We start from the raw sequence: 110463 nt of genomic DNA on the forward strand, positions 1-110463 counted from the left end.
AAGCTGGCGACCGGCCCCGGAACCGGCGCGGTCACACCCACCTTCACCTGCGGCGGCACGCTGGACCTGACCGGCCTGCCGGTCGGAACCCATACGATCATCGAGGCCGACACCATCACCGGCACCTTCGCCGATGTCATCGGCGGAACCGTCAGCTACGCCACGTCGGGGCAGGTCATCGCGACCGTGGCCTGACGACGGCAAAAGCCGGAAGGCCAGAGGGCGCTGGAACGCCCTCCGACACGGGGAAACTGCAAACCTCCCCGCCGACCAGACGCAGATCATGGCCGCCTCCGCACCCTTGCGGGCACGGCCGACAAGACGTGATTCCCATGGACAAACCATTAACAGCCGTCACCCCGGTGCAGCCCGTCGCCCCATGGCTGGGCGGTAAGCGCAACCTTGCAAAGCGCATCTGCGGCCTGATCGACCGCACGCCCTGCCTGACCTATGCCGAGCCCTTCGTCGGCATGGGCGGGATCTTCCTGCGCCGCGCCACCCGGCCGCGGGCCGAGGTGATCAATGACCGCGGCCGCGACGTCGCCAACCTGTTCCGGATCCTCCAGCGCCACTATCCGCAGTTCCTCGACACGCTGCGGTTCCAGCTGACCACCCGGGCCGAGTTCAACCGGCTGGTGGCGACCGATCCCGACACGCTGACCGACCTCGAACGCGCGGCGCGGTTTCTCTACCTTCAGCGCACGGCCTTTGGCGGCAAGGTCTCGGGGCGGAACTTTGGCGTCTCGTCGCACCGGCCGGGCCGGTTCAACCTGTCCACGCTCGAGCCGATGCTGGAAGATCTGCATTCACGTCTTGCCGGCGTCATCATCGAGTGCCTGGACTGGGCCGAGTTCATCCCGCGCTACGACCGCGACGGCACGCTGTTCTACCTCGACCCGCCCTACTGGGGCTGCGAGGGCGACTATGGCCGCCGGCTGTTCCAGCGCGGGGACTTCGAACGGATGGCCGAACTCTTGGCCGGGATCGAGGGACGGTTCATCCTGTCGCTCAATGACGTCCCCGAGGTGCGGGCAATCTTCGCCCGCTTCCACCTGACCGAGGTGACGACCAGCTACACCATAGGCGACCGCGCCGACCGCAGTTCCACCCGGGCCGAGCTGCTGATATCGAACCGCGACCTGCCCCCGCCGGGCTGAACGTGGAAGGGGCCGTTCAAGGACCCTTTAACACCCCGCCAAATGCCCAAAGCGCGAAATGCGTCTGCTGCAAGTTCTGCTGTCCCGTCCTGCAAATTCTGCTGTCCCGCTACAACAGCTACAGCTGCCGATTTGTCCACAGAAGATTTCTTAGAAATCGCTTTACAGGGTTCCGCTTTCGCAACACCATATCTAGTAAGGGCGGCGGCAGGCAACGCCGTCCCTTGCCGAACACCCAGCCTCTTGTGGGTGGAACCCCACAGGCGGCTCAATAATCGAGGCCGGGCACATGGCACTTTCCGAGACCTACCTCTCGTCAGACGAGATGCACCCGATCGACATCGTCGAGACGCTGGCCGAACATCACGAATGGGAGTTCGACCGCGTTACCGAGGATCAGATCGCCATGGCCGTCGAAGGGCAGTGGCGGACCTATTCGCTGACCCTTGCGTGGTCGCCCCATGACGAAACGCTGCGGCTGATCTGCACCTTCGAGATGGAGCCACCGACCCGCCGGATGGCCGAACTGCATGATCTGCTGAACCGCTGCAACGATCTGGTCTGGACCGGCGCCTTCACCTACTGGGCTGAACAGAAGCTGATGGTCTGGCGCTATGGCCTGCTTCTGGCGGGCGGGCAGACGGCCTCGGCCGAACAGATCGACCGGCTGATCGCTTCGGCGGTGACGGCGTCGGAACGGTTCTATCCTGCGTTCCAGATGGTGTCCTGGGCCGACCGCCCGGCTGCCGATGCGATCAACGTCGCCATTGCAGAGGCTTACGGCCGCGCCTAGTCTTTTCCCCGCAGAGACGGGGGAAATGATGAATCTTGCGGATCTTGGCCGACGGGGGCTGGTGCTTCTGGGCTGCGGGAAGATGGGCTCGGCGTTGTTGGAAGGCTGGCTGGGCCGGGGGCTGGCGCTGAATTCGGTCTGGGTGACCGAGCCGTTTCCGTCCGATTGGCTGAAGGGGCTGGCGGCCCGCGGGCTGCATCTGAACGCGCCGCTGCCCGATGCGCCCGCGGTGGTGCTGGTCGCGGTCAAGCCGCAGATGATGGCCGAGGCGCTGCCCACGCTGGGCGCCCTTGGCGGGGGGGGCACGCTGTTCCTGACCGTCGCCGCCGGCACCCCGATCGCGTTCTACGAACGCACGCTGGGCCCCGGAACGCCGGTCATCCGCGCGATGCCGAACACGCCCGCCGCCGTGGGCCGCGGCATCACCGCGATCACCGGCAACCCTCTGGCGTCCGAGGATCACCTGGCGCTGGCCGAGGCGTTGCTGTCGGCGGTGGGGCAGGTGGTGAGGTTGGAGGGCGAGCATCAGATGGATGCGGTCACCGCGCTGTCCGGCTCTGGTCCGGCCTATGTCTTTCACCTGATCGAGGCGCTGGCCGCCGCCGGCGAGGCCGAGGGCCTGCCCGCGCCGCTGGCCATGCAGCTGGCCCGCGCCACCGTCACCGGCGCAGGCGAATTGGCCCATCGTGCGCCGGAAACGGCGGCACAGCTTCGGATCAACGTGACCTCGCCCGGTGGCACGACGGCCGCGGCGCTGGCGGTGCTGATGGATGCGGACACCGGCCTTGGGCCCTTGATGCAGCGCGCGGTCAAGGCCGCCGCCGACCGCGGACGGGAGTTGGCACGGTGATCACCTACGACGATTTTGCCAAGGTCGACATCCGCGTGGGCCGCATCACCCGCGCCGAACCCTACCCCGAGGCGCGCAAACCGGCGCTGAAGCTGTGGGTCGATTTCGGGCCCGGGATCGGCGAGAAACGCTCGTCCGCGCAGATCACGAAACACTACTCGCCCGAGGCGCTGGTGGGCCGGCAGGTGCTGGCGGTGGTGAACTTTCCGCCGCGGCAGATCGGCAAGGTGCTGTCCGAGGTGCTGGTTCTGGGGGTGCCCGATGCCGAAGGCGAGGTCGTGCTGATCGGCCCCGGCCACGACGTCCCCGACGGGGGGAGGCTTTATTGAGGCTGCTTGTCACCCGTCCGCTGCCCGCCCCCGTGATCGAAGCCGCCCGTGCCCGCTTCGATGTCACCCTGCGCGACAGCACGCTGCCGCTGACCCCGGCCGAGTTGCGCGATGCGCTGGCCGGATATGACGCAGTGCTGCCGACGCTGGGCGATCTGTTCCGCGCCGAGGTCTTTGCCGATGTGCCGGCCCCGCGGGCGCGCATCCTTGCCAATTTCGGCGTGGGAACCAACCACATCGACGTGGCCGCAGCACAGGCGGCGGGGCTGTGCGTGACGAACACTCCGGGCGCCGTGACCGATGCCACCGCGGATATCGCGCTGACGTTGATCCTGATGACAGCCCGCCGCGCGGGCGAGGGCGAGCGTCTTCTGCGCGCTGGCGGCTGGCAGGGCTGGCACCCGACGCAGATGCTGGGGCTGCATGTCTCGGGCAAGCGGCTGGGCATCATCGGCATGGGCCGGATCGGCAAGGCCATCGCGCGCCGTGCCCATGCGGGTTTCGGGATGCAGGTCAGCTTTTTCAATCGGTCAACCGTCACCGACCCCGGCGTGCCCGCGCGACAGGTCACCCTGCCCGAGGCGCTTTCGGCCGATGTCGTGGTGCTGGCCGTGCCCGCCACACCCGCAACGCACCATCTGATCGATGCCGCCGCGCTGGCGCAGATGCGGCCGCACGCGATCCTTGTGAACATCGCCCGCGGCGATGTGGTGGACGAGGCCGCGCTGATCGAGGCGCTGTCTCAGGGCCGGATTGCCGGTGCCGGTCTCGATGTCTACGAATTCGAACCGCATGTGCCCAAGGCGCTGATCGCGATGGAGAATGTGACGCTGCTGCCGCACTTGGGCACCGCGGCGCTGGAAGTGCGCGAACAGATGGGAATGATGGCGGTCGACAACCTTTGGGCCTTCGCCGAGGGCCGCCCGCTTCCCAATCCGGTCGAGGCCCCCGATGCCCCGCCTGTGTGAAGGCGCTGCCCGCCGGTCCGGGCGCCAAGGCCGCGCACGGGGGTTCGATGCCCCCGTGCGCGGCACCCCTGCCAGGGGGGCGCCATGATCATCTCGCGCGGGCGCCGGTTCATCTTCGTTCATATCCCCAAGACCGGAGGCACCTCGCTGGCGCTGGCGCTGGAACGGCGGGCGATGAAGGATGATATCCTGATCGGTGACACGCCCAAGGCCCGCGCCCGCCGCGGCCGGTTGCGCGGGGTGAAGGCTCAGGGCCGGCTGTGGAAACACTCGACCCTCGCCGATATCGCGGGCCTTGTGACCGATGCCGAGATCGAGGATTTCTTTACCCTCGCGCTTGTTCGCAATCCATGGGATCGGGTGGTCAGCTATTACGAATGGCTGCGCGGCCAAGGCTTTGCCCATCCTGCCGTGGGCCTTGCCAAGTCGCTTGATTTCTCGGGCTTCGTGAATCACCCGCAAACCCGGACGTCGCTGCGGCTGTGGCCGGTGTCGGCCTATATGCGCGACCGTCACGGCGTCGAACGCGCCAGCCTTTTCCTGCGGCTGGAACATCTGCACGACGATCTGGAACCGTTCGAATCCCACCTTGGCTTCCGGCTTTCGCCGCTTCCCCGCACCAACGAAAGCACCCGCCAGCAGGACTGGCGCGGCTATTACAGCGATGCGGACGCAGCCCTTGTGGCCCGGCTCTGCGCCGAGGATATCGCACGCTTCGGCTATGGTTTCGACGATGCCGCCGCGCGCTAGGGCGCGCGCATTTTCTTCCGGTGCAGCCCTTGACATCCACCGTCACTTGGGCGAGATACCGCCTCGTTGGGGTCGTAGCTCAGTTGGGAGAGCGCGTCGTTCGCAATGACGAGGTCAGGGGTTCGATCCCCCTCGGCTCCACCATTTCGCATCTATTGCGATAAAAATCCGTCAGCCCCTTGAATGGAAAGGTGGCCTCGGCGGTTCGACAACCCTCTAAGCAATTATAGCGCAGAGGCGCTGCGAAGACCAGTTTCAGCACGGGTCTCTTGAGGGAAAAGCCCCCTTTTTCGCAGATAGTCCAAGGGTTTGAGAGAAACGCAACAGCGTGTTCGATAACTTCCTCCAGGCGTCCTTGTGGGGCACGCTCTGGGAAGCCGCCTGACCGCAATCTGCACTGCGATCATCGAAAAGCGCGCCGAATCGGCCTCGGCGGGCTTCTGACTGTCCGGCGGTGCGGGGCTTCCGAGGGGTCACCCGCACAGAGCCAAGCCATGTGGGCAAGCCGCCGAACTGCACCACATGCAACCAAGTCGAACCGTGGAACCAGTTACAAACAAACGATTTATGGAAATGGTCGGAGTGGAGGGATTCGAACCCCCGACATCCTGCTCCCAAAGCAGGCGCGCTACCAGACTGCGCTACACTCCGACGCGGACTTCCTACCGCGTCAGGCCGCGGATGGGAAGGGTCCGTCGCATCGCCGGATCGCAGGGGGCAGTGCAACCGTGGCGACCGAAAGGCCCTAGGTCACAGCCGGAGCAATCGCCCGCGTGTGGTTTGCGCGCCTTGGTGCAGCCGTGGCGACCGAAAGGCCCTCAGTCGCAGGGCCAGGCGGCGGTGGCCTGATCCAGTGCCGGGTGACGCAGCACGCTGCCGGGGACGATCCCCAGCCGCCGGGCCAGACCGCCGTTGATCTCAAGCACGCTCTGGATGCCGTCGCCGCCACGGATCGGCGTCAGGTCGCCCGGCACGGCTTCGGAATGAACGTGTGTCACCGTGCCGTCAGCACCGACGAAAATCATGTCGAGCGGGATCAGCGTGTTGCGCATCCAGAAGCTGGCAACCTGCGGGCGGTCGAACAGGAACAGCATCCCCGCCGACCGCGGCAGGCTTTCACGGAACATCAGCCCCTTGGCGCGCTCGGCCGGGGTGTCGGCCAGCTCGATCGTGAAACGCAGGACCGATCCCGAGGGTGTGCGCAAATCGACGCTTTCGGGCGCACAGGCGGCCTGCGCCCCTGCCCCGGCCCACAAGACCAGTGCCAGCCCGCAAAGGGCAGATCTCACTCGTCCGGTTGCTGAGACTGCCGCGCCGCCGCTTCCCATGACACCACCTGAACCGCCATGCGGCCGCGCCGGCCCTCGATGATGCGCAGCGCCACCGCTTCGCCCGCCGCAAGATCGGCAAAGCCCGACATCCGCAGCACCTCGACATGGATGAACACGTCTTCGTGCCGGCCGAACACATTGGCAAAGCCGAAGCCCTTGCCCTTGTCGAACCACTTGACACGCGACGGTTCCAGCGGCCGGGCGGCGATTTCTTCGGGGGTGGTGGCCTCGCTGTCTTCGGCCAGATGGAAGGTGGTGCCGGCGGGCGGCTCGATGTGAACCACCTCGACCGCCTGCACGCCGCGCTGGGTCGACTGCACCTTCACGGTGATCCCGGCGCCATCCGCGACCGAGCTTTGGCCATAGTTCCGCAGGACGTTGGCGTGCAGAAGGATGTCAGAGCCGCTTTCCTCGGTCACGATGAAACCGAAGCCCTTGGCCGGATCGAACCACTTCACACGGCCTTGCACAACCAGCACAGCCTTCTCGTCTTCCACCATTCCAGAGCTTTCCCAGATGAGCCCGTAGCTTGTGAGTAGTGCCGTCAATCGACCGCTGGATTCAAGTGCAAATTATCACTGACAGGCGAACCTTTCATTCGCGAAGCGCGAAATTCAGGGGTTCAGCCGGTCGATCGTCCAGTTTGCGGAAGGATCCGTCCTGCGCCACCGGAAGCGGTCGTGCAGCCGGAACGCGCCGTCGGCCCAGAATTCGATCTCCAGCGGCAGAATCCTGAACCCGCCCCAGAACGCCGGGCGCGGCGGATTGGTTCCGAACCGTGCGGTGACGCGGGCGACCTCGGCCATCAATGCGGTGCGCGAGGACAAGGGCCGGCTCTGTTCGGACGCCCAGGCCCCCAGCCGGCTTTTCAGCGAGCGCGAGGCGAAATAGGCGTCGGCGCTGGCGCCATCCTCGCGTTCAACCAGACCGCGGACGCGGATCTGCCGGCGCAGCGATTTCCAGTGCAGCACGAAGGCGGCCTTGCCGGTGGCCTCGATCTCGGTCGCCTTGGCCGAGCCATAGTTGGTGTAGAACACGAAGGCGGCAGGCTCGATCTCTTTGAGAAGAACCATACGGACATTGGGCAGCCCCGCCGCATCCACCGTGGCCAGGGCGATGGCATTGGGGTCGTTGGGTTCCTGCGGCTCGGCCTCGGCCAGCCACGCCCGCGCGATGGCGAAGGGGTCGTCCCCCGCGAAGATGCCCGACCTGTCCATGCCCTGCCCCCTTGCTGCCGGACAAGCCTAAAGCGGCGGCCCCGCGCGGGCAAGGCCGCCGCATCCTGCCGCACTTGATGCAAGCCCGGCAATGGCCTACACCACGCGCGACGTAAGGGAACAAGACGAGGGTCACCCGATGGCGAACGGACTGATGGCAGGCAAGCGCGGGCTCATCATGGGGCTGGCCAACGACAAGTCCATTGCCTGGGGCATTGCCAAGTGCTGCGCCGATCAGGGCGCGGAACTGGCCTTTTCCTATCAGGGCGATGCGCTGAAAAAGCGGGTCGAGCCGCTGGCGGCCTCGGTCGGGGCGACCGAGATGATCGATTGCGACGTGTCCGACGAAGGCTCGCTTGATCGGCTGTTCGCCCATCTGAAAGAGATCTGGGGCACGATCGATTTCGTCGTCCATGCCATCGGCTTTTCCGACAAGTCCGAACTGCGCGGCCGCTATGTCGACACCTCGGCTGCAAACTTCCGCATGACGATGGACATCTCGGTCTATTCCTTCACCGCCGTCTGCCAGCGCGCCGCGGCGATGATGCCCGCGGGCGGCAGCCTGCTGACGCTGACCTATTACGGCGCCGAGAAGGTGATGCCGCACTACAACGTCATGGGCCTTGCCAAGGCCGCGCTGGAAACCTCGGTGCAATATATCGCCGAGGATCTGGGCAAGGACGGCATCCGCGTGAATGCGATCTCGGCCGGGCCGATCAAGACGCTGGCCGCCAGCGGCATCGGCGACTTCCGCTACATCATGAAGTGGAACGAGCTGAACTCGCCCTTGCGCCGCAACGTCACGCAGGAAGAAGTGGGCAAGGCCGCGATTTACCTGCTGTCGGATCTGGGCAGCGGCACCACGGGCGAAGTCCTGCACGTCGATGCGGGCTATCACGTCGTGGGCATGAAGGCGGTGGACGCGCCCGACATCGATGCGGTGACCGGTCGCAAGGACGGCTGAGGTGCTTGCCGCCTTCGCGGCTGCATGGTTCATCCACCTGCTTGCCGCGATGAGCCCCGGCCCGGCGACGCTCATGACCGCGCGCACCGGCATGACCGAGGGGCTGCGGGCCGGCGTGCCCCTTTCGGTCGGGATCGCCGTCGGCGCCCTTACCTGGGCCGCGGCCGCCCTCTCGGGGCTGGCGCTGCTGTTCGAGCTGGCCCCCGCGCTTCTGGCCACGCTCAAGATCGGCGGCGCGCTTTACCTGATCTGGGTGGCGGTCCAGATGTGGCGCGACGCGGACCGGCCCTTCGAGATCGGAACCGCGCCACAGGCGCCGCGCAGCGCCGGCTCGGCCTTTCGGCGCGGGCTTTTCGTGCAATATGCCAACCCCAAGGCCGCGCTCTTCTTCTCGGCGGTCTTCGTCGGGACCATTCCGCCCGACGCGCCGGGCTGGGCCATCGCGCTGATGCTTGTCGCGATCTTCGTCAACGAGCTGGTCTGGAACCTGATCGTCGCCCGCGTTTTCTCCTTTGAGCGGGCGCGCAGCGGATATATCAGCCTGAAATCCGTCATCGACCGCAGCTTCGGCGGGCTGCTCGGCGCCCTGGGTCTGAAGCTCGCCGCGTTCTAGGAGACCACCATGAGAGAGCGCCTTCCCCACGAGAAAGGCTTCCACGTCAGCTGGGACCAGATCCACCGCGACGGCCGGGCGCTGGCCTGGCGGCTGGACGGCAAGGGGCCGGACAACGGGTCTTGGCGCGCGGTGGTCGGAATCACCCGGGGCGGCCTTGTGCCGGCGATGATCGTCAGCCGCGAGCTGGACATCCGCGTGGTCGATACGATCAGCGTGAAAAGTTACAACCACCAGGCGCAGACCCAGCCGCAGGTGATCAAGGCGCCGCAGGCGGATCTGATGGGCGACGGCACCGGGATCCTCGTGGTGGACGATCTGGTGGATTCGGGCAAGACGCTGGAACTTGTGCGCAGGCTTTACCCCAAGGCGCATTTTGCCACCGTCTATGCGAAACCTTCGGGCAAGCCGATGGTGGATACCTACATCACCGAGGTCAGTCAGGACACCTGGATCTTCTTCCCCTGGGACATGGCGCTGCAATATGTGGAACCCTATCGCGGGCGCGACTGATCCCTTGCCACGGCTTCCCGCGGGCTGAACCCTGCTGACGCGCGCGGGCCAACGAGGTGCCGACATGACCCTGCTGCCGCTGAATCCCGCCATGGCCGCGACCTTTCCGCCCCCGGTGATGGAGGCGCGGCGCTGGCTTGAGGGCGCGACCTTCCCCGAGGGTCGCCCACTGATCAATGTCAGTCAGGCGGCCCCGGTCGATCCCCCGCCGCTGGCGCTGCGACAGGCGCTGTCGGACGCCGCGCTATCGGATCCGCAGGCGCATCTTTACGGACCCGTCCTTGGTCTGCCGGCGCTGCGCGAGGAAATCGCCGCGCGCTGGTCGGTGGCCTATGGCGGCGAGATCGCACCGGCGCAGGTCGCGATCACGCAGGGCTGCAATCAGGCATTCTGCGCGGCGATGGCGACCCTTGCCGGCCGGGGGGATGAGGTGATCCTGCCTGCGCCGTGGTATTTCAATCACAAGATGTGGCTTGAGATGCAGGGCGTCCGGGCGGTGCCGCTGCCCACCGGCGCCTCGCTGCTGCCCGATCCGGCGCAGGCGGCCAGCCTTGTCACGGCGCGGACAAAGGCGATCGTGCTGGTCAGCCCGAACAACCCCGGCGGGGTGGAATATCCGGCCGCACTGCTGGCGGCCTTCCGCGATCTGGCCCGCAGCCGCGGTCTGGCGCTGGTGGTGGACGAAACCTACCGCGATTTCGACAGCCGCGACGGGCGCCCCCACGATCTGTTCACCGATCCCGACTGGCCCGACAGCTTCATCCAGCTTTATTCCTTTTCAAAGGCTTACCGGCTGACTGGCCACCGCGTCGGCGCCATCCTCGCCTCGGCCGCGCGTCTGGCCGAGGTCGAGAAGTTCCTTGATACCGTCGCGATCTGCCCCGGCCAACTGGGCCAGATCGGCGCCCTGTGGGGGCTGCGCAACCTTGGCGCATGGGTCGCGGGCGAACGGGCCGAGATTCTGGCCCGCCGCGCCGCCATGGTGGGGGGATTCACGGCGCTGCCGGGATGGCGGCTGCTGGGCTGTGGCGCCTATTTTGCCTATGTCGAACATCCCTTTGCGCGCCCCTCGGACGAACTGGCCCGACGGCTGGTGCATCAGGCAAGCCTGCTGATGCTGCCCGGAACGATGTTCCAGCCCGAAGCCGCCGCCGAGGGCCGCCGCCAGATGCGCATCGCCTTTGCCAATATCGACCGCACCGGCATCGCCGAACTTTTCACCCGGCTTGCCGGCGTCACAGACTGACTTCGCCCTTCCCCGCGGGCTGCGGCATCGCTATATCGGCCCGATGCCGCAGAACCCGCCCAACCTCCGCCCCGATCTTGCGCCCCGCATCCAGCTGGACAGCCCCCGCCGCGAGGGCCAGCCGACCATCGGCATGGTTTCGCTGGGGTGCCCGAAGGCGCTGGTTGACAGCGAACGCATCCTGACGCGCCTGCGCGCCGAGGGCTATGCCATCTCGCCCGACTATTCCGGTGCCGATGCGGTGATCGTGAACACCTGCGGCTTTCTGGACAGCGCCAAGGCCGAAAGTCTGGACGCCATCGGCGAGGCGTTGCGCGAAAACGGCCGGGTGATCGTCACCGGCTGTCTGGGCGCCGAGCCCGGCTATATCACCGGCGCGCATCCCAAGGTGCTGGCCGTGACAGGTCCGCATCAATATGAGCAGGTTCTGGATGCGGTCCATGCGGCGGTGCCGCCTTCGCCCGATCCGTTCGTGGATCTGCTGCCAGCAACCGGCGTCAGCCTGACGCCCCGGCATTTCAGCTATCTGAAGATTTCCGAGGGCTGCAACCACAGTTGCCGGTTCTGCATCATCCCCGATCTGCGCGGCAAGCTGCAAAGCCGGCCCGAAAAGGCCATCCTGCGCGAGGCGGAAAAGCTGGTCGAGGCCGGGGTGCGCGAGCTTCTGGTCATCTCTCAGGACACCAGCGCCTATGGCACCGACTGGAAGGGCGAGACGCGCTTTCCGATTCTGCCGCTGGCACGCGAACTGGGGCAGCTTGGCGCTTGGGTGCGGCTGCATTACGTCTATCCCTACCCGCATGTGCGCGAACTGATCCCGCTGATGGCCGAGGGGCTGATTCTGCCCTATCTCGACATTCCGTTTCAGCATGCCCACCCCGAGGTGCTGAAACGCATGGCCCGGCCCGCGGCGGCCGCCCGCACGCTGGACGAGATCGCGGCATGGCGGCGCGACTGCCCCGAGATCACGCTGCGGTCGACCTTCATCGTCGGCTACCCCGGCGAGACCGAAGCCGAGTTCCAGACCCTGCTTGACTGGCTGGACGAGGCACAGCTGGATCGCGTGGGATGCTTCCAGTATGAGAATGTGGCCGGGGCGCGGTCAAACGCGTTGCCCGACCATGTGCCTGCGGAACTCAAGCAGGAACGGTTCGACCGGTTCATGCAGAAAGCGCAGGCGATCTCGGAAGCGAAGCTGGCTGCCAAGGTGGGCCAGCGCCTTCAGGTGATCGTGGACGAGGTGGATGACGAAGGCGCCACCTGCCGCACCAAGGCCGACGCGCCCGAAATCGACGGCAACCTGTTCATCGACGAGGAGTTCGAGGGCTTTGCCCCCGGTGACATCCTGACCGTCGAGGTGGAAGAGGCCGGCGAGTATGACCTTTGGGGCCGCCCGGTGTAACAGCCCCGATCTGACAGCCGATCCGACAAGGCCGACCCTGACGATCAGCACGGGCAGACCACCGCAGTCAGCAGCCGCCCCCCTGGCGGATCAGCGACCGCAGTCGCCGTCAGATCCAATAGGGCGGAATCCCATGGCAAATGTGGGTAGCGGCGCCCCATTCGCGGTCGTCACACCAGTTTTCATCCCGGCGGCAATTCCTGTCCTTGATCCGCCGGGATGAAATGTTCCCGCAGCCGGGGCGATCAGCAGACCAGCGCCTCGATCTCGGATTTGTTGCGGCAGAAGGCCGGCAGCGTGGTCGAGCGGGCACAGCGCGACAGCCAGCCCGTGCAGGCCTCGGACGCGGTGCAGGTCTGGCAGCGGTCGACCATGCCGGCCAGTTCCGCGCGCGTCAGCCATCCCTCAAGCACGGCATCGGGCAGGTTCACCCCCGCCACCCGCGCCATGCCGCGCGTCAACGACCAGGCCCGCGGTGCCTCGACATAACCGATCATAGCGATCCTCCTCAGGAACGTCCCGGCACGGACCATGCTTCCGGTCCGGCCGCGCCTTCCATGATGCAGATCAACCCTCAGTGGGTGCTGACATATCCAAGACTGCGCGCCGCCCGGCGCACCATCTCGATGCGCTGCGCATTCGGCGGATGGCTGCCAAGGAACGTGTCGCCCGGGTCGGGCAACCGGGTGAAGAACTGCGCGCCGTGGACCGGATCATAGCCGGCCAGCATCGCAATTTCGGTGCCCAGCCCGTCGGCCTCAAGCTCGTAATTCCTGGAATAGCTGCGCGCGCCCAGACTTGCCCCCATCTGCTGAACGGATCGGATCGTCGTCTCGCTTGCTCCGCCCATCTGCGCCAGCACCCCGGCCAGAACCGCGCTGGTCATCGCGGTTTCGCGCTGGCGCGGGATATGGCCAAGGATGTGGTGCGCCGTTTCGTGACCCAGCACAAAGGCCAACTCATCGACATTGCGCGCGTTTTCCAGCAAGGACAGCGTCAGGCCGATCACCGGCCGGCCCTGCCGGTCCAGGGTCTGAAAGGCGTTGGGATCTTGCCCCCCGCGCGCATCGACCACGATCTGGAAATCGCAGGGCACGTTGCGCGTCCGCTGGCGGCAGATCGCCTCGGCCACAGGCTCGACCCGCGCCTGCACACCGACAAAGGCGCGCTGCGCATCAAGGCTGGTGCGGATCGGCCCCGGATCGGGCGCCAACGTCACCGCAGGACCAGGCCCCGCCACCGGCGGCCCCATCGGCCCGGCGACGCACCCCGCCAGAGCAAGTAGAACGGCGGCCCAGCCGACCCGACGCATTCCCCACCTCACGCTGTTGCGATGCGAACCTTAGCAGAACGCCCCGCGGGCGGAAGGGGGGGCCGCAGAAACCTGCGGGCTTGAGCCGCCGCCCCTGCTGCCCTAGCATCGCCCCATGTTCACCATCGAGCACGATTTCGACGCGACCGTCATCACCCTCATCGACGAGGGCGGCCCCCATCTGCACGAAGATGTCACCATCTGCGCCTTCGAAGAGGTGGTGACGCTGGAACAACTCGACCCGCGCCGGAACGAGGTGATGCGCCTGACCCTGTCGATGGCGCAGTTGCGCGATCTGGCGGCGGCACTTGATCTGCCCGAAGGCAGCTACCGCCTGACCCGCAGCGGGCAGGACTGATCCCCCCCGCCGCTATGACCGCCGGTCAGGCTTTCAGCTTCGCGGCCACCCCCACCAACCGCACCACCTGATGCGAGATCGCGGCACGGGCCGCTTCGTCGAACTCGGCGCCCTGGGTGTGGCTGTAACCATAGGGGTTGCCACCCGCCCGCGCGATCGCAGGATCGGTGAAGCCCGGCGCCACGATCACCGCCCCCCAATGCATGAAGGTGGTGTAAAGACCCAGCAGCGTCGCCTCTTGACCACCATGCGGATTCTGCGCCGAGGTCATGGCACTGACCGCCTTGTTGGCCAGCTTGCCCTGAAACCACAGCCCGCCCAGCGTGTCGATGAAGGCGCGCAACTGGCTGGGCGCCTGACCGAACCGCGTAGGCGCCGAGAACAGATAGGCATCAGCCCAGTCCAGATCTTCGGGCGTGGCGGTGGGCAACACTGCCGCCCGCTCGGCCTGGGCCTTCCACGCCTCCTGCCCGTTCACCACTGCCTCGGGCGCGGTTTCGGCGATCTTCAACAGCCGAACCTCGGCCCCGGTGGCGCGGGCTGCTTCGGCCGCGATCTCTGCCATTTTCTGGTTGGTGCCATAGGTCGAATAGAACAGAACGGCGAGACGGACAGACATGGAAACCTCCTTGCAACGGTTGACCGGAAGATAGCGCCGGCCTGCCCCCGCGCCATTCCCCGCCGCCGCAACCCGACTGTGCGCCCTTGCACCGATACACCGCTGCGGCGGTGCGGCATTGTGCCCGCCCCCGGCCTCTGGCACTGTCTGCCGAAAACGGGAACCGCCGCATGATCCCCATCCTGACCCTGACGCTGAACCCGGCGATCGACCTCGCGGCCGACGTGGCCGACGTCCGTCCCGGCATCAAGCTGCGCTGCACCGAACCGCGGGTCGATCCGGGCGGCGGCGGGCTGAACGTCAGCCGCGCGATCCGCATCCTCGGGGGCCAAAGCACCGCCTTCGTGGCGCTCGGCGGCAACCTCGGCGGGCGGCTCTCGGCGCTGATCGCCGCCTCGGGCATCGAGATGGTGGCCTTCCCCGGCCCGGGCGAGACCCGCGAAAGCCTGACCGTAACCGAAACCTCCACCGGCCATCAGTTCCGCTTCATGCTGCCCGGCGCCCCATGGAGCATGTCCCGAACCGAGGCAGCCCTTGCCCGCATCGACCGCGCCGTGCCCGAAGGCGGGATCGTAGTGCTGTCCGGCTCGCTGCCACCGGGCGTTCCGGCCGACTTCCCGGGAATGGTCTCGCACCTCATCGGCCAGCGCGCGATACTGCTGGTGGACACCTCGGGCGAACCCCTTGAACGACTGACCGCCGACTGCGTGCCCGACATCGACATCCTGCGCATGGACGAATCCGAAGCCGCCAGCCTCGCCGGCCGCCCCCTGCAAGACCGCGCCGAAACCGCGGATTTCGCCTCGCACCTTGTCGCGCGCGGCGTGGCGGCCTGCGTGATCGTGGCCCGCGGCCCCGATGGCTCGGTCCTGGCCACGCCGCAGGGCCGCTGGCACGCGCGCTCGCCCCGGGTCGAGGTGCGCAGCGCGGTCGGTGCGGGCGACACCTTCGTCGGCGCCTTCGTCCTGGCCCTGGCCCGCCACCTGCCGCCCGAAACCGCCCTCGCCCATGGCGTTGCCGCCGCCGCCGCCGCCGTGATGACCGAGGCCACCGAACTCTGTCACCGCGACGATGTCCTGCGCCTGCTGCCCGCCTGCCAGCCGGAACCGATCTAGCCCCGATCCGGCAACACAGGCCGCCGCGCATTCGATTCCGCGCTTCATTCTGGCCCAAATATCCCGCGGGGGAGTCCGGCCAACGGCCGGGCCGGGGGCGCGAAGCCCCCGCCTCCCCCGGCCTTCCGCGCGAAGATCAGCCCTCGTCGCGCCAGCGGTTCACGATCGGATAGCGCCGGTCCAGCCAGAACGCCCGCCGCGTCAGCCGCGTCCCCGGCGCCGACTGGAAACGTTTGTATTCGCTCAGGTAAACCAGCCGCTCGACCTTTTTCACCGTCTCGCGGTCAAACCCTTTGGCGACCAGACCGGCCACGCTGTCCTCGCGGTCCACCAGCCCTTCCAGAATCGCATCCAGCGTCGGATAGGGCGGCAGGCTGTCCTCGTCCTTCTGGTCGGGGCGCAATTCGGCCGAGGGTGGCTTGTCGATCACCCGGGGCGGGATCACCTCTCCGGGCGGCCCCTGCATCCAGGGCCGGTGATGTCCGTTGCGCCAGCGGCACATCTGGAACACCCGGGTCTTGTAAAGATCCTTGATCGGGTTGAACCCGCCGTTCATGTCGCCATAGATCGTGCAATAGCCCACCGCGAACTCGGACTTGTTGCCGGTGGTCAGAAGCATTTCGCCGAACTTGTTCGACAGGGCCATCAGCAACAGTCCGCGCAGGCGGCTTTGAATGTTCTCCTCGGTCAGATCGGCGGGCAGGCCCGCAAACAGCCCCGACAGCGCCTCGGTCACCGCCGCCTGCGGCCCGCCGATCGCAACCTCGTCCAGCGGGCATCCCAGCGCCTTCGCCACCGCCTCGGCATCCCGCAGCGACTGCGCCGAGGTATAGCGCGACGGCAGCATCACGCAGCGCACATTCTTAGGCCCGATCGCATCGGCGGCAATCGCCGCCACCAGCGCCGAATCCACCCCCCCCGACAACCCGAGCACCACGCGCGCGAATCCGCTTTTGCGCAGATAATCCCGCAACGACAGCACCATGGCGTGATAATCGGCTTCCCACAGGTCGGGCTGGGGCACGATTGCACCCTGCGCCGCGCGCCAGCCGTCAGGCGTCAGGGTGAAATCCAGATGCACCAGCGCCTCTTCGAACGCCGGCAGTTGCGCCATCAGCCGTCCGCCCGGGTTCAGCACGAACGAGGCGCCATCGAACACCTGATCGTCCTGCCCGCCCACCATGTTCAGATAGACCAGCGGCAGCCCGGCCTCGATCACGCGGCTGACCATCAGGTTCACCCGCACATCCAGCTTTTCGCGATGATAGGGCGAGCCGTTGGGAACCAACAGGATCTCGGCCCCGGTCTCAGCCAGCGTCTCGCAGACATCGGGGTGCCAGCTGTCCTCGCAGATCGGGATGCCGATGCGCAGCGGACCGATGCGGGCCGGGCCATGCACCTCGCCGGCCACGAACACGCGCCGTTCGTCGAACACATCCACGTTCGGCAGGTGGTGCTTGAACACCGTGGCCACCACCCGGCCGCCATCCAGAACGAAATAGGCATTGTAGATCCGCCCGTCCCGCAGGCAGGGGCCGCCGATCCCGATCGCGGGGCCATCGGCACAATCGGCGGCCAACCGATCAACCGCGGCCATCGCGTCGCGCAGGAAGGCGGGCCGCATCACCAGATCCTGGGTCTGATAGCCGGTCACGAACATCTCGGGCAGTGCCAGCATCCGCGCGCCGGCGGCCCGGGCGCTGTCCCACGCCCGGCGTGCAAGGGCCAGATTGCCCTGAAGATCGCCCACCGTCGGGTTCAGTTGCGCAAGGGTAAGGCGGAACTGCTCTGCCATCTGTTCTGATCCATCCGGTCCCCCGCCCCTGCGGGTTCGACTTTTCTTCTAGCAGACTGCCCGCCAAGGAAAAGGCGATAGCGGCAGGCCCCCTGTCAGCCGGGCCCGCTTGTCAGCCGGGAATGAGCCGACTAGGCTTCCGCCGCGGCTGGCGGATGGCCCGCAGGCAGGGCAGTCGGCGCACGGTCAGCCGGCGAACGGGGCGGAGACGGGATGCGGATGAAGAACGGACAGCTCGGCCGGGCCTTGCGGGTGGGCCTGATCGGCGTGGCACTGGGCGCGGGCGCGGGACATGCGCAGGATCATGGTCCGACCACGACCAAGCAATATGACGACGGTTCGGTCTATGAAGGCACGTTCCGCAACGGCGTCCAGCACGGAACCGGCACCTACCGCCTGCCCAACGGCTATGAATACACCGGCGAATGGGTCGACGGCGAAATTCGCGGCAAGGGCACTGCGCGCTTTCCCAACGGCTCGGTCTATGAAGGCAGCTTTGTCGCCGGCAAACCCGAGGGGCGCGGCAAGATCACCTTTTCCGATGGCGGCAGCTATGAAGGCGACTGGCGCGAAGGCCAGATGACCGGCGAGGGCGTGGCGCGCTATGCCAACGGCTCGGTCTATACCGGCCAGTTCAGGAACGCCGTCCACCACGGCCGCGGCGTGATGGAGAACCCCGGCGGCTATCGCTATGACGGCGACTGGGTCGAGGGCGTGAAAGAGGGCAAGGGCAAGATCGTCTATCCCGATGGGGCGATCTATGAAGGCGGTCTTGTCAAGGGCCAGCGGCAGGGTCAGGGCATGCTGACCATGCCCGACGGGCTGATCTATGTCGGCGAGTGGCGTGACGGCCAGATCAACGGTGTGGGCAAGCTGACCCAGCCCAACGGCGACATCTACGAAGGCCCGCTGAAGGATGGCCAGCGCGAGGGGCGCGGCCGCGTCATCCACAAGAACGGCGATCTTTATGAAGGCGACTTCCTTGCCGACCGCCGTCATGGCAAGGGCATCTTCCGCGGCGCCGATGGCTATGTCTATGATGGCGACTGGATCGAAGGCCGGATCGAGGGCGAGGGCCGCGTGACCTATCCCGACGGCTCGGTCTATCAGGGCCGGTTCAAGAACGACCAGCCCGAGGGCAGCGGCAAGATCACCTATCCCGACGGCTCGACCTATGAAGGCCAATGGGTCGCTGGCGTGATCGAGGGGCAGGGCCGCGCCACCTATGCCAACGGCCTTGTCTACGAAGGCGCGTTCCGCGCCGCGAAGAACCACGGCCGCGGCGTGATGAGCTATCCCGACGGCTACCGCTATGAGGGCGACTGGCAGGACGGCCAGCGCCACGGGCAGGGCGTGGCCACCTATGCCGATGGCACCGTCTATACCGGCGGCTTCGTCAACGGCCAGCGCGCAGGCGAGGGCGAGATCGTGATGGCCGACGGCTTCCGCTACAAGGGCGGCTGGAAGGCGGGCGAGATCGACGGTCAGGGCATCGCCACCTATGCCAACGGCGACATCTACGAAGGCACCTTCCGCGCCGGCAAGCGGCAGGGTCAGGGCGTGATGCGTTACGCCACCGGCCAGCAAAGCGCCGGCGAATGGCGCGACGGGATGCTGACGAAACCCGCCGCCCCCGAGACCCCCGCACCGGCAGAGGCCGCCCCCCCGCCCGCCGAGGGCGCACCGGCCACTTCGGACTGACAGCACGTCCCGTCTCGGCTTGGCCTGATGATCCCGCCAAGCGGCTGATGGCGTAGCCGCAAGCCATCGATCACGGGCCGGATGCGGCCCGCCCGATGATCCCCGAAGGCGGCGCGCGCAAAGCCCCATCCGCGCCCCGCTGGCCGGCATGACCGCGCAGACCGGCCTGGTCCGTCGCGCCCCCCCCGAAAGCGCCCCGGATCTTTCCACGGCACCCGCGCGCTTGGCGGTTTTGTTGTGCCAGCGCAAACTCACCCGGCGCGAACGGATCTACCAATCGGCTCATAGACATGATCCATCGAAGGAGAGATCCGATGCTCACCCGCCGCGCAGCCCTGATGGGGGCCGCAGCCATCGCCTCAGCGCCGCTGGTGATCCGCGCCGCAGCCGCCGAAGAGGCCCCCGCCCAAGTGGCCACCGCGGCCAAGGTCGATCTGAGCGCCCTGCCCCGCGTGAAACACAAGCTGGTGGCGCCGCCCTTCGCCCATGACCACGCCCAGGTCGCGGCCTCGGGTCCGGTCATCAACGAATTCGAGATGGTGATCGAGGAAAAAGAGGTCCAGATCGACGAAGACGCCTGGATGCAGGCCATGACTTTCAACGGCTCGATCCCCGGGCCGCTGATGGTGGTGCATTAAGGCGATTATGTCGAACTGACACTGGTCAACCCCGAAACCAACACCATGCCGCACAACATCGACTTCCACGCCGCCACCGGCGCGCTGGGCGGCGGCGGGCTGACGCTGATCAATCCGGGCGAAAAGGTGGTGCTGCGCTTCAAGGCGACGCGCGCCGGCACCTTCGTCTATCACTGCGCGCCGGGCGGCCCGATGATCCCGTGGCATGTGGTCTCGGGGATGGCGGGCTGCATCATGGTGCTGCCGCGCGACGGTCTGAAAGACCATGAAGGAAAGCCCGTAAGCTACGACCGCGTCTACTATATCGGTGAAAGCGATCACTACATCCCCAAGGGTGATGACGGCAGCTACCTGCGCTATTCCGACCCGTCTGAAGGCTATGACGACATGGTGGCGGTGATGAACACCCTGATCCCCACCCATATCGTCTTCAACGGCGCGGTGGGGGCCTTGACCGGCGACGGCGCGCTGAAGGCCAATGTGGGCGAGCGGGTGCTGTTCATCCACAGCCAGCCCAACCGCGACTCGCGTCCGCATCTGATCGGCGGCCACGGCGATCTGGTGTGGGAGACCGGCAAGTTCAACAACCCGCCCGAACGCGATCTGGAAACCTGGTTCATCCGGGGCGGATCGGCCGGGGCGGCGCTGTATGAATTCCTGCAACCGGGCGTCTATGCCTATGTCAACCACAACCTGATCGAGGCCGTCCACAAGGGCGCCACCGCCCATGTTCTGGTCGAGGGCGAGTGGGACAACGATCTGATGGAACAGGTCGTGGCGCCGACCGGCCTTTCGGGCTGACAGATCCGCCGGGCGCGGCCCCTGACCGGGCCGCCCCTTCCCCGGCGCCTGCACCGGGCGTCGCGGGGCACGCCCCCCCCCGCGGGGCGTCGCTTTCCCCAGATCAAGGAGTGCCGCCGCCATGCTCCGCCCGATCCTTGCCGCCGGACTTGTCGCGCTCGCCTTGGCTGCGGGCTATGGCGTGGTCGCCCGCGATCCGCTGCCCCTGCCCGAGACCGTCACCATTCCGGGCGGAACCCAGATCTACCGCGCCTCGGGCGAATACCGGATCGGCACCCGCCGCATCGATGCGCCGGCGGTCAGCCAGCAGGTCGGGCCGCTTCACATCATGAAATATCAGGTGACACAGGAGGATTACGCCCGCTGCATGGCCGACGGCGCCTGTCTTGAGGTCACCACCAGTCCGGGTGCGCAGATCCCGCAGACCGGGGTAAGCTGGTCCGACGCCACCGCCTATGCCGACTGGCTGTCCGACCGCACCGGGCTGCGCTGGCGGCTGCCGACCGATGCGGAATGGCTGCGCGCCGCCGCCGAACGCGGCTTTGACGGCGCATTGGGCGCCGAAGGGGCAAACCCGGCGGACCGCTGGCTGGCCAGCTACCGCTCTGAGGTGGAACGCCGCGGCGAGGCCGACCTGACGCCGCGCCCCACGGGCCATTTCGGCGCAACCAGCACCGGCATGCAGGATGCGGCTGGCAATGTCTGGGAATGGACCAACAGTTGCGACGAGCGGGTGCAACTTGCCGAAGACGGCCAGACCCGCGCCATCGAACGATTCTGCGGTGTCCGCGTGGCGCAAGGCAAGCACCGCGCCTTCGTGGTGGATTTCGTGCGCGACGCACGCTCGGGCGGTTGCGCGGCGGGGGTGCCGCCGGATTTCCTGGGCTTCCGCCTTGTGCGCGAGGATTGACGGCTTTGCCTCGCCCTTCCCGTCCGGCGCGGGCTGCGTCCGCCCTGTGCGCCAGAATTGACGGGATAGCCCCCGGACCACCCGCACGATCCGCTTTGCCCAAACCCCCAACCGCACGGGGCAGCCCTTTGCACAGCGGCCCATGCCCGCCACCCGCGGGCAAGCCGCTGGATGTATCACCCGATTGAAACCGGACTTCGCGCGGCCGTGCCGGGCGCGGGCAAGCCGCCGCCTGCAAGGCCCTGCCGTTCACGAAGCGCGAATGACAAGGCTTTGGACAAAAAAGAAATACCCGGCCTTTCGGCCGGGCTGTTCCGATAGGGGCAGGCCGTGGCCCCGGATGTCAGTTGGCCTGATAGTTCTGCATCGCCTGCGCCAGCATCGGTTCCATCCGGGCCTGGGCGCGGGCCGGCAGCGGCACCGACAGCGCATCCTGAAGGTTCACCGGCGTGCCGACCTGGATCAGCGCCACCATGCCCATGCCGAAATAGGGCATGCTTTTCACGCCCCAGACGCCTTCCTGCGTCAGGGTGACGGTCACGGGGCGGTTCATCTCGCCCTTGAAGCCACGGGCGCCAAGGGGAAGCATCCCGGGAATGACCTCGGCGTTGAAGCCCTTGTCCACCGGGATGAACGTGACGGTATCGCCGACCTTGGCCTCGATGAAGGCGGGCTCGAACGCCTTGGCGCCGGACGAGCCGATGTTGACCATGGCGATTTCATGGTTCGTCGCATGGGCCGCAGGGGCGACAAGGGCCGCGGCAAGCCCGGCGGCCAGGCCGATCATCGGGAATTTCGCGAGCATGGCAGGAATCCTTTCTGCGCGTATTGCGGAAACGTTCATTCATTCGGAGAGTTCTTTCACCCGCCGCATGTATCCGCATATGGGAAGGGGCGGGTTGTGCTGCATCAATTCGGGAAGTTCCAGCCCCCGCGGCCTGTTCGCGCAGGCAATCGCTGCATGGCAGCATTGCGCGCTGCGCAAGGCGGCAAAGCTGCCCTTCGGCAAAATTGGCGCTTTCCTTTTGCCGCGCGCTCCGTAATATCCGGCGCCATGACACGGGACCGCCATACAGCGACCACCACGCCCGCGCGCTGCGCGCAGGCTGCCCGTGCGCTTCTTCTCCTTAGCTGCCTCTGAGCGTGCCCTTGGGCGCGACCGCTCAGAGGTGACCAGCGCCCGGGAACGAAGCTGAGGAACAAGAGAGATTTTCGCATGACCGACACGACCAAGACCGCCGCAGAGCAGGACCGCGTCCTGATTTTCGACACCACGCTCCGCGATGGCGAACAATCGCCCGGCGCCACCATGACCCATGACGAAAAGCTGGAAATCGCAGCTCTTCTGGACGAGATGGGCGTGGACATCATCGAGGCGGGCTTTCCCATCGCCTCGGAAGGCGATTTCGACGCGGTTTCGGCCATCGCGAAACAGTCGAGGAACGCCACGATCTGTGGCCTTGCGCGGGCGAACTACAAGGACATCGACCGCTGCTGGGAAGCGGTGAAACACGCGAAATCGCCGCGCATCCACACCTTCATCGGCACCTCGCCGCTGCACCGCGCGATCCCCAATCTGGACATGGACCAGATGGCCGAGCGGATCCACGACACGGTCAGCCATGCGCGCAACCTGTGCGACAACATCCAGTGGTCGCCGATGGATGCGACGCGGACAGAACATGACTATCTGTGCCGCGTGGTCGAGATCGCGATCAAGGCGGGCGCCACCACGATCAATATTCCCGACACCGTGGGCTATACCGCGCCGCGCGAAAGCGCGGATCTGATCCGGATGCTTCTGGAACGGGTGCCGGGCGCCGATACGGTGGTGTTTGCCACGCATTGCCACAATGACCTTGGCATGGCGACGGCGAACGCTCTGGCTGCGGTCGAGGCCGGCGCGCGACAGATCGAATGCACCATCAACGGTCTGGGCGAACGTGCCGGCAACACCGCGCTGGAAGAAGTGGTGATGGCGCTGAAGGTCAGGAACGACATCATGCCGTTCCGCACCGGCATCGACACGACCAAGATCATGAACATCAGCCGCAAGGTTGCGGCGGTTTCGGGCTTCCCGGTGCAGTTCAACAAGGCCATCGTCGGCAAGAACGCCTTTGCCCACGAATCCGGCATCCATCAGGACGGGATGCTGAAGAACGCCCAGACATTCGAGATCATGCGCCCCGCGGATGTGGGTCTGGCCGACACCTCGCTGGTGATGGGCAAACACTCGGGCCGGGCGGCGCTGCGCGCAAAGCTGAAGGATCTGGGCTATGATCTGGCCGACAACCAGCTGAACGATGTCTTCGTGCGGTTCAAGGCGCTGGCCGACCGCAAGAAGGAAGTCTATGACGACGATATCGTGGCGCTGATCCAGGATCAGGTGACCTCGGCCGAGCATGACATCCTGCAACTGAAGCGCCTGCGCGTGGTCTGCGGCACCGAGGGCCCGCAAGAGGCCGAAATGACCCTGACGGTCGAAGGTGTCGACCATTCCATCGATGCCACCGGCGACGGCCCGGTGGATGCGGCCTTCAACGCGGTCAAGATGATCTACCCGCACAGTGCGAAGCTGCATCTTTATCAGGTTCATGCGGTGACCGAAGGGACGGATGCGCAGGCGACCGTCTCGGTCCGGCTGGAGGAAGACGGCAAGATCGCCACGGGTCAGGCCGCCGATACCGATACGGTGGTGGCCAGCGTCAAGGCCTATGTCAACGCGCTGAACCGGCTGATCCATCGCCGGCAAAAGTCGGCGCCCGGCGCGGATGTGAAGGACGTGCATTACACCTCGCACGCCTGAGCGGCGGATCAGGAAGACCCAAGGGCGTCCCGATGGGGCGCCCTTTTCCATGCGCGGTCGGGGGTGCGGCCGACGCACCGCCGGCGGTGGGTGTCTGGTCCGCAGCGAAACCCGCGCGGGGGGGGCGTCAGCCCCGATTGCGTCATGGCGTGGTTGTCCGCTGGTCTTGGCGGCCCGCGGGTGTGACCCGGTCGCCCGGCTTGCCTGCCCCCCCGCAGGGCTCAGGCGCTCAGCCGGTGGGGGGCGCGGCAGGTGGCCCAGGCGCGGACGGCCTCGCCAAAGGCCAGAAACAGCGGGCGCGACACCGGATCGTTGACCGCGTTCCATTCGGGGTGCCACTGCACCGACAGCGTGAAACCCGGCGCGCCAGCGACATGGATCGCCTCGGGGGTGCCGTCGGGGGCGGTGCCGTCGATCACGATCCGGCTGCCCGGGCGGGCGATGCCCTGACCGTGAAGCGTGTTGGTCATCACCTCTTCGGTGCCCAACAGGCGGTGGAACACGCCGCCCGGCGTGAAGCGGACCGGGTGACGCAGGGCGAACTTTTCCTCGATGGAGCCATCGGGCGGCATTCGGTGGTTCATCCGGCCCGGCAGGTCGCGGATCTCGGGGTGCAGCGTGCCGCCCATCGCCACGTTCACCTCTTGAAAGCCGCGGCAGATGCCAAGGAACGGCTGGCCACGCTCGACGCAGGCCCGAACCAACGGCAGGGTGATCGCGTCGCGCGTGCGCTCGAACATGCCATGCGCGGGGGTCTCATCCTCGCCATATTCCGAGGGGTGAACGTTCGGCCGGGCGCCGGTCAGCAGAAAGCCGTCGCACAGATCCAGCAGTTCCTCGACCGTGACGAAATTCGGATCGGTCGGGATGATCAGCGGCAGACAGCCCGAGACCAGCGCCACCGCCTCGCTGTTCATCGTCCCGCCGGCGTGGACGGGATAGCTTTGGTCCAGCAGCGACGAGTTGCCGATGATGCCGACGACCGGGCGACGGCTGGCGGGGCGAAGCATGGGGCTGCCACAGATCTGGGAACGCATGAGGGACAAGATAGGGCGTTGCGGGCCTGCGGTGAAGACCCGGCTGCGCCGCAGGCCCCGCGCCTGCGCACAGATCGGCGCTTTCCTGTGCAGAACCGGCGCGGTTCGGTCGCGCATCGGGCAAGGCGCAGGCTCACACGGATGTGACTTGCCTTCCAGCAGGGGCCGGGCAGTTCGATGGACACACCCACAGACGGAGGTTCCGATGCGCATCCCAGGCCTTGCCCTGATCACAGCCCTTGCCGCCGCCCCGGCGCTGGCCCAGACCGACCATTCCGGCCATGGCACCGATGCCGGCACCAGCGCCTCGACCGCGGCCTATCAGGCGGCCAATGCCGAGATGCATGCCGCAATGGACATTCCGCTGTCAGGCGATGCCGATGCGGATTTCGTGCGCTCGATGATCCCGCACCACGAAGGCGCGGTGGCCATGGCGCGCGTGGTGCTGGACCACGGGCAAGACCCCGAGATCCGCAAACTGGCCGAGGCCGTGATCTCGGCGCAGGAAGCCGAGATCGCCTTCATGCGCGACTGGCTGGCAAAGCACGGCCAGTAAAGCGGCGGTCAGGCCGCAGCAGCCCCCACCACGGATGCGGCGGCGGCCAGCGCGCCCGCCCCGTGCGGGATCGCCAGTGCCGACAGGCCCGCCTCGATCACCGCCAGCGCGCCAAGGGTCATGTGGGCATTCACATGGCCCATATGCGCAACCCGCAGAAAGCCGTGATAGGCCGGATCGGACGGGGCGGCCATGCCCAGACCGATGCCAAGCGTCACCCCGGCATGGCGTTCGGTCCAGTCGCGCAGCCGCGTCGCATGGGGCGCCCCCAGCCGCGCCGCCGTGACCGACCGCCCGCGATGCGCGGGATCGGTGACGTTCAGCGCGATTTCAGGGTTTCCCTGCCCCCAATGGTCGAAGGCGGTCCAGACTGCACGGGCCAGCGCATCATGTCGGGCCCAGACCGCGGGCAGCCCTTCCTCAAGGATCATGTCCAGCGCCGCGCGCAGGCCATAAAGGTGATGGGTGGGCGCCGTGCCGCAGAAATGCTGCCAGAACTCGGTCCCGAAGCTGCGCGTCGTCCAATCCCAATAGGGCGTGCGCAGATCGCTGCCGCGGCAGCGGTCGCGCGCCCGGTCGGAAAACCACACGAACCCCAGACCGGGCGGCGTCATCAACCCCTTCTGGCTGGCCGAGACGGTCACATCCGCGCCCCACTCGTCCATCCGGTATTCATCGCATGCAAGCGAGGCGATGCAATCCACCGCCAGCAGCGCCGGATGCCCCGCCGCATCGATCGCGGCCCGCAGCGCGGCCACATCGTTGCGGATCGAGGTCGCGGTATCGACATGGGTGACAAGAACCGCCTTGATCCGATGCCCCCCATCGGCGCGCAGCGCCTGTTCCAGCCGCGCCGGATCGGCGGGGGCCGACTTGCCGAAGTCGATCACCTCGACATCAACCCCCATCGCGCGGGCGCTGGCGGCCCAGCCTTCGCCAAAGCGGCCCGTCACCAGAACCAGCGCGCGGTCGCCACGGCTGAACAGATTGGCATTCGCCGCCTCCCACGCGCCATGGCCGTTGGCGATGTAAAGCGCCACATGATCCTTTGTGCCCGCCACCTTGCGCAGGTCGGGCCAAAGGCTGGCCACCAGTGCATGCAGCTCGCCCTCATAGATATTGGGCGCCGCGCGATGCATGGCATTCAGCACCCGGTCGGGCATGGCCGAGGGTCCGGGGATGGCAAGATAAGGGCGGCCGTGCGAAAGCGACATGGGAAACTCCGGGCTGATCGATCTTGGCTACGCCCGCGGACCGGGCGGGTCAATCGGTCGCGCACGGGGGAAAGGCGGGCCGGGGCGCTGGCCCCAACCCGCCACCCGGGACGCCTGCCGATCAGGCGCGGGCGCCTGCATCACGGATCGGGTTCGCCCCGCCAACCTTGGCCGCCCCCCGCGCCAATGCCAATGCCCGACCCCTGCCTTGCGGCCCGCAAGGCTTTCGCGCTAGACCCATCCGACCCCACGCGTCCGAGGCCACCTTGCCCCGCCAGCCGACAGATCCCCGTTATTCCTCTGGTCGCCTGTTCGGGCGGCTTTGGCACGGTTATCTGCGGCGGCACACCCCCACCATGGCCGCGGCCTTCGCGCTGAACGTGATCGAGGGCAGCACGCTGGGCGCGTTGTCATGGCTGATCCAGCCGCTGTTCGACCGCGTGTTCGCCCCCGGCGGCGAGGGGCTCTTGATCCTTGTAGGCCTTGCGATCCTTGGGCTTTTCGTGATGCGGGCGGTCACCTCGGTCGCGTCCAAGACGCTGCTGACGCGGGTCGCGCTGAAAAGCTCGACCGCGATGCAGGCCGACCTTCTGCGCCATATCCTGACGCTTGATCACGGGTTCTTTCAGAAGAACCCGCCCGGCGCGCTGATGGAACGGGTTCAGGGCGACACCACCGCCGTGCAGGGGGTGTGGTCCAGCCTGATCCTTGGCATGGGGCGCGATGTCGTGGCGCTGGTGGGGCTGTTTGCGGTCGCGCTGTCGATCGACGTGGGCTGGACCTTTGCCGCGCTGATCGCGGCACCGCTGCTGATTTCTGCCGGCGGTGGTGGTCCAACGCTATCTGCGGCGCAAGACCGGGCAGATGCGGGAACAGGCCGGCGACCGCTCGACCCGGCTGGACGAGATCTTTCACGGCGTCCAGCCGATCAAGCTGAACCGGATGGAAAACTATCAACTGGACCGCTTCCGCCGGATCGTGGCCAGCATCGTGCGCGGCGAGACCCGGATGGCGGTCGGCCGCGCCACCATTCCGGCACTGATCGACGTCATCACCGGGCTGGGCTTTTTTGCCGTGCTGCTGCTGGGCGGGCGCGACATCGCCTCGGGCGAGCGCACGGTGGGCGAGTTCATGTCGTTCTTCACCGCCATGGCGCTGACGTTTCAGCCGATGCGCCGGCTGGGCGACCTGAGCGGCTACTGGCAGACCGCGGCCGCCAGCCTTGAACGGATCTTCCGGCTGTTTGACACCGAACCGCTGGTGACCCGCCGCCCGGCCAGCGCCCTGCCCCGCCCCGGCACGCCCGAGATCGTGTTCAGCGACGTGCGCTTCGGCTATGACGATCAGCCGGTGCTGAACGGGCTGTCGTTCACGGCCCGGGCCGGGCGGATGACGGCGCTGGTGGGGCCGTCCGGCGCGGGGAAAAGCACGGTGTTTCACCTGCTGACCGGGCTGGTCGAGCCGTCTTCGGGGCGGATCCTGCTGGATGGGGTGGACACCGCCGACCTTGCGCTGACCGATCTGCGCGCCCAGTTCGCCGTTGTGTCGCAAGAAGCGGGCCTGTTCGACGAAACGATCCGCGAAAACGTCACCCTTGGCCGCGACATCCCCGCCGACCGACTGCGCGACGCGCTGACGGCGGCGCATGTCGTGGATTTCACCGACGATCTGCCCGATCGTGACCTGACGCCGGCCGGCCCGCGCGGCTCTCGGCTGTCGGGCGGGCAGCGGCAACGGGTGGCGATCGCGCGGGCGCTGGTGTCGGACGCGCCGGTTCTGCTGCTGGATGAGGCGACCTCGGCGCTGGATGCGGCATCCGAGGCGCTGGTGGCCGAGGCGCTCTTGCAGTTGGGCGAGGGGCGCACGACACTGGTGATCGCGCACCGGCTGTCGACGGTGCAGCAGGCCGACCGCATCATCGTGATGGAGGCCGGCCGCGTGGTCGATCAGGGCACGCATGATGAATTGCTGGCGCGGGGCGGACTGTACGCCGACCTTTACCGGCTTCAGTTCAGAGAGAAGGGCACCGATGCCGGCTGAGATCGCGACCGACCGCAAGCTGTTCGACCTGACCGGCAAGGACTGCCTGCATTTCCTCCAAGGGCTGACCACCAACGACATGCGCCCGCTGGACGGCGCGGATGGCATCGTCTGGGCTGCACTTCTGTCGCCGCAGGGCAAGTATCTGGCCGATTTCTTTGTGGTCCGCAGCGGCGGGCGGCTGTTTCTGGACATCGCCGCCGGTCTGGCCGAGGCGACGGTGCGGCGGCTGAGCATGTATAAACTGCGCGCCGATGTGCAGATCAGCGAAAGCGCGCTTTCGGTGGTGCGCGGTCTGGAACCCCCGCCCGCGGGCGCCCTGCCCGATCCCCGCCATCCGGCGCTGGGGTGGCGCGGCTATGGGCTGCCGGGGGGGGCGCCCGTCATCGACTGGGACGCGATCCGGGTGACCCATCTGATCCCCGAAAGCGGGATCGAGCTGATCCCGGACGACAGCTACATTCTGGAACACGGCTTCGAACGTCTGCACGGCGTCGATTTCCGCAAGGGCTGTTATGTCGGGCAAGAGGTGACCGCCCGGATGAAACACAAGACCGAATTGCGCAAAGGGCTGGCCAGGGTCCGTATCGCGGGCGAGGCCCCGGTGGGCGCCGAGATCACCGCCGACGGCAAGCCCGCCGGCACGCTGTTTACCCGCGCGGGCGGCTTTGCCCTTGCCCATCTGCGGTTTGATCGCGCCGAAGGCGAGATGCGGGCCGGCGACGCCACCCTTCATCTTGCCGAATAAAGGCGGCGCGGCGAGGGCTGTCCCCGCCGGGCGCCCCCGTCAGGCGCGTTCCGAATATTCCATCAGTTCGGTGTGAACGATGATGTCCTCATCCGGGCCGACAAAGGGCGGCACCATCAGCCGCACGCCGTTGTCCAGAATCGCCGGCTTGTAGCTGTTGGCGGCGGTCTGGCCCTTGACCACCGGCTCGGTCTCGACCACGCGGCAACGGACTTTCGGCGGAAGCGTCACGTTCAGCGCCTCGTCGCCGTAATAGTTCACCGTCGCGGTCATGCCGTCCTGAAGGAAGGGCCGACGCTCGCCCAGAAGCTCGGCGTCGATCTCGACCTGCTCGAAGGTCTCGGCATCCATGAAGATCAGCCGGCCGTCGGTTTCATACAGGAACTGCTGGTCCTTGTTCTCAAGCTCGACCCGCTCTACCTTGTCTTCCGAACGGAAGCGTTCGTTCAGCTTGCGCCCGTCGCGTAGGTTCTTCAACTCGACCTGCGCAAAGGCCCCGCCCTTGCCTGGTTTCACATGGTTGACCTTCACCGCGGCCCACAACCCGGCATCATGTTCAAGGATGAACCCCGGCTTTATTTCATTTCCGTTAATCTTCGGCATGTGGTCCCCGGCAAAACCTTGATCGGTGGCGAACCTTCGCTATATATGTTGCCGGAACGGGCGGCAATGCCTCAAGATACGGTGGCACTTCGTGTGCGCCATGCGCTGCGTGCATGGCTGTCATTCCAAACAGGAAATGCCGAATCGTGCGGCGGTATGCATATTCGCCAGACGCCGCAAGAGAAAAGAGCAAGAACAGGACAACCTCATGGCCGATTTCATTGACAGCACCGCTTTCAACTTCGAACAGGGGCAACGTGCCCGAAAACTGTTCGCCGCTGTGGTGCTGGCCGCGTTGGACGACGCCATCGCGGACGACAAGAAGTATGGGAACGGGCCGGAACAGATCGCCCGCTGGGCGCGTTCGCGCGACGGGCGCGAAGTCCTGTCCTGCGCCGGCATCGACCCGAACGAACGGGTGGTCAAGGGGCTGATGGAATTCGTGTCGAAAGGCATCCGCACCTCGGTCGCGCTGTCGCGCGAAGAGAGCGAGCGTCGGCATGCGCTGGAACTGGATCAGGCGGAAGCCGCCTGATCGCATCCGCGGCCGAACGGAACAGCGCGCCCTTCGGGGCGCGTTTTCCATTTCTGCGCCATGCCGCGATGACAGCAGGCGGCCCCTGCTGCGGATCAGTTCAGATCGCGGGTCAGAAGCGCGCGGTGAATCTCGGCGCGGATCAGTTTGCGAAGGTTGCGGGTGATCCGTTCGCCCATCGCGCCCTGCAATTCCTCGCGCACCACCTCGCGCACCAGATCGCGCAGATGCGGTTCACCGGACGCCGGGCCTTGGTCGGCGGCCATGATACGGGCGATCGCCTCGGCTTCTGCCGCGTCATCGGCGGGGCTGCCTGCGGGCGGATCTGCAACGATGCGCGGCCAGCCCTCGGCTTCGACCTCGACGAAGGGCGCAGGCGGCCCCGAATCGGCCACGCGCAGCGCGGGTGTCAGCACCAACGGCACCGCCCCCACCGCCTCACCCGCGGCGACGCTGCCTTCCTGTTCCACCAGACGGCGGATCGATGAGAGGACATCGCCATAGTCGACATTGGTCATGCGTTCAGACATCGGGGACTCGGGTCAGGACAGTGGCGGCAGTTTAGGGGCGCAGGGCAGAGGGCACAAGTTCCCACCCGAAAAGCAGAAGGCCGGCGCAAGGCCGGCCCCCCGCCACGCTGATCGAAGGCCTTAGTCGCGCCCGATGGACTGAAGCACGCGGTCCAGCCTGCGCCCCTGCGAGCTGGTCGCCGGGGCGTTCTTCACCGCGTTGTAATAGGCGGCCGGATCATAGGTCGGGATGCCGAGGTTCAAATGCTCGACCGTCAGCAGACCCATCGAGGACAGAACCTGATAGATCCCGACATAACGCTGCGCCTCGGCGGTCAGCCGGTCGGCCTGCGCATCCAGCAGATCCTGTTCGGCGTTCAGCACATCCAGCGTGGTCCGCGCGCCCAGCGTCGCCTCTTCGCGCACACCTTCAAAGGCGGTGCGGGCGGCCCGCACCTCTTCGGTGCCGGCAGCGATGGCGGCGCTGGCCACCTGCACCGTCGACCATGCAATGCCCACATTCTGGCCAATCAGAACGCCGGTCTGAAGCAGGTTGGCCTTTTGCGCATCACGGTTTGCCAGCGACTGACGATACAGCGCCGAAAGCTGCCCGCCGGAATACAGCGTCTGCCGCAGGCTAAGCCCGACCGAGGCCGTTTCCTGACCCGACTCGTCCAGCCCGACACTGGCATCGCCGCTGAGTGTGGGCCGCATCGCCGCCTTGGCACGCGCCACGTTCAGATCCGCCGCAGCCACCTGACGCTGGGCCTGACGCACCGAAGGATGGCCCCGCAGCGCAACCTGCCGGGCGGCGTCCAGGCTGTCAGCCGTGCGCGGGGCCGACGGCAACGCCTTCAGATCGCTGGGATAATGGCCGATCGCGGCCTTATAGGCCTCGCGCGCGACGGTCAGATCGCCCTCGGCGCTGGTCAGGTTCGACCGCGAGGCCGCAAGTGCCGCCTGCGCCTGTGCCACGTCGGTCCGCGTCACCTCGCCCACGTCAAAGCGGTCCTGCGCCGCCTGAAGCTCCTGCTCGATCAGGCTGAGGTTGCTGCGCCGCAGATCAACGATCGACTGCGCCAGCCGCACCTGCACATAGGCATCGACCGCATCGAGCAGCACGTTCTGTTCGACATTGATCAGCGCCTCACGGGTGGCGAGCACGTTTTCCTTCGCGGCTTCGACCGCCAGCCGGTTGCGGCCGAAATCGAACAGCGTCATCGAAGCGGTGATGCCAACCGAGGACGACAGCGACTCGGTGTTGCCCCGCTCACCTACCGACAGGTCCAACGATGCCACCGGGCCGTGAAGGCGCTGGAAATTGTAGGTGGATTGCGCCACGAACTGCACCACCGGCCGCAACGCCGAAACCGCCACGGCCACATCTTCATCGGTCGCCCGCAGAAGTGCCCGGTTCTGGTCCAGAAGGTTGCTGTTGCGATAGGCCGAGATCAGGGCATCCGTCAGTGTCTCGGCCTGGGCCGCCGCGCCGGTCAGAAGGGCCACGGCCGAACAGGTCGCGGCGGCCAACAGTCTGAGCTTGCGCATCTAGTTCTCCAATGCTCGATTATTGCCTGTGTGTCAGGATACTCGTCACAGCGCGAAACTGCGCTTTACCTCGAAGCCGGGAAGAACCGGGGCCGTGGCGTTGAAAACCTGCCGCCAGGTGATCGCGCCGTCAACCTTGTAGCCGATCCGCGCGACCCCCAGCGGACCTTCCATGAAGACGCAGCCGATCCGGCCGCCCTCTTTCACCTGATCCAGCAGCGCCTGCGGAACCGTTTCCACCGCACCTTCAAGCGTGATGACATCATAGGGGCCGTGCTTGGCCGCGCCCTCGGTCAGCGGGGCGACGATCACGGCGGCATTGTCCACACCTTCGGCCGAAAGCGTGCGCTGCGCGTCGGCGGCCAGCGCCGCGTCTTCCTCGACGCCCACCACCGCCTCGGCCAGGCGCGCGATCACGGCGCAGGAATAGCCAAGGCCACAGCCCACATCCAGAACCGACTCGGACGGCTGAATGTTCAGCGTATCCAGCAGCTTGGCAAAAGTGCGTGGTTCCAGCAGGACACGGTTCGACGCGACGGCAAGGTTCTCGCTCATATAGGCGAGCTCACGCAGGGCGTGAGGAACATAGACCTCACGCGGGACGGCCAGCATCGCATCGATGATCGGAAATTTCGTCACGTCCGAGGGCCGGATCTGCGTATCCACCATCAACACGCGCCGCGTCGCGAAATCCGTCATTTTCCCAAGCTCTTCAGGCTGCCACAGTCTTTACCCTCTTGCCACAACTGGGCAGGCGCGGCAACAGACCGCGGGCGCGGTTTTCCCCGGCCGTGTCGTGGAGCGCACGCAGACGGCGAAAGGCTGGGGTTTCCCCTCGCCTTCCCGTCGCTGACCGCCGGTTTGCCCGCCGTTTCAGACCGCGCGCGGCTTGGCCGACGCGCGCGGCATCATGCGCCCCCGGGCCAGCGCCCCCTTGACGGTGGCGGCGATATCCTCGGCCCGCATGCCGGCATCGGCATACATCTGCTCGGGGCTGGCCTGTTCGATGAAACGGTCCGGCAGCGTCATCACCCGCAGCGCAAGCCCGCCATCCAGCTGGCCGCTGTTGGCAAGGTAATGCATCACATGGGCGCCAAAGCCACCCATCGCCCCCTGCTCGATCGTGACCAGCGCGGCGTGGTTCTTCACCAACTGGTCGATCAGATCCGTATCAAGCGGCCGCGAGAACCGCGCATCGGCAACGGTGACGCTGACGCCCTCGGCCTCCAGCAGTTTCGCCGCCTGAAGCGACTCGTGCAGATGCGCGCCGAACGACAGGATCGCCACATCCGTGCCCTCGCGGATCACGCGACCACGGCCAAGTTCCAGCACACGGCCACGGTCCGGCATCTCGACGCCGGTGCCCTCGCCGCGCGGGAAACGGAAGGCGATCGGGCCGTCGTCATAGGCGACGGCGGTCGCGATCATATGCACAAGCTCGGCCTCGTCGGCAGCGGCCATCACGGTCATGTTGGGCAGTGCGGTCAGAAAGCCCACATCGAAGGCACCGGCATGGGTGGCGCCATCCGCCCCGACAAGACCCGCGCGGTCGATCACGAACCGCACCGGCAGGTTCTGAAGCGCCACGTCATGCGCAATCTGGTCGTAACCCCTTTGCAGAAAAGAGGAATAGATCGCGCAGAACGGCTTCATCCCCGCCCCCGCCAGGCCGGCGGCAAAGGTCACGGCATGCTGTTCGGCGATGCCGACGTCAAAGACGCGATTGGGAAAGCGTTTCTGCATGATATCGACGCCGGTGCCCGAAGGCATCGCCGCGGTGATGGCGCAGATCCGGGGATCGCGGGCGGCCTCGTCCGTCAGGGTCTGGCCGAACACCTTGGTATAGTTCGGCGCGTTGGCGACCGATTTCTTCTGCTCGCCCGTCACCGGGTCGAACTTGTTCACGCCATGATACTTGTCGGGCGCATTTTCGGCCGGGGCATAGCCCTTGCCCTTCTTCGTCACGACATGGATCAGCACCGGCCCGGTGGTCCGGGCGCGCGTGGCCCGCAGGGTCTGCAAAAGCGACGGCATGTCGTGGCCATCGACCGGGCCGACATAGGTGAAGCCCAGCTCCTCGAACAGCGTGGCCCCGCCCGAGGTTCCGGTTACCAGTTGCCGCGCGCGCCGGGCGCCGTCACGCAGCGGCCCGGGCAACGATGCCTCAAGCGTGGCAAAGGGCGCGGATGAGGACAGGTTCAGCAGATAGCGCGCCAGTGCCCCCACCGGCGGCGCGATGCTCATGTCATTGTCGTTCAGGATCACGAACACGCGCTTGTTCAGGTGGCCCGCGTGGTTCAGCGCCTCATAGGCCATGCCCGCGGTGATCGAGCCGTCGCCGATCACGGCAATGGTGTCGCCCACGGGCTGACCCAGTTCACGCCCCATCGCAAAGCCAAGCGCAGCCGAGATCGAGGTCGAGGAATGGGCGGCACCGAACGGGTCGTAGTCCGACTCGGACCGTTTGGTGAAGCCAGAAATGCCGTTTTGCTGGCGCAGCGTGCGCATCGCCTCGCGCCGGCCGGTCAGGATCTTGTGCGGATAGCACTGGTGGCCCACGTCCCAGATCAGCTTGTCTGTGGGCGTGTTGAAAACCGCGTGCAGCGCCACGGTCAGCTCGACCACCCCCAGCGAGGATCCAAGATGTCCTCCCGTCTCGGCAACGACCGAAATCACCTCGGAACGCACTTCGTCGGCCAGCCGCTTCAGGTCGTCGTCAGAGAACGCCTTGATATCGGCCGGGCAGCACACGCGATCCAACAAAGGGGTGTCGGGTCGCGGGGTGGGATTGGTCATAGAAGCCTCCCGAATGTCAAAAGGGTGCCGCGTGGTTTACCACACGGCACCAGGTCCCTGTCGCCAACAGGAAGGGAACCGGGCTGTGTCGCCCCGGAACCGGACCGGCGATATGGCCCGGATTTCGTGGGCGGGCGGCTTCGTGGCCGCCCTGCCCTGCGGCGGTTCTCAGACCAGCCGCTGGATCAGGTCGAGACCCGTTTCCAGAGCGCCGGTGATGTTCGGCGCCGGGGCCGGGTTTTCCTCGATCGGCAGCATACGGCCGATGACGCGGAAGATCCCGATACCGATGAGGATCGCGAAGAAGATCCCGCCGGCCCAGCCCGCACCCTTCATCATCTGGAAAGCGACCCAGAGGCGAAGAGAGGTCTTCGGGTTGGTGTTGAGGTGATCGTTGAAGATGGTCTTGTCAGCCATTGTGATCGCTCCTCAGTTCAGCGGCGCCATGCCGTGGTTCTGGCCCCAGACGTACCAGTTGTCCACAACAGTGCCCGAGAGAAGGATGCCGATGCCGCCGGTGAGGGTCACAAGGACCGCCATCCAGATGGCCCAACGGTGGATACCTTCCATCGTGGCGTTGAAGCCCATGGTCCACCGCCAGAAGAGGGCGGCACGTTCCGCTGCCGTCCCGCGGTCGGCGATCTGCTCCAGCTCGCGCTCGCCGCCGAAGCGGGAAACCGCGAGGATGGTCGCACCGTGCATGGCGAACAGCAGGGCCGAACCGTAGAGCGTGGCGATCGAGAGACCGTGGAAGGGGTTGTAGAACAGGTTGCCGTGGGTGAGCGAGAAGTTGTTCGTCCAGTCCAGGTGCGAGAAGATGCCGTAGGGGACAGCTTCCGACCACGACCCCATCAGGATCGGGCGGATGAAGCCCAGCACCATCCACAGCCAGATGGCCGAGAGGAACGCCCAGGCGACGTGCTTGCCCATCCCAAGCGCCTGAGCGCGGAGATAGGTGCGGCCCCACCAGGCCCAGACCGACACGAACATGAAGAACGAGGCGATCATCCACAGCCCGCCTTCCTTCAGCGGAGCCGAGAAGGACAGACCGTATTCCGGTGCCGGCGGCTCAAGCGAGAAGTAGAACAGGTCGCGCATGAACACGGCCGGGTTCCATCCTGCCTGATACCAGAACCAGACGCCGATGGTGAAGAACCACATCAGGCCTGCGAACAGCGACAGCACACCAAGCGAACCCAGATAGATCGGGCCGAGCTGGGCGTTGCCGAACCAGCCGAGGATGGCCGAGAACGGGCCGACGCCGGAACGGTTGGCAAGGTTGACATCTTCGGTCATCCCCAGGTCGGCAGGTCCACGGACCTGCACCTGAGTGAAGAAGTTCTGATAATCAGCCATTGATGCCTCCCGGGATGTTCGCCCACCAGGGCAGTTCCACCCACCACAGCCACCAGGTGGCCCATTCGTCGAACCAGATGGTGCCGGTGACGATCATGCAGAGGGCACTGAAGAACACGGCGCTGAGCGACAGCAGCAGGCCGAGCCGGTGGATCCCGAGCGTCCCGATCGAGTAACCGACGAGATCGCGGAAGAACGTGTCCTCATGGTCCGGAGTCCGCATTTCCTTGCCCTTCTCGGGGTTGGCGGCGGACAGAACCAGGGCGCCATGCAGCGCCAGAGCCAGCGCGTTCGTAAAGAAGAACGAGATGGCGATCATGTGGGCAGGGTTGTAGTGGAAGTTGCCGTAGGTGTAGCCCGTGTTCGACACCCAGTCGAGGTGCGTCCAGATCCCGTAGGGGAACGCATAGCCCCAGGCACCCATCATCACCGGCCGGAACAGGACCAGGGTCAGGTAGGCCAGGATGGCGAACGAGAAGGCGAACGGAATGTGATACCCGATGCCCAGTTTACGGCAGATTTCGACTTCGCGCAGCGCCCAGCTGACGAAGGCACCTGTGGCACAGACTGTGATGATCTGCCACAACCCGCCTTCACGGAGGGGTGCACCTCCGAGGCCGTATTCAAGAGCCGGCGGGTAGATCGAGATAAGTTGGGGGTTCCAGGTGCCCTGAATCACGGCACCCCAGGCGATCAGAAGAATGCCGAGGGCCGCGAAGAAGACAGTCGCTACCCCGAAAAAGCCGACGTAGAAAGGGCCGACCCAGAAGTCGAACAGGTTTCCGCCGACCAGCGTGCCCCCCGGCACGCGATATTTTCGCTCGAAGCTGAGCAGTGCCATGCTTCCCTCTCCGCTTGCAGTCGGCCCGACCGGCGCGTGATCGCGCCAAGCAGAGCCGTCTCAATGGCTGAACCTTTGAATCGTCGCGGGCGGTGGGTGCCGCCCGCGACGGAGGGTCGTCCCGATTACTCGGCCGCCACCGGCACGCGGTCGTACTTGACCGCCGCAATGTCCAGCCAGTTGTAGCTGGGGGTGCTGAGCAGGATGAGGTGGATCATCACCGCCAGCAGGAACAGGAACACGCCCTGAGCCACGAACACGCGGCGGGGGTCGAAGATCATCCAAATTTTGTAGAACTTAGCCATGATCTTTATCTCCTCAGAGCCACGGACGCCAGATGTAGACGGCGAGGTGGGCGACGATCGCCACCGCGCTGAACAGCCAGAGACCGCTCATGTAGACGGAGTGCAATTCCTGCGCCTGCTCGTCCGTAAGACCTGTGTAGCCCAGGTCGGATTTATCAGCCATGCTATCCTCCGGATCGTAGGACTGACGCCACATGTCGGTGGCGTGGGTTACGGTAAGGCACCATGCCCTCCCGATTAATCCGTCACCCCGTTGGGGATGACGAATGGCGTGACCGCAGCCTTTTCAGGCGCGGAAAATCAGCGGCGTGATCGCCTTGGCATCGAACCAAGCGGACGCGAAGGGGCCGCGCTTCGGCAGCCTCTGGTGGCGGATCGCAGAGATGACCCAGCCCACAAAGGCGAGCGGCAGTGCCCCCATCAGAATAACGGCGAAGTAGACATAGAACTCGGCACGCGGTGCTCGGTGCCCGTGGGCCCTGGCGGCATGGTCCGGCGTGTTGACGGCATGATCGCTCATTTCTCAGTCCCCCTTCTTCACCCCGAAGCCCGGCCCACGCAGGGCTTCGACAGTCTCCTTCACGACCCGCTCCGCGCCAGCATCGAGGGCAGCCTTTTCGGCGGCGTCGCGCAAAGCCCGCGCGGCGCTGATCCGGGTCAGAACCGGATGCTCCTCTACGATGCGGTCCAGAGCCGCTTGCGCATCGGCATCCCAAGGGAAGTCGCGGCGCAGTGTTGTCGGCGTGGCGGCGGCGCTGTCCATTTCCGTCCCCAGAGGCAGGATGTGGAACAAAGCGTCGAACAAGGCGTTACATACTTCCTGAAGCAACCACGTTGCACCTGCATACCCCATAACGGGCGTTCCGGTAGCGCGCCGGATCGCCGCACCCGGGAAAGAGGCTGCAATGAAAGAGGGTTGCGGGCCATGGCCGGCCTTCAGCTCGGCCAGGTAGATCTTCTCGTTGATCGAGCCCATCATCACGAGCGGACGGTGCTGGCGGATCAGCGCACGCACGGAATCATTGTCCGTCTTCGTGCCCCTCTTGCGCGCCACAGCAAAGGCACAGGGCAGCCCGAGATCGCCTTCGAGGTAGTTTTTTACCCCTCTTGCGTAAGTTTCGGTCGCCACGATGCCGAAATTGGCCGTCCCGAAGAAGTCCTGCGTGACACTGCGCCACAGATCCCACACCGGCTTCAGCGTCGAGTGCTTTTCGCGCTCGATGAAGGGTTCGGGATCAAGGCCCAGAATCTCGCCCAGAGACCGCAGGAAGGCGGTCGTGCTTTCCACGCCGATGGGGGCCTGAAGGTAGGGTTTGCCCAGAACCTCGGCCAGCCCGCGGCCGAATTCGCGATACATGACGATGTTGGCATCGGCATTGACCAAGTGTCGCATCTCGGCCAGATGCGCGCCAAGCGGCATCACCATATTCACTTCGGCGCCGATGCCTTCGACAAGGCGACGAATCTCATGCAGGTCCGACGCCATGTTGAAGACGCCATACATCGGACCCAGGATGTTCACCCGGGGCCTGGCGCCTTCGGGACGCTTGGCTTCGGGCGGCATGCGACCCTTGGTCATCCCGAATTCGGTGAAGATCCAGGTCATCGCGCGGTCGGCGCATTCCCACTGATCCTCGTCGATGGTGCGGGGCAGGAATCGCTGGATGTTGGTGCCCTGCGGCGTCACGCCGCCGCCGATCATCTCGGCGATCGAGCCCGTGACCACCACGGCCGGCAGCGCCGGGTCCAGCACCTTCCAGGCGCGGCGCATCGATTCCTCGGTGCCCTCGCTCATCTCGTCTTCACCAAGGCCGGTCACCACGATCGGCAACTCGTGCGGGGGAAGCGCGTCGGTGTAATGCAGCACCGAGGTCACCGGCAGGTTCTCGCAGCCCACCGGGCCGTCGATCACCACCTGCAAACCCTTTACCGCGCAGAAGGCATAGACGGCGCCCCAGTAGCCCCCTGCCCTGTCATGATCCTGCACCAGCATCAGATCATCTCCTCGGCCTTGGCGGCCTTGGCGGCCTTATCGAGCTTCTTCTGATGCGCGGCGCGGAAATCGGGGCGCAGATTCGGCGCACCCTCCCAGATGCCCGCGGTGTCGCCCTCGCCCACACCGGCAAAGAACGCCTTCATCTTTGCCATGCGCTCGCGGTTGCCGATGGCGGCGTTGATGACCTGCGCAAGGCTTCCCGCCCCCGCCGGCCCCATCAGCGGCCGCGCCGAAATCAGGTTGGTGAAGTAAAGCGAGGGCAGACCCATCGCCTTGGCCTTCTGCACCACCGGCGTCGTGCCGATCGCAAGATCGGGGGCAAACCCCTCCATCGCGGCCAGATCGTCTTCCAGCGAGGCGCGGTATTTCACCACCACGCCTTTCGATTCCAGCCAGTCGCGATCAGCCGCGCTCCACGGGGTCTTGCCCGCGGCGGTGCCGACATAGGGCACATCGGCGCCGCTTTCGATCAGCAGACGCGCGACCAGCAATTCCGAACCTTCATAGCCCGACAGCGTGATCCGGCCCTTGATCGGCGCACCGGCCAGCGCGCCCTTGATCGCAGGCAGAAAGGCATTCTGCGCGGCGGCGACCCGCTCGGCCGGGATGCCGTAAGCCTCGCCGATCGCGGCAAGCCAGGCGGCGGTGCCGTCATGGCCCACCGGGGCAGAGCCGACGATGGCACGGCCCGCGGCCTGAAACTCGCGCACGGATGCGGTGTAGAACGGGTGGATCGCGGCGGCCACGCCCGAATCCAGCGCGGCATAAAGCTCGCGCCAGTCACGGCAGGGCACCACAGGGCCGGCGGCCAGACCCAGAGGCGCCAGCAGCGCCCCGATCATCACCGGATCGGCGGGGAACATCTCGCCCAGCAGCGCAACCGTCGGCCGGTCGGACCGGCCCGAGACGGGCGCCTGCACCGGGCCGGCCTCGGCCTCGGCGCGGGCATATTTCAGCATGGCACCAGCAAGGACGTCCTTGGCCTCGGCGTGGGTCGGCACGCCAAAGCCCGGCACGTCGATCCCCACCACGCGCACACCGTTGATCTCTGACGGCAAAAGCCGCAGCGGCACGCCCGAGGCGGTCGGCACGCAGAGGTTCGTCACCACAATCGCGTCATAGCGTTGCGGATCGGCCATTTCGTGGACCGCCTCGCGGATGTCCTCGAACAGCTTGCCCGTCACCAGCGATTCCGAGTTGAACGGCACATAGCCGATCGACCGCCGCGCGCCATAGAAGTGCGACACGAACGACAATCCATAAGTGCAGCAGGCCGACCCCGAGATGATCGTGGCCACCCGCCGCATCCGCAAGCCGGTGCGCAGGCTGCCAAAGGCCGGGCACATGCTTTGCGGTTTGTCATGCGGGCCTACCGGATAGTCGGCCTTGAAGCGATCCATCAGTTCGGCATTGCCCGCGGCACTGGCGGCGGCGGCCATGTCGGCCGCCGAATGGCAACCCATGCCCTCGGGGGCGCCAATCGGTGCGGATTCCGTCATTTCTTCCTCGTCGCGCGGTTTTCGCGCTTCGCGAATTGCTCAAGCGCCTCGTCGAGGCGGGCGAGACCGGCAAGATCAAGCATCGTCGTAGATCACTTCCAGCGATTTCTTCGCCACGGCGTTCTTGCCGCGCATGTCCGCATCGGTCGCGGGGTCAAGCACGAAATCCGCGCCCACCGCTTCGGGTGTGAACAGATCCAGCAGGCCGTCCTGCGTCAGCGGCTTCGGACGGACCGGCAGCGCCTCGCCCACCGCAAGGGCCAGCCCCTCGAACAGCGGCCCCCATTTGGTGCCGGGGATGCCCACGATCTGATAGTTCGCGGATTTGCGGCGCAGTTCCTCGTCGGCCGGGATGGTGGCAAGGATCGGGATGTTCACCGCTTCGGCAAAGGCCTTCGCCTCGCCGGTGCCGTCGTCCTTGTTGATGACAAGGCCGGCCACGCCGACATTGCCGCCCATCTTGCGGAAATATTCCACCGCCGAGCAGACGTTGTTCGTCACATACAGCGACTGAAGGTCGTTCGAGCCGACAAGGATCACCTTCTGCGCCATGTCGCGGGCGATCGGCAGGCCAAAGCCGCCGCAGACCACGTCGCCCAGAAAGTCCAGAAGCACATAGTCGAAGTCCCAGTCGTGGAACCCGAGCTTTTCGAGCAGTTCAAAGCCGTGGATGATGCCACGCCCACCGCAGCCGCGGCCGACTTCCGGCCCGCCCAGTTCCATCGCGAAGACACCGCCGCGCTTGAAGCAGACGTCACCGATCTTGACCTCTTCGCCGGCCAGCTTCTTCTTGGCCGAGGTCTCGATGATCGTCGGGCAAGCCTTGCCGCCGAACAAGAGCGAGGTCGTGTCCGACTTCGGGTCGCAACCGATCAGCAGCACGCGCTTGCCCAGCTGCGCCATCATGTAGGACAGGTTGGCCAGCGTGAAGCTTTTGCCGATGCCGCCCTTGCCGTAGATCGCAATCACCTGCGTCTTTTTGGTGGGCTCTCCCTGGGGGATTTCCAGCGTCGGCTCTTCCGCCGCCTCGTCGCGCAACCGCTGATCGAACTCTTTAAGGTTGGGTGCGTCCGTCATACGGTGGCCCTCCAGTCCAGGATCATCTTCAGGCAGTCCGGGTCGTTGAAGGCGGTGGCATAAGCCTCGGGCGCCTCGGACGCGGGTCTTGTGTGGGTAATCAGGTTGGCCAGCGACAGCGCGCCGCCCTCGATCAGCGCGCGGGTCGCCACCATATCCTCGGGCTGCCACTCGGCGGCGATGCGGATGCGCGCCTCTTTCATGAAGGCGGGCACGAAGGTGAAGGCGACAGGTTCGGTGTAGAAACCAGCCAGAACGATCTCGCCACCCTTGGCCAGCCGCATCACAAGGCTGTCGATCAGCTTCGGGTCGCCCGAGGCATCATAGATCGAGCGGTAGTCCCGGCGTTCGTCGGTCGCGGGGTCGATCACCTCGTAGCCCTGCGCGTGCTTGCGGCGCTCGGCCTTGGTTTCCCAGACCACCGGCGGCTCGCCGCCCGCGGCGATGGTCAGCCGCGCCAGCAGGCGGCCCAGCGTGCCGTGGCCCACAATCAGATCGGGCAGCACATTGTTCAGCCCGGCCAACGCATGACGCGCGGTGGCGGCCAGCGCCAGCAGCGCGCCTTCGGCCTCGAGTGCCGGATCGATCCGCACCGCGCGATGGGCCGGTGTGATCAGCCGCTTGGTCGCCGCGCCGAACAACCCGCGGACAGGCCCGGCCTCGGTCGGGGCAAAGCAGTTGGACCCCGGCACGAACACCCGGTCACCGGGTTTGAACCCGGTGTCGGGGGCGGCCTCGACCACCTCGCCCGCGGCCTCGTAGCCCGGAACCAGCGGATAGCCCATGCCCGGAAACGGCGGCATCTGTCCGGTATAGAACAGTTTTTCGGTGCCGGTCGAAATTCCCGAATGGGTAATCTCGACCACGATGTCGCCCGGCGCGGGCTCGTTCAACTGAACAGACTGAAGACCAAGGTCTTTTGGACCCGACAAAATGACGGCGGTCGTTCTCACAGCGTTTTCCCCTGCGCTCTTCCGACCGCGGCGCCCCGGCGGGACTCGGGCGGTCTATATCGACGCTTCAAGTGTAACTTTAAAGGGACAACAAGGGGTGTCAACTTAATTGGACAGTGATCCCCTGCGTCCGAATTGCACTTGCGCGCCCCTTACGCCACAGCCGAGGGCCGCAGCGCCGTGATGGCGCTGGCGACATAGGGCCGCGGGCCGGGGAAGGTCTTGATCCCGGTGAAACCTTGCGCGGCGAGAAGTTCACCGATTTCCACCGCCGAGCGGGTGCGCCCGGTCCGCATCGCCGCGGTGTAGAAGGCGAAATAGGTATCGGTTTCGCGGTGGGGGGCGGCGCCGCCCGACATCGGCTCGGCGATGATGATGCGGCCATCGGGCGGCAAGGCGTCGTAGACGCGCGACAGAAGCAGCTTCACCGTATCGTCGGAATGGTCGAACAGCACCCGGATCAGGCTGATCGCGTCGGCCCCCTTGGGCAACGGATCGTCGCGGAAACTGCCGCCGTGAACGGTGAAACGGCCGCCCAGCCCTTCAGCCTCAAGCCGGGCGGGGGCGGCGGCGACCACCACCGGCAGATCGAACAGCATCACCTCGATCAGCGGATAGGCCCGGCCGACCGCGCCCAGAAAGGCGCCGGCGCCGCCGCCCACATCCATCAGCCGCCTGACCCCCATCAGATCCACCAGCCGCAGGGTGTCTTCGGCCACCAGACCCTGACTTTCGGTCATCAGCCGGGAATATTTCGCCGTCACCTCGGGGTCGGTCGCGCCGGTCGCGCCGAACACATAGGGCCAGAACCGCGCCAGATCGGGGTCGGTCTCGCCCTTCAGAAAGGCCACCGGATCGGAAAGATCGCGATACAGCACATGATGATGCCCCACCATCGCCTCAAGCCCCGGCACCGCCAGAAAGGCCGCGCCGCGCGTGGCCAGATCAAAGCGCCCGTCGCGGCAACGTTTCAGCAGCTTCAGCGCCGCGCCGCCCTGCAACAGAAGCTGCATCCGGTCGGGCGAAAGGCCCGCCTTCGCCGCCAGCGCGGCCACCGTCTGCGGCCCCGGCTGCACCATGTGCAGCACCCGCAGATCGACCAGCGCATACAGCACCTGCGAATGAACAAACCCCGCCACGATGTCGAACAGCGCATCCCCCTCGCGCCGGCCAAAGCGGCGCAGAAGCGGAATACGCTCGGCGATCAACTGGAAGCGGCGCGATCCTGCGAGGCGCAGCCCCAGACGGGACAGGCTGAACCCCCCGCTGGCGGAGGGACGAAGGGCGCTCATGTCAGTCCTTTCAGACGCGGCTTGCAACCTGCGCGGGCACGATCTTTTCGGCATAGCGGCGGACCATCTCGGCCAGCATCGCCTCGCCGGGACAGGACGGGATCGAGGCGATGGCACCGCCAAGGATGTCCTTCAGCCGCCGCGCCGCACCGTCCACGCCATATTCGCGGACCGCGTTCGGGCGTTGGTGAACCTCATCCTGACCGGCAGGCTTGCCAAGCGTCTCGGCATCGCACAGGGCATCGCGCAGATCGTCGGCCACCTGGAACGCCTCACCGATCCGCGAGCCAAGCTCCTCCCACGGTTCGGGCTCATAGCCGGCGGCGATGGCGCCCATCTGAGTCGCGGCAATGAACAAGGCGCCGGTCTTGGCGCGATGATAGGCCGACAGGTTGATCTCGGACTCGCTTTCCCAGCCCTGCCCGGCGCAGATGCCCATCGGCATCCCCGTGCGCACCGCAAGCGCCGTCACCAGTTGCAGCGCCCGCAGCGGATCGTGCTGACCCGCCCGCGCCAGAACCTCGAATCCCATCACGATCAGACTGTCACCGGTCAGAATCGCCAGCGGCTCGGAATAGGCGCGGTGAACGGTCGGCTTGCCGCGACGGATCTCGGCATCGTCGAAACACGGCATGTCGTCATGCACAAGGCTGGCGCAATGGATCAGCTCCAACGCCACCGCGGCGGCATCCGACAGCTCGGGCCGGTCGTCGCCGCAGGCGGTGGCCACGCTCAGCAGCAGCGTCGGCCGGATGCGCGCCCCGCCCGGCGTCACCGAATATTCCAGCGCCGAGGCCAGCCGCGAGGGCGCCTCGGACCCTTGCCCGCGCGCAATGGCCGCTGCCATCGCCGCCTCTATCCGCTTGTCAAACGCCATGATATGCCTCTCAGCGACAGCAACGGCGCGTCTCTTACGCGCGCCGCGGCGGCCACCGTGCCGCCGACTCCACAGGTGTCAACTTTTTATTACACCTTCATGTCATTCATACTGGACAGCCTGCACCGAGGTGTCAACAATTCCGGACATGAGACAGATTGCAGCGAAAGTTGTCGTGGTCGGCGCAGGGATGGGGGGGCTTGCCTCTGCGATCCGGCTGGCGCGGGCGGGGTGCGAGGTGACGCTTGTCGAGGCGCGGGATGCGCCCGGCGGCCGGATGCGCACGATCCCCAGTATCGCAGGCCCGGTGGACGCGGGGCCGACAGTCCTGACCCTGCGCAGCGTTTTCGATGATCTTTTCGAGACTTGCGGCCAAAAGCTTGACCATCACCTGAAGCTGATCCCGCAGCCGCTGCTGGCCCGCCACTGGTGGACCGATGGCAGCACACTCGACCTGACAACCGACCTGGCCGAGAATGTCGACGCGGTGTCCCGCTTCGCAGGCAAGCGCGAGGCCGAGGGTTTCCGCCGCTTCCACGCGCTGTCGGCGCGGCTTTATGACGCTTTCGACGCACCGATGATGCGCGCGTCCCGTCCCGACCAGAAGGCCATCGCGATCGCGGCGCTGAAAGACCCGAAAACCTGGCCCGCACTGCTGCCCGGCGTGACGCTGGACCGGCTGCTGGCCGCCCATTTCCGCGACCGGCGGCTGCGGCAACTGTTCGGCCGATATGCCACCTATGTCGGCGGCTCGCCCTACCGCTCGCCGGGCGTTCTCGCCCTGATCTGGGCCGCCGAAGCCCAGGGCGTCTGGGCGGTCGAGGGTGGGATGCACCGGCTGGCCCATGCGCTGGCCCGTCTGGCCGAAGATCAGGGCGTGGCGCTGCGCTATGGCCAGCCCGTGGCGCGCATCCTGCGCCAGGGCGGCCGTGCGACCGGCGTGCAACTGGCCGACGGCCGGTCGCTTCATGCCGATCATGTGGTGTTCAACGGCGATCCGGCGGCACTTCTTGCCGGCCTTCTGGGCGACGGGCCACGGACGGCGGTGGCCGAGACCTCGGTCCATCCCCGCAGCCTCTCGGCCTGGGTCTGGTCCTACGCCGCCCGCGCCACGGGCCAACCCCTCGTCCATCACAACGTCTTCTTCGCCGACGACCCACGACGAGAGTTCGGACCGATCGCCGCAGGACAGATGCCCGAGGATGCGACACTCTACATCTGCGCCGAGGATCGCTCTGCCGGGCAGATGCCCGACGGACCCGAGCGTTTCGAGATCATCATGAACGGGCCGCCCGGCCGCCCCGAAAGACCCGAGGACTTCGCGCTATGCCGCAGCCGCACCTTCGACCGACTGAGACAATTCGGACTGACCTTCGATCCGGTGCCGGGACAGACGGCGCTGACACCGCCCTCGGGCTTCGCGACCCTGTTTCCGGGCTCGCAGGGGTCGATCTACGGGCTCAGCCCGCACGGGGCGCTGGCCTCGCTGAAACGGCCCCTGGCGCGGACGACGCTGCCGGGGCTGTGGCTGGCGGGGGGCGGGGCGCACCCGGGGGCGGGGGTGCCGATGGCGGCCCTCTCCGGACAGCACGCGGCCGAGGCGATTCTGACGGCCCTTGCTTCGCGCTGAAGGTCGACCCCGACGGCTATGCCTGGTGGTATCTCGATGGCGTCTCGGATGACGGCACGAAAGCGGTCTCGGTCATCGGCTTCATCGGCTCGGTGTTCTCGCCGTGGTATCGCTGGTCGGGCCGACACGAGCCACAGAACCACTGCTGCATCAACGTCGCCACCTATGGCCCCGGCGGCCGCTTCACCATGACCGACCGCGGCCGCGCAGCCCTGCGGCAGACGAAGGACACCCTGACCGTCGGCCCCAGCCGGATGCACTGGACCGGAACACAACTGATCGTCGAGGTGAACGAGGTCTCGGCCCCCCCCGTGGTCTCCCCTGTCAAGGGGCGCATCATCCTGACACCCGCAGGCCTCACCGATGTCGAGGTGGCGCTGACCGAAGACGGCTCGCACATCTGGCGCCCGTTCTCGCCCACCGCCCGGATCGAGGTCGACCTGACCCAGGGCCACCGCTGGCACGGACACGGCTATTTCGACGCCAACTTCGGCAGCGCCGCACTCGAGGCCGACTTCCGCTTCTGGACCTGGGGCCGCTACCCGGTGGCCGACGGCGCCGCCTGCTTCTACGACGCCACCCGCAAGGACGGCTCACGGCTGGAAATCGGCCTCCACGTCTCGACCGACGGCCGCGCCCGCATGATCCAGCCCCCCCCGCCCGCCCGGTTCCGCCGCTCGGGCTGGTTTGTCGAACGCCACACGCCGGCAGACCCCGGCACGAAACCGCGGCAGGTGATGTCCATGCTCGACGCCCCGTTCTACTCGCGCTCGTTGGTTGAAACCACCGTCTTCGGCCAGACCACGGTCGGCGTCCACGAAGCCCTCGACCTGCGCCGCTTCGCCTCGCCGCTTCTGATGCCGATGCTGGCCGTCCGCGTCCCGCGCCGCCCCGGCTGGAACTTCACACCGTAACCCACGCCGCTTTCATTCTGGCCAAAATATCCTCGGGGGAGTCGGCCCGTCAGGGCCGGCGGGGGCAGACAGCCCCCTGCCCCACCCGCCACAAGAAAAGCGGCGCCCGTCAAGGCGCCGCATTCCGTTTCGGACCGAAAGCTCAGGCCCGCGCTTCCGGGCGGCTCCAGTTCAGCCGGACCGCTTCCAGATTCAGCCCCGTCGCCGCGGTCGCCCAGATCAGATAGGGCACGAACAATACCCCGGCCCAGATATCGAGCTGGAAGAAGCTCCACATCGTCGCGGCCACGAACAGCCACATGATCGCCACCACCGCAAGCCCGGTCGCCATCCGCTTCAGCCCGAAAAACACCGGCGTCCACAGCGTGTTGAAGGCGATCTGCGCCGCATAGAACGCCAGCGCCTGCCCCGAACCCTCCAGTTGCGCCACCCGCATCGCGGCAAGGCTCATCAGAAAGTAAAGCGAGGTCCAGGCCAACGGGAACACCCAGCGCGGCGGGTTCCACCACGGCTTGTTCAACCCATCATACCACTCGTCGGGCTTCATCAGCGCCCCCGTCGTCGCGGGCGCGCCGCAGGCGGCGAGGAATGTCAGGAAGAGAGCCCAGTCCATGTTCATCATCGTTACTCCGGTGTTACCTTCACGAGAACCTAGATCGGGTTGGCGCGGTTCCCCATGCGCTGGCGCGTGATGCGCCGATCCTGCGCCTCAAGCTGGGCCAGAACCGCGATCAGCGCATCCGAGCGGCCGCGATGCGGCTTGGCCCGCGCCGCGGCATTGACAAGGAAGGCCACCTCGGGGGCGGGCGCGGCGTGAAGCGTGGCGCAGCCCGGCCCGACCGGCGACAGCGCCGCCCGCGTGGCCGACAGCGTCAGAAAGCCCAGCTTCTGCCAGCGGTTGGTATAGGCGCGCCGCGTAACACTGTCATAGCCGTTGCGCGCAATCTCGGCGCCGATGGCCCCATAGATGTGCCGCGCGGCATAGATACCCGGCCGGCAGGCCAGCGGCAGACCGCAAACACCCGATTCCGAACGATAGTAAAGGCGGTCAGCGGCCAGCAGCAGCCGTTTGGTCACACCGCGGATGCGTTTGCAGGCGACGGGATTGGCCAGAAAGTCCTCGAACGGAAGGCCCGCCTCTTCCATCCAGTCGCGCGGCAGGTAGATCCGCCCCGAACGCGCATCGGTGCCGACATCGCGCGCGATATTCGTCAACTGCATCGCAAGGCCCAGATCGCAGGCCCGCGCCAGCACATCGGGGTCGCGCACGCGCATCAGGACGCACATCATCGCCCCCACCGCCGCCGCCACCCGCGCCGAATAGTCCAGCACCCCCGAGAACGTGTCGTAGGTTCGCCCCACCGCGTCCCAGGCCAGCCCTTCCAGCAATGCCTCGGGCAGGGTCCGCGGCATCTCGAACTCTTCCACCACCGCGGCGAAGGCCCGGTCGGCGGGCGCATTTTTCGGCCGGCCGGCATAGACCAGATCCAGCCGGTCGCGCAGGGAAAGGACGGCGCGGCGCTTGGCCTCGGCGTCCTCTTGCTGGCCTTCGTTCACCGCTTCGTCGACCTCGTCATCCGCCACCCGGCAGAAGGCATAAAGCGCCAGCGCCGGCGCGCGCACCTTCTCGGGCAGCAACCGCGAAGCGGCGTGGAATGAATAAGAGCCCGTCCGGATCATCTCGCGACAGGCGTCGAGGTCGGCGGGCGCGATCATTCTGCGGCAAGCCTCTCTGCGGGTTGGGAGGCGCGGCGCGCCCCGGGCGCGTCGGGGGCCAGTTTCGCCATCACCTCGGCCGAGCCGATCACGCCCGGCACGCCGGCGCCCGGATGGGTGCCCGCGCCGACCAGATACAGGCCCTTGACCTCTTCCGAGATGTTGTGCGGCCGGAACCACGCCGATTGCAGGATGCGCGGCTCGATCGAGAAGGCCGACCCGAACGGGCTGAGATAGCGATCACGGAAGGTTTCCGGCGTGAAGACCAGCGAGGCGCTGACCCGTTCGCCAATGCCCGGCATCGACTGTTCCAGCACCTCAAGGACGCTTTCGCGATAGGACTCTTCCATCGCCTTCCAGTCCACCGCATGGTCGTGTTTCAGGTGCGGCACCGGCGAGAGGGCGTAGAAGGTATCGTCGCCCTCGGGCGCCACGGTCGGATCGGTGATCGACGGACGATGGATGTAAAGGGCCATGTCCTTGGCAAGCTTGCCCTTGATGAAGATGTCCTCGACCAGACCCTTGTAGCGCGGGGCGTTGACGATCGTGTGGTGCCCCACGTCGGGCCACATGTTCCGCGTGCCCTTGGTGCCGAAATACCAGACGAACAGACCCATCGACCAGCGCCGGCTTTTCAGATGCGCATCGGTCCACCGCTTGCGCTTGTGATTGCGCAGAAGCCGCATGTAGGTGTGGCCGGCGTCGGCGTTCGACACCACAAGCCCCGCCCGGATTTCTTCGCCGGATGCCAGACGGACACCCTTGGCAGTGCCGTTTTCCACAAGGATCTCATCGACTTCCGTGTTCATGCGGAAGCTGCCGCCCTGCCCTTCGATCACCTTGGCCATGGCGCTGGCGATCGCCTGCACGCCGCCGATGGCGTAGTGAACGCCGTATTCCTTCTCCAGCTGACTGACGAGGATATACATCGAGGTGACGTTGAAGGGGTCGCCGCCGATGAACAGCGGATGGAACGACAGCGCCATCCGCAGCCGTTCGTCCTTCACCCGCGCCGCGGCGTGCTGGTAGACCGACTTGTCGGCCCGCAGCCAGCCGAAGATCGGCAGAACCTTGATCAGCTCCCAAAGCTCGTGCATCGAGCGGCGGCCGAGGTTTTCATAGCCGAACCAGTAGCGTTTCTCGCTGTCCTTCAGGAACTGCTCGTAGCCCGCCACGTCGCCCGGCGACAGCCGCGCGACCTCGGCCTTCATCGCCTCGGTCGATTGGCGCACGGTGAAGTTCGACCCGTCGGGCCAGCGCACTTCGTAGAACGGATCGATCGGCTTGAGCGCCACATCCTTGTCGAAGTCGCGGCCGCAGGTGGCCCACAACTCGCGCAGCGACTGCGGCACGGTGACGATGGTCGGGCCCAGATCGAAGCGGTGGCCGTCCTTCGTGATCGACGAACCGCGCCCGCCCGGCACATCGAGCTTGTCGATGACGGTCACCCGCCACCCCTTGGCGCCAAGGCGCATGGCAGCCGAAAGGCCCCCAAGCCCCGAGCCGATCACGATGGCGTGGTCGGCCTCTGAATGGGTGGAAAGCGGGGGCATGGCGGAACTCCTGCAAGGCTCTGTCAACATGCCGCTCACAATAGACTGTCTAGTCAGGTTTACAATGCGCCTTGAGGGCGGTGCGACTTCGCGACTAATGTCGGGCCGACACGGTTCGATGTTTGATCGCGCCACCCGCATCTGCAGGAGGATATGACATGCAGACTGTCACGCTCAGTTTCTTCCGATTCACCACCCCCGAAAAGCGCCTCTGGGCGCTTGCCCAGATGACCGCCAACAAGCTCGGCATGCAGTATATGCCGAAGGCCAAGTTCTGGAAGATGCTCGGCTCCGGCACCGGGGAAGGCTTTACCCCCAAGCCGAACTGGGATGTCTGGGGGCTGCTGGCCGTCTGGCCGGACGAGGCGACCGCGCGTCAGGAAGTGGCCGAATCGGCAATCTACAAGAAGTGGGCTGGCATTGCGGACGAAGGCTATACGGTCCTGCTGAACCCGATCAACGGGCGTGGCAAATGGGACAACTCGATGCCCTTCGACGTCACGAAACCCGGCGAACCCGGCGAGATCGACCCCGACAACGTGCGGCCTATCGCCGCCCTGACCCGGGCCACGCTCAACTTCTGGAAGATCGAACGCTTCTGGAGCTATGAGCCCCCGGTCAGCCACATGATCGGCAAGGATGCCGATGTGGTCTTCAAGATCGGCATGGGCGAGATTCCCTTCTCGCAGCAGATGACCTTCTCGGTCTGGCCGGATTCAGAGTCGATGGTGAAATTCGCCTACGGCTCGGGCGCCCATGCGGAAGCGATCAAGAAAGGCTACGAAGAAGGCTGGTTCAAGGAAGCCCTATTTGCCCGCTTCCGGATCGCCGGAACCATTGGTAAATGGGAAGGCAAGGACCCGGTCGGTGACGCGCTGAAACAGTTCAAGCCGGCCGAGGCTCCGAAACCGGCTCCTGCTGCCGCGGCACCGAAACCTGCCCCGGCGGTCGAGGCCCCCAAGCCCGCTCCGGCTTTCGAATCCGCGAAGGTCGAGGCTCCGAAACCCGCTCCGGCTCCGGCCGCCGCGAAACCCGCGCCGCAGCCCTCCTTCACCCACAAGGGCAAGCCCGGCAAGGGCGGCCGCAAAGAGAACGCTTGAGGATATGAGAAAACCCTTCCCCTTCTCGGCCATCGTCGGTCAGGAGCAGATGAAGCAGGCCATGGTGCTGACTGCGATCGACCCGGGCATCGGCGGCGTGCTGGTGTTCGGCGATCGTGGCACCGGCAAGTCCACCGCCGTCCGTGCTCTTGCGGCGCTTCTGCCGCAGATCCAGGCGGTCGAAGGCTGCCCCGTGAACTCTGCCCGCCCCGAGGATTGCCCGGAATGGGCGCAGGTTTCCTCGACCACGATGATCGAGCGGCCGACCCCCGTGGTCGACCTGCCGCTCGGCGTGACAGAGGACCGTGTGGTGGGCGCGCTTGATATCGAGCGCGCCCTCACCCGCGGCGAAAAGGCCTTTGAACCCGGCCTGCTTGCCCGCGCCAACCGCGGCTATCTTTACATCGACGAAGTCAACCTTCTCGAAGACCATATCGTGGACCTGCTGCTTGACGTGGCGCAGTCCGGCGAAAACGTGGTCGAACGCGAGGGCCTGTCGATCCGCCACCCGGCCCGCTTCGTGCTGGTCGGCTCGGGCAACCCCGAGGAAGGCGAGTTGCGTCCGCAGCTTCTGGACCGCTTCGGCCTGTCGGTCGAGGTTCGCAGCCCGCGCGACGTGGAAACCCGGGTCGAGGTCATCACCCGCCGCGATGCCTATGACGCCGACCATGCGAATTTCATGGACAAATGGGGCGCCGAGGACATGCAGCTTCGCGGCCGCATCCTTGGGGCGCGTGCCGCGCTGTCGGGCCTCAAGACCCCGAACACGGTTCTGCACGATTGCGCCTCGCTGTGCATCGCGCTGGGATCGGACGGTCTGCGCGGCGAACTGACGCTGCTGCGCGCGGCCCGCGCGCAAGCCGCCTTCGACGGCAAGGACGCGGTCACCCGCGAGGATCTGCGCGCAGTCGCCACCATGGCGCTGTCGCACCGCCTGCGGCGCGATCCGCTGGATGAAGCAGGGTCGACCTCTCGGGTCGAGCGTTGCGTGGCGGAGGTTCTGCCCTGACACAAGCTGTCACCCCCGAGCCGCTGACACCCTGGGAACGGGTCGAGGCGGCTCTGACGCTTCTTGCAATCGATCCCGCGGGCCTCAAGGGCCTGTGGCTTCGGGCGCGGGCCAGCGGCCTGCGCGACCGGATCACGGCGGCGCTGTCGGCGCTGCCGCTGCCGGTGCGGCGCATCCATCCGACCATCGGCGACGATGCGTTGTTCGGCGGGCTGGATCTGGCCGCCACGCTGTCATCGGGCAGCCCGGTGATTCAGCGCGGTATTCTGGATGCGCCCTCGGCGCTGGTGCTGGCGATGGCCGAACGCAGCCCCGCGGGCCTTGCCGCCCGGCTGGGCACGGCCCTAGATCAGCCGCGGCACTGCCTGATCGCGCTGGATGAAGGCGCCGAAAAGGACGAACTGCTGCCCTTGGGCCTTGTCGACCGGCTGGGGCTGTTTCTGGACATCGACGGCCTGCAATGGAGCGAAACCCGCGACATCGCACTGGACCCCGACCGACTTGCCGCCGCCCGCACCCGTCTGGCGCAGGTGGTGACACCCGCGCGGGCCGGTGAAACGCTGGCCCGTGTCGCCGCACAACTGGGCATCGCCAGCCTTCGCGCGCCGACGCTGGCCCTTGCCGCCGCCCGCGCGCAAGCCGCGTGGGAAGGCCACGATTCGGTGACCGACGATGACCTGCGCCGCGCCGCGGATCTGGTCTTTGCCCATCGCGCGCTGCCCGCAACCGAAGAAGCGCCGCCGGAACCCGAACCGCCGGAAGACCAGCCCGACGATACCGACACCCCGCCGCCGCCCGAACAGCAGCAAGGCGAGGAAATGTTCCCCGAAGAAATGCTGGTCGAGGCCGTGCGCGCCGCCCTGCCCTCGGACCTGCTGGAACAGCTTGCCGCCGGCCGCGCCGCGCGGATGGCACGGGGGGCCACCGGCACCGGCTCTGCGAAATCGGGCAACCGCCGCGGCCGTCCCCTGCCCTCGCGGCAGGGCCGTCTGGGCACCGGCGCGCGGATCGATCTTGTCGGCACCCTGCGGGCCGCCGCGCCGTGGCAACCGCTGCGCCGGCGCCAGCAGCAGACCGACGCGGTCCTTCTGGTCCGACCGTCCGACATCCGCATCAAACGGTTCCGCGAGACCTCGGACCGGGTGCTGATCTTTGCCGTCGACGCCTCGGGGTCTTCGGCGATGGCGCGTCTGTCCGAAGCCAAGGGCGCGATCGAACTGTTGCTGGCTCAGGCCTATGCCCGGCGCGATCACGTCTCGCTTCTGGCCTTCCGCGGTCGCGATGCCGAACTGATCCTGCCGCCGACGCGCAGTCTGGTGCAGACCAAACGGCGGCTTGCCGGCCTGCCGGGCGGCGGTGGCACGCCACTGGCGCATGGGCTTCGGCTGGCGCTGGCGGTGGGCATTCAGGCCCGTGCCCGGGGGATGACGCCGACCGTGGCACTTCTGACCGACGGGCGCGGCAACATCGCGCTGGATGGCAGCGCCAACCGCGCGCAGGCGGAAGAGGACGCGCTGAAGCTGGCAACCTCGCTGCGGGCCTCGGGTCTGCCGGCGCTGGTGATCGATACCGCGAACCGGCCACAGCCGTCGCTGGCGAACCTCGCCCGGGCGCTGGATGCGCCCTATATCGCGCTGCCGCGGGCGGATGCGCACCGGCTGTCGTCGGTGCTGGGCGCGGCGATGGGGGACTGATCCATGGACCTCGACCGGATGCCACCAGACTGGCCCGGCCGAGGCTTCATGCGCCGCATCGACTGTGCGCCGCATCAATGGTGCGTGCTGGATCAGGGCGAGGGCCCCACACTTCTGCTGCTGCATGGCGCAGGCGGATCGACCCATTCATGGCGAAATCTTGTGCCGCTGCTGACGCCGCACTACAGGGTCGTGGCGCCTGACCTGCCGGGTCAGGGCTTCACCAAGGCGGGCAGCCGCCGCTTTTCGCTGGAAGCGATGGCCGGCGACATGGCGGCCCTGTGTCAGGCCGAAGGCTGGCGCCCGGTGGCGATCATCGGCCACTCCGCCGGTGCCGCCCTTGCACTAAGGCTGTCCGAGATTTTACTCACCCCGCCCCGTGCGGTGGTGGGCGTGAATGCAGCACTTGGCAATTTCGAGGGCACGGCCGGCTGGCTGTTCCCACTGATTGCCAAGATGCTGGCGCTGAACCCGTTCATTCCGCCAATGGCGGCACGGCTGTTCGGGGTCGAGGATCGGGTGCGGCGGCTGATCGGCTCGACCGGGTCGGATCTGGACGAGGCCGGCCTGCGGCAATATCTGACCCTGATCAGCGATCATGTCCATGTCGATGGCACGCTGGCGATGATGGCGCAATGGCGGCTGGATGCGCTGCAACGTCGCCTGCCGGCGATCGACCTGCCGGCGCTGCTGATCGCGGGTGCGAAGGACGGCACCGTGCCCGCCCGCATTTCGCGCGAGGCGGCCGCTCGGATGCCACTCGGAGAGTATGTCGAACTGCCCCGCCTTGGCCATCTGGCGCATGAGGAAAATGCGGCAGCGGTGACGGCAATCCTGCTGCCGTGGCTGGAAAAGCACGTTACTTCTGAGACTTAAGCACGCGTTCATTCACGAAGCGCGAAATACAAAGGGCGGCTTCCTGATCGGAAGCCGCCCTTTGCGTATCGGCTGCGGGCCTTATTGAACCACGCGCATCTTGCCAAAGATCCGCTCCATATGGTCGGCCAGATAGATCCGAAGCCAAGGGGTGAACCGCTCGGGGTGGTCCTGCACCTCGCGCGACAGATCGTTCAGATCGATCCAGCGGGTCTCCCAGACTTCTTCCGGGTCGGGCGAAACCGGCAGATCCTGCGGCGCCTCGGCCACGAAGATGTCGACCACCTCGTGCTCGATCAAGCCGCCGCCAACATCGGCGCGGTATTCAACCTGATCGGCGAACACCGTGACCAGCCCGGTGATCCCCAGTTCTTCGCGCAGGCGACGGACGGCACAATCGGCCGCCTCTTCGCCCCAGCGCGGATGGGTGCAGCAGGTGTTCGCCCACAGACCCGGCGTGTGATATTTGCCGGCGGCCCGGCGCTGGATCAGCACCGAATCCCCGGCCATGACGAACACGGAAATCGCCTTGTGGCGAAGTCCGCGCTGATGCGCCTCAAGTTTTTCGACCGGCATCAGGCGACCATCGACCCAGGCGGGAACCATCTCGCTCATGCCGTCAGGTCCATTGCGGCGACACCAGCCGCGACAGGTGCATCACGTTCTTGAAGCCGATCTTGATATGGGCCCAAGGCTGTTTGCTGGTCAGCTTCTTGTTCATGTAGGACTCGAACGTCAGACGCTGGACGTCGGTATCGTGGCACAGGCTGACAAAGCGTTCACGGCGTTCATCGTCACGATAATAGGCATCCTGCATCGAACGCAGAACCTTGAACACGGTCTTGTGGTCGGCCATGAACATCTTGCGCGCCAGTTGCAGGTCGCTGGCGCGGCCCGACTTCAGGCAGGCAAGGCAGGCCTTGGCCGCCACCTGCCCGCCGACGAAGGCGTAATAGATCCCCTCGCCCGAGGACGGCGCCACGACGCCCGCGGCGTCGCCCGCCAGCACCACATCCTTGCCGTTGTCCCATTTATCAAGCGGTTGCAACGGGATCGGCGCGCCTTCCTTGCGGATGGTCTCGCAGTTTTCAAGCCCGCCCTGCTTGCGCAGCAGCGCCGTCGCAGCTTTCAGGTCAAAGCCATGGATGCCGGTTCCCATGCCGACCGAGGCCGTCCCGCCGTGCGGGAAGATCCAGCCGTAGAAATCGGGGCTGACGCGGCCATCATAGATCACGTCGCAGCGGGTGGGATCGTAGTCGATGGCGGGATCGGTCGGCGGCTTGATGATCTCGTGATAGGCGATGACCATCGGGATCTTGTCGCCACCGGGCACCTCGGCGCGGGCCACATCCGACTTGGCGCCATCGGCCCCGATCACCAGCTTGGTCTCGGACCGGCGTTCCTCGCCCGACTGCTTGTCGCGCCAGACCACGAAGGTGTGGAAGCTGTCGCGCTCGATCCGCAGGAAGGTGCCGGTGAGGCGTTCGGCGCCCGACTTGGCCGCGCGGCGGCGCAGCCATTCGTCGAAATGCTCGCGGTCGACCATGCCGACAAAGCCGCCCTCGATCGGGATATCGACCTTGCGGCCGGTGGGCGAGATCATGCGCGCGGTCTTGATCCGCGCCACGATCTGGCTGTCGGGAATGTCGAAATCGGCAATCAGCCGCGGCGGGATCGCGCCGCCGCAGGGTTTGATGCGGCCCTCACGGTCCAGAAGCGCCACGCGCTTGCCGGCCCGTGCCAGCTCATCGGCCGCCGTGGCGCCCGACGGGCCGCCACCCACAACGAAAACATCATAGGCCATGATCACTCTCCAGGCACAAGCCGGCCGGCGGGCATTCCGCGCCCACCTTCCAGGATACGAAGCGCCATCAGCGCAGAAACGACGAACAGAGCGGCCTCGACGATGAAGACAAGGCCGAAAGCGGTGGGAATGGAAGTCCAAAGGCGCAGAAGATCGGCCGCGCCCGCGCCGGCAAGGCCGCCGAAACCTGCGGCAACGGCCTGCGCCGCGCCCCACAGGCCCATGCGGGTTCCCTCGCGGGCGGTGCGGCCCTCGCTGGCAAGCTGCATCATCGACCCGATGGCGGCGACGGCGAACATGCCATTGAACAGGCCCATCATCACCACGGCCGGCACGATCAGCGGCAGGTTCATCTGCCCCAGAAGCGCGATCGCCAGCAGCGCCAACGCCGAGCCAAGGCACCCCGTCACCACCCACGACCGAAGCGAGCCGATGCGCAGCGCGCTTTGCCCGATGCCCACGGCCAGCATGCCGACGAAGACGCCGCCGTTCTGCGCCCCCGAAAGCGAGGTGGTCTGCCCCGGCGTCAGGCCGAAGACGAAGCCGGCATAGGGTTCAAGGATCAGTTCCTGCATGAAATAGGCGGTCATCGACAGGAAGACGAAGAAGGTGAAGATCCGCGCCCGCGGCTCGGCCCAGATCTCACGCAGGCCCTGCATCAGGGGCGCGGCGTCGGGTTCGGGCTCGGCCGTCAGGCCGCGTTCGACCCCCCAGGTCGCCAGAACGGTCAGGATCACGCTGCCGATGCAGACGGTGGCCACGATTTCCAGCAGCAACTCCGGCGAATAGGGTTCCAGCAGCGCACCCACGGTTCCGGCGGTGGCGGCAATGCCGAAGATCATCATCAGCCAGGTGATGGTGGCGGCCGCGGCGCGACGGTCGGGCCGGGTGCAGGTCGCCATCAGCGCCAGAAGCGAGGTTCCCCCCGCCCCGGCGCCAAGGCCGATCAGCAGATAGGCCACGAAGGACAGCATCAGACCGGGCCAGAAGGCATGGCCCATCATCACCACCCCGGCCGAGGCCGAGAAGGCGCCGATCGCCAGCACCGTGATGCCGCCAACGATCCAGCGCGTGCGGTTGCCCGACGTGTCCGAGCGATAGCCCCAGGACGGCCGGGTGATCTGCACCGCATAATGCAGCGCGACCAGAACACCCGCCAGCACCGCGGGAAGGGCCAGTTCAACCACCATCAGCCGGTTCAGCGTCGAGGTGGTCAGCACCACCATTCCGCCAAGGCTCATCTGCACAAGACCCAGCCGGAAGATGCCGATCCAGCCCAGGGTCACGGCATGACCTCCAGCCCGCGGATCGCGAAGGCGGCAACCATCATGCCCAGCACATACATCGTGACGCCGGTGCCGTTATACCACGGGCACTTGCCCGCCGGATCGCGCAGCAGAACCCGCATCGCGACCAGTTGCGCCACCAGCAGCGCCCCGATTGCCGCCGCATGGATCGGCTTGCCCCAGATCACCAGCAACGAGATCACCAGCATCTGCGCCAGCGCCATCACCGTGCAGGCCAGCTTGGCCGCGACCTCGGGGCCGAGAACCACAGGCAGCGATCGCACACCATGCTGACGGTCGCCTTCCAGCGCCTTGAAATCGTTCAGCGTCATGATGCCGTGCGCGCCAAAGGCATAAAGCAGCGCGATCGACACGATGAAGAAGTTGGGCGCCCCCGCCGACAGCACGGCCGCGCCGGTGAACCAGGGCAGCCCTTCATAGCACAGCGCGACAAGGCCCGGCCCCCACCATCCCGACCGCTTCAGGCGGATCGGTTCGATCGAGTAAGCCCAGGCCGCCAGCACGCCAAAGACAGTGGCGCCAAAGCCCCATGGGCCCAGCATCCAGCCCACCGCCAGCGAGGCGACCGACATGATGATGGCAATGTAAAGCCCCCAGCGGCCGGGAATGCGCCCCGACGGGATCGGGCGGTGCGGCTCGTTCACCGCATCCACATGGCGGTCGCACCAGTTGTTCGCCGCCTGACTCATGCCGCAGACCAGCGGGCCGGCCAGGAACATGCCCAGCAACACCAGTGGCCATTGCGCGCCCGGCCAGACCCCGACCGAGATCGTGCCGCAAAGATAGGCCCAGATCGGCGGGAACCATGTGATGGGCTGGATCAGCTCGAGCAGCGCGCTCGGCTGAGGATAAGAGCGGGGCTGTAAGGAGAGATTGACACTCATGTGTGTCACCTATGCATGACAGGAGGGAGTCGGGCAAGAAGATTGCCCGCGGCCCCCAGTGACAGGATTACGCATCAGTTCCCCCTTGGCAGGAGCTCGAACCGGCAGGCGGAGGCGCCCATGGCGCAGCAGTCCGTCTCGCGCACGGCCACATCGGGCCAGACGAGACGCGAAAAAAGGCGCTCGAACACCGCCGCGTGCCAGTGGCACATCGGGATGTCCGAGCTTTCTCCGGCGACCACGGGGTTTCTCGCGATCTCGAATGACAGCGGGCGTTTCGAGACGATGCGGAAGTGGCCCGAGCCGGCGAAGGTCCAGGAATGCTTGGCGATGGCCGAGGCAAGCACGCGCGCGCCCAGAAAGGCGGGCAGCGCGCGGATCACCTTTTGCGCCAGCGCCGGGATGCGGTTGGCAAGGATATAGTCCCCCGTCGCCAACCCGGCCTCGCGCAAGAGGCGCGGGGCCTCTTGCGGATGGGTCTCGCGCACCCAGCGGTGCAGCGTCCGGACCTGCGTCTCGGGCAACATCCCCGAGTCGGGGCCCGGCCGGGGCACACCCGCCGCGGCAAGGGCGCGGTCGGCCGCGCCCGGACCGAAAGCTGCATCCAGCACCGGAATCAGCTGGAGGATCGCATTGGGCCCGATCCGGTGAACCACCGGATCGGACTCGATGCGCTGGGAATGCGCGGTCATCGGCGATTACTCCGCCGGACGGACCAGCTGGTCCTCCTCCATCTGCTGCTTGCCGCCGCCACAGGCCATCGGCATGGCGAACTCGTCCATCTGTTCCTTGCCGCCACCGCAGGCCATCGGAACGAGGAATTCATCCACCTGTTGCTGCTTGTTGCCGCCGCAGCCGCAATCAGAGCCGTCCGCGTGACCGCCGCAGCCACCAGCCGCCGCAGCCGCAAAGATCGGCGCCGCGTCGGCCTTTGCGGCGGTGCGCTCGGCGGCCCGGGCCTTGCCCTGCTCGCGCAGCGCCTCGCGGCGTTCGGCGGCCTTGGCGGCACGGTCGGCCGAAGCCTCCCAGTCGGCCATCTGGGCGTTGCCGATCTTGCGGGTCTCGTCGAAGTGGAAATCCACCTTGTCCTTGGACTGCGGACCCCAATAGCCGGCCTTGCCGAGGTCGTAGAAGGTTCGCCCCACCCCGGCCTTCAGGAACGCCTTCAGACAGCCAAGCAGATACCGACGACGGAAGCCGGTGCCGCGCCACGGATAGTGGAACAGCGCCTTGCGCATGTAGAAGCGGCGATAGTTGTTCATCACGCCGTCCAGCAGTTCGCCGCGGGTCAGCGCCTTCGGCTTCATGATCGGCGTCACGAAGTTGTATTTGGAATAGTCGAACACCTCGACCTGATCACGCATTTCCTGGAACAGCGGCGTGAACGGCCACGGCGTATACATCGCCCAGTTCGCAAGGTCGGGCTGCCAGTCCCAGACCATCTTGAAGGTTTCTTCCAGCGTCTCTTTGGTCTCGTTCTCGAGGCCAACGATGAACTGGGCTTCGGTGAAGATGTCGGCCTCGCGCAGAAGGCGGATCGCCTCCTTGTTCTCGGCCACCGTCGTCTCCTTGTTGAAGACGTCGAGCTTCAGCTGCGCCGCGGCCTCGGTACCAAGCGAGATGTGGACCAGACCGGCCTTGCGGTAGAACTTCAGCAGTTCCTTGTCGCGCTTGATGTCGGTCACGCGGGTGTTGATGCCCCACTTGACCTTGTCGGGCAGGCCGCGGGCGATCATTTCCTCGCAGAATTCGATGAATTTCTTGCGGTTGATCGTCGGTTCCTCGTCCGCAAGGATGAAGAAGCCGACCTGATGCTCGTTCACCAGCTTTTCGATCTCGTCCACGACCTTTTTCGGGTCGCGCACGCGGTAATCGCGCCAGAACTTCCACTGCGAGCAGAACGAGCAGGTGAAGGGGCAGCCGCGCGCCATGTTCGGGATCGCCACCCGCACGCCAAGCGGCGTGTAGATGTAGTTCTTCCAGTTCAGGATGCCCCAGTCGGGCTCGATCGAGTCGACATCCTTGATGGTCGGCGCCGCCGGGGTGGCGATGATCTCGTCGCCTTCCTGGAAGGCCAGACCCTTCACCTGATGGCGGGTCTCGGCGAAGTTGCCGGCCTCATAGGCGCGCAGCAGGTTCACCAGAACCTCTTCGCCCTCACCGCGCACGATCACGTCGACCTGCGGCGCTTCTTCGATCACCTGACGGAACATGAAGGTGGCGTGGATGCCGCCCAGAACGCGCAGCGCGTTCGGCACCACTTCCATCGCGATCTTCAGCGTTTCCTCGGCCTCGTAGATCGAGGGGGTAATGGCGGTGGTCGCGACGACGTCGGGCTGAAGTTGCTTGAACTTCTCGGCAAGCTGTTCGTGCGAGACGTAATCCGTCATCGCGTCAATGAAATGGTAATCGGTATAGCCGGCCTTCTTCAGGGCGCCGCAAAGATAGGCGACCCACGCCGGGGGCCAGCTGCCGGCGATCTCGGCGCCCCCGGAGTGATAGTTCGGGTGAACGAATACGATGCGCATTGGTGGACTCCCGCTGTGTCCATTTCAGTTGACATACTTCTCTGCCGGGCAATTTGATGCATGTCAAAGCGACCATTCGTACCCAAGGGGGCGCCCGAAGGCGGGGCGCAAGGCCCACGGCGGGGCGTGGCCACGGCGCCCGGTCACTCGTCCTTGTTGACGAGACCGAACTTGCGCAACTTGACGTAGAGCGACTGCCGCGACAGGCTTAGCATCTCGGCTGCCGCGACACGGTTGTTCCGTGTCAGCTCCAACGCGGTTTCGATACACATTTTCTCAACCACATCAGTGGTTTCCGCGACGATATCCTTCAGCGTCGAATTGCCCACCAACTCCATCACGTTGCGAACAGGCTCGTCCACGGCGCCCGGTTGCGGCGCGGGGCGACGCAGCGTGTCGGCGCGGCTGGCATCGCGCACGACCAGAACCAGAAGCGGCTCTTCGCGGTCGTCCAGCCATGTGGCCGACAGCTCTGCGGCAATCTGCCCCGCGAAGTCCGTCGTGAGTCGGGTGGCATAGAGCCGCAGTTGTCCAGTCCGCCTGACACTTTCGAGAAGAACCCGCAGATCGACCGAACCGCGCGCAAGGAAGTCGGCCAGCGACCGGCCGCGCACCGCGGCCAGACTGGACGAGTCGGTCATGTTCAGGAACGCCTCGTTCGCCCCACGGATCGCGCCTTCGGCATCGGTGAACACGATCCCGTCGGCACCTTCATGGTAAAGCCGCGCCAGATTCGCCGACAACTCGTCGCTGACCGGCTGCGCGGCCTCGGCCGGATCAAGCTGGCACAGCAAAAGCCGCTCGCCCGCCGCACGGAACACCTTGGGCGTCACCAGCAGCCGTTTCTGCGACCGCCGCGCGGTCAGTTCCACCGGCGTCACCGTGTCGGCCACCGCCAGATTGGCCATCGTCTCCATGAACTCGCCGCGGCGGCGGCCCTCGAATTCCTGCGCGATGGCGGCGCCCAGCAGATCCTGCCGCACGCCCCCCAAGAGCATGGCCGCGGCCGTGTTCACATCGATGATGCGCCCCGACGACATCGACACCAGCACCATCGGATCGCGCGAGGCATCCAGGATCACGCGGTAGCGCGTCTCCATTTCGCGCTGGGTTTCATAGTCGCGCTCCATCGCAAGCTGCGCCGCGACCAGTTGCTGCTGCACCTCGGCGATCGGGCGCAGGTCGCGGCCCAGCATCAGAACCGAGCGGTCTTCGGGCACGCGATGCAGCACATAGCGCACGGGAAATTCGAAGTTGTGGTGATCGGAATGGTTCAACTCGACCGCGACCGAACCGCGCCCGGCCTCCAGCGCCTCGGACCGGGTGCGGAACTTGGCGATGCTTTCGGGGGTCAGCACATCCTCGATCCGCCGCCCTTCCCACGAGGACAGCTGACCGAAGGACGGGTGATGCGGGTTGACCATCACTGTTCGGATCAGCCCCTCGGCCGAAACCAGCAGCGAGATGTCGGCGGCCGTGGCAATCACGTCGCCCACCATGTCGGGCGAGAGAAGCGGCCCCTTTCCGCCGTGGATATTTCGTCCGTCTGAGCTCACTGTCCTATCCGGTGCCCGCCCCGCGAGCCTTCCGACCTATATGCGCGCCGCTTGCGGCCGGGCAGCAAGGCTTCCGCCCAGCCCACAGGCTTGCAGCGCCGCTTCTACGTCGTTCGTCACGATATCCGCCCCCAGCAAGGCCGCCGCCTCGGTTCCGTCCAGGAAAAGGGCCCCTCCGACGGCGACCGGCACGCTGTTTCCGGTCATGTCCTTCAGCGTCTTCACCAGATTGCGGCAGACTTCAAGCATCTCCGCATGTGCGATCGATATGAGAATCGCATCAAACCCCCGGCGAACAAACAGTTCGCGCAGCTCTGCCGTCCCCGTGCCGATCCGCAGACAGACCGAGATGCCCAGCCGCCGCAGCTTGGCCACCGCCACCATCGCCCCCAGCGTATGCTGCTCGCCGGGGGGCAGCAGCACCAGCACGGTCGGCCCGTCGCGCAGGCCGCCCTCGTCCGCCGTCCAGGACGTGGCGATGTCGCGCAGGATCGCCTGAAGCCGGGCGGTGCCAATGGTGACCTCGGCGAAGGTGCAGGTATCCTCGTGCCAGCCCTGCCCCAGCCGCCGGGCGACCTCGGGGATGTAAAGCTCGGCCAGGGCCACCCGGCTGACCCGCGCGCGGCGCAACTCTGGCTTCAGCGTTTCGAACGGCGCGCGCTCGGTCGAACGCACGGCATCCAGCAGGCGCCGGACCAGATCCTCGCGGATGGGGGTATTGGTGGCGCCGTCGCGGGCCGACAGCCGGGCGACGATCTCGGCGGCAAATCGGGAAACGGCAACCGGCCCGTCGCCGGCAAGTCCCGTCCTTCCTCTTTGCAACCCATCATCCATCGTACGCTCCGACAGGCATCCGGCGGGCGCACCGCCACGCCCCTTCCCCGGCCGGTCATCAATGAGCGCAAGCCGGAACGGGCGCATACGGCTTCAGCCGGACGCTTGTCGAAACTGTTCACCAAGGCTTGGAAGATGTCAAAGAAAATTGACACTCTGCCGCGGGCAGTCCGGTGCAAGACTGCCTAGCGGCTTGTTTTAACGCTTTAATTACGGCGTATTGTCGCAGTTTGCCCGCGGCGATACGCACCTTTGCCGCACCCCGCCCGCGCTGCAAAAGATGTAAGTCAGAATTGACACTTTCGGAATCGGAACGATAATCTCCCCCAAAGGCCGCCCCTTTTGCGGGCCCTTTCTCGGAAGGCGAACCTCAAGATGCAGCCCACTACTTCCCAGGCCCCGCGCAGGCAGCTTTACACCGCGGAACAGCGCGCCCGTCGCGACGCGACGCGTTGGACACTGGTGCAGGCGATCCTCGCGCCGCTTCAGTTCGCGGTCTTTGCCGTCTCGCTTGGACTGGTGCTCTGGTATCTGGCGACCGGCGAGGGCTACACCGCCGCGACGGTCTCGATCCTGCTGAAAACCCTCCTTCTCTACACGATCATGGTCACCGGCGCGATCTGGGAGAAGGTGGTGTTCGGCAAGTATCTGTTCGCCCCCGCCTTCTTCTGGGAGGACGTCTTCTCGATGGCGGTGATCTCGCTGCACACCGCCTATCTCTGGGCGCTCTTCACCGGCCAGCCGCATGAGACGCAGATGTTCATCGCGCTTGCGGCCTATGCCACCTACATCATCAACGCCGGCCAGTTCCTGTGGAAGCTGCGGATGGCCCGCCTCGACATGAAGGCCGCGCAATGAGCCTCGATCTTCCGCCCCCGCCCGCCCGCGGCTGCCGCAACGCCGATGTCCTGAAAGAGCGCGGCCAGCGCGAAGTGTTCTGCGGCCTTACCGGCATCATCTGGCTGCACCGCAAGATGCAGGACGCCTTCTTCCTTGTGGTCGGATCGCGCACCTGTGCCCATCTGCTGCAATCGGCGGCGGGCGTGATGATCTTTGCCGAGCCGCGCTTTGGCACCGCGATCCTTGAGGAAAAGGATCTGGCGGGTCTTGCCGACGCCAACTCCGAACTTGACCGCGAGGTGGACCGGCTGCTGTCGCGCCGCCCCGACATCAAGCAGTTGTTCCTTGTCGGTTCCTGCCCGTCCGAGGTCATCAAGCTGGACCTGCACCGCGCGGCCGAGCGGCTTTCGGCGCAGCACGGGCCGGCGGTCCGGGTCTACAATTTCACCGGCTCGGGGATCGAGACCACGTTCACCCAAGGCGAAGACGCCTGTCTTGCCTCGATCGTCCCCACCCTGCCCACGTCGACCGCGCGAGAGTTGCTGCTGGTCGGCGCGCTGCCCGATGTGGTGGAAGATCAGGCGGTCTCGCTGCTGACGGCGCTGGGGATCGGGCCGATCCGCGTCCTTCCCGTCCATCACGCTGCCGAGGCGCCGGGCGTCGGGCCGAACACGGTCTTTGCTCTTGTCCAGCCGTTCCTTGGCGAGACGCATGGTGCGCTCCTGCGCCGGGGAGCGCGTCACATCGCGGCGCCCTTCCCCTTTGGCGAGGAAGGCACGACGCTCTGGCTGAAAGCCATCGCCGACGAGTTCGGCGTCAGCCCGGCGAAGTTCGACGAGGTCACCGCCGCGCCCCGCGCCCGTGCCCGCAAGGCCGTGGCCGCCGCGGCCGAGACGCTGAAGGCCAAGTCGCTGTTCTTCTTCCCCGACAGCCAGATGGAACCCTCGCTTGCGCGCTTCCTGACCCGCGAATGCGGGATGACCGCGATCGAGGTCGGCACCCCCTATCTGCACCGCGATATCCTTGGCCCCGATCTTGACCTGCTGGCCGAGGGGCCGGTGATCTCGGAAGGGCAGGACGTCGAGCGCCAGCTCGACCGGGTGCGCGCGACGAATCCCGATCTGACGATCTGCGGCCTTGGCCTTGCCAATCCGCTCGAAGCCGAAGGCTTCACCACCAAATGGGCCATCGAACTGGTCTTCACCCCCGTTCACTTCTACGAACAAGCCGGCGATCTGGCGGGACTTTTCGCCCGCCCGCTGCGGAGACGGGCCATCCTGCGGCGCGAGGCCGCGGAATGACGCATCCCCAGAACCCCAATTCTCGGCTATCCCAAGGCCAAGGGGCGGCTCACGGCCCCGGGAACCGGACATGAAACTGACGCTCTGGACATATGAAGGCCCGCCCCATGTGGGCGCGATGCGTGTGGCGACCGGCATGACCGGCCTGCACTATGTATTGCACGCCCCGCAGGGCGACACATACGCGGACCTGCTTTTCACCATGATCGAGCGGCGCGGCAAACGCCCGCCGGTCAGCTACACCACCTTTCAAGCCCGCGATCTGGGCTCGGACACGGCCGAGGTGTTCCAGTCGGCCTGCCGCGACGCCTATCAGCGGTTCCAGCCGCAGGCGATCATGGTGGGGTCGTCCTGCACCGCGGAACTGATCCAGGACGATACCGGCGGGCTTGCCGATGCGCTGGCCCTGCCGGTGCCGGTCGTGCATCTGGAACTGCCGTCCTATCAGCGGAAAGAGAATTTCGGCTGCGACGAAAGCTTCCTTCAGATCTGCCGCAAACTGGCCAAGCCGGTCGAGCGGACGGCGCAGGTGTCGTGCAACATCCTGGGTCCGACCGCGCTTGGGTTCCGTCACCGCGATGACGTGACCGAAATCACCCAGCTTCTGACCGGCATGGGAATCGCGGTGAACGTGGTGGCGCCGATGGGCGCCAGCCCCGCCGACATCGCCCGGATGGGGGCTGCGCATTTCAACGTGCTGCTTTACCCGGAAACCGCCGAATCCGCGGCCCGCTGGGCCGAAAAGGCGCTGGGTCAGCCCTATACCCGGACCGTCCCGATCGGCGTCGGCGCCACGCGCGACTTCATCGCCGAAGTGGCGAAACTGGCCGGTGTGGCCCCGAAGGCGGATGAATCCCGCCTGCGCCAGCCGTGGTGGTCGGCCTCGGTCGACTCGACCTACCTGACCGGCAAGCGGGTGTTCCTGTTCGGCGACGCGACCCATGTGATCGCCGCGGCGCGCATCGCCCGCGACGAAGTCGGCTTCGAGGTCGTCGGCATGGGCTGCTACAACCGCGAATACGCGCGCCCGATGCGCGCCGCCGCCAAGGACTACGGGCTCGAGGCGCTGATCACCGACGACTATCTGGAAGTCGAAGAGGCGATCCAGGCCCTTGCGCCGGAACTGATCCTCGGCACGCAGATGGAACGCCACATCGCCAAGCGGCTCGGCATCCCCTGCGCGGTGATCTCGGCGCCGGTCCATGTGCAGGACTTCCCGGCCCGCTATTCGCCGCAGATGGGGTTCGAAGGCGCCAACGTCATCTTCGACACCTGGATCCATCCGCTGACCATGGGCCTCGAGGAACACCTCCTCACCATGTTCCGCGAGGATTTCGAGTTCCACGATGAGGCCGGCCCCTCGCACCACGGTGGCAAGGCTGTCGCCGCCGCGGCGCCCCGCGCCGAGGCCACGGCCGAGGGGGGCTCGATGCCCCCCGAGGCCGTCCCCCCCGCCGAAGCCGGAGAGATCGTCTGGCTGTCGGACGCCGAGAAAGAGCTGAAGAAGATCCCGTTCTTCGTGCGCGGCAAGGCACGCAGGAACACCGAGAAATTCGCAGCTGAAAAGGGCCTGACCCGGATCAGCATCGAGACCCTGTACGAGGCGAAGGCTCATTATGCGCGGTGAAGTCTCAGGTTCGGCCGGCGTGACCGGCTACAACATCGTCATCGTCACGCTCGACGCCCATGCGGCCGGGCCGGCAGCCCGGATCGCTCCGCGTCTGCGGCAGGATTTTCCGGGGCTGACGGTCTCGATCCATGCCGCAGCCGAATGGGCCGAAAAGCCCGAGGCGCTGGTCAAGGCGAAACAGGCGATCAACAGCGCCGATATCGTCATTGCGAACCTGCTGTTCATCGAGGAACATATCAACGCCGTCCTCCCCGAGCTTCAGGCCGCGCGCGAGCGTGTGGATGCCTTTGTCGGCATGATCGCCGATCCCCAGATCGTGAAACTCACGAAGATGGGCGATCTCGACATGCAGAAACCCGCTTCGGGGCCGATGGCGCTGCTGAAGAAGTTGCGCGGTTCCAGCAAGGAATCTGGCAATGGCGGCGAAAGCCAGATGCGGATGCTGCGCACCATCCCGAAGATGCTGAAGTTCGTGCCAGGCAAGGCGCAGGATCTGCGCGCCTGGTTCCTGTCGATGCAATACTGGCTGGGCGGGTCCGACGACAACCTGGAACAGATGCTGCGCTATCTGGTGTCGCGCTATTCCCGGGTGCGCGAGTGGCACAAGGTCCACGCCAAGGCCCCGATCGAATACCCCGAGGTGGGCCTTTATCACCCCCGCCTGCCCGACCGCATCACCACCGATCCGAACGACCTTCCCCGCCCCGCGGGCGCCAAGGTCACGGTGGGGCTTCTGATGCTGCGGTCCTACATCCTCGCATCAGATACTGCCCATTACGACGCGGTGATCGAGGCGTTCGAGGCCAAGGGCATCGCCGTGCTTCCGGCCTTTGCCGGCGGTCTGGACGGACGCCCGGCGATCGACGCCTATTTCAAGGATGCCTACGGCAGCAGCATCGACGCCATGGTGTCGCTGACCGGCTTCAGCCTTGTCGGCGGCCCGGCCTATAATGACAGCCCCTCGGCGGTCGAGGCGCTGAAGGCGCTGGACGTGCCCTATGTCGCCGCCCATCCGCTGGAATTCCAGACGCTGGGCCAGTGGGCGCAGGCCGGCGGCGGCCTTGGCCCGGTTGAAACCACAATGCTGGTGGCCCTGCCCGAGATCGACGGCGCCACGAACCCCACCGTCTTTGCCGGTCGCCACGACCTTGCCGGTTGCGACGGCTGCCCCGGGGGCTGCCGCGCGACGGCGCAGGGCGCCGAGACCCGCGCCATGGCGCCCTGCCATGAACGCATCCGGACACTGGCCGAAAAGACCCTGCGACTGGCGCTTCTGCGCAGGTCCAAGGTGGCCGAGCGCCGCGTGGGCGTCGTGCTTTACGGCTTCCCGCCGAACGCGGGCGCGGTCGGCACCGCCGCCTATCTCGGCGTGTTCGAAAGCCTGTTCAACGTCCTTAACGCGATGAAGCGCGAGGGCTATCAGCTTGAGGTTCCCGAAAGCGTTCAGGCGCTGCGCGATGCGGTTCTGGGCGGCACCTCCAGCCAGTATGGACAGCCCGCCAACATCGCGGCCCATGTCCCGGCCGAACAGATCGTGGCCAAGACCCCGTGGCTGGCCGATATCGAAAAGGCATGGGGCGCCGCCCCCGGCCGCATCCAGTCGGATGGCCGCGGCGTCTATATCCTTGGCCAGAACTTCGGCAACGTGTTTGTCGGCATCCAGCCGGTGTTCGGCTATGAAGGCGACCCGATGCGCCTTCTGTTCGAAAAGGGCTTTGCCCCGACCCACGCCTTCAGCGTGTTCTACCGCTGGCTGCGCGAGGATTTCGGCGCCGACGTCCTGCTGCACTTCGGGATGCACGGCGCGCTGGAATTCATGCCCGGCAAGCAGGCCGGCATGTCGGGCGCCTGCTGGCCCGACCGGCTGATCGGCGCGCTGCCGAACGTCTACCTTTATGCCGCGAACAACCCGTCCGAGGCCTCGCTGGCCAAGCGGCGGACCAACGCGATCACCGTCTCGCATCTGACGCCGCCCTTGACGCAAGCCGGTCTTTACCGTGGCTTGCAGGATCTGAAGGACAGCCTGACGCGCTATCGCCAGCTGACCCCCGAGGCGCCCGAACGTGACGATCTGGCGATCCTGATCCAGGAACAGGCCAAGGCGGTGAACCTTGACGGCCACGACATCGACCGGATGTGGCTGAAGCTCTTGGAAACCGAAGGCTCGCTGATTACCGACGGTCTGCATGTCGTGGGAACCCCCATGACCGAGGAGCAGATCGCCGCCAATATCGCGCTGATGCCCGAGATGGACGCCGAACGCCGTGCCGAGATCGAAAGCCTGCTGCGGCAGGAAACCGAGATCCCCGGCCTGCTGCGCGCCCTTGGCGGCCATTTCATGGAGCCGGTCCCCGGCGGCGACCTGATCCGCGCGCCCGAGATCCTGCCGACGGGCCGCAACATCCACGCCTTCGACCCGTTCCGCATGCCCACCGCCTATGCGTTGCAGGATGGCGCGGCGCAGGCGCAGCGGCTGCTGGATGCCCATGCCACGCTGCCGCGCACGGTGGCGCTGGTGCTGTGGGGCTCGGACAACATCAAGTCCGACGGCGGGCCGATCGCGCAGGCGCTGGCGCTGATGGGGGCGCGGCCGCGGTTCGACCATTATGGCCGGCTGGCGGGCGCGGATCTGATCCCGCTGTCGGAACTGGGCCGCCCGCGGATCGACGTCATCATGACGCTGTCTGGCATCTTCCGCGACCTGCTGCCGCTTCAGACCCGGATGTTGGCCGAGGCCGCGTGGAAATGCGCCCATGCCGAAGACGAACCGCTGGCGCAGAACTTCATCCGTGCCCATGCCCTTGCCTATGCGCAGGAAATGGGCGTCGACATGGAGACCGCCTCGCTTCGCGTGTTCTCGAACGCGGAAGGGGCCTATGGCTCGAACGTGAACGTGCTGGTGGGATCGTCCGCCTTTGGCGAGGAAGACGAGCTGGCCGACGCCTACGAGTCGCGCAAAAGCTTCGCCTATGGCCGGTCGGGCAAGCCGGTGCAGAACGCCGCGCTGTTGCAGAAATCGCTGAAAACCGTCGATGTGGCCTATCAGAACCTTGAATCCGTGGAACTGGGCGTCACCACCGTCGACCATTACTTCGACACGCTGGGCGGCATCGCGCGTGCGGTGAAGCGCGCCAAGGGCGAGGAAGCGGCGGTCTACATCGGTGACCAGACCCGCGGCGGCGGCACGGTCCGCACGCTGAAGGATCAGATCGCGCTGGAAACCCGCGCCCGCAGCCTGAACCCGAAGTATTACGAAGGTCTGCTGCGCCATGGCGCCGAAGGGGTCCGCCAGATCGAGGCGCAGGTGACCAACACGCTTGGCTGGTCGGCCACGACCCAGCAGGTCGAACCGTGGGTCTATCAGCGCCTGTCCGAGACCTTCGTTCTGGACGAGGCGATGCGCCGCCGTCTGGCCGAACTGAACCCCGAGGCGAGCGTGCGCATGGCCGAACGCCTTCTGGAAGCAAGTGCCCGTAACTATTGGCAGCCCGACGCGGAAACGCTTGCCGCGCTTCAGGGGGCTGCGGACGAGTTGGAAGACCGGCTGGAGGGGATCGCCGCCGAATAAGGCGGCGCGCCCCCGGGCGGCAAGCCCTGCCCGCGGCAGGGATGGCTTTAACTTTTGAAGGGGGCCTCCGATGAGCCCGAAAGACGTACCGAACCTGACCGGAGAGGATGGCGAAGGCTCCGTGCAGGTCCATCTGGACGAAAGCGACCGCATCACCGGCGCCAAGGTCTTCGCCATCTACGGCAAGGGCGGCATCGGCAAGTCGACCACTTCGTCGAACCTGTCGGCGGCCTTCTCGATCCTGGGCAAGCGGGTGTTACAGATCGGCTGCGACCCGAAGCACGATTCGACCTTCACCCTGACCGGCAGCCTTGTGCCGACGGTGATCGACGTTCTGAAGGATGTGGACTTTCACCCCGAGGAACTGCGCCCCGAGGATTTCGTCTTCGAAGGCTTCAACGGCGTGATGTGCGTCGAGGCGGGCGGCCCGCCTGCGGGCACCGGCTGCGGTGGCTATGTCGTGGGCCAGACGGTGAAACTGCTGAAACAGCACCATCTGCTCGATGACACCGATGTGGTGATCTTCGACGTGCTGGGCGACGTGGTCTGCGGCGGCTTTGCCGCGCCCTTGCAGCACGCCGATCAGGCGGTGGTGGTGACGGCGAATGATTTCGACTCGATCTACGCCATGAACCGCATCATCGCCGCGGTGCAGGCCAAGTCGAAGAACTACAAGGTGCGGCTGGCCGGCTGCGTCGCCAACCGCTCGCGCGCGACGGATGAGGTTGACCGCTTCTGTGCCGCCTCGGATTTCCGCCGTCTGGCGCATATGCCGGATCTGGACGCGATCCGCCGCTCGCGTCTGAAGAAGAAGACCCTGTTTGCGATGGACGACGATCCCGATGTGCTGATCGCACGGGCGGAATACCTGCGGCTGGCGCAAAGCCTGTGGGATGGTCTGCCGCCGATGTCGCCGCACTCGCTGCCGGATCGCGAGATTTTCGAGTTGCTGGGTTTCGATTGAGCCGACCCCTGCCGGGCCCTGTGGCCCGGCCAATCAGGAAGAACCCATGAACGACTATTCGACCACCCGCGACCGTGTCGAACATTACTTCGACCGCACCGCCACCCATACCTGGGAGCGGCTGACCTCGTCTGCGCCGGTGAGCCGCATCCGCCAGACCGTCCGCGAAGGGCGCGACAAGATGCGCGCCACGATGTTGTGGCGGCTGCCGAAGGATCTGACTGGACTGCGTGTGCTGGATGCCGGCTGCGGCGCCGGTCAGATGACGGCCGAGCTGGCCGCCCGAGGCGCGCATGTGACCGCCATCGACATTTCGCCGCAACTGGTCGAGATCGCAAAGAAACGCCTGCCGCCGGAACATCTGGACCGCGTGACCTTTACCAGCGGCGACATGTTGTCGGACGATCTGGGCAGCTTCGACTATGTCGTGGCGATGGATAGCCTGATCTACTACACCGACGCCGACATTGCGAAGGCGCTGGACAGGCTTGGCGCCCGCACGCGGCATTCGGTCGTCTTTACCGTGGCGCCGCGAACGCCTTTCCTGATGGCGTTTTGGTGGATGGGAAAGCTGTTCCCGAGGTCCGACCGATCGCCAGTGATGATCCCGCACCCGTTCAAGCCCTTGAATGAGGCGACGGGGGGGCGGCTGGTGAAGATCGGGCGTATCTCGCGCGGCTTCTACATCTCCGAGTGTCTGGAGTTCCGGCCGTGATCCTGGGGCGGAAGCAGCTGAAAAGACTGACGATCGGTGCGCTTCCCTTCGCGGATGCGGCCTCGGAAGGGCTGCCTTTGCGGCAACTTCTGCGATTGTCGCTGTTTCAGGTGTCGGTCGGGATGTGTTCGGTGTTGTTGCTGGGCACGCTGAACCGGGTGATGATCGTCGAACTGGCGGTCCCCGCCACGGTGGTGGCGCTGATGATCGCGCTGCCGGTGCTGTCGGCGCCGTTCCGGGCGCTTCTGGGGCATCGCAGCGACACTTACCGCTCGTCTCTGGGCTGGAAGCGTATCCCCTATCTCTGGTTCGGCTCGCTCTGGCAGATGGGCGGGCTGGCGATAATGCCGTTCGCGCTGATCGTGCTGTCGGGCGACCAGATCCACGGGCCCACATGGGCAGGCGAGGCGCTGGCGGCGCTGGCGTTCCTGATGGCCGGCCTTGGGATGCACATGACGCAGACCGCGGGCCTGGCCCTGGCCTCTGACCGCGCAACCGATGAGACGCGTCCCCGTGTCGTGGCGCTGCTTTACGTCATGTTCCTTGTGGGCATGGCGATTTCGTCGGTGGTGGTCGGCTGGCTGCTCTCGGACTTTTCCCAGATGCGGCTGATCCGCGTGGTGCAGGGCTGCGCCGCGCTGACCATGGTGCTGAACCTGATCGCGCTGTGGAAACAGGAACATGTGCGCCCGATGTCGAAGGAAGAGCGTGCCGCGCCGCGGCCGCGCCTTCGCGATGCATGGCGCGACCTGAATGCCGACGGCACTGCCGCGCGACTTCTGGCCGCGGTGGCCTGCGGCACGCTTGCCTTCAACATGCAGGACGTGCTGCTGGAACCCTATGGCGGCGAGGTCATCGGTTTGCCTGTAAGCGCGACCACCCTTCTGACCGCGATGTGGTCGGTGGGTGCGCTGATCGGCTTTGGACTTGCCGCGCGCTGGCTGGCGCGCGGTCTCGACCCGGCCCGCATGGCGGGACGGGGAATCCTGATCGGGCTTGCGGCCTTCTCGCTCGTGCTCTTCGCGTGGCCCGCGGAGTCCTCGGCGATGTTTTTCGCCGGCGCGGCGCTGATCGGGATGGGCGGCGGTCTGTTTTCCGTCGCCACCCTCACGATGGCGATGGCGATCCCGTCGTCCGGTCTGGCCGGACGGGGTCTTGCCCTCGGCGCGTGGGGGGCTGCGCAGGCCACGGCGGCAGGCGTCGCCATCTTCCTGGGCGGCGCGCTGCGCGACCTTATCGGCCATTGGGCCAAGGCGGGGCATCTTGGTGCCGCGCTTCAGGACGCGGCCTTTGGCTACAGCTTCGTCTACATCCTCGAGATCGGGCTGCTGTTCGCCACCCTGATCGTGCTGGGCCCTCTGGTCCGGACCACGATCCTCGCATCTGAACGATCGGTCGGCGGGGCCCGGATGGGCATTGCCGACTTCCCCACCTGACACCGGAGGACCCTTAAATGGTTGGTGTGACTGCTTTTGGAAACTTCGATCTGGCGTCGCTGGCGATCTATAGCTTCTGGATCTTCCTCGCGGGCCTGATCTACTACCTCCAGACCGAGAACATGCGCGAGGGCTATCCGCTGGAAAACGAGGACGGCACGCCGGCCGCGAACCAGGGCCCGTTCCCGCTGCCGAAGCCGAAGACCTTCATCCTGCCCTTCGGCCGTGGCACCCTGACCGTTCCCGGCCCGGAAAGCGAAGACCGTCCGATCCCGCTGGCCCGCACGGCCGTGTCGGAAGGCTTCCCGCATGCGCCCACCGGCGACCCGATGGCGGACGGCGTTGGCCCGGCTTCGTGGGTTGCGCGTCGCGACGTGCCGGAACTGGATGGCCACGGCCATGCCAAGATCAAGCCGATGAAGGGCTCGGGCTTTGTCGTTTCGGCTGGCAAGAACCCGATCGGTCTGCCGGTTCGCGGCTGCGATCTGGAAATCGCTGGCAAGGTCGTCGATCTGTGGATCGACGTGCCGGAACAGATGATCCGCTACCTTGAGGTCGAACTGAAAGACGGCAGCAAGCGCCTTGTTCCGATGCCGATGGTGAAGGTCAAGCACAACCGCGTTGACGTGAACGCGCTGTCGTCGGACCTGTTCGCCGGCATCCCGACCACCAAGTCGGCTTCGGAAGTGACCCTTCTGGAAGAAGACAAGATCTGCGGCTATGTTGCGGGCGGCCTGATGTATGCCGCGCCGAAGCGCAAGTCGGTGATCCAGGCCATGCTGGCCGAATACGCCTGATGACCTACGGCGCGGCCCTTCCCGGGGCCGCGCCGCATTGCCGGCCCGATCCGTGTCCGGTCCCATGGGACCGCATCCGCGTCCGGCCAGATCCGCAGCCAGTCGCAACCGGCCCGATCCGAAGCCGACCGTTTACGTATCAGTTTCCATTTTCCCTATCCGCATCCGATCCGCATCCGCCACGGGAGACCACGATGGACCATGACGATTTTGCCTTCGAACCGATTCCCGGTCTTCCCGCAGAGCCGCCGAAAGGTGAGACGATCCTTTGGCAGGGACGCCCCGCCGCCTTCGCGCTGGCGCGCGAGGCTTACAAGGTGAACTGGATCGCGGGCTATTTCGCGGTGATCGTGGCGTGGCGCGCAGCCTCGGGCTGGGCGGATGGCGGGCTGCCGATGGCGGTGGCCTATGGCACGCCCTATGCCGCCATGGGGGTGCTGACCTATCTGTTGTTGCTGGTCGGTGCCTATTGGCAGGCCCGCGCCACAGTCTACACCATCACCACCGCCCGGGTGGCGATGCGGATCGGCGCCGCGCTGTCGGTGACGCTGAACCTGCCCTTCACCCAGATCGAAAGCGCCGATCTCGATCTGCGCAAGTCGGGCACCGGCACCATCGCCATGCTGATCGCCAAGCCGAACCGGATCTCGAAACTGGTCTGCTGGCCGCATATCCGGCCGTGGAAGTGGCGCGGTCAGCCGGCGCTGCGCTGCATCCCCGATGCCGCCCGCGTCGCGCGCATCCTGTCGGATGCGGCGGAATCGCGGCTGTCGATGCCCACCATCAGCCGCGCCCCCGAGGCTGCGGCCCCTGCCGGCGCGATGCCGGCCGCCTGAGGAAGTTCCGATGACAAACCCCAACGCCCCCCGTCGCAAGCCCGAGCCCGAAAAGGAACTGATCCCGCCGTTCATGGTGAAGGGGATGTTCGCGCTGGCGCTGGGATCGCTGGCCATCGCCAGCTATGCGGTTCTGACGGGACGCGAACCCACGGGCCAGCCGCAGGCGGCGCCCGTGGTGGCCGAACGCCCGCTGATCCTGGAAGGTCTGGGCAAGCAGGCGGTCGAAGTCCGCTCGCCCGAAGGGGACATCCTGTTTCAGGCAGAAGACGGCGGCTTTGTCGCCGTGATCAAGATTGGCCTTGCGCGCGCCCGCACCGTGCACAGGGTAGACGGTAACCCGCCCGTGCGGTTGGTGAAGTACGAGAACGGCAGACTTTCCCTGCAAGACGATGCAACCGGCTGGAGCACAGAGCTTCAGGCATTCGGGGAAGACAACAAGGCGATTTTCGACCGGCTGCTCTCCGAATGACGCCAACCAGAAGGGAGCCCAGATGGGTCTGTTCACGAAACGAGCGGAAGAGGTGCCCTGCACCGTTGAAGTAAGTCATCGGTTCGAGTCTCTCCACGCGCATGTGCGTTTCGATAATGGTGCCGTCGTTCATCCGGGCGACGAGGTTCTGGTTCACGGCGCGCCGGTGATGGCCGCCTTTGGCGAGGTGGTGGTGGCTGAGCGCACCGCCACCATCACGCGTGCCAGCCTGCTGGAACGGCTTTGGACAAAGGCCACCGGCGATCTGGGCGCGATGGAATTGTGCGAGTTTTCCTTTTCCGAACAGGTGACGCTGTGAACGCGGCGCCCGGAGATCTGTCCCCCGTTCTCACCCCGCAGGCGGTCGCCGATACCACGGCGATGGCCACGGAAACCCACATCCTGAACCCGCGGTTCTACACCACCGACTTCGACGAGCTTGACCGGATCGACGTGACCCCGGTGCGCGCCGAATGGGATGCGCTGCTGGCCGAAATGCAGGCCGATCCGAACAAGGCGCATTTCCGCAAGACCGACGACTGGGACCGGATCGACTGGGACGCGATGGACCCTGCCCTTCGGGTCGAGTTCATCGATTTTCTGGTATCGTCCTGCACAGCCGAGTTTTCGGGCTGCGTGCTTTACAAGGAAATGAAGCGCCGCGGCAGCAACCCCGACATCTGCGCGCTGTTCAACTACATGGCCCGGGACGAGGCTCGGCACGCAGGTTTCATCAATGATGCCCTGCGCGAGGCGGGCGTGGCGGTGAACCTGGGCTTTCTGACCAAGGCCAAGAAATACACCTATTTCCGGCCCAAGTTCATCTACTACGCCACCTATCTGTCGGAAAAGATCGGCTACGCGCGCTATATCACGATCTATCGGCATCTTGAGGCGACCCCCCAGCACCGCTTCCATCCGATCTTCAAGTGGTTCAAGGAATGGTGCAACGACGAGTTCCGCCATGGCGAGGCCTTTGCGCTCTTGATGAAGACCGATCCGAAGCTGACGGGTTCGGTGACAAACAAGCTGTGGATCCGGTTCTTCCTGACCGCGGTCTATTCGACCATGTGGGTGCGCGACCACGCCCGGCCCGAGTTTCACAAGGCGCTGGGGGTGGATATCGACTGGTATGACCAAGAGGTGTTCCGCAAGACCTCGGAAATTGCCCGGCAGATCTTCCCGGTCGAGATCGACATCGACCATCCGCGCTGGAAGCCCGGCCTGAACCGCATGAACGAAGGCTTCATCCGGATGGACGAAGGTGCGCGTCAGGGCGGCCTTGGCGGACGGCTGAAAAAGGCGCTGGGGATGGCGCAGGCGGCGGCGGCGTTCGTCTCGCTTTACACCATCCCGGTCAAGACGAACGACTTGCCGCAGACTGTCCGACTGGAGCCTGTCTATTGAACGTGCAAGAACAGCGGAGGCGGGCGCTGCCCGCTTCCTTCTCTAAGGCGGAGTGACCGCTGATGTTTACGAGTCCCTGGGTCGTCGCCCTGTCGGCCATCTTCGTCTGGTGGTTCTCGACCGGCATTTTGCTGTGGCGGGTGCGCCATGCCGACAACCGCGGCCCGGAATCGCACATGATTTCGGTGATCATCGGCCTGCCCCTGCTGTTCGCGGGGGTCTGGGGCTATTCGCACACGCTGGCCGATCTGTCGGTCAAGGGGGTCTATGTCGCCTTCCTGTCGGCGCTGGCCATCTGGGGCTGGATCGAGCTTGCGTTCCTGTCGGGCGTCATCACCGGCCCGAACACCGGCCCCTGCCCGGCCCACGCCCGCCCGGTCGAGCGGTTCCTGCGCGCGGTCGGCACCGTCCTGTGGCACGAAATCGTGCTGCTGACGGTTCTGGTCGCCATGACCATGCATGCGGTCGGAACGCCGAACCGTTTCGGGCTTTGGACCTTCATGATCCTGTTCATCGCCCGGATCTCGGCCAAGCTGAACCTGTATCTTGGCGTGCCCTACATCAACGTCGAGTTCCTGCCCTCGACGCTATCGCACCTGCCCAGCTACTTCCGCCGCACCCGGATGAACAATTTCTTCCCGCTGTCGATCACGCTTCTGACCTTCGCCACTGGCTGCTGGGTCGAACGCGCGCTGTCGGCGGATGGGTCAAATCATCGTGCGGTCGGCTTCTGGCTGCTGGCGGCGCTGACGGCGCTGGCGGTGCTGGAACACTGGTTCATGGTGATGAACCTTCAGGACAAGAAGCTGTGGAAATGGATGATGCCAGAGCCGCGAATCCCTGTCGGGCCCTATCACCCTGCCTCGCATCCCGCACCCCGGAACGCCGCAGAACCCGCACGGGCGCCCGAGGTCAAGTTGCTGAATAAAAAGGCAAACGGCCTTTAGTCCGGGACCGGCGGGAAAAGGTTCTGCGGCAATCAGTCATATCAAGGCGGACGGGCGCCAGCGCCATAGTCCGCCCGTCCGAATTGCTCCGGCAGGAAGCCAGATGTTCAGCCGTGCCACCGCCGACAGACCGTCGCAGGCCCCAACGGGCCAGCCCTTCCCGCGCCATTTGGCAAGCACGACCATTACCTTTTTTGCCGCCTTCTATCCCGTTGCGCGATCCCTCAGGCAGTGGCATGAGATGAACCGGAGCCCGCGTTCCAGAGTAACAAGTATGTGCCGGCGGCACCAATATCGTCACACCCATCTACCCATACAGGGAGGATCCACATGAAGTTCGACGTCAAGGCCCTCGCAGCCATCGCCGCTTTCGCGGCCGCCCCCGCTGTCGCCCAGGAAGGCGATGCCGCCGCGGGTGAGAAGGCCTTCAACCAGTGCCTGACCTGCCATGTCGTCGTGGACGACGCCGGCACCGTCATCGCCGGCCGCAACGCCAAGACCGGCCCGAACCTCTACGGCGTCGTCGGCCGCAAAGCCGGCACGCGCGAAGACTTCAAAGGCTATGGCGACGGCATGGTTGCCGCCGGCGAAAAGGGCCTGAACTGGGATGAAGAGCATTTCATCACCTACGTTCAGGACCCGACCAAGTTCCTGAAGGACTACACCGGCGATTCGAAAGCCAAGGGCAAGATGACCTTCAAACTGAAGAAGGAAGAAGACGCCCACAACATCTGGGCCTACCTCGTTTCGGTTTCGCCGGCTCAGTGACGCGCGTTTCGCGATCGGTCATCCGATAGCACGAAGGGCCGGCGGGACACCGCCGGCCCTTTCGTCTGGCTGCTGCCACTTTGGCAGCCCTGCGCGGATGGGCGGCCGAAACCGGCCGATCAGACGGACACCGCCTGCCGCACCCGGTCTCGGCCCAGTTCCGCCTTCGTGCCGGCCACATCGACCGCGCCACGCTTCAGCACATAAAAGCGGTCGGCCAGACCATAGGCAAAGTCGAAATACTGCTCGACCAGAATGATCGCCATATCGCCCTTTTCGCGCAGATAGGAAATCACCCGACCGATCTGCTGGATGATGTTGGGCTGGATGCCCTCGGTCGGCTCGTCCAGCAGCAAAAGTCTGGGCTTCATGATCATCGCCCGCGCGATGGCCAGTTGCTGTTGCTGCCCCCCCGACAGGTCGCCGCCGCGGCGGTGGGCCATGTCCTTCAGCACCGGGAACAGGTCGTAGATCTCGTCCGGGATGCGATGTTCGGACTTCGGCAAGGTGGCAAAGCCGGTTTGCAGATTCTCGGTCACCGTCAACAGCGGGAAGATCATCCGGCCCTGCGGCACGAACCCCAGCCCCCGCCGCGCCATGCCCTGCGGCGGCAGTTTCGGCAGATCCTCGCCATTGAGGATCACCCTGCCGCCCGAGCGCGGATGCGCCCCGGCAATCGCCTTCAGCAGCGAGGTCTTGCCCACGCCATTGGTGCCCATGATGCAGGTCACCTCGCCGGCGCGGGCTTCCATGTCGATCCCGTAAAGGATCTGGCTGCCGCCGTAATGCAGGGTCAGCCCTTCGGTTTTCAGCATCTTATCCACGCCCCAGATAGACTTCGATCACGGCCGGGTTCTTCGTCACATGGTCAAGGCTGCCCTCGGCCAGAACCGAACCCTCGTGCAGCACCGTGACCTTGCAGTTCAGCCGGCGCACGAATTCCATGTCATGTTCCACCACCACGACCGCGCGGGTTCTGGCCATCTCGACCAGCAGCGCGGTGGTGTGTTCACGCTCGGCCAGCGTCATGCCGGCGGCGGGTTCGTCCACCAGCAGCAGACGCGGTTCCTGCGCCAGAAGCATCCCGATTTCCAACCATTGCTTCTGGCCGTGCGACAGCTCGCCCGACTTGCGGTCGAGATGATCGCGAAGGCCCACCTCGGCGGCCAGTTCGGCCACCCGCTCGGCATCCACCTTCGCCGGGCGGAACAGCAGCACCGCAAACGGCGAGCGCGGCTTTTTCAGCGCCATCATCAGGTTGTCGAACACCGTCTGATCCTCGAACACGGTCGGACGCTGGAACTTTCGCCCCACGCCGGCCTGCGCGATCTGCGCCTCGGACAGCGACAGCAGCGAGACCGAGCGTTCCCCGAAGGTCACGCTGCCTTCGTCGGGCCGGGTCTTGCCGGTGACGATGTCCATGAAGGTGGTCTTGCCCGCCCCGTTCGGCCCGATGATCGCGCGAAGCTCTTGCGTGCCGATGTTGAAGGACAGGTTGTTGATCGCGCGAAAGCCGTCAAAAGTGACCGAGACGCCCGAAACTTCAAGAAGTGCGCTCATTCGGTGGCCTCTTTTTCTTGCAGCGCGCCGTCGTTCGGGCCAAGGGCCGCGCCGCGGCGGCTGGGATGGCGCAGGCCCGCGGCCCAGTCGATCAGGCCACCGATGCCCTGCGGCGCGAACAGCGTGACAAGGACAAAGGAGAGGCCCAGCAGGATCTGCCACCAATCGACCCACTGGATGATGTAGACGCCAAGGTCGATTGAGGGCGCCCGCCCGCCGGTGAACCATGTGGACAGAAGCGAGACGAAGGCCGCGCCGATGACCGCGCCGTAAAGCCGGCCCCTGCCCCCGATCGCGACCCAGACCGCCAGATAGATCGAGGCGATGGGCGCAAGTTCGGCGGGGTTAATGATGCCGGCCTGCGGATAGTAAAGCGCGCCGGCAATGGCCGCGACGATGGCGGTGACGGTGAAGACAAAGAGCTTGTAGCCCTCGACCGAATAGCCAAGGAAGCGCACGCGTTGTTCGTCGTCGCGGATCGCGCGCATCACCGATCCGAACTTGCCCGAGACGACCCAGGCCGCGATCAGGTAACCGAGGGCCAGCGCCGCGGCCGAGGCCCAGAGAAACCAGACCGACAGCGCATCCTGAGACACGCCGCCAAGGCCGGGGATGTTCTGAAGCCCCGACAGGCCGTTGTTGCCGCGCAGGCCCGAATCGTTCTGGTAAAGGTAAAGCGCCAGCGCCAGCGTCATCGCCTGCGTCAGGATCGAGAGATAGACGCCGGTGACCCGGCTGCGGAACGCCAGCCAGCCGAACGCCAGCGCCAGAAGACCGGGCACCGCCACGACCAGCACCAGTTGCGCAGGCAGACTGCCGGCAAAGGTCCAGACCGCGGGCAGGTCGGCCCCGCCCACCACGCCGAAGATCTGCGTCGCCACGCCATCGGCGATTTCCTGCGGGGTCGCGGGCAGCGGGGCATTGGCCAGCGCCTGAACCACGATTTCCTCGGTCCGGGCATACATCAGCCACATGCCGATCATGTAGCCCCCCAGCGCGAAGAAGGCCATGTGGCCAAGGCTGAGGATGCCCATGTAGCCCCAGACCAGATCCATCGCCAGCGCGACAAGGCAGAGGCAGAGGGTCTTGCCCAGCGTCTTGACGAAGGAGGTGGACAGGAACGACGTGCCGTAGGCGTGCGAAAGCAGCGTCACGCCGAGGGTGAACAGGGCAAGCAGGGCAAGAAACACCAGCACTGACGGATTGCGCGCGAAAAAGCCCTGTTTCATGCCATGAGACCTGGAACTGGAAGGCGGAGTGTCTGGCGCAGGCCGGTGCGGCGGGGGGCCAGCCCCCCGCTCCCCCCGGGATATTTGTGCCAGAATGAAAGGGAATGGCGGGTCACTGGGTCAATCTCCGGCGGCGCGGCCTTTGAGGGCGATGATGCCCCGTGGCCGGAACTGGATGAAGATGATGATGAGCAGGATCATGTAGGTCTGTGCGGCGAGTGTGTTCGAGGGGTTCAGCCACTCGATCCCTTTTTGCGCGCCGCCGATCATCGCGGCGCCCGCAAGCGTGCCCCAGATGTTGCCGACGCCGCCGACGACGACGGTCATGAAGCTTTGCACGATATAGTCCTGACCGAGTTCCGAGGTGACCTTGGCGAAGAGGCCGATGGCCACGCCGGCAATTCCGGCGATGCCAGAGCCGAGGCCGAAGGTCAGCATGTTGATGCGGTCGGGGTTGATGCCCATCGATGCGGCCATCGCGGGGTTTTGCGTCACGGCGCGGACCTCGAGGCCGAGGCGGGTGCGCTTCATGATGAAGAGGAAGATGCCGAGGAAGATCAGGGCCAGGGCGAAGATCGCGATGCGGATGTAGCTGATCGAGACCACATCGTTGAGGGTGAGGGCGCCGTCGAGCCAAGCAGGCGAGGTGAGCGGCCGGGCCTGGGTGCCGAAGATGTTCTTGGCCAGTTGCTGAAGGGCGATCGAGATGCCGAAGGTCGCAAGCAGGGTTTCCAGCGGGCGTTTGTAGAGGTGGCGGATCACCAGCCGTTCCATCGCGACGCCTGCCGCGAAGGTGACGGCGAAGGCGAGAGGCAGCGCCACGAGGATCGAGATCGTGTAATCCGCGATCCAGAGCTGGGTGACATAGCCGGTATAGGCGCCCATCATGATGAATTCGCCATGGGCCATGTTGATCACCCGCATCACGCCGAAGGTGATGGCAAGGCCGATGGCGGCAAGGAAGTAGATCGAGGCGAGAGAGACCGCATCAAGGGCCAGGTCGGCGGCCTGCATCAGGCCCACGCGGGTCTCGATCCGGTCAAGCGCCTTGCGAGCGGCGGTCGTGACTGCGGGATCGGGTTCGGCGTAGGTTTCGAGGAAGCGGAAGGTGGCGAGGGTTGCGGTCACCTCGTCTTCTGTGGCGGCGGCGGGCACGATGCCTTGGGTTTCCAGCGCCGTATAGGCGCGGTCGCGGGCCTGTTGGCTGTCGAGGGCCTGCAGGGGGATGCCCGCCACGGCCCCGTCGCGGATCTGTGCGATCAGGGTTTCGCGCTGCGCGGTGCGGGTCAGGCGGGCGGGGGCCGCGCCTTGTGCCACGAGAAGGTCATAGGCATCCTCGCGCGGGAGATCCTTGCCGGGGGTCAGTTCGCGGGCGACGTTCAGGCCCTGCGGCGCACTTTTGACCGCAACGCGGGTGGTCGCCACCAGCGGGTTCAGCGCGGCGCGCAGGTCAAGGCCAAGGTCGGGACCGAAGCTGTCGATGGCGGCCACGCGTTCGTCAGCGGTGGCGCCGAAGCGCAGGGTCAGCAGCCGTTCGAGCCGCGCCAGCGCCGGGTCGGGGGTCTGGGCCAGTGCGGCGCGCAGGGGGGCGAGATGTTCGGCGGCGGGATCGCGGGCGACCGATTGCAGCGCCTGTGCGCGCCGCACCGGGTCGGGGTCGGCCAGCTGGAACCGCACAAGCGCCGTGGCGATCAGGCCGCGCACGCCGCTGTTGGGGCGCAGTTGCGCGATTTCGGCCTTGGGCGCGGTGCCGGCAGGGGTGCCGGCAAGATCGCTCAGCGCCCAGCCGCCATTGGCGGGGGCGATCAGAACGAAGCTGCCGTCGGCTTTGCGCAGGCCGAGGCTGCGGTCGGCCCAGGCGGCGAGGATCGTGGCGGCGGCGGGATCGCCCGAGGCGGCCAGCGCCTCGATCACCGGGCCGATGGTCTGGCGCGAGGCCTTTTCGATCAGCGCGCGGTTTTCGGACAGGATCTGCGCGGCGGGAGTGCCTTGCGCAAGGGCGGGCAGCGCGGACACCAGCGCCGCGACAAGAATCAGGACAAATCGCATTCGGACCTCGGCCATCAGAGAGGGGGACGGCGCGGCGCCGTCCCCGACCGGATCAGTAGTTCGACTTGATCTGCACGCAGGTTTCGGTCTGCGTGTTGTACATGCCGCATTTCAGGCCCTTCCAGTCCGACTCGAGCACGGCCGACTCTGGCAGGAAGTCGGTCCAGGCATCGCCCGGCACCGGCTCGGTCTGAGACACGATGTCGAACTGGCCGTCTTCCTGAATCTCACCGATCAGCACCGGCTTGGTCAGGTGGTGGTTCGCAAGCATCTCGGATTCCGAGCCGGTGAGGTTCGGGAACTTCTGGCCCACCATCGCATCGGCCACGGCGTCAACCTCGGTGCTGCCGGCCTGCGCGACCGCGTTCGCCCACATGTTGAAGCCGATGTAGGTGGCCTCCATCGGGTCGTTGGTCACGCGGGTTTCGCCCATGCGGGCCTTCCACGCGGCGACGAAGGCTTCATTTTCGGGGCTTTCGGCCGACTGGAAGTAATTCCAGGCCGCAAGGTGGCCGACGAGGTTCGAGGTATCGAGACCCGACAGTTCCTCTTCGCCGACCGAGAAGGCCACCACCGGGATGTCGTCGGCCGAGATGCCCGCCGCCGCCAGTTCCTTGTAGAAACCGATATTAGCATCGCCGTTGATGGTCGAGATCACGCCCACCTTCTTGCCGTCGGCCCCCAGCGCCTTCACATCGGCCACGATCTTCGACCAGTCGGAATGGCCGAAGGGGGTGTAGTTCACGAAGATGTCGCTTTCCGGGATGCCTGCGTCTTTCAGATAGGCCTGAAGGATGTTGTTCGTGGTCCGCGGGTAGACATAGTCGGTGCCAAGCAGCGCGAATTTCTGCACGCCCAGTTCGTTCAGGAAGTAGTTCACCGCCGGGATCGCCTGCTGGTTCGGCGCGGCGCCGGTGTAGAACACGTTTTTCGACGATTCCTCGCCCTCATATTGCACCGGATAGAACAGCAGGCCGTTCAGTTCCTCGATCACCGGCAGGACCGACTTGCGGCTGACGCTGGTCCAGCAGCCGAAGATCACGTCCACGTCCGAGACCGTCAGCAACTCGCGCGCCTTTTCGGCAAACAGCGGCCAGTCGGATGCCGGATCGACAACCACGGCTTCCAGCTTCTTGCCCAGAAGCCCGCCCTTCTTGTTCTGCTCGTCGATCAGCATCAGGACGGTGTCCTTCAGCGTGGTTTCGGAAATCGCCATGGTGCCCGACAGCGAGTGCAGGACGCCGACCTTGATCGTGTCCTCTTCGGCCCAACCGGCCCCCGCAAGCGACAGCCCGAGCGCGGTCCCGAGCAGATATCCCTTCATGCGGATCATATATGCGTCGTCCTTTTGTCTGGCCAAGCGTCGCCGGTCCGTCCCGAAGGTCGGTCGCGGTCTGTCAAGACTTGGCATTCCCCGTTGAATCCGCCGCGGCACTGGCTGCCACGGGCGCCGGGCCGGTCATGGCGCGACCCTCGCGGCATCCAGATGACGCCGGCACCCGGTCTGCGGCAAGACGAGGGGCCGGGCGGCCCGTCGGCTCGGGCGGTTTCGCCTTCAATTTGTGCAAGTCACAGGGCGAAGTGCTGAAATCGGGCAGAAGCCGCGCGCGGATGGCGCAAAACAGGTCGTCTGCTTATTCCTGAGGCTTCAGGACAAGACCGCCTTCGCGTTCCAGAAAGGCCAGGATCTCGGCCACGCCCTGCCCGCTGCGCAGCCGCGCCATGACATAGGGCCTGGGTCCACGGGCGCGACGGGTGTCGTCTTCCAGAAGCGCCAGATCGACCCCAACATGCGGGGCAAGATCGGTCTTGTTCACCACAAGCAGGTCGGATCGCGCCAGCCCCGGCCCACGTTTGCGCGGAATGTCCTGCCCGGCGGCGGTATCGATCACATAGATCGTCAGATCGGCCAGTTCCGGGCTGAAGGTGGCGGCCAGATTGTCGCCGCCCGATTCGATCAGGATCAGATCCAGATCGGGAAAGGCGCGGCGCAGGTCGGCCACCGCGGCCAGATTGATCGAGGCATCCTCGCGAATCGCGGTATGGGGGCAGCCGCCGGTTTCCACGCCCCGGATGCGGTTGGCCGGCAAGACCTGCGCCCGCATCAACGCCTCGGCATCCTCGCGGGTGTAGATGTCGTTGGTGATGACCGCCATCGAACAGCGGTCGGCCAGCGCGGCGCACAGCTTTTCGGTCAGGGTGGTCTTGCCGGCGCCCACCGGGCCGCCGATTCCCACACGCAGGGGGCCATGGTTCATGTCTTGAAGATCCTTACATTCAGGGTTTCGTGCCGCATCGCGGCCAGATCGGCACGGAAGGCCGCGGTAAAGATCGCCTCCAGCGGCGCCACGGCGGCCGTGGCCGCAAGATCGGTGATCAGCGGATGCAGCGCGGCCAGAATGCGCTGTCCTTCGGTCTGGCCCAGCGGCACGAATCGCACCGCAGCCGAGACCAGATTCGCCGCAAATCCATGCAGCGCCAGCGCCACCACATCCGCCACCGGCAGGCCAAGCGGCGCCGCGGCCTCGCCGATCGCCACCGGCAGCGGACGGGGCGGCAGCGGACGCCCGGTCAGCGCCGCAACGGTGGCGGCAAAGGCTGCGCCCTGCTCGTCGGTTTCGCGCAGGCGTTCGGCCGAAGGGGCAAGCGCGCGGGCCAGATCGGTCAGCCGGTCGGGATCTTCCCCCTTCAGCGCATGGGCCAGCAGGATCGCATCGGTCCGCCCCGCGCCAAAGCGCAGGACATCGGTGATCCAGGCCCCGACCTTGTCCCGGTCGCAAAGCCCGTCCTCGGCCGCCGCCCATTCAAGCCCGTGCGAATAGGCGAACGCCCCGGTCGGAAAGGCAGGGGACAGCCATTGCACCAGCGTCAAGAGCGCAAGGCTCATGCCGGGTCGGCGTCGGGGGCGTCGTCCTCGTCCGGCTGGCGCGAGACATGCACATGCACATGTGGATGGCCATGGCCATGGTCATGCATCTCGGGGCCGTGGTCGTGGCCCATGGTCCTGCCATGGCCATAGGCGCCCCCCTCGGGGCGGAAGGGTTCGGTGGCGGCGGCGACGGTCATGCCAAGGCCGCGCAGCATGGTCTCGAGCACATGGTCCTGTCGGATCACCAGCCGGTCGGCCTCGATCTGGCAGGGGGTGTGGCGGTTGCCGATATGCCAGGCGGCGCGGGTCAGCGCACCGGTCACCACCAACACCGCCTCGGGGGCGGCGCGCACTTCGATCAGGCGGCCATCGGCCAGTTCAAAGGCATCGCCCTCATCCAGGCTGGTGGTCTCGGGCAGATCGACCAGAAAGCCCTCGCCGGCTTCGGTTTCCAGCCGTTTGCGGCGCAGGAAACGGTCGTCATGGCCAAGGCGCACGCATCCCGCGGCCGCGCCGGTCCAGTCGCCCTGTCGCATCAGGCGGCGGGCTTGGGGAAGATCGGTCATGGCAGATCCTTTCTTTGGGTCGGCATCAGCGATTCGTTAACCGCAGGGCGGCAGTGTGTCGGGGAACAGAGTGGCAACGGGGGCAGGAATGCACAAGGCGAACGCAGCAGACGAGCTGGCCGAGGTCCGGGCGGCCATCGCCCGCCTGCGGCTGAGAGAGGCAAGGATCTGCGCCACGATCCTCGCCACCCCCGAAGAAGCCGCAGGCGGGCTTCAGTTCCGCGCCGAGGTGGCGGAACGGCGGTTCCGTCTGTTTGACCCGGCGCTTCTGCCCGGCTCGGTTCTGTCCGATCCGCGCTACTGGCGCGAAAGCGTCAGCCGCGAGGTCCGCTGCCTGCCTGCTGCGGATACGCCGCCGATGATCGCGCCCCGCCCGCGCTGCCCGCTGCATTAGCCCGTGCATCGCACGCGATGATCCATCTTGCCCGGTGCGTCCGACGTTGGGTCGTGGCGTCAGTAAAGGAAATACCGCTGCGCCAGCGGCAGTTCGGCCAGTGGCTGACAGGTCAGAAGTTCGCCATCCGCGCGCACCTCATAGGTTTCGGGATTCACCTCGATCTGCGGGCGATGCGCGTTCAGTTTCATGTCGGCCTTGCCGATGCCGCGCGTGCCTTCCACCGCCAGCACCTGCTTGCGCAGGCCAAGGCGGTCGCCCACGCCATCGGCCCGTGCCGCCTGCGACACGAAGGTGACGGCACTGGCATGAAGCGCGCCGCCAAAGGCACCGAACATCGGCCGGCTGTAGAACGGCTGCGCCGGGATCGAGCCATTAGGATCGCCCATCTGCGCGCAGACGATCATGCCGCCCAGCAGCACCATGTCCGGCTTGGCGCCGAAGAACGCAGGCGACCACAGCACAAGATCGGCGCGTTTGCCTTCCTCGACACTGCCGATGTGGCGCGAGACGCCGTGGGCGATCGCCGGGTTGATGGTGTATTTCGCGATATAGCGCCGGACGCGCAGGTTGTCGTTGGCACCGGTTTCCTCGGGCAGCCGCCCGCGCTGCACCTTCATCTTGTGCGCGGTCTGCCAGGTGCGGGTGATGACCTCGCCCACGCGCCCCATCGCCTGACTGTCCGACGAGATCACCGAGAACGCACCCATGTCGTGCAGGATATCCTCGGCGGCGATGGTCTCCTTGCGGATGCGGCTTTCGGCAAAGGCCACGTCTTCGGGGATCGAACGGTCGAGATGATGGCAGACCATCAGCATGTCCAGATGCTCCTCCACCGTGTTGGCGGTGTAGGGCATCGTCGGGTTGGTGGAGGAGGGAATCACGTTCGCCGCCCCCACCACCTTGATGATGTCGGGGGCATGGCCGCCCCCCGCGCCCTCGGTATGGAAGGCGTGGATGGTTCGCCCGCCGATTGCCGCCAAGGTGTTCTCGACAAAGCCCGATTCGTTCAGCGTGTCGGTGTGGATCATCACCTGCACATCCATCGCATCGGCGACCGTCAGGCAGCAGTCGATGGCGGCGGGCGTGGTGCCCCAATCCTCGTGCAGCTTCAGACAGGCGGCGCCAGCGCGCACCTGTTCTTCCAGCGCAGCGGGCAGGCTGGCGTTGCCCTTGCCCGCAAAGGCCAGGTTGATGGGAAAGGCATCGGCGGCCTGCAACATCCGCCCGATATGCCACGGCCCCGGCGTGCAGGTGGTGGCAAGCGTTCCATGCGCGGGCCCCGTGCCGCCGCCCAGCATGGTGGTGATGCCGGAATGCAGGGAATCCTCGATCTGCTGCGGGCAGATGAAGTGGATATGCGCATCCATCCCGCCCGCGGTCAGGATACGACCCTCGCCGGCGATCACCTCGGTTCCGGGGCCGATCACGATATCCACGCCGGGCTGAGTGTCCGGGTTGCCGGCCTTGCCGATCTTCCAGATCAGCCCGTCGCGCAGACCCACATCCGCCTTCCAGATCCCGGTCCAGTCCACGATCAGCGCATTGGTGATGACGGTATCCACCGCGCCTTGCGCACGAGTGCGCTGGCTTTGGCCCATGCCGTCGCGGATCACCTTGCCGCCGCCGAACTTGACCTCTTCGCCGTAGGTGGTCAGGTCACGCTCGACCTCGATGATCAGATCGGTATCCCCAAGGCGCAGCCGGTCGCCCGTGGTGGGGCCGAACATTGCGGCATAGGTCGCGCGGGAAATGGACGTGGGCATGGACGCTCCTTCAGGTCGGACAGGGCCGGGCGGGGGCCGGCACAGCACCGGCCTTCACCGCAAGGAGGCGTCGGACCAGCCTCAGCCCCGGGGTTTCTTTGCCGCCCGCGTCAGACGCGCCGCATTCACGCGAGTCCGCCGGCGGATCGGTTGCAGCGCGGCGGCCGCCACCTCGTGCGGGTGCTTGCCTTGCATCGCCGCCATGGCCGCAGCCTGGGCCGACTGGGCGAAGGCCACGCCTTTCTCGGCCACCATGCGCTGGTTTTCCTGGGGATGCGGGGTCAGAACGCCCATCATGCCCAGCGTGCGCAGCGTCATCACGGTTTGCGCCTCGACCACCATCATCCCCATCTGCCAGGAAAGCTTCATCATGTCGGCAAGCGGAAAGGTGGGGGCCATCTGGCATCTCCTGCGGTGTGCGTCCTACAGCTTGCCCATGATCCGGGCGTTGAAGCCATAGACTTCTCGGGCACCGGCATAGGACACAAGTCGGACTTCCCGGGTCTGGCCCGGTTCGAATCGCACCGCCGTTCCGGCGGGAATATCAAGCCGCATCCCCTGCGCCGCATCCCGGTCGAAGGCAAGGCCGGGATTGGTCTCGGCGAAATGATAGTGCGACCCGACCTGCACCGGCCGGTCACCCGTGTTCGCGACCAGAAGGGTGATCTGCTCGCGATCCGCGTTCAGCAGGATGTCGCCCGGCGAGGGAAGGATCTCTCCGGGAATCATCGCCATCCCCTCAACCCAGCGCAAGAATCAGACCGGCAAGAGCGGTGCCACCGCCCAGTCCGCGCGCCGCACCCGCCCCCGTCAGACGCGCAAGCGCGAGTCCCGCGACAAGACCCACACCATGCAGCGCCGCTGTCGAGACCAGAAAGCCCGCGGCATATGACACAAGGCCCTGTACCGGCCCTTCGGCCCCATGGGCGACGCCATGCGCCGCGCCGAACATGGCGATGGCCGCCAGCGCAAGAGGCAGCGCCGGCCGCAGCGCCAGCGCGGCGGCCGCCCCGATCAGGATCGACGAGGCAAGGATCATCGGCTCGGCCACAGGCAGTTCAAGGCCCGCAGCGCCCATTGCCCCGCCGCCCAGCATCGCGGCCAGAAACGCCGCCGGCATCGCCCAGATCCCCCGCCCCCCGGTCACGGCCGCCCACAGGCCAACGGCCAGCATCGCCAGCACATGATCGGCACCGCCGACCGGATGCGCCAGACCCATCATCAGCGACGCGCCTTCGACATGTCCCGGATGGGCATGGGCGACCGCCGGCAGCAGGCTCAGCGTTGCAAGGCCAACGGCAAGGTGATGAATTCGCATGGCAACCTCTTAGCGGATCGGGTGGTGGACAGTGACAAGCTTGGTGCCGTCGGGAAAGGTCGCCTCGACCTGCACGGAATGAAGCATCTCGGGCACCCCTTCCATGCACTGCTCTGCGGTGATGACATGGGCGCCGGCCTGCATCAGATCGGCGACGGTTCGGCCTTCGCGCGCCCCCTCGATCACGAAATCCGAGATCAGCGCCACCGCTTCGGGATGGTTCAGCTTGACCCCCCGCGCCAGGCGGCCGCGTGCCACCATGGCCGCAAGGCTGACGAGAAGCTTCTCCTTCTCTCTGGGTGTCAGGTTCATCCGTTCCTCTCTTACAACTGCCAGACGCGGGGCAGATCGCGCCCACGCAAGGAGGCCAGCACCCGCGCCACCTGCCGCCGTAACGGCCAGCCGTCGGGCGCAAGCAACCGCAGCACCAGTTTGCCCTGAAACGCCGAGGCCGCGGCCTCGACCCCCGGTTCGTCCAGCGCGGCCCGGGCGCGCACCAGCGCATCCTCGGCCCCCGGCCCGACCATCGCCAGCGTCGCAAAGGCCCGCGCCCCGCCAAGAATCGCCGGCCCCGCCCCCGCCGCCAGCGCATGCGCGTCAAAGGCCAGCGGGTCGACCAGAACCGGGCGCCCCTTGTGCCGGACGCACCGCAGATCGCGAAAGGCCAGCCGCGTCACTGTCTCGCCCATCGCGGCCCGGCCCAGAACCACCGTTTCCAGCATCAGGCAACCCGCGCCTTCGGCCAGATCAACCGTGGTTTCGCGATCCAGCGCCGCACCGTCGTAAAGAATTGTCTCTTGCGGCAGCCAGTCCAACCAGCCGCCACGACCCACCTGATGCGCCACCGTCACCCGCGCGGTGCCTTCGCCCGCGGCATAGGCACGTTCGGCGGTCTGCGTGGTGACAACCGCACGGCAGCCTTCGGCCAGTGTCAGGCTGTAATCCAGCCGGTCGCCCCCGGTCAGCCCACCCGCGGTGTTCAGAAACACGATCTCGGGCACCGGCCCCGCGACATGCGGCAGGAACGCCTTGGCCGAACCGCGCTGCGCCAGATCGCGCAACCGCACCGCCCCGCGCGCCATGCCCATCGCCACATGCGCGGCACCTTGGCTGCGTTCAAGACGGGCAAGCTGGGGGGTATGGGCGGTCATCTTGGCGCCATCGGATCAGCCCGAAGCCCGGACCGCAATCGCACCCGCCCGGTATTCGGGCACTTCCGGCAGGGGCGCGGCGGTGCAAGCCCGCCAAAAAGGCAGATTGCCCACCAAACAGGCGACGCAAAAATCCTGCGCGGCCTTTCCTTCCGCCGCGCGATTTCCGATCATCCCCCGGACCCGAGCCCCGAGGAGCCCGCCTTGCCCCAGACCGCCCCGCCCATCGGCACCCTCCTCAGCGCGCCGCCGCCCGCCTTTTCCGAATCCGAAGCCGTCCGGCTGGCCGAAACGCATTTCGGCCTGACCGGCCGCGCCACCTGTCTTACCTCGGAACGCGACCAGAATTTCCGCCTTGTGACCGAGGACGGAACCTTCGTGTTGAAGATTGCGAACTCGGCCGAGCCGCGCGCGGTGACCGAATTTCAGAGCGCCGCGCTGATCCATCTGGAAGGCACAGACCTGCCGGTGCCGCGGGTGATCCGCACCCGGGACGGGGCGCCCGGGGCGGACCTTCCCGGCGGCAGCCTGTTGCGGCTGTTAAGCTGGGTTCAGGGAGAGCCGCTTTGGCGTGCCCGCGCCGGCGCGGCGCAACGCCGGGCGGTGGGCGATTGCCTTGGCCGGCTGGCGGCGGCACTGGCGGATTTCACCCATCCCGCGGCCGACTACGACCTGCTGTGGGACATCCGTCATGCCGCGCGACTGCGGCCGCTGCTGCCGGCGATTCCCGATGCGCCGACAGCAAGGCTGGCCAGCCGCGTGCTGGACATCTTCGACGCCGAGGTGGCGCCGCGGTTGCCCGATCTGCCATGGCAAGTGATCCACAACGATCTCAATCCCTATAACATCATGGTGGACCCGACCGATCAGGCCCGCATCACCGGGGTGATCGATTTCGGGGACATGGTGCGCACGGCGCGGGTGTGCGATGCGGGGGTGGCGGCGGCCTATCAGATCGACCCCTGCGACCCGGCCGGATCACTGGCCGATTTTGCCGCAGGCTATGCGCAGGCCAATCCGCTGCTGCCCGAAGAAATCGCCCTGCTGCCCGATCTGGTGGCAGCGCGAATGGTGACGACCATCGCCATCGCCTCATCGCGCGCGGCCAGCCACCCTGAAAACGCACCCTACATCCTGCGCAATCTGCCGGCCTCGGCCGCGGGGCTTGAGGCGCTGATGCGCCTGCCACACGGCGAGGTGGCGGCCACCCTCGCCCGGGCCTGCGCCCCATGACCACCGACCGGATGCCCAACGCCTTTCGCGCCGGCACCACCCCCCTGCCCGAGCGTGACGCCGCGCTGATCGCCCGCCGCAGCGCCGCCCTTGGGCCGGCATACCGGCTGTTTTACGAAAAGCCGCTGCATCTGGTGCGCGGTCAGGGGGTCTGGCTGTATGACGCCGACGGCCGGGCCTATCTCGATGCCTATAACAACGTGGCCTCGGTCGGGCATTGCCATCCGCGCGTGGTCGAGGCAGTGGCGCGGCAGGCAGCCACGCTGGCCACCCACACCCGCTATCTGCACGAAGGGGTGCTGGATCTGGCCGAGCGGTTGCTGGCGACGATGCCGGCCGCGATCGGTCATGTGATGTTCACCTGCACCGGGTCCGAGGCGAACGACCTTGCGCTGCGGCTGGCCTTCGAGGCGACCGGCGGAACCGGGGTGATCGTGACCGAGAACGCCTATCATGGCGTGACGCTTGCGGTGGCAGGGGCCTCGCCCTCGCTGGGGGCGGGGGTGGCGCTGGGGCCGCATGTGCGTACCATCCCCGCGCCCGACCCCGCAACCGGCGCCGACGCCCGCTTCGCCGCCGCGGTGGAAGCCGCCTGCGCCGATCTGCTGCGCCACGGCATTCGCCCCGCCGCGCTGATGGTGGACACGATCTTTTCGTCCGACGGCGTGTTCGCCGAGCCGCGCGGCCTGCTGGCCCCCGCGGCGCAGGCGATCCGCGCCGCGGGCGGCCTGTTCATCGCCGACGAGGTGCAGCCCGGTTTCGGCCGCACCGGCGAGGCGATGTGGGGATTCGCGCGGCATGGCATGGTGCCCGACATGATCTCGATGGGGAAGCCGATGGGGAACGGCTATCCGGTGGCGGCCCTTGCGCTGCGCCCCGATCTGGTCGCCGGATTCGGCGCCCGCGCCCGGTATTTCAACACCTTCGGCGGCAATGCGGTGGCGGCCGCGGCGGCGCTGGCCGTGCTGGACGTGATCGAGACCGAAGGTCTGCAACAGAACGCGCATGCGGTGGGCGGCCGATTCCGTGCGGCCCTTGCCGCGCTTTCCCACCGTCATCCTGCGGTCGGAGAGGTCCGCGGCGCCGGACTTTTCATCGGGCTCGACATGATCGACCCCGAGTCGCGCGCCCCCGATGCCGCAAAAGCGGGCCGGATCGTCAACAGCCTGCGCGAAGCGGGGGTGCTGATCTCGGCCACCGGCCCGCAGGGCCATGTGCTGAAGATCCGCCCGCCGCTGGTGTTTTCAGACAGCGATGCGGCGCTGTTTCTTGACCGGCTTGATGCCGTGCTGACGGCCAACCCCTGATTCCAGCCCGCCTGCCGCGCCGGGGCAGCAGCGGGGTGGACCGGCCAAGCGTCCAAATTTCATCGAAAAAATCCCCCCACATGGGGATGCGGCGGCCCCTTGCCAAGGGGGGGCCACGGCGCCCGCACGACCCCGTCCGTGCTGCACCGGGGCCGGGTCAGCCAGCGTCAATTTCCCGCGCGCCTGCGTCAAAATTGTCCCTTTTCAACCGCTTACCGAACCCATGGCGCCAAAACGGAAGCCAATAAGTCGCACCCAAAACGGCCTTGTAAGGGGAGGTTGACATTGAATCTGTCAGCCAGATGTGACACCCATAATGTGAGCCGGGCAGAACCGAAGCTCACCGCAAGGTGGACAAGGAAAGCTCGGTCTCGATCGAAGCCAGCGTGCAGGCCCTACACGCAAAACGTCGATTACCAGTTGGGAGACGACACAGTGACTGACGATCTGAACAAAGTCTGGCCGAGCGGCCTGACCGTTGCCGAAGCCGAAGAAGTTCAAAAGCAACTCATCCTCGGCACTCGCGTTTTCGGTGGCATGGCGCTCATCGCGCACTTCCTCGCCGCCGCTGCGACCCCGTGGCTCGGCTGATAGGAGAATATTGAAATGACCAACGGCAAAATCTGGCTCGTGGTGAAACCGACCGTCGGCGTTCCGCTGTTCCTCAGCGCCGTCGCGATCTCGTCGTTCCTCGTGCACCTCGCCATCGTGACCAACACGACCTGGCTGCCCGACTACTACGCGGGCTCGGCGAAAGCCGAGTAATGCTGCCAAGGGCGCGGGCCCTTCGGGCCCACGCCATGCAGTAGCCAACCTCCGAGCAGGCCGGGATCGCAGGGTTCCGGCCTGCTCGTCGCGCAAGCGGCGCGCGTATCCGCCGCCTTGTCCGTTCGGGCTGCGTGCCTGAGGCCCGACCTTCTGTCTTCGCCGCATGACGGCGCAATCCCGGGATTCCTCACGCATGAGCCGCTTTGCCGAGCACCTTGTCCGGATCGGACCGCGTTTTCTTCCCTTCGCCGATGCCGCCTCGGACGATCTTCCGCTAAGCAAACTGCTGCGGCTGTCGCTGTTTCAGGTCGCCGTCGGCATGTCGATCGTGCTGCTGGTCGGCACCCTGAACCGGGTGATGATCGTCGAGCTTGAGGTGCCGGCCTCGGTCGTCGGCATCATGATCTCGCTTCCGCTGCTGTTTGCCCCGTTCCGCGCGCTGATCGGCTTCAAGTCGGATACCCATGTCTCGGCACTGGGTTGGCGGCGGGTGCCGTGGATCTACAAGGGCACGCTGGCGCTGTGGGGCGGGTTTGCCATCATGCCCTTTGCGCTGATCGTGCTGGGCGGCAAGGGCTATGCCGAGGGCCAGCCGTTCTGGCTGGGCGTCTCGTCCGCCGGTCTGGCCTTTCTGATGGTCGGCGCGGGCGTCCACACCATCCAGACCGTCGGCCTTGCGCTGGCCACCGACCTGGCCCCGCGCGAGGATCAGCCGAAAGTGGTCGGGCTGATGTATGTCGTGCTGCTGATCAGCATGATCTTTTCATCGATCGGCTTCGGCTGGGTGCTGGAACCTTATCACGATGCGCAGCTGATCAAGGTGATTTCCGGCGTGGCGGTGGCGGTGTTCTTCCTGAACATGGTCGCGCTGTGGAAGATGGAGGGGCGAAACCGCGCCTACACCGTCAAGCCCGAAAAGCAGCCCGAGTTTTCCGAGCATTGGCGCGAGTTCATCAGCCGCAAGAACGCGCTGCATGGGCTGGTCGTGATCGGGCTGGGCACGCTGGGCTTCGGCATGGCCGACGTGATCCTTGAGCCCTATGGCGGGCAGGTGCTGGCCATGACCGTGTCCGAGACGACGCGGCTGACCGCGACCTTCGCCGGCGGCGGTCTGATCGGCTTCTGGCTGGCATCCTGGGTGTTGTCGCGCGGGTTCGACCCGATGCGCATGGCCGCACTGGGCGCCGCCGTCGGCATCCCGGGCTTTTTCGCCGTGATCGGGGCGACACCGATGACAAGCACATGGATCTTCGTGATCGGCACGCTGGTGGTGGGCTTTGGCGGCGGGCTGTTCAGCCACGGCACCCTGACCGCCACGATGCGGCTTGCCCCGAAAGAGCAGGTGGGCCTTGCCCTTGGCGCCTGGGGCGCGGTTCAGGCCACCTGCGCGGGGGTGGCCGTCGCGTCGGCGGGCGTGCTGCGCGACATCGTCCAGGCGATGCCCGACCTGCACCAATATGGTGCGGCGACGCCCTATCTGTTCGTGTTCGTGCTTGAGGCGGCGTTCCTTGTCCTGACGGTTCTGGTCGTGTTGCCGCTGCTGCGCGCGGCACTGGCCGCCCAGCGGATCTGATCCGAATCAGCCGATTGCGCTAAGCCGACCCCCCCCACGACCGAGGATGACGCGCCCTGATGGTTCGCTCCTCGGTCGTTTTATTTGCACATTTATCAATCTTAGGTTGCCAGCAATCAATCATGGCGGAATATTGCTGCCGATGGGCAGTGGGCGGCAGCCGCGGAAGAACTGCCATAAATTCGCCATAAATCAGTTTCTTGCCGTCAAACGGGCCCTGTGATGCCCCGAGCCTTCGTGTCAGGGCGGTCACAGCAGGAAACGACACCGAAGGCGCGGATCTTTAAGGGCGCGCGAGGCTATGCTAAAGTATAGGCACTGAACAAAAGTCATTACGACATACATTGACCAGCCCTAATCGGCCCTGTCGACAAGGTGGATAGTTACAGATGAACCATGCCCAGGATTCGTTTTCCAAATCCCCGACCGCCCTGCCTTCGACCGCACCCCCGCTGCCCGCCGAACGCCGCGCGCTGGCGGTGATCGATCCCCGCACGCTGGAGCGCGACTGTTTCGTGCGCTGCATCGAACTGGCGCGCCCCGACATTGCCATCTCGGGGTTCAACTCGATCGACGACTGGCAAAACCGCCACGACGCCGGCCTGTGTCAGGTCGTGCTTTACAGCACCGGCAACCGCGCGGTCCAAGAGGTCGCGGCCGAGATCGCAGATCTTGTGGCGCTTGCAGCGGCCTCGCCGGTGGTGGTCATCGGCACCGCCAATGACCTGAGCGAGATGCTGGCCGCCTTCGACTGCGGCGCACGCGGCTATCTGCCCTCGTCCGTCGGGGTGGATGAGATCGTCGAGACCAGCCTGCTGACCTCGTTCCGGGGTATTTTCCTGCCGCTGGCCAGCCTTCAGGCACTGCGCGCGTCGGTGCCGCAGACGACCCCGCCCGAGACCTCCTGCGATGAACACCTGACCGAGCGTCAGCGCGCGGTCTGCGAGGCGCTTCGGCGGGGCAAGTCGAACAAGATCATCGCCGGCGAGTTGAACCTGTGCGAAAGCACCGTGAAGGTTCACATCCGCAACATCATGAAAAAGCTGGGCGCGAAGAACCGCACCGAAGCGGCGTTCAAGCTGAATGCAAGCATGATTGCGGGCGGGGGCCGTCTGTCCTGACGGCAAGGATCGCGCCCCGGCCCGGAACCGGGCCGGGGCGCCAGAACTCAGGACGCCTGCGAGTAGCGGGCTTCCGGCGTTTCATAGGCATCGAACACCCGCGCGATCATCCGCGCCAGCGCCCGGCCTTCCGGCGCGATCGACATCGAGCCATTTTCGTCCACGGAAATGAACGGTGCGAACTTCGCATTCGCCTCGGCGATACGTTCGACCATGGTTTCGGCCGCCTCGCCAAAGCTGGCGCGCAGCGCCGGCAGGTCAAGGAAGAACTCGCACATGATCATCTCGATGGCGCGGGCGTGCAGGTAATCCGCATCGGTCATGCGGTGGCCGCGATAGCCGGGAAGGCGCCCCTCTTCCACCGCCTTGATATAGGCTGCGGTGGCCGCGGTGTTCTGAAGATAGCCTTCCGAGAACTTCGAGATCGACGAGGCGCCGATGCCCAGCAGCGTCGGACAGCTGTCGTCGGTATAGCCCTGGAAGTTCCGGCGCAGCTTGCCGGTGCGGGCGGCAATGGCCATGCCGTCGTCGGGCCGGGCAAAGTGGTCGATGCCGATCCGGTCAAAACCGCCCTCGGTGAACATCTTCGCCGCCAGATTGGCCAGCTCGTGCCGCTCGATATCGGTGGGCAGCACCGCCTCATCGATCAGCTTCTGGCGCTTGGCCATCCACGGCACATGGGCATAGCCGAAGATCGCGACGCGATCGGGGCCAAGTTGCAGCACCTTGTCGATGGTGGCGGCAAGGCTTTCGCGGTTCTGATGCGGCAGCCCGTAGACAAGATCGGTGTTGAGCGAGTTGACGCCATACCGGCGCAGCGTCTCGACGCAGGCCAGCGTGTTCTCGAACGGCTGTTCGCGGCCGATGGCGTTCTGGACGATGTCGGTGAAGTCCTGAATCCCGATCGAGGCGCGATTCATGCCCTCTTCGCTCAGGGCGCGGATCTTCGGCTCGTCCACCATCATCGGGTCGATCTCGACCGAGAATTCGTAGTCGTCCGCGAAAGGGATGACGGCCTTGATCGCCTGCGCCAGCTTGTGGATCAGCTCGGGCGACAGAATCGTGGGCGTGCCGCCGCCCCAGTGCAGCCGGCCGGCCTTCACCCCTGCCGGCAGATGCGCCTTCACCAGTTCCAGCTCTTGCAGCAGCGTGCCGACATAGGCTTCGACCGGGGCCAGCGTCTGGGTGCCCTGCGTGCGGCAGGCGCAGAACCAGCACAGCCGTTCACAGAACGGGATGTGGATATAGACCGAGATCGGCACGGCAGGATCGAGGGCCTCGATCGCCTGGGCCTGAAACTCTGCTCCGACGGCACCGGAAAACACGGGCGCCGCCGGATAGCTTGTATAGCGCGGCACGCGCGCATCGAAGAGTCCGAGACTCTGGAGAAGGGCGATGTTTGTCATGGGGAACCTCTTAACGGTTCCGGTCAAAGTAGACTTTGCGCAAGATCAAACGCCCCGGACAGGGTGTCGCAGCCTTAGAACGGCCGCGGCGAGACGCCCAGAACCGGCCCATGCAGCCCAAGCGCCAGCGCCCACAGCGCAACCATCAGCAGAAGACGCGGCAAAAGCCAATCCTCGTTCTGCCGCAGCCAGTGCGGATCGGCCAGCGGGCGCAGCGAAAACAGCGCCGTGGATCGGAACGCCGTGGCGGCATCCGTCGGCGGCAGGGCGCGGCGGGCGCGGGCGTCGAACATCGGGATCGCCGCAATCGACAGGCAGAAGAACGATCCGAACATGATGACATGGGCCAGATCGCCATTCGCGATCATATGCGCCCCCGACCACAGCATCAGCGCAATCAGCAGCGGATGGCGGGTGATGGCGGCAAAGCCGGGACGGTCGGGATCAAAGCCCGCACCGCGCTTGCCGCCCAGCGTCCAGGGCCAGGGCAGGCCGATGCCCTGCACCACCAGCGTCCAGAAGATCGGTGCGGTAAAGTTCGGCACCCAGCGCAGGGTGACGGTCTGCGACCAGAGTTCGACGAAAGGCGCCCGGCCCGCGGCCGAGATCAGCCATGCCAGCACCAGAAGCGAGACGGTGCCATAGGCCGCAAAGTAAACCCGCCGGCCCATCCGGGCGGTCAGCCATTCGCGCAGGCCGGGGCGTGCCGGCAGCATGTGGGATGCGAAGAAGGCGGCAAGGGCTGCCGCAAATTCGATCCAGTCCGTCACCCCGGGGTCTCCGCTTTTTGCATGAGGCGCACGATATGCGCTGCAAAAAGGTGGGTAGCGGGCAGCCCAAGCACAATACCGCCAATGACCGACCATCCGGGGCTCAGGACCGGCATCCCCACCCAGGACAGGATGAGCGAGGCGAAGAACAGGTTCACCGCCGCCGCGCCCGCCCCGAACGGATAAAGCCAAAGGGTGACGCGGGTCTGGCGGGTCATCGGCGCTGCACCATCCATTGCACCGCCGCCAGCGCCAGCACAAAGCCGACCGAGGCCATGGCGAACCAGAATTCGGCCACATCGGTCTGGGCCTGCGGCACGGGTCGTTCGAAGGTGGCGGCAGCAAGGACGCCGGGGATCAGGATCAGCAGGGGAAGCAGGATGCGCATGTCAGGTCTCCTGTGTCAGAGTGCGATAGATGTCGGGCAGCGCACGCGACAGGCGCGCGGGATCGGGAAGAAGGGTAAAGCCGGACCGGCCAAAGATGCGGGCGAACCAGTCCTGCCCGTCCGCATCCACAACCACGCCATGCACGGATTGTGCCAGCGCACGCGCCTCGCGAACGGCCATGCGACTGTCCTCGATGCCATGGATGCCTTCGTAATGGTCCAAATCGTTGGGCTTGCCATCAGTCAGGATCAGCAGAAGTTTCCGGCTGGAAGGCTGGTCGGCCAGCATGGCCGAGGCGTGCCGGATCGCAGCGCCAAGGCGGGTGTAATGGCCCGGACGCAGGCCGCCGATCCGGGCGGTGACGGCGGGGCCCATGTCTTCGTCAAACCCCTTGCAGCGGTTCAGGAACACCCGGTCGCGCCGCAGCGAGGAAAAGCCCCAGATCGCCAGCCGGTCGCCCGCCACGTCGATGCCGCCCGCCAGCGCCGCCAGCGCCTCGCGCGCGGTGTCGATCACCGAACGGTCGCCCACCACGGCCTCGGTCGAGCGTGAGCAATCCATCAGGATCGCCACCGACAGGTCGCGCTCGATCGCGCGGGCGCTGCGGTAGATGCGGTCGCTGCCGTGGCCGGTGGACCGCAGCGCGACCTGCGCCTCGATCAGCGCGTCCAGATCCAGTTCCGCCCCTTCGATCTGCCGCTTGCACAGGATGCGGCGGGGGTGAAGCGTCTCGAACTGGCGGCGGACGCGGGTCATCAGCCGCGGGTCGGGGTGGAAGGCGGCGCCCGGCTCGGCGCAGGCTTCCAGCACGCGGGTATGATCGGGCATCAAGCACCGCGCGCGGTGATTCCATTCGGGGTAGGTGAAGCGGTCCGAGAGACGCTCGTGTTCGGCATCCTGCGGGGCAAGGTCGAGATGCAGGCGCAGCCGGCTGGCCGCCCGTTTGAAATGCTGGGTCAGGGTGATCTGGTCCTGATCCTCGGCCGCCTTCTGCGCGTTTTCCTGATCGTCGTCGTCGGTGGCGCGGTTGATGTTCAGCGCCTCGACCCAGGACAGGATCGCCTCGAAGCGGTGGACGATGAAACTGTCGCGGCGGTTGGCCTGATCCAGCTCGCGCCGCTGGCCCACCTTGCGTGTCGTGGTGGGCAGGCCCGCGGGGGCGGTGGTCTCGTCGGGCGTGGCCGCCGCCGCGCCCCCTGCCCCGCGCGACAGCCGCAGCCACAGCGGCACCGGGGCGAAGGGCATGTAGCCGCGCGGCTCGTGATCCGAAAGGCTGCGGGCGGTGGCCGGCCCGCCCAGCGCGGCGCGCAAGTGGTCTTCGACCGCAGCTTCCGCACCGAAGGCGGGATGGGTCACGCGCGCCAGCCGGACATGGGCCGACAGCGCCTTGTAAATCTCGGCCAGCCCCGGCGCCAGCGCCAGAACCCGCGCCGTCGCCGCCTGCATCGCGGCGATCTGCGCAAGGTCGGCGGCCAGCAGCCCTTCGGTCGCCGGCACCTCGGTCTGGCTGGCAAGGGCTGCCAGCCACAGGTAAGCCGCCCGGTTCAACTCGGCCGAGGGGAAGCAGTCCAGCACCGGGGGCAGGCGTAACCGTTCGCCATCAAAGCTGGCCACATGTTCAAGGATGCGGGTTTCCCCCAGCCGCGACCCGATCCCCCGGCGATGCCGGGCGGCGGTGGCGGGGCTGGCGGCGATCTCGACCCCCGCCGGCCCGCCAAGGCCACGAAACAGCACGGCGACACTGGCGCGCATCGCCTCCAGCGGGACGGCGGCGGCCTCGTGGCCCCGAAGGGCCGCGAACCGGCTGGCATAGTCGTGCCAGAGGTTGCCGACCGTCTCTTCCGGCTCCATCAGGTCGAACACATGGAAGCTCATGGCGGCGCCTTATCCGTAGACGGTTGCGATCAGGTCACGCAGCGCCTGCGCGACATCGGGTTCGTCCGTCAGCGGCTCGATCACCGCGGCTTCCAGCGCCTGCTCGACCGACATCCCCCCCGCCATCAACGAGGCGGCATAGACCAGAAGCCGGGTGGACACCCCTTCTTCCAGATCCATGCCCGACAGCGCCCGGACATGACCGGCAAGGCGCACCAGCGGCGCAACCCGCGCCTCGGACAGGCCGCTTTCGCGCGCCACCACGGCCGTTTCGGTGACAGGGTCGGGGAAGGTGAAGCCGATCGACAGAAAGCGTTGCCGGGTCGAAGGCTTCAGCCGCTTCAGGATGTTCTGGTAGCCGGGGTTGTAGCTGGCCACCAGCATGAAGCCGGGGGGCGCCACCAGTTCCTCGCCCGTCCGGTCGATCATCAGGGTGCGGCGGTTGTCGGTCAGCGGGTGCAGGACCACGGTCACGTCCTTGCGCGCCTCGACCACCTCATCCAGATAGCAGATCGCGCCTTCGCGGACCGCCCGCGTCAGCGGGCCATCGACCCATTCGGTCGCCCCCCCTTTCAGCAGGTAGCGCCCGATCAGATCGGCGGCCGACAGGTCGTCATGGCAGGCGACGGTATAAAGCTTGCGCCCCATCCGCGCCGCCATGTGTTCCACGAACCGCGTCTTGCCGCAGCCGGTCGGCCCCTTCAAAAGAAGGGGAAGACCTTTGGCGCTGGCCGCCTCGAACAGGGCGCATTCGTTGCCGACGGGCTTGTAGAACGGCACCGTGGCATCGCGGACGATGGCGTTCATGCCACATCCCCCACCGCTTGGGCCGTCGGCGCCCGCCGCACCACCGCAAGGCTGTAGATGAACAGCAGCGCACCCAGCACCACCATCGCCCCCGAGCCGAAGCGGATCAGGTAGAACATGGCAAGCTGATCCTGCACGTCCATGTAATATTCACCGATCACCCGCTGCATGTGGACCTGGACGGTGCCCGCGAAGGTCAGCGTGAAGGTCATGAAGGCCATGCCGGTCGTCATCAGCCAGAACGAGGTCATGTTCAGCCACTGGTTATAGGGCGCGCGTCCCCGCAGCATCGGCATGGCATAGGTGAACATCGCCAGGTTCAGCGCGACATAGGCGCCGTAGAAGGCCAGGTGCCCATGCGCCGCGGTGATCTGCGTGCCGTGGGTGAAGTAGTTGACGCCGTGCAGCGTGTGCAGAAAGCCCCAGACGCCCGCGCCGAAGAAGGCCACCGTCGAGGCACCCAGAGACCACAGCAGCGCGGCCTTGTTCGGGTGGTTCTTGCGGCCCTTCCAGACCATGACGAAGGCAAAGGACATCATCGCGAAGAAGGGCACGACTTCCATGGTCGAGAAGATCGAGCCGATCCACTGCCAGTAGCCGGGGGTGCCGATCCAGTAGAAGTGGTGGCCAGTGCCCAGGATGCCGGAAAACAGCGCGGTGGCGACGATGACGTAAAGCCACTTCTCGATCACTTCGCGGTCCACGCCCGTCAGCTTCAGCATCAGGTAGCCAAGGATCGCGGCCATCACCAGTTCCCAGGTGCCTTCGACCCAGAGGTGGACGATGTACCACCAATACATCTTGTCGAGGCCAAGGTTGTCGGGGTTGATGAAGGCAAACACCCACAGCAGGCACAAAAGCCACAGGCCGCTCAGCAGGATGTTGGTGATCGCGGTCTTGCGGCCCGCCAGCGCCGTCAGCGAGATGTTCACAAGGAAGATCACCGCCGCGACAAGGATGCCGAACTTGACCCACAGCGGCTGTTCCAGGAACTCGCGTCCGCCATGGATGCCGATCAGATAGCTGACCACCGCGCCCAGCGTGCCCACGACCAGAATCGCCAGTTGCAGATAGGCGAGTTTCACCGAGAACAGCTCGCGCTCGGCTTCCTCGGGGACAAGGAAATAGGCCGCGCCGAAGAAGCCCAAGAGCAACCAGACGATCAGCGCGTTGGTGTGGATCATCCGCACCACGTTGAAGGGCAGCACCTCGGACAGCGTGTTGGGCGAGACGTAGATCCAGCCGGCCAGCAGCCCGCCAAGAACCTGGATGGCAAACAGCGCCATCGCCACGCTGAAATAGGCCAGCGCCACCTTTTGCGATTGATATTTCATGGCTTTTCCCCTCAGCCGGCGTCGTTCGGCGGCCAGGATTGCGTGTTCATCTGGTCGGCCCAGCGCAGGAATTCGGACAGGCCGCGCTTTTCCTCGTCGGTCAGGGCGAAATGCGGCATCTGCCGGCGCCCCTCGACGCCCGAGGGCTGCGCATCCATCCACCCGCCCAGCATCTCGGCGGCGGCGTCAGGGTCATCCAGCACGCCCCAGCGCGTCATCACATTGCCGACCTCGGGGGCGAAATAGGCGCCCTCGCCGTGCAGCGTGTGGCAGTTGATGCAGCTGTTCTTCTCCCAGACATGCTTGCCAAGGCGAACCTCGTCGGTCAGCGGCACGGCGGCGGTCGAGGTGACGATGTAGTTGTGGCTTTGAACCGTCAGGCCGACGAAAATGGCTATGAAGAACAACGATCCCCCATAGAACACGTTCCGGGCCCGCGATTTCGTAAGGATTTCCGACATGGAAGCGTCCTGGCGAATGGTTTCGGGTCAGGCAGGTCTAGCGAGGCCGGGCCGGCCGGAAGTTGCGGGATCACAAAGAAGGGCGCGATTGGCCGGGGCATAAGTCAGGAACCGGATCGGGCGGCTGGCGCCCGACCGGGCGGAGCAGCCCTCATGTCGCCGAAACTGGACGATCCCGACCTGCCGCTTGCGCGGATCTTCGAGCGTTGGCCAGCGACGGCCGAGGTGTTCCTGTCGCGGCGGATGCTGTGCCTTGGCTGTCCGATCGCGCCGTTCCATACCGTGATCGACGCCTGCGACGAATACGGGCTGGACGAAGGCGCCTTCCGCCGCGCCCTTCAGGCCGCGGCCCCGGGCTGACCGCGCCCAGCCGGATGCGAAATCACCGGATGGGTCGGCGCAACCCGATCACCCCCGACAGGCGCATCGCGGGGCTTTTGGCGCGCATCCCGCCGCTGTCGGGGGCCTGCGTGACACGCACGCCCGGCCCCCACGGCAGGCCCATCCCGCCGGTCATCCCAGGGGTCAGCCTGCCGGACCGATCAACGGCAGGCGCATCCCGCCGGTCATCCCGGGGGTCAACCTGCCGGACCGCTCAGCAGCACAAGGCGGTGGGGGGCGGTGACCACGATGCGACGGCGGGTGCTTTCGACGATGCCTTCGCGTTCCCATGCCGACAACAGCCGCGAAACGGTGTGCAGCGTCGTGCCCGTCATCTCGGAGATGTTCTGACGGGTGACCGGAAAGGCGATCTCGATCCCCTGATCGACCTTGCGGCCCGACTGGTTCACCATCCGCAAAAGGCAAGCCGCCACGCGCTGCTCGACCTGCTGGGTTGCAAGCTCGGTGATGCGGCTTTGCATCTCGCCCAGACGCGCGCCCAAGGTGCGATAGCTTTCCGTGGCGAAGCCGTCGTATCTCTGCACGAACTCGGGCCAAAGCCGCACCGGCCACGACAGCGCCAGCGATTCCGCCGCCGCCACCGCCGTCGCCGGATAGGTGTCACGCGCCAGCGCCGGCGCGATCCCGAACAACTGCCCCGGCCCGATATGCAGCGCGATGATCTGCTCGCCGGTGGGGGTGGTGCGGATCACCCGGATCGTGCCGTCCAGCAACAGATGGAACCGCTCGGCCGGCATGCCTTCCCCGAAGACCGTGGCCCCCTCATCGTAGCGGCGCGACGCCGCCTGATCCAGAATCGCCCGGATCTGCGCACGGTCCAGCATCGAGAACGGCGGCAGTCTGGTGAGAAGGCTTTCGTCGAGCTTGTTCAAGACCCTGTTTCCGAATTTGCGTAAGAGCAAAGTGCCGCCTGTCTAACTAAAGCATAACTGCCCCGGACGGAACAGCGTGCGACGGACACCGACACCCCAAGCACATCCGTCAGGAAAAGGCGACCGTCCCTTCCGCGTCCCGAAGGGGCGGCGCGCCCCCGGGGGCGGCGGGCCGACCGCCGTCCCCCTTTGCATGTGCGAGGAACACCCCATGTCAAACGAGATGCCCAGACCCTACACCGGACCGGCGATCCTCAGCTATGGGTTCCGGCCGTTCTTTCTGGCCGCGGCCCTGTTCGCGGCCGCGGCAATCCCGATCTGGATCGGCGCATGGTCGGGGCATCTGAACCTGCACGGCCCGTTCGCGCCGGTGGACTGGCACATCCACGAGATGTTGTTCGGCTACAGTTCGGCCGTGATCGCGGGCTTTCTGTTCACCGCGATTCCGAACTGGACCGGCCGGATGCCGCGCCGCGGGCTGCCGCTTGCGGCACTGGCGCTGTTGTGGCTGGCGGGGCGGCTGGCGGTGGCGGGCGCGCTGGGGGATCGGCCGGCGCCGGTGATGGTGATCGACGCGGCCTTTCTTGCCGCCGTGATCACCATGGCCCTGACCGAGATCGTCGCCGGGCGGAACTGGAAAAATCTGGCGGTGATCGCGCCGACCGGGCTTTACCTTGCTGCGAACCTGACCTTTCACATCGAGGCGATGCGAGGCGGCGAAAGCGACATCGGCCGCCGGCTGGGCTTTGCCACGGTGGTGTTCCTGATCATGCTGATCGGCGGGCGGATCATTCCCAGCTTCACCCGCAACTGGCTGGCCCGGGACAAGACCGCCCGCCCGCCGGTGCCGTTCAACCGTTTCGATGCGGTCTGCCTTGTCTCGGCCGGGGCGGCGCTTCTGCTTTGGACCGCCCGCCCCGAAGGCTGGCCCACGGCGCTGGCGCTGCTGGCGGTGGCGGGGCTGCATGGCGCGCGGCTGATGCGCTGGCGCGGGCTGACGACATGGCGCGCACCGATCCTTGCGATGCTGCATGTGGCCTATGCTTTTCTGCCCCTTGGGCTGGCCGCTTGCGGGCTGGCCGCGGCGGGGCTTGTGGCCACCCCACCGGGGATGCACCTTCTGGGCATCGGCGGCATCGGCGGCATGACGATCGCGGTGATGATGCGCGCCTCGCTGGGCCATACCGGCCGGGCGCTGGAAGCCGGGCCGGTGTTGACCCTGGGATTTGGCTGCATCGCCGCCGCCGCCGTGGCGCGGGCGCTGCTGGCGCAAAGCCAGCTTGCGGGCCTTGACGGTTTCACCATCGCCGCAATCCTGTGGACGCTGGGTTTTCTGCTGTTCCTTGTGCGGATCGGTCCCTTCCTGATGAAACCGAACCCCGCGCGACGCCGCGCAAATGTATGAAGAATTGTCTCATACGGGCTGGCACGGGTTGACAGGGCGCACAACCGAAGGACTATCTATAGGCGAAATTCCGCTCAACACGTCAAATCGTCCGCAGCAGGAGCGCCCTCGCGCATGGCAATGGCAAAGCTCGAAGACGAAGCTGCAAGGCAATCGGCACTTGAGCGATATAACATTCTCGATTCCGGCCCCGAGACCGAGTTTGACCTGATTACCGGGCTGATGCGCTCGATCTTTGCGGTGCCGATGGCGGCGATGACGCTGGTCGACAGTGACCGCCAGTGGCTGAAATCCCGCCAAGGGATCGATGTCGAAGAGACGCCGCGCAGCCATTCGTTCTGCGACCAGACCATCCGCCAGAACGAGGTGCTTCGCGTGGTCGATGCACGCCAAGACCCACGCTTTCGCGAAAACCCCTTTGTCACCGGCGAGCCCTACATCCGCAGCTACATGGGCGCCCCGCTGACCACGCCGGACGGCTATAACATCGGCACCATCTGCGTGATGGACACGATTCCGCGCGAATACGGTCCGGTGGATTGCGAGGTTCTGGCCAATCTTGCGCGGCTGGTGATGTCGCAGATGGAATTGCGGATGATCGCAGATGAAGATCCGCAGACCGGGGCCTGCACCCGCCGGGCGTTTTTCGGCGTGCTTCGACAGGCGCTGGAACGGGCACGGCATGGCGATCCCGAAGGGGCGGTGCTGGTGTTCGACCTCGATCACTTCCGCACCCTCAACGAAAGCTGCGGCCATGCGTTCGGTGATGTGGTGCTGAACAC

General features: G+C 66.2%; 113 protein-coding genes, 2 tRNA genes and 3 pseudogenes (1 of these 118 only partly in view). 55 read left to right on the plus strand and 63 right to left on the minus strand.

The window, feature by feature from the left end; genetic code table 11:
- The 8 genes from CRO07_RS18715 to CRO07_RS11835 all read left to right on the plus strand — a co-directional run.
- Positions 1 to 195: hypothetical protein (locus tag CRO07_RS18715; protein ID WP_176504567.1), on the plus strand; the 195-nt coding region annotated here is incomplete at its 5' end.
- 137 nt (positions 196 to 332) lie between these two features.
- The gene (locus CRO07_RS11805; RefSeq protein ID WP_097030896.1) at positions 333 to 1157 is read left to right on the plus strand and encodes a DNA adenine methylase; all 825 of its coding nucleotides are present in this window, start codon (positions 333 to 335) and stop codon (positions 1155 to 1157) included.
- Between the two features lie 289 nt (positions 1158 to 1446).
- Positions 1447 to 1950, plus strand: a complete 504-nt coding sequence (locus CRO07_RS11810; RefSeq protein WP_176504568.1) for a type III secretion system chaperone family protein — start codon at positions 1447 to 1449, stop codon at positions 1948 to 1950.
- A gap of 28 nt (positions 1951 to 1978) precedes the next feature.
- Positions 1979 to 2800: a pyrroline-5-carboxylate reductase gene (gene proC, locus CRO07_RS11815; protein ID WP_097030995.1), complete on the plus strand. Its 822-nt coding sequence runs from the start codon at positions 1979 to 1981 to the stop codon at positions 2798 to 2800.
- Positions 2797 to 3129: a tRNA-binding protein gene (locus CRO07_RS11820; protein WP_097030898.1), complete on the plus strand. Its 333-nt coding sequence runs from the start codon at positions 2797 to 2799 to the stop codon at positions 3127 to 3129. The genes proC and CRO07_RS11820 overlap by 4 nt, the downstream gene beginning before the upstream one ends.
- Positions 3126 to 4097, plus strand: coding sequence for a 2-hydroxyacid dehydrogenase (locus tag CRO07_RS11825; RefSeq protein WP_097030899.1), 972 nt, complete (start codon positions 3126 to 3128; stop codon positions 4095 to 4097). Before CRO07_RS11820 ends, CRO07_RS11825 begins: the two co-directional genes overlap by 4 nt.
- 84 nt (positions 4098 to 4181) lie before the next feature.
- On the plus strand, positions 4182 to 4847 hold the full coding sequence (locus CRO07_RS11830) for a sulfotransferase family 2 domain-containing protein (protein WP_097030900.1): 666 nt from the start codon (positions 4182 to 4184) through the stop codon (positions 4845 to 4847).
- Positions 4848 to 4915: 68 nt separating this feature from the next.
- Positions 4916 to 4991: transfer RNA gene (locus CRO07_RS11835), tRNA-Ala, on the plus strand.
- Between the two features lie 430 nt (positions 4992 to 5421).
- Here the strand turns inward: CRO07_RS11835 and CRO07_RS11840 are convergent.
- The 4 genes from CRO07_RS11840 to pdxH all read right to left on the minus strand — a co-directional run bounded on the left by CRO07_RS11840 (position 5422) and on the right by pdxH (position 7395).
- Positions 5422 to 5498: transfer RNA gene (locus CRO07_RS11840), tRNA-Pro, on the minus strand.
- 167 nt (positions 5499 to 5665) lie between these two features.
- Positions 5666 to 6175 carry a DUF192 domain-containing protein gene (locus tag CRO07_RS11845; protein WP_097030901.1) on the minus strand — a complete coding sequence of 170 codons (510 nt, stop codon included), beginning with the start codon at positions 6173 to 6175 and terminating at the stop codon, positions 5666 to 5668.
- Positions 6133 to 6678, minus strand: a complete 546-nt coding sequence (locus CRO07_RS11850) for a cold-shock protein (RefSeq protein ID WP_097030902.1) — start codon at positions 6676 to 6678, stop codon at positions 6133 to 6135. Before CRO07_RS11850 ends, CRO07_RS11845 begins: the two co-directional genes overlap by 43 nt.
- 114 nt (positions 6679 to 6792) lie before the next feature.
- A complete protein-coding gene (gene pdxH, locus CRO07_RS11855; RefSeq protein ID WP_097030903.1) occupies positions 6793 to 7395 on the minus strand; it encodes a pyridoxamine 5'-phosphate oxidase in 603 nt (200 codons plus the stop codon).
- Between the two features lie 139 nt (positions 7396 to 7534).
- On the opposite strand from pdxH, the gene fabI reads away from it, so the two are divergent.
- The 5 genes from fabI to rimO all read left to right on the plus strand — a co-directional run bounded on the left by fabI (position 7535) and on the right by rimO (position 12133).
- Positions 7535 to 8359: an enoyl-ACP reductase FabI gene (gene fabI / locus CRO07_RS11860; protein WP_097030904.1), complete on the plus strand. Its 825-nt coding sequence runs from the start codon at positions 7535 to 7537 to the stop codon at positions 8357 to 8359.
- 49 nt (positions 8360 to 8408) lie between these two features.
- Positions 8409 to 8972 (plus strand): LysE family translocator, encoded by a 564-nt coding sequence (locus tag CRO07_RS11865; RefSeq protein ID WP_097030996.1) that lies wholly within the window; start codon positions 8409 to 8411, stop codon positions 8970 to 8972.
- A gap of 9 nt (positions 8973 to 8981) precedes the next feature.
- Positions 8982 to 9485 carry a xanthine phosphoribosyltransferase gene (gpt, locus tag CRO07_RS11870; RefSeq protein WP_097030905.1) on the plus strand — a complete coding sequence of 168 codons (504 nt, stop codon included), beginning with the start codon at positions 8982 to 8984 and terminating at the stop codon, positions 9483 to 9485.
- Between the two features lie 64 nt (positions 9486 to 9549).
- On the plus strand, positions 9550 to 10731 hold the full coding sequence (locus CRO07_RS11875; protein ID WP_097030906.1) for an aminotransferase: 1182 nt from the start codon (positions 9550 to 9552) through the stop codon (positions 10729 to 10731).
- A gap of 43 nt (positions 10732 to 10774) precedes the next feature.
- Positions 10775 to 12133, plus strand: a complete 1359-nt coding sequence (rimO, locus tag CRO07_RS11880) for a 30S ribosomal protein S12 methylthiotransferase RimO (protein WP_204840012.1) — start codon at positions 10775 to 10777, stop codon at positions 12131 to 12133.
- A 245-nt stretch (positions 12134 to 12378) separates the two neighbouring features.
- Here the strand turns inward: rimO and CRO07_RS11885 are convergent, their stop codons facing one another.
- Both CRO07_RS11885 and CRO07_RS11890 read right to left on the minus strand, forming a co-directional pair.
- Entirely contained in the window at positions 12379 to 12630 is a 252-nt protein-coding gene (locus tag CRO07_RS11885) for a DUF6455 family protein (protein WP_097030907.1), read from the minus strand.
- A 77-nt stretch (positions 12631 to 12707) separates the two neighbouring features.
- Positions 12708 to 13445, minus strand: a complete 738-nt coding sequence (locus tag CRO07_RS11890) for a M48 family metallopeptidase (protein ID WP_097030908.1) — start codon at positions 13443 to 13445, stop codon at positions 12708 to 12710.
- Positions 13446 to 13560: 115 nt separating this feature from the next.
- Between CRO07_RS11890 and CRO07_RS11895 the strand changes: the two genes are divergently transcribed.
- Entirely contained in the window at positions 13561 to 13803 is a 243-nt protein-coding gene (locus CRO07_RS11895) for a hypothetical protein (RefSeq protein ID WP_097030909.1), read from the plus strand.
- Positions 13804 to 13828: 25 nt separating this feature from the next.
- On the opposite strand, the gene wrbA is transcribed toward CRO07_RS11895, so the two are convergent.
- A complete protein-coding gene (gene wrbA, locus CRO07_RS11900) occupies positions 13829 to 14422 on the minus strand; it encodes an NAD(P)H:quinone oxidoreductase (protein ID WP_097030910.1) in 594 nt (197 codons plus the stop codon).
- Positions 14423 to 14592: 170 nt separating this feature from the next.
- On the opposite strand from wrbA, the gene CRO07_RS11905 reads away from it, so the two are divergent.
- Positions 14593 to 15537 (plus strand): 1-phosphofructokinase family hexose kinase, encoded by a 945-nt coding sequence (locus CRO07_RS11905; protein WP_097030911.1) that lies wholly within the window; start codon positions 14593 to 14595, stop codon positions 15535 to 15537.
- A 136-nt stretch (positions 15538 to 15673) separates the two neighbouring features.
- Here the strand turns inward: CRO07_RS11905 and CRO07_RS11910 are convergent, their stop codons facing one another.
- Positions 15674 to 17332 carry an NAD+ synthase gene (locus CRO07_RS11910; protein ID WP_097030912.1) on the minus strand — a complete coding sequence of 553 codons (1659 nt, stop codon included), beginning with the start codon at positions 17330 to 17332 and terminating at the stop codon, positions 15674 to 15676.
- Between the two features lie 213 nt (positions 17333 to 17545).
- Here CRO07_RS11910 and CRO07_RS11915 point away from each other — a divergent pair, with 213 nt between their 5' ends.
- From CRO07_RS11915 to CRO07_RS11925, 3 genes and pseudogenes are all read left to right on the plus strand, one after another.
- Positions 17546 to 19033 (plus strand): MORN repeat-containing protein, encoded by a 1488-nt coding sequence (locus CRO07_RS11915; protein WP_097030913.1) that lies wholly within the window; start codon positions 17546 to 17548, stop codon positions 19031 to 19033.
- Between the two features lie 314 nt (positions 19034 to 19347).
- Positions 19348 to 20472, plus strand: a pseudogene (gene nirK, locus CRO07_RS11920) (copper-containing nitrite reductase).
- A gap of 121 nt (positions 20473 to 20593) precedes the next feature.
- On the plus strand, positions 20594 to 21382 hold the full coding sequence (locus CRO07_RS11925) for an SUMF1/EgtB/PvdO family nonheme iron enzyme (protein WP_097030914.1): 789 nt from the start codon (positions 20594 to 20596) through the stop codon (positions 21380 to 21382).
- Between the two features lie 343 nt (positions 21383 to 21725).
- On the opposite strand, the gene CRO07_RS11930 is transcribed toward CRO07_RS11925, so the two are convergent.
- A complete protein-coding gene (locus CRO07_RS11930) occupies positions 21726 to 22187 on the minus strand; it encodes a pseudoazurin (protein ID WP_097030915.1) in 462 nt (153 codons plus the stop codon).
- Here CRO07_RS11930 and CRO07_RS18430 point away from each other — a divergent pair.
- Positions 22186 to 22425 carry a hypothetical protein gene (locus CRO07_RS18430; RefSeq protein ID WP_141400064.1) on the plus strand — a complete coding sequence of 80 codons (240 nt, stop codon included), beginning with the start codon at positions 22186 to 22188 and terminating at the stop codon, positions 22423 to 22425. The genes CRO07_RS11930 and CRO07_RS18430 overlap by 2 nt on opposite strands.
- Before the next feature lie 173 nt (positions 22426 to 22598).
- A complete protein-coding gene (locus CRO07_RS11935; RefSeq protein ID WP_097030916.1) occupies positions 22599 to 24188 on the plus strand; it encodes a 2-isopropylmalate synthase in 1590 nt (529 codons plus the stop codon).
- 221 nt (positions 24189 to 24409) lie between these two features.
- On the opposite strand, the gene CRO07_RS11940 is transcribed toward CRO07_RS11935, so the two are convergent.
- On the minus strand, positions 24410 to 25225 hold the full coding sequence (locus CRO07_RS11940) for a gamma-glutamyl-gamma-aminobutyrate hydrolase family protein (RefSeq protein WP_407919629.1): 816 nt from the start codon (positions 25223 to 25225) through the stop codon (positions 24410 to 24412).
- A 205-nt stretch (positions 25226 to 25430) separates the two neighbouring features.
- On the opposite strand from CRO07_RS11940, the gene copM reads away from it, so the two are divergent.
- Complete coding sequence (copM, locus tag CRO07_RS11945; RefSeq protein WP_097030917.1) at positions 25431 to 25781, plus strand: CopM family metallochaperone; 351 nt, start codon at positions 25431 to 25433, stop codon at positions 25779 to 25781.
- Positions 25782 to 25789: 8 nt separating this feature from the next.
- Here the strand turns inward: copM and CRO07_RS11950 are convergent, their stop codons facing one another.
- Complete coding sequence (locus tag CRO07_RS11950; protein ID WP_097030918.1) at positions 25790 to 26995, minus strand: pyridoxal-phosphate-dependent aminotransferase family protein; 1206 nt, start codon at positions 26993 to 26995, stop codon at positions 25790 to 25792.
- A 266-nt stretch (positions 26996 to 27261) separates the two neighbouring features.
- Here CRO07_RS11950 and CRO07_RS11955 point away from each other — a divergent pair.
- Positions 27262 to 29035: pseudogene (locus tag CRO07_RS11955) on the plus strand (ABC transporter ATP-binding protein).
- Complete coding sequence (gene ygfZ, locus CRO07_RS11960) at positions 29025 to 29783, plus strand: CAF17-like 4Fe-4S cluster assembly/insertion protein YgfZ (protein ID WP_097030919.1); 759 nt, start codon at positions 29025 to 29027, stop codon at positions 29781 to 29783. Before CRO07_RS11955 ends, ygfZ begins: the two are co-directional and overlap by 11 nt.
- Positions 29784 to 29822: 39 nt before the next feature.
- Here ygfZ and efp read toward each other — a convergent pair whose 3' ends face one another.
- Positions 29823 to 30386, minus strand: a complete 564-nt coding sequence (gene efp / locus CRO07_RS11965) for an elongation factor P (RefSeq protein WP_097030920.1) — start codon at positions 30384 to 30386, stop codon at positions 29823 to 29825.
- On the opposite strand from efp, the gene CRO07_RS18720 reads away from it, so the two are divergent.
- Entirely contained in the window at positions 30336 to 30611 is a 276-nt protein-coding gene (locus CRO07_RS18720) for a hypothetical protein (RefSeq protein ID WP_204840013.1), read from the plus strand. The two genes, efp and CRO07_RS18720, sit on opposite strands and share 51 nt — an antisense overlap.
- The gene (locus tag CRO07_RS11970) at positions 30595 to 30921 is read left to right on the plus strand and encodes a DUF6280 family protein (RefSeq protein WP_011909033.1); all 327 of its coding nucleotides are present in this window, start codon (positions 30595 to 30597) and stop codon (positions 30919 to 30921) included. The genes CRO07_RS18720 and CRO07_RS11970 overlap by 17 nt, the downstream gene beginning before the upstream one ends.
- 95 nt (positions 30922 to 31016) lie before the next feature.
- On the opposite strand, the gene CRO07_RS11975 is transcribed toward CRO07_RS11970, so the two are convergent.
- The 16 genes from CRO07_RS11975 to CRO07_RS12050 all read right to left on the minus strand — a co-directional run bounded on the left by CRO07_RS11975 (position 31017) and on the right by CRO07_RS12050 (position 45970).
- Complete coding sequence (locus CRO07_RS11975; protein ID WP_097030921.1) at positions 31017 to 31451, minus strand: hypothetical protein; 435 nt, start codon at positions 31449 to 31451, stop codon at positions 31017 to 31019.
- A 120-nt stretch (positions 31452 to 31571) separates the two neighbouring features.
- On the minus strand, positions 31572 to 32978 hold the full coding sequence (locus tag CRO07_RS11980; RefSeq protein WP_097030922.1) for a TolC family outer membrane protein: 1407 nt from the start codon (positions 32976 to 32978) through the stop codon (positions 31572 to 31574).
- A gap of 45 nt (positions 32979 to 33023) precedes the next feature.
- Positions 33024 to 33677 carry a protein-L-isoaspartate O-methyltransferase family protein gene (locus CRO07_RS11985; protein ID WP_097030923.1) on the minus strand — a complete coding sequence of 218 codons (654 nt, stop codon included), beginning with the start codon at positions 33675 to 33677 and terminating at the stop codon, positions 33024 to 33026.
- Positions 33678 to 33851: 174 nt separating this feature from the next.
- Positions 33852 to 35774 carry a 1-deoxy-D-xylulose-5-phosphate synthase gene (gene dxs, locus CRO07_RS11990; RefSeq protein WP_097030924.1) on the minus strand — a complete coding sequence of 641 codons (1923 nt, stop codon included), beginning with the start codon at positions 35772 to 35774 and terminating at the stop codon, positions 33852 to 33854.
- A gap of 168 nt (positions 35775 to 35942) precedes the next feature.
- Entirely contained in the window at positions 35943 to 36191 is a 249-nt protein-coding gene (gene pufX, locus CRO07_RS11995; protein ID WP_097030925.1) for an RC-LH1 core complex protein PufX, read from the minus strand.
- A 12-nt stretch (positions 36192 to 36203) separates the two neighbouring features.
- A complete protein-coding gene (gene pufM, locus CRO07_RS12000; protein WP_097030926.1) occupies positions 36204 to 37130 on the minus strand; it encodes a photosynthetic reaction center subunit M in 927 nt (308 codons plus the stop codon).
- Positions 37123 to 37971, minus strand: coding sequence for a photosynthetic reaction center subunit L (pufL, locus tag CRO07_RS12005; protein ID WP_097030927.1), 849 nt, complete (start codon positions 37969 to 37971; stop codon positions 37123 to 37125). Before pufL ends, pufM begins: the two co-directional genes overlap by 8 nt.
- A 125-nt stretch (positions 37972 to 38096) precedes the next feature.
- A complete protein-coding gene (gene pufA, locus CRO07_RS12010; protein WP_097030928.1) occupies positions 38097 to 38276 on the minus strand; it encodes a light-harvesting antenna LH1, alpha subunit in 180 nt (59 codons plus the stop codon).
- A gap of 13 nt (positions 38277 to 38289) precedes the next feature.
- The gene (gene pufB, locus CRO07_RS12015) at positions 38290 to 38439 is read right to left on the minus strand and encodes a light-harvesting antenna LH1, beta subunit (RefSeq protein ID WP_097030999.1); all 150 of its coding nucleotides are present in this window, start codon (positions 38437 to 38439) and stop codon (positions 38290 to 38292) included.
- A 123-nt stretch (positions 38440 to 38562) separates the two neighbouring features.
- Positions 38563 to 38796 (minus strand): cytochrome PufQ, encoded by a 234-nt coding sequence (gene pufQ / locus CRO07_RS12020; RefSeq protein ID WP_097030929.1) that lies wholly within the window; start codon positions 38794 to 38796, stop codon positions 38563 to 38565.
- A gap of 3 nt (positions 38797 to 38799) precedes the next feature.
- Complete coding sequence (gene bchZ / locus CRO07_RS12025) at positions 38800 to 40269, minus strand: chlorophyllide a reductase subunit Z (protein WP_097030930.1); 1470 nt, start codon at positions 40267 to 40269, stop codon at positions 38800 to 38802.
- A complete protein-coding gene (gene bchY / locus CRO07_RS12030; RefSeq protein ID WP_097030931.1) occupies positions 40269 to 41771 on the minus strand; it encodes a chlorophyllide a reductase subunit Y in 1503 nt (500 codons plus the stop codon). Before bchY ends, bchZ begins: the two co-directional genes overlap by 1 nt.
- Positions 41772 to 41846: 75 nt before the next feature.
- Positions 41847 to 42848: a chlorophyllide a reductase iron protein subunit X gene (locus tag CRO07_RS12035; RefSeq protein WP_097030932.1), complete on the minus strand. Its 1002-nt coding sequence runs from the start codon at positions 42846 to 42848 to the stop codon at positions 41847 to 41849.
- Entirely contained in the window at positions 42845 to 43801 is a 957-nt protein-coding gene (gene bchC / locus CRO07_RS12040; RefSeq protein ID WP_097030933.1) for a chlorophyll synthesis pathway protein BchC, read from the minus strand. Before bchC ends, CRO07_RS12035 begins: the two co-directional genes overlap by 4 nt.
- 152 nt (positions 43802 to 43953) lie before the next feature.
- On the minus strand, positions 43954 to 45093 hold the full coding sequence (locus tag CRO07_RS12045; protein ID WP_097030934.1) for a methyltransferase: 1140 nt from the start codon (positions 45091 to 45093) through the stop codon (positions 43954 to 43956).
- A 10-nt stretch (positions 45094 to 45103) separates the two neighbouring features.
- Positions 45104 to 45970 carry a polyprenyl synthetase family protein gene (locus tag CRO07_RS12050; RefSeq protein ID WP_176504569.1) on the minus strand — a complete coding sequence of 289 codons (867 nt, stop codon included), beginning with the start codon at positions 45968 to 45970 and terminating at the stop codon, positions 45104 to 45106.
- 148 nt (positions 45971 to 46118) lie between these two features.
- Here CRO07_RS12050 and crtD point away from each other — a divergent pair.
- A pseudogene (gene crtD / locus CRO07_RS12055) lies at positions 46119 to 47597 on the plus strand (1-hydroxycarotenoid 3,4-desaturase CrtD); the annotation flags it as partial.
- Between the two features lie 95 nt (positions 47598 to 47692).
- A complete protein-coding gene (crtC, locus tag CRO07_RS12060) occupies positions 47693 to 48514 on the plus strand; it encodes a carotenoid 1,2-hydratase (protein WP_407919630.1) in 822 nt (273 codons plus the stop codon).
- Between the two features lie 142 nt (positions 48515 to 48656).
- Here crtC and tspO read toward each other — a convergent pair whose 3' ends face one another.
- Genes tspO through CRO07_RS12075 form a run of 3 tightly spaced genes read right to left on the minus strand, consistent with a single transcriptional unit; the run spans position 48657 to position 51783 of the window.
- Complete coding sequence (gene tspO, locus CRO07_RS12065) at positions 48657 to 49136, minus strand: tryptophan-rich sensory protein TspO (RefSeq protein WP_097030936.1); 480 nt, start codon at positions 49134 to 49136, stop codon at positions 48657 to 48659.
- A 29-nt stretch (positions 49137 to 49165) separates the two neighbouring features.
- Entirely contained in the window at positions 49166 to 50230 is a 1065-nt protein-coding gene (gene crtB / locus CRO07_RS12070; protein ID WP_097030937.1) for a 15-cis-phytoene synthase, read from the minus strand.
- Positions 50227 to 51783 carry a phytoene desaturase gene (locus CRO07_RS12075; RefSeq protein ID WP_097030938.1) on the minus strand — a complete coding sequence of 519 codons (1557 nt, stop codon included), beginning with the start codon at positions 51781 to 51783 and terminating at the stop codon, positions 50227 to 50229. Before CRO07_RS12075 ends, crtB begins: the two co-directional genes overlap by 4 nt.
- Positions 51784 to 51941: 158 nt before the next feature.
- Here CRO07_RS12075 and crtA point away from each other — a divergent pair, with 158 nt between their 5' ends.
- From crtA to bchO, 4 genes are read left to right on the plus strand one after another with little or no spacing between them, the layout of a single operon-like run.
- Complete coding sequence (crtA, locus tag CRO07_RS12080; RefSeq protein WP_097030939.1) at positions 51942 to 52883, plus strand: spheroidene monooxygenase; 942 nt, start codon at positions 51942 to 51944, stop codon at positions 52881 to 52883.
- Positions 52884 to 52887: 4 nt separating this feature from the next.
- Positions 52888 to 53892: a magnesium chelatase ATPase subunit I gene (gene bchI, locus CRO07_RS12085; protein ID WP_097030940.1), complete on the plus strand. Its 1005-nt coding sequence runs from the start codon at positions 52888 to 52890 to the stop codon at positions 53890 to 53892.
- On the plus strand, positions 53868 to 55586 hold the full coding sequence (locus CRO07_RS12090; protein WP_235840995.1) for a magnesium chelatase subunit D: 1719 nt from the start codon (positions 53868 to 53870) through the stop codon (positions 55584 to 55586). The genes bchI and CRO07_RS12090 overlap by 25 nt, the downstream gene beginning before the upstream one ends.
- 3 nt (positions 55587 to 55589) lie before the next feature.
- Positions 55590 to 56462, plus strand: a complete 873-nt coding sequence (gene bchO / locus CRO07_RS12095) for an alpha/beta fold hydrolase BchO (protein WP_097030941.1) — start codon at positions 55590 to 55592, stop codon at positions 56460 to 56462.
- An 81-nt stretch (positions 56463 to 56543) separates the two neighbouring features.
- Here bchO and idi read toward each other — a convergent pair whose 3' ends face one another.
- The 8 genes from idi to CRO07_RS12135 all read right to left on the minus strand — a co-directional run bounded on the left by idi (position 56544) and on the right by CRO07_RS12135 (position 65375).
- Positions 56544 to 57077 carry an isopentenyl-diphosphate Delta-isomerase gene (gene idi / locus CRO07_RS12100; RefSeq protein WP_097030942.1) on the minus strand — a complete coding sequence of 178 codons (534 nt, stop codon included), beginning with the start codon at positions 57075 to 57077 and terminating at the stop codon, positions 56544 to 56546.
- Between the two features lie 4 nt (positions 57078 to 57081).
- Complete coding sequence (locus CRO07_RS12105) at positions 57082 to 58266, minus strand: geranylgeranyl diphosphate reductase (RefSeq protein WP_097030943.1); 1185 nt, start codon at positions 58264 to 58266, stop codon at positions 57082 to 57084.
- Between the two features lie 2 nt (positions 58267 to 58268).
- A complete protein-coding gene (locus CRO07_RS12110; protein WP_097030944.1) occupies positions 58269 to 59552 on the minus strand; it encodes a BCD family MFS transporter in 1284 nt (427 codons plus the stop codon).
- Positions 59549 to 60457 carry a chlorophyll synthase ChlG gene (chlG, locus tag CRO07_RS12115; RefSeq protein ID WP_097030945.1) on the minus strand — a complete coding sequence of 303 codons (909 nt, stop codon included), beginning with the start codon at positions 60455 to 60457 and terminating at the stop codon, positions 59549 to 59551. The genes CRO07_RS12110 and chlG overlap by 4 nt, the downstream gene beginning before the upstream one ends.
- A 74-nt stretch (positions 60458 to 60531) precedes the next feature.
- On the minus strand, positions 60532 to 61149 hold the full coding sequence (gene bchJ / locus CRO07_RS12120; RefSeq protein WP_097030946.1) for a bacteriochlorophyll 4-vinyl reductase: 618 nt from the start codon (positions 61147 to 61149) through the stop codon (positions 60532 to 60534).
- Positions 61150 to 61155: 6 nt separating this feature from the next.
- Positions 61156 to 62985, minus strand: coding sequence for a magnesium-protoporphyrin IX monomethyl ester anaerobic oxidative cyclase (gene bchE, locus CRO07_RS12125; RefSeq protein ID WP_097030947.1), 1830 nt, complete (start codon positions 62983 to 62985; stop codon positions 61156 to 61158).
- Positions 62986 to 63128: 143 nt separating this feature from the next.
- Entirely contained in the window at positions 63129 to 64484 is a 1356-nt protein-coding gene (gene ppsR / locus CRO07_RS12130; protein WP_097030948.1) for a transcriptional regulator PpsR, read from the minus strand.
- A gap of 93 nt (positions 64485 to 64577) precedes the next feature.
- A complete protein-coding gene (locus CRO07_RS12135; RefSeq protein ID WP_097030949.1) occupies positions 64578 to 65375 on the minus strand; it encodes a cobalamin B12-binding domain-containing protein in 798 nt (265 codons plus the stop codon).
- A 375-nt stretch (positions 65376 to 65750) separates the two neighbouring features.
- Between CRO07_RS12135 and bchF the strand changes: the two genes are divergently transcribed.
- From bchF to cycA, 14 genes are all read left to right on the plus strand, one after another.
- On the plus strand, positions 65751 to 66233 hold the full coding sequence (gene bchF, locus CRO07_RS12140; RefSeq protein ID WP_097030950.1) for a 2-vinyl bacteriochlorophyllide hydratase: 483 nt from the start codon (positions 65751 to 65753) through the stop codon (positions 66231 to 66233).
- Entirely contained in the window at positions 66230 to 67516 is a 1287-nt protein-coding gene (locus CRO07_RS12145) for a ferredoxin:protochlorophyllide reductase (ATP-dependent) subunit N (RefSeq protein WP_097030951.1), read from the plus strand. Before bchF ends, CRO07_RS12145 begins: the two co-directional genes overlap by 4 nt.
- Positions 67517 to 67586: 70 nt before the next feature.
- Complete coding sequence (bchB, locus tag CRO07_RS12150) at positions 67587 to 69143, plus strand: ferredoxin:protochlorophyllide reductase (ATP-dependent) subunit B (RefSeq protein ID WP_097030952.1); 1557 nt, start codon at positions 67587 to 67589, stop codon at positions 69141 to 69143.
- Positions 69133 to 72714, plus strand: coding sequence for a magnesium chelatase subunit H (locus CRO07_RS12155; RefSeq protein ID WP_097030953.1), 3582 nt, complete (start codon positions 69133 to 69135; stop codon positions 72712 to 72714). Before bchB ends, CRO07_RS12155 begins: the two co-directional genes overlap by 11 nt.
- Positions 72715 to 72784: 70 nt before the next feature.
- The gene (gene bchL / locus CRO07_RS12160; RefSeq protein WP_097030954.1) at positions 72785 to 73678 is read left to right on the plus strand and encodes a ferredoxin:protochlorophyllide reductase (ATP-dependent) iron-sulfur ATP-binding protein; all 894 of its coding nucleotides are present in this window, start codon (positions 72785 to 72787) and stop codon (positions 73676 to 73678) included.
- 46 nt (positions 73679 to 73724) lie between these two features.
- Entirely contained in the window at positions 73725 to 74393 is a 669-nt protein-coding gene (gene bchM, locus CRO07_RS12165; protein ID WP_097030955.1) for a magnesium protoporphyrin IX methyltransferase, read from the plus strand.
- The gene (locus tag CRO07_RS12170) at positions 74390 to 75829 is read left to right on the plus strand and encodes a PucC family protein (protein WP_097030956.1); all 1440 of its coding nucleotides are present in this window, start codon (positions 74390 to 74392) and stop codon (positions 75827 to 75829) included. Before bchM ends, CRO07_RS12170 begins: the two co-directional genes overlap by 4 nt.
- 17 nt (positions 75830 to 75846) lie before the next feature.
- A complete protein-coding gene (gene puhA, locus CRO07_RS12175; RefSeq protein WP_097030957.1) occupies positions 75847 to 76626 on the plus strand; it encodes a photosynthetic reaction center subunit H in 780 nt (259 codons plus the stop codon).
- Between the two features lie 194 nt (positions 76627 to 76820).
- Positions 76821 to 77462: a photosynthetic complex putative assembly protein PuhB gene (gene puhB, locus CRO07_RS12180; RefSeq protein ID WP_097030958.1), complete on the plus strand. Its 642-nt coding sequence runs from the start codon at positions 76821 to 76823 to the stop codon at positions 77460 to 77462.
- 10 nt (positions 77463 to 77472) lie between these two features.
- Complete coding sequence (puhC, locus tag CRO07_RS12185) at positions 77473 to 77934, plus strand: photosynthetic complex assembly protein PuhC (protein ID WP_097030959.1); 462 nt, start codon at positions 77473 to 77475, stop codon at positions 77932 to 77934.
- 22 nt (positions 77935 to 77956) lie between these two features.
- On the plus strand, positions 77957 to 78253 hold the full coding sequence (locus tag CRO07_RS12190; RefSeq protein WP_097030960.1) for a hypothetical protein: 297 nt from the start codon (positions 77957 to 77959) through the stop codon (positions 78251 to 78253).
- Positions 78250 to 79341, plus strand: a complete 1092-nt coding sequence (gene acsF / locus CRO07_RS12195) for a magnesium-protoporphyrin IX monomethyl ester (oxidative) cyclase (protein ID WP_097030961.1) — start codon at positions 78250 to 78252, stop codon at positions 79339 to 79341. Before CRO07_RS12190 ends, acsF begins: the two co-directional genes overlap by 4 nt.
- A gap of 62 nt (positions 79342 to 79403) precedes the next feature.
- Positions 79404 to 80288 (plus strand): putative photosynthetic complex assembly protein PuhE, encoded by an 885-nt coding sequence (gene puhE, locus CRO07_RS12200; protein ID WP_097030962.1) that lies wholly within the window; start codon positions 79404 to 79406, stop codon positions 80286 to 80288.
- A 330-nt stretch (positions 80289 to 80618) separates the two neighbouring features.
- Positions 80619 to 81056: a cytochrome c2 gene (cycA, locus tag CRO07_RS12205; RefSeq protein ID WP_097030963.1), complete on the plus strand. Its 438-nt coding sequence runs from the start codon at positions 80619 to 80621 to the stop codon at positions 81054 to 81056.
- Between the two features lie 119 nt (positions 81057 to 81175).
- On the opposite strand, the gene urtE is transcribed toward cycA, so the two are convergent.
- The 8 genes from urtE to ureE form a co-directional block, all read right to left on the minus strand.
- A complete protein-coding gene (urtE, locus tag CRO07_RS12210) occupies positions 81176 to 81871 on the minus strand; it encodes an urea ABC transporter ATP-binding subunit UrtE (RefSeq protein ID WP_097030964.1) in 696 nt (231 codons plus the stop codon).
- A 1-nt stretch (position 81872) separates the two neighbouring features.
- Positions 81873 to 82616, minus strand: coding sequence for an urea ABC transporter ATP-binding protein UrtD (gene urtD / locus CRO07_RS12215; RefSeq protein ID WP_097030965.1), 744 nt, complete (start codon positions 82614 to 82616; stop codon positions 81873 to 81875).
- Positions 82613 to 83845 carry an urea ABC transporter permease subunit UrtC gene (urtC, locus tag CRO07_RS12220; RefSeq protein ID WP_097030966.1) on the minus strand — a complete coding sequence of 411 codons (1233 nt, stop codon included), beginning with the start codon at positions 83843 to 83845 and terminating at the stop codon, positions 82613 to 82615. The genes urtD and urtC overlap by 4 nt, the downstream gene beginning before the upstream one ends.
- Before the next feature lie 120 nt (positions 83846 to 83965).
- On the minus strand, positions 83966 to 85894 hold the full coding sequence (gene urtB / locus CRO07_RS12225; protein ID WP_097031003.1) for an urea ABC transporter permease subunit UrtB: 1929 nt from the start codon (positions 85892 to 85894) through the stop codon (positions 83966 to 83968).
- 52 nt (positions 85895 to 85946) lie between these two features.
- On the minus strand, positions 85947 to 87218 hold the full coding sequence (gene urtA / locus CRO07_RS12230; protein ID WP_407919631.1) for an urea ABC transporter substrate-binding protein: 1272 nt from the start codon (positions 87216 to 87218) through the stop codon (positions 85947 to 85949).
- A 310-nt stretch (positions 87219 to 87528) separates the two neighbouring features.
- Positions 87529 to 88152: an urease accessory protein UreG gene (gene ureG, locus CRO07_RS12235; RefSeq protein WP_097030968.1), complete on the minus strand. Its 624-nt coding sequence runs from the start codon at positions 88150 to 88152 to the stop codon at positions 87529 to 87531.
- Complete coding sequence (locus CRO07_RS12240) at positions 88149 to 88781, minus strand: urease accessory protein UreF (RefSeq protein ID WP_097030969.1); 633 nt, start codon at positions 88779 to 88781, stop codon at positions 88149 to 88151. Before CRO07_RS12240 ends, ureG begins: the two co-directional genes overlap by 4 nt.
- Positions 88778 to 89329 (minus strand): urease accessory protein UreE, encoded by a 552-nt coding sequence (gene ureE, locus CRO07_RS12245; RefSeq protein WP_097030970.1) that lies wholly within the window; start codon positions 89327 to 89329, stop codon positions 88778 to 88780. The genes CRO07_RS12240 and ureE overlap by 4 nt, the downstream gene beginning before the upstream one ends.
- A gap of 88 nt (positions 89330 to 89417) precedes the next feature.
- Between ureE and CRO07_RS12250 the strand changes: the two genes are divergently transcribed.
- Positions 89418 to 89723, plus strand: coding sequence for a hypothetical protein (locus CRO07_RS12250; RefSeq protein ID WP_097030971.1), 306 nt, complete (start codon positions 89418 to 89420; stop codon positions 89721 to 89723).
- 59 nt (positions 89724 to 89782) lie between these two features.
- Here the strand turns inward: CRO07_RS12250 and ureC are convergent, their stop codons facing one another.
- From ureC to CRO07_RS12280, 6 genes are all read right to left on the minus strand, one after another.
- Complete coding sequence (ureC, locus tag CRO07_RS12255; RefSeq protein ID WP_097030972.1) at positions 89783 to 91489, minus strand: urease subunit alpha; 1707 nt, start codon at positions 91487 to 91489, stop codon at positions 89783 to 89785.
- Positions 91490 to 91570: 81 nt separating this feature from the next.
- Entirely contained in the window at positions 91571 to 91888 is a 318-nt protein-coding gene (locus CRO07_RS12260) for an antifreeze protein (protein ID WP_097030973.1), read from the minus strand.
- A 24-nt stretch (positions 91889 to 91912) separates the two neighbouring features.
- The gene (locus CRO07_RS12265; RefSeq protein WP_097031004.1) at positions 91913 to 92218 is read right to left on the minus strand and encodes an urease subunit beta; all 306 of its coding nucleotides are present in this window, start codon (positions 92216 to 92218) and stop codon (positions 91913 to 91915) included.
- A gap of 10 nt (positions 92219 to 92228) precedes the next feature.
- On the minus strand, positions 92229 to 92807 hold the full coding sequence (locus CRO07_RS12270; protein ID WP_097030974.1) for a HupE/UreJ family protein: 579 nt from the start codon (positions 92805 to 92807) through the stop codon (positions 92229 to 92231).
- Positions 92808 to 92816: 9 nt separating this feature from the next.
- A complete protein-coding gene (locus tag CRO07_RS12275) occupies positions 92817 to 93119 on the minus strand; it encodes an urease subunit gamma (RefSeq protein ID WP_097030975.1) in 303 nt (100 codons plus the stop codon).
- Between the two features lie 11 nt (positions 93120 to 93130).
- Positions 93131 to 93958 carry an urease accessory protein UreD gene (locus CRO07_RS12280; protein ID WP_097030976.1) on the minus strand — a complete coding sequence of 276 codons (828 nt, stop codon included), beginning with the start codon at positions 93956 to 93958 and terminating at the stop codon, positions 93131 to 93133.
- A gap of 204 nt (positions 93959 to 94162) precedes the next feature.
- On the opposite strand from CRO07_RS12280, the gene CRO07_RS12285 reads away from it, so the two are divergent.
- The 6 genes from CRO07_RS12285 to CRO07_RS12310 all read left to right on the plus strand — a co-directional run bounded on the left by CRO07_RS12285 (position 94163) and on the right by CRO07_RS12310 (position 99960).
- Positions 94163 to 95191: a phosphotransferase gene (locus CRO07_RS12285; protein ID WP_097030977.1), complete on the plus strand. Its 1029-nt coding sequence runs from the start codon at positions 94163 to 94165 to the stop codon at positions 95189 to 95191.
- On the plus strand, positions 95188 to 96498 hold the full coding sequence (locus CRO07_RS12290; RefSeq protein WP_097030978.1) for an aspartate aminotransferase family protein: 1311 nt from the start codon (positions 95188 to 95190) through the stop codon (positions 96496 to 96498). Before CRO07_RS12285 ends, CRO07_RS12290 begins: the two co-directional genes overlap by 4 nt.
- 435 nt (positions 96499 to 96933) lie before the next feature.
- Complete coding sequence (locus CRO07_RS12295) at positions 96934 to 97089, plus strand: light-harvesting protein (RefSeq protein ID WP_096786228.1); 156 nt, start codon at positions 96934 to 96936, stop codon at positions 97087 to 97089.
- A 15-nt stretch (positions 97090 to 97104) separates the two neighbouring features.
- On the plus strand, positions 97105 to 97263 hold the full coding sequence (locus CRO07_RS12300) for a light-harvesting protein (protein ID WP_097030979.1): 159 nt from the start codon (positions 97105 to 97107) through the stop codon (positions 97261 to 97263).
- 196 nt (positions 97264 to 97459) lie between these two features.
- Positions 97460 to 98839: a PucC family protein gene (locus CRO07_RS12305; protein WP_097030980.1), complete on the plus strand. Its 1380-nt coding sequence runs from the start codon at positions 97460 to 97462 to the stop codon at positions 98837 to 98839.
- 389 nt (positions 98840 to 99228) lie between these two features.
- The gene (locus tag CRO07_RS12310) at positions 99229 to 99960 is read left to right on the plus strand and encodes a response regulator transcription factor (protein ID WP_097030981.1); all 732 of its coding nucleotides are present in this window, start codon (positions 99229 to 99231) and stop codon (positions 99958 to 99960) included.
- 47 nt (positions 99961 to 100007) lie between these two features.
- Here the strand turns inward: CRO07_RS12310 and hemN are convergent, their stop codons facing one another.
- The 8 genes from hemN to CRO07_RS12350 all read right to left on the minus strand — a co-directional run bounded on the left by hemN (position 100008) and on the right by CRO07_RS12350 (position 107002).
- Positions 100008 to 101366, minus strand: coding sequence for an oxygen-independent coproporphyrinogen III oxidase (gene hemN / locus CRO07_RS12315; protein ID WP_097030982.1), 1359 nt, complete (start codon positions 101364 to 101366; stop codon positions 100008 to 100010).
- A 74-nt stretch (positions 101367 to 101440) separates the two neighbouring features.
- On the minus strand, positions 101441 to 102136 hold the full coding sequence (locus CRO07_RS12320) for an NnrU family protein (protein ID WP_097030983.1): 696 nt from the start codon (positions 102134 to 102136) through the stop codon (positions 101441 to 101443).
- Positions 102133 to 102354: an NnrT protein gene (locus CRO07_RS12325; protein ID WP_097030984.1), complete on the minus strand. Its 222-nt coding sequence runs from the start codon at positions 102352 to 102354 to the stop codon at positions 102133 to 102135. Before CRO07_RS12325 ends, CRO07_RS12320 begins: the two co-directional genes overlap by 4 nt.
- Entirely contained in the window at positions 102351 to 102524 is a 174-nt protein-coding gene (locus CRO07_RS12330) for a protein NnrT (RefSeq protein ID WP_097030985.1), read from the minus strand. Before CRO07_RS12330 ends, CRO07_RS12325 begins: the two co-directional genes overlap by 4 nt.
- Position 102525: 1 nt before the next feature.
- Positions 102526 to 104400 (minus strand): nitric oxide reductase activation protein NorD, encoded by a 1875-nt coding sequence (locus tag CRO07_RS12335; RefSeq protein ID WP_097030986.1) that lies wholly within the window; start codon positions 104398 to 104400, stop codon positions 102526 to 102528.
- Positions 104401 to 104409: 9 nt separating this feature from the next.
- Positions 104410 to 105207 (minus strand): CbbQ/NirQ/NorQ/GpvN family protein, encoded by a 798-nt coding sequence (locus CRO07_RS12340; RefSeq protein ID WP_097030987.1) that lies wholly within the window; start codon positions 105205 to 105207, stop codon positions 104410 to 104412.
- The gene (locus tag CRO07_RS12345; RefSeq protein ID WP_097030988.1) at positions 105204 to 106541 is read right to left on the minus strand and encodes a cbb3-type cytochrome c oxidase subunit I; all 1338 of its coding nucleotides are present in this window, start codon (positions 106539 to 106541) and stop codon (positions 105204 to 105206) included. Before CRO07_RS12345 ends, CRO07_RS12340 begins: the two co-directional genes overlap by 4 nt.
- An 11-nt stretch (positions 106542 to 106552) precedes the next feature.
- On the minus strand, positions 106553 to 107002 hold the full coding sequence (locus CRO07_RS12350; protein ID WP_097030989.1) for a c-type cytochrome: 450 nt from the start codon (positions 107000 to 107002) through the stop codon (positions 106553 to 106555).
- 153 nt (positions 107003 to 107155) lie between these two features.
- On the opposite strand from CRO07_RS12350, the gene CRO07_RS12355 reads away from it, so the two are divergent.
- On the plus strand, positions 107156 to 107362 hold the full coding sequence (locus CRO07_RS12355; protein WP_097030990.1) for a DUF1858 domain-containing protein: 207 nt from the start codon (positions 107156 to 107158) through the stop codon (positions 107360 to 107362).
- Between the two features lie 22 nt (positions 107363 to 107384).
- Here CRO07_RS12355 and CRO07_RS19340 read toward each other — a convergent pair whose 3' ends face one another.
- Positions 107385 to 107519 carry a hypothetical protein gene (locus CRO07_RS19340; RefSeq protein ID WP_268876248.1) on the minus strand — a complete coding sequence of 45 codons (135 nt, stop codon included), beginning with the start codon at positions 107517 to 107519 and terminating at the stop codon, positions 107385 to 107387.
- A 61-nt stretch (positions 107520 to 107580) separates the two neighbouring features.
- Entirely contained in the window at positions 107581 to 108276 is a 696-nt protein-coding gene (locus CRO07_RS12360; RefSeq protein WP_097030991.1) for a Crp/Fnr family transcriptional regulator, read from the minus strand.
- Positions 108277 to 108487: 211 nt separating this feature from the next.
- Here CRO07_RS12360 and CRO07_RS12365 point away from each other — a divergent pair, with 211 nt between their 5' ends.
- Positions 108488 to 109681 carry an NnrS family protein gene (locus CRO07_RS12365; protein WP_097030992.1) on the plus strand — a complete coding sequence of 398 codons (1194 nt, stop codon included), beginning with the start codon at positions 108488 to 108490 and terminating at the stop codon, positions 109679 to 109681.
- Between the two features lie 114 nt (positions 109682 to 109795).
- A protein-coding gene (locus CRO07_RS12370) for a sensor domain-containing diguanylate cyclase (RefSeq protein ID WP_235840996.1) crosses the window boundary here: on the plus strand, positions 109796 to 110463 show its 5' portion. It continues 358 nt past the right edge of the window; 668 of the gene's 1026 nt are visible here — the first part of the coding sequence; the start codon lies at positions 109796 to 109798; its stop codon lies off the right edge, out of view.

It is taken from the genome of Cereibacter ovatus (assembly GCF_900207575.1).
In the GTDB taxonomy this organism is placed as follows: Bacteria; Pseudomonadota; Alphaproteobacteria; order Rhodobacterales; family Rhodobacteraceae; genus Cereibacter_A; species Cereibacter_A ovatus.

What these genes read in the sequence shown, in the direction of transcription:
- CRO07_RS11805 (WP_097030896.1), top strand. Translation starts at nt 333, where the DNA reads ATGGACAAACCATTAACAGCCGTCACCCCGGTGCAGCCCGTCGCCCCA.
- CRO07_RS11810 (WP_176504568.1), top strand. Translation starts at nt 1,447, where the DNA reads ATGGCACTTTCCGAGACCTACCTCTCGTCAGACGAGATGCACCCGATC.
- proC (WP_097030995.1), top strand. Translation starts at nt 1,979, where the DNA reads ATGAATCTTGCGGATCTTGGCCGACGGGGGCTGGTGCTTCTGGGCTGC.
- CRO07_RS11830 (WP_097030900.1), top strand. Translation starts at nt 4,182, where the DNA reads ATGATCATCTCGCGCGGGCGCCGGTTCATCTTCGTTCATATCCCCAAG.
- CRO07_RS11845 (WP_097030901.1), bottom strand. Translation starts at nt 6,175, where the DNA reads ATGGGAAGCGGCGGCGCGGCAGTCTCAGCAACCGGACGAGTGAGATCT.
- CRO07_RS11850 (WP_097030902.1), bottom strand. Translation starts at nt 6,678, where the DNA reads ATGGTGGAAGACGAGAAGGCTGTGCTGGTTGTGCAAGGCCGTGTGAAG.
- pdxH (WP_097030903.1), bottom strand. Translation starts at nt 7,395, where the DNA reads ATGGACAGGTCGGGCATCTTCGCGGGGGACGACCCCTTCGCCATCGCG.
- fabI (WP_097030904.1), top strand. Translation starts at nt 7,535, where the DNA reads ATGGCGAACGGACTGATGGCAGGCAAGCGCGGGCTCATCATGGGGCTG.
- CRO07_RS11865 (WP_097030996.1), top strand. Translation starts at nt 8,409, where the DNA reads ATGAGCCCCGGCCCGGCGACGCTCATGACCGCGCGCACCGGCATGACC.
- gpt (WP_097030905.1), top strand. Translation starts at nt 8,982, where the DNA reads ATGAGAGAGCGCCTTCCCCACGAGAAAGGCTTCCACGTCAGCTGGGAC.
- CRO07_RS11875 (WP_097030906.1), top strand. Translation starts at nt 9,550, where the DNA reads ATGACCCTGCTGCCGCTGAATCCCGCCATGGCCGCGACCTTTCCGCCC.
- rimO (WP_204840012.1), top strand. Translation starts at nt 10,775, where the DNA reads ATGCCGCAGAACCCGCCCAACCTCCGCCCCGATCTTGCGCCCCGCATC.
- CRO07_RS11885 (WP_097030907.1), bottom strand. Translation starts at nt 12,630, where the DNA reads ATGATCGGTTATGTCGAGGCACCGCGGGCCTGGTCGTTGACGCGCGGC.
- CRO07_RS11890 (WP_097030908.1), bottom strand. Translation starts at nt 13,445, where the DNA reads ATGCGTCGGGTCGGCTGGGCCGCCGTTCTACTTGCTCTGGCGGGGTGC.
- CRO07_RS11895 (WP_097030909.1), top strand. Translation starts at nt 13,561, where the DNA reads ATGTTCACCATCGAGCACGATTTCGACGCGACCGTCATCACCCTCATC.
- wrbA (WP_097030910.1), bottom strand. Translation starts at nt 14,422, where the DNA reads ATGTCTGTCCGTCTCGCCGTTCTGTTCTATTCGACCTATGGCACCAAC.
- CRO07_RS11905 (WP_097030911.1), top strand. Translation starts at nt 14,593, where the DNA reads ATGATCCCCATCCTGACCCTGACGCTGAACCCGGCGATCGACCTCGCG.
- CRO07_RS11910 (WP_097030912.1), bottom strand. Translation starts at nt 17,332, where the DNA reads ATGGCAGAGCAGTTCCGCCTTACCCTTGCGCAACTGAACCCGACGGTG.
- CRO07_RS11915 (WP_097030913.1), top strand. Translation starts at nt 17,546, where the DNA reads ATGCGGATGAAGAACGGACAGCTCGGCCGGGCCTTGCGGGTGGGCCTG.
- CRO07_RS11925 (WP_097030914.1), top strand. Translation starts at nt 20,594, where the DNA reads ATGCTCCGCCCGATCCTTGCCGCCGGACTTGTCGCGCTCGCCTTGGCT.
- CRO07_RS18430 (WP_141400064.1), top strand. Translation starts at nt 22,186, where the DNA reads ATGGCAGGAATCCTTTCTGCGCGTATTGCGGAAACGTTCATTCATTCG.
- CRO07_RS11930 (WP_097030915.1), bottom strand. Translation starts at nt 22,187, where the DNA reads ATGCTCGCGAAATTCCCGATGATCGGCCTGGCCGCCGGGCTTGCCGCG.
- CRO07_RS11935 (WP_097030916.1), top strand. Translation starts at nt 22,599, where the DNA reads ATGACCGACACGACCAAGACCGCCGCAGAGCAGGACCGCGTCCTGATT.
- CRO07_RS11940 (WP_407919629.1), bottom strand. Translation starts at nt 25,225, where the DNA reads ATGCGTTCCCAGATCTGTGGCAGCCCCATGCTTCGCCCCGCCAGCCGT.
- copM (WP_097030917.1), top strand. Translation starts at nt 25,431, where the DNA reads ATGCGCATCCCAGGCCTTGCCCTGATCACAGCCCTTGCCGCCGCCCCG.
- CRO07_RS11950 (WP_097030918.1), bottom strand. Translation starts at nt 26,995, where the DNA reads ATGTCGCTTTCGCACGGCCGCCCTTATCTTGCCATCCCCGGACCCTCG.
- ygfZ (WP_097030919.1), top strand. Translation starts at nt 29,025, where the DNA reads ATGCCGGCTGAGATCGCGACCGACCGCAAGCTGTTCGACCTGACCGGC.
- CRO07_RS18720 (WP_204840013.1), top strand. Translation starts at nt 30,336, where the DNA reads ATGTTCAAGGATGAACCCCGGCTTTATTTCATTTCCGTTAATCTTCGG.
- efp (WP_097030920.1), bottom strand. Translation starts at nt 30,386, where the DNA reads ATGCCGAAGATTAACGGAAATGAAATAAAGCCGGGGTTCATCCTTGAA.
- CRO07_RS11970 (WP_011909033.1), top strand. Translation starts at nt 30,595, where the DNA reads ATGGCCGATTTCATTGACAGCACCGCTTTCAACTTCGAACAGGGGCAA.
- CRO07_RS11975 (WP_097030921.1), bottom strand. Translation starts at nt 31,451, where the DNA reads ATGTCTGAACGCATGACCAATGTCGACTATGGCGATGTCCTCTCATCG.
- CRO07_RS11980 (WP_097030922.1), bottom strand. Translation starts at nt 32,978, where the DNA reads ATGCGCAAGCTCAGACTGTTGGCCGCCGCGACCTGTTCGGCCGTGGCC.
- CRO07_RS11985 (WP_097030923.1), bottom strand. Translation starts at nt 33,677, where the DNA reads ATGACGGATTTCGCGACGCGGCGCGTGTTGATGGTGGATACGCAGATC.
- dxs (WP_097030924.1), bottom strand. Translation starts at nt 35,774, where the DNA reads ATGACCAATCCCACCCCGCGACCCGACACCCCTTTGTTGGATCGCGTG.
- pufX (WP_097030925.1), bottom strand. Translation starts at nt 36,191, where the DNA reads ATGGCTGACAAGACCATCTTCAACGATCACCTCAACACCAACCCGAAG.
- pufM (WP_097030926.1), bottom strand. Translation starts at nt 37,130, where the DNA reads ATGGCTGATTATCAGAACTTCTTCACTCAGGTGCAGGTCCGTGGACCT.
- pufL (WP_097030927.1), bottom strand. Translation starts at nt 37,971, where the DNA reads ATGGCACTGCTCAGCTTCGAGCGAAAATATCGCGTGCCGGGGGGCACG.
- pufA (WP_097030928.1), bottom strand. Translation starts at nt 38,276, where the DNA reads ATGGCTAAGTTCTACAAAATTTGGATGATCTTCGACCCCCGCCGCGTG.
- pufB (WP_097030999.1), bottom strand. Translation starts at nt 38,439, where the DNA reads ATGGCTGATAAATCCGACCTGGGCTACACAGGTCTTACGGACGAGCAG.
- pufQ (WP_097030929.1), bottom strand. Translation starts at nt 38,796, where the DNA reads ATGAGCGATCATGCCGTCAACACGCCGGACCATGCCGCCAGGGCCCAC.
- bchZ (WP_097030930.1), bottom strand. Translation starts at nt 40,269, where the DNA reads ATGCTGGTGCAGGATCATGACAGGGCAGGGGGCTACTGGGGCGCCGTC.
- bchY (WP_097030931.1), bottom strand. Translation starts at nt 41,771, where the DNA reads ATGACGGAATCCGCACCGATTGGCGCCCCCGAGGGCATGGGTTGCCAT.
- CRO07_RS12035 (WP_097030932.1), bottom strand. Translation starts at nt 42,848, where the DNA reads ATGACGGACGCACCCAACCTTAAAGAGTTCGATCAGCGGTTGCGCGAC.
- CRO07_RS12045 (WP_097030934.1), bottom strand. Translation starts at nt 45,093, where the DNA reads ATGAGCGCCCTTCGTCCCTCCGCCAGCGGGGGGTTCAGCCTGTCCCGT.
- CRO07_RS12050 (WP_176504569.1), bottom strand. Translation starts at nt 45,970, where the DNA reads ATGGCGTTTGACAAGCGGATAGAGGCGGCGATGGCAGCGGCCATTGCG.
- tspO (WP_097030936.1), bottom strand. Translation starts at nt 49,136, where the DNA reads ATGATGAACATGGACTGGGCTCTCTTCCTGACATTCCTCGCCGCCTGC.
- crtB (WP_097030937.1), bottom strand. Translation starts at nt 50,230, where the DNA reads ATGATCGCGCCCGCCGACCTCGACGCCTGTCGCGAGATGATCCGGACG.
- CRO07_RS12075 (WP_097030938.1), bottom strand. Translation starts at nt 51,783, where the DNA reads ATGCCCCCGCTTTCCACCCATTCAGAGGCCGACCACGCCATCGTGATC.
- crtA (WP_097030939.1), top strand. Translation starts at nt 51,942, where the DNA reads ATGCAGACTGTCACGCTCAGTTTCTTCCGATTCACCACCCCCGAAAAG.
- bchI (WP_097030940.1), top strand. Translation starts at nt 52,888, where the DNA reads ATGAGAAAACCCTTCCCCTTCTCGGCCATCGTCGGTCAGGAGCAGATG.
- bchO (WP_097030941.1), top strand. Translation starts at nt 55,590, where the DNA reads ATGGACCTCGACCGGATGCCACCAGACTGGCCCGGCCGAGGCTTCATG.
- idi (WP_097030942.1), bottom strand. Translation starts at nt 57,077, where the DNA reads ATGAGCGAGATGGTTCCCGCCTGGGTCGATGGTCGCCTGATGCCGGTC.
- CRO07_RS12105 (WP_097030943.1), bottom strand. Translation starts at nt 58,266, where the DNA reads ATGGCCTATGATGTTTTCGTTGTGGGTGGCGGCCCGTCGGGCGCCACG.
- chlG (WP_097030945.1), bottom strand. Translation starts at nt 60,457, where the DNA reads ATGAGTGTCAATCTCTCCTTACAGCCCCGCTCTTATCCTCAGCCGAGC.
- bchJ (WP_097030946.1), bottom strand. Translation starts at nt 61,149, where the DNA reads ATGACCGCGCATTCCCAGCGCATCGAGTCCGATCCGGTGGTTCACCGG.
- bchE (WP_097030947.1), bottom strand. Translation starts at nt 62,985, where the DNA reads ATGCGCATCGTATTCGTTCACCCGAACTATCACTCCGGGGGCGCCGAG.
- ppsR (WP_097030948.1), bottom strand. Translation starts at nt 64,484, where the DNA reads ATGGTGGGCGACGTGATTGCCACGGCCGCCGACATCTCGCTGCTGGTT.
- CRO07_RS12135 (WP_097030949.1), bottom strand. Translation starts at nt 65,375, where the DNA reads ATGGATGATGGGTTGCAAAGAGGAAGGACGGGACTTGCCGGCGACGGG.
- bchF (WP_097030950.1), top strand. Translation starts at nt 65,751, where the DNA reads ATGCAGCCCACTACTTCCCAGGCCCCGCGCAGGCAGCTTTACACCGCG.
- CRO07_RS12145 (WP_097030951.1), top strand. Translation starts at nt 66,230, where the DNA reads ATGAGCCTCGATCTTCCGCCCCCGCCCGCCCGCGGCTGCCGCAACGCC.
- bchB (WP_097030952.1), top strand. Translation starts at nt 67,587, where the DNA reads ATGAAACTGACGCTCTGGACATATGAAGGCCCGCCCCATGTGGGCGCG.
- CRO07_RS12155 (WP_097030953.1), top strand. Translation starts at nt 69,133, where the DNA reads ATGCGCGGTGAAGTCTCAGGTTCGGCCGGCGTGACCGGCTACAACATC.
- bchL (WP_097030954.1), top strand. Translation starts at nt 72,785, where the DNA reads ATGAGCCCGAAAGACGTACCGAACCTGACCGGAGAGGATGGCGAAGGC.
- bchM (WP_097030955.1), top strand. Translation starts at nt 73,725, where the DNA reads ATGAACGACTATTCGACCACCCGCGACCGTGTCGAACATTACTTCGAC.
- puhA (WP_097030957.1), top strand. Translation starts at nt 75,847, where the DNA reads ATGGTTGGTGTGACTGCTTTTGGAAACTTCGATCTGGCGTCGCTGGCG.
- puhB (WP_097030958.1), top strand. Translation starts at nt 76,821, where the DNA reads ATGGACCATGACGATTTTGCCTTCGAACCGATTCCCGGTCTTCCCGCA.
- puhC (WP_097030959.1), top strand. Translation starts at nt 77,473, where the DNA reads ATGACAAACCCCAACGCCCCCCGTCGCAAGCCCGAGCCCGAAAAGGAA.
- CRO07_RS12190 (WP_097030960.1), top strand. Translation starts at nt 77,957, where the DNA reads ATGGGTCTGTTCACGAAACGAGCGGAAGAGGTGCCCTGCACCGTTGAA.
- puhE (WP_097030962.1), top strand. Translation starts at nt 79,404, where the DNA reads ATGTTTACGAGTCCCTGGGTCGTCGCCCTGTCGGCCATCTTCGTCTGG.
- cycA (WP_097030963.1), top strand. Translation starts at nt 80,619, where the DNA reads ATGAAGTTCGACGTCAAGGCCCTCGCAGCCATCGCCGCTTTCGCGGCC.
- urtE (WP_097030964.1), bottom strand. Translation starts at nt 81,871, where the DNA reads ATGCTGAAAACCGAAGGGCTGACCCTGCATTACGGCGGCAGCCAGATC.
- urtD (WP_097030965.1), bottom strand. Translation starts at nt 82,616, where the DNA reads ATGAGCGCACTTCTTGAAGTTTCGGGCGTCTCGGTCACTTTTGACGGC.
- urtC (WP_097030966.1), bottom strand. Translation starts at nt 83,845, where the DNA reads ATGAAACAGGGCTTTTTCGCGCGCAATCCGTCAGTGCTGGTGTTTCTT.
- urtB (WP_097031003.1), bottom strand. Translation starts at nt 85,894, where the DNA reads ATGCGATTTGTCCTGATTCTTGTCGCGGCGCTGGTGTCCGCGCTGCCC.
- urtA (WP_407919631.1), bottom strand. Translation starts at nt 87,218, where the DNA reads ATGAAGGGATATCTGCTCGGGACCGCGCTCGGGCTGTCGCTTGCGGGG.
- ureG (WP_097030968.1), bottom strand. Translation starts at nt 88,152, where the DNA reads ATGAACCATGGCCCCCTGCGTGTGGGAATCGGCGGCCCGGTGGGCGCC.
- CRO07_RS12240 (WP_097030969.1), bottom strand. Translation starts at nt 88,781, where the DNA reads ATGAGCCTTGCGCTCTTGACGCTGGTGCAATGGCTGTCCCCTGCCTTT.
- ureE (WP_097030970.1), bottom strand. Translation starts at nt 89,329, where the DNA reads ATGACCGATCTTCCCCAAGCCCGCCGCCTGATGCGACAGGGCGACTGG.
- CRO07_RS12250 (WP_097030971.1), top strand. Translation starts at nt 89,418, where the DNA reads ATGCACAAGGCGAACGCAGCAGACGAGCTGGCCGAGGTCCGGGCGGCC.
- ureC (WP_097030972.1), bottom strand. Translation starts at nt 91,489, where the DNA reads ATGCCCACGTCCATTTCCCGCGCGACCTATGCCGCAATGTTCGGCCCC.
- CRO07_RS12260 (WP_097030973.1), bottom strand. Translation starts at nt 91,888, where the DNA reads ATGGCCCCCACCTTTCCGCTTGCCGACATGATGAAGCTTTCCTGGCAG.
- CRO07_RS12265 (WP_097031004.1), bottom strand. Translation starts at nt 92,218, where the DNA reads ATGATTCCCGGAGAGATCCTTCCCTCGCCGGGCGACATCCTGCTGAAC.
- CRO07_RS12270 (WP_097030974.1), bottom strand. Translation starts at nt 92,807, where the DNA reads ATGCGAATTCATCACCTTGCCGTTGGCCTTGCAACGCTGAGCCTGCTG.
- CRO07_RS12275 (WP_097030975.1), bottom strand. Translation starts at nt 93,119, where the DNA reads ATGAACCTGACACCCAGAGAGAAGGAGAAGCTTCTCGTCAGCCTTGCG.
- CRO07_RS12280 (WP_097030976.1), bottom strand. Translation starts at nt 93,958, where the DNA reads ATGACCGCCCATACCCCCCAGCTTGCCCGTCTTGAACGCAGCCAAGGT.
- CRO07_RS12290 (WP_097030978.1), top strand. Translation starts at nt 95,188, where the DNA reads ATGACCACCGACCGGATGCCCAACGCCTTTCGCGCCGGCACCACCCCC.
- CRO07_RS12300 (WP_097030979.1), top strand. Translation starts at nt 97,105, where the DNA reads ATGACCAACGGCAAAATCTGGCTCGTGGTGAAACCGACCGTCGGCGTT.
- CRO07_RS12305 (WP_097030980.1), top strand. Translation starts at nt 97,460, where the DNA reads ATGAGCCGCTTTGCCGAGCACCTTGTCCGGATCGGACCGCGTTTTCTT.
- CRO07_RS12310 (WP_097030981.1), top strand. Translation starts at nt 99,229, where the DNA reads ATGAACCATGCCCAGGATTCGTTTTCCAAATCCCCGACCGCCCTGCCT.
- hemN (WP_097030982.1), bottom strand. Translation starts at nt 101,366, where the DNA reads ATGACAAACATCGCCCTTCTCCAGAGTCTCGGACTCTTCGATGCGCGC.
- CRO07_RS12325 (WP_097030984.1), bottom strand. Translation starts at nt 102,354, where the DNA reads ATGACCCGCCAGACCCGCGTCACCCTTTGGCTTTATCCGTTCGGGGCG.
- CRO07_RS12330 (WP_097030985.1), bottom strand. Translation starts at nt 102,524, where the DNA reads ATGCGCATCCTGCTTCCCCTGCTGATCCTGATCCCCGGCGTCCTTGCT.
- CRO07_RS12335 (WP_097030986.1), bottom strand. Translation starts at nt 104,400, where the DNA reads ATGAGCTTCCATGTGTTCGACCTGATGGAGCCGGAAGAGACGGTCGGC.
- CRO07_RS12340 (WP_097030987.1), bottom strand. Translation starts at nt 105,207, where the DNA reads ATGAACGCCATCGTCCGCGATGCCACGGTGCCGTTCTACAAGCCCGTC.
- CRO07_RS12345 (WP_097030988.1), bottom strand. Translation starts at nt 106,541, where the DNA reads ATGAAATATCAATCGCAAAAGGTGGCGCTGGCCTATTTCAGCGTGGCG.
- CRO07_RS12350 (WP_097030989.1), bottom strand. Translation starts at nt 107,002, where the DNA reads ATGTCGGAAATCCTTACGAAATCGCGGGCCCGGAACGTGTTCTATGGG.
- CRO07_RS12355 (WP_097030990.1), top strand. Translation starts at nt 107,156, where the DNA reads ATGTCGCCGAAACTGGACGATCCCGACCTGCCGCTTGCGCGGATCTTC.
- CRO07_RS19340 (WP_268876248.1), bottom strand. Translation starts at nt 107,519, where the DNA reads ATGACCGGCGGGATGGGCCTGCCGTGGGGGCCGGGCGTGCGTGTCACG.
- CRO07_RS12365 (WP_097030992.1), top strand. Translation starts at nt 108,488, where the DNA reads ATGTCAAACGAGATGCCCAGACCCTACACCGGACCGGCGATCCTCAGC.